The 113,479-nt window shown below is 58.3% G+C and carries 114 protein-coding genes and 1 pseudogene (1 of these 115 cut by a window edge); 65 read left to right on the top strand and 50 right to left on the bottom strand.

What is annotated here, in order from left to right:
• Nucleotides 1-135, top strand: the end of a protein-coding gene (locus AC1ROI_RS10545; protein WP_010463226.1) for a PAS domain-containing protein. Its footprint begins 345 nt before the window's first position; 135 of the gene's 480 nt are visible here — the last part of the coding sequence; the start codon falls outside the window, past its left edge; its stop codon occupies nt 133-135.
• A 54-nt stretch (nt 136-189) separates the two neighbouring features.
• Nucleotides 190-795 (top strand): hypothetical protein, encoded by a 606-nt coding sequence (locus AC1ROI_RS10540; RefSeq protein ID WP_010463228.1) that lies wholly within the window; start codon nt 190-192, stop codon nt 793-795.
• Nucleotides 796-797: 2 nt separating this feature from the next.
• Here AC1ROI_RS10540 and AC1ROI_RS10535 read toward each other — a convergent pair whose 3' ends face one another.
• On the bottom strand, nt 798-1,757 hold the full coding sequence (locus AC1ROI_RS10535; RefSeq protein ID WP_102594611.1) for a MerR family transcriptional regulator: 960 nt from the start codon (nt 1,755-1,757) through the stop codon (nt 798-800).
• 210 nt (nt 1,758-1,967) lie between these two features.
• On the opposite strand from AC1ROI_RS10535, the gene AC1ROI_RS10530 reads away from it, so the two are divergent.
• The 11 genes from AC1ROI_RS10530 to AC1ROI_RS10480 all read left to right on the top strand — a co-directional run bounded on the left by AC1ROI_RS10530 (nt 1,968) and on the right by AC1ROI_RS10480 (nt 10,764).
• Nucleotides 1,968-2,537, top strand: coding sequence for an antibiotic biosynthesis monooxygenase (locus AC1ROI_RS10530; RefSeq protein ID WP_010463233.1), 570 nt, complete (start codon nt 1,968-1,970; stop codon nt 2,535-2,537).
• A gap of 81 nt (nt 2,538-2,618) precedes the next feature.
• The gene (gene folM / locus AC1ROI_RS10525) at nt 2,619-3,329 is read left to right on the top strand and encodes a dihydromonapterin reductase (RefSeq protein ID WP_010463235.1); all 711 of its coding nucleotides are present in this window, start codon (nt 2,619-2,621) and stop codon (nt 3,327-3,329) included.
• 22 nt (nt 3,330-3,351) lie between these two features.
• Nucleotides 3,352-3,927 (top strand): GTP cyclohydrolase I FolE, encoded by a 576-nt coding sequence (gene folE / locus AC1ROI_RS10520; RefSeq protein WP_010463237.1) that lies wholly within the window; start codon nt 3,352-3,354, stop codon nt 3,925-3,927.
• A 2-nt stretch (nt 3,928-3,929) separates the two neighbouring features.
• Complete coding sequence (gene folX / locus AC1ROI_RS10515) at nt 3,930-4,301, top strand: dihydroneopterin triphosphate 2'-epimerase (RefSeq protein ID WP_007970304.1); 372 nt, start codon at nt 3,930-3,932, stop codon at nt 4,299-4,301.
• A gap of 97 nt (nt 4,302-4,398) precedes the next feature.
• On the top strand, nt 4,399-4,695 hold the full coding sequence (locus AC1ROI_RS10510) for a DUF1244 domain-containing protein (protein ID WP_008150700.1): 297 nt from the start codon (nt 4,399-4,401) through the stop codon (nt 4,693-4,695).
• The gene (locus AC1ROI_RS10505; RefSeq protein ID WP_077750181.1) at nt 4,688-5,026 is read left to right on the top strand and encodes a HopJ type III effector protein; all 339 of its coding nucleotides are present in this window, start codon (nt 4,688-4,690) and stop codon (nt 5,024-5,026) included. The genes AC1ROI_RS10510 and AC1ROI_RS10505 overlap by 8 nt, the downstream gene beginning before the upstream one ends.
• A 272-nt stretch (nt 5,027-5,298) precedes the next feature.
• The gene (locus tag AC1ROI_RS10500) at nt 5,299-6,549 is read left to right on the top strand and encodes a 2-aminoadipate transaminase (RefSeq protein WP_102594602.1); all 1,251 of its coding nucleotides are present in this window, start codon (nt 5,299-5,301) and stop codon (nt 6,547-6,549) included.
• A gap of 128 nt (nt 6,550-6,677) precedes the next feature.
• Nucleotides 6,678-7,652, top strand: a complete 975-nt coding sequence (locus AC1ROI_RS10495; protein ID WP_102594603.1) for an amino acid ABC transporter permease — start codon at nt 6,678-6,680, stop codon at nt 7,650-7,652.
• Between the two features lie 69 nt (nt 7,653-7,721).
• Entirely contained in the window at nt 7,722-8,450 is a 729-nt protein-coding gene (locus tag AC1ROI_RS10490) for an amino acid ABC transporter ATP-binding protein (RefSeq protein ID WP_010463253.1), read from the top strand.
• A gap of 46 nt (nt 8,451-8,496) precedes the next feature.
• Entirely contained in the window at nt 8,497-9,330 is an 834-nt protein-coding gene (locus AC1ROI_RS10485; protein ID WP_077747458.1) for a transporter substrate-binding domain-containing protein, read from the top strand.
• 150 nt (nt 9,331-9,480) lie between these two features.
• Nucleotides 9,481-10,764, top strand: a complete 1,284-nt coding sequence (locus AC1ROI_RS10480; protein ID WP_083375010.1) for an NAD(P)/FAD-dependent oxidoreductase — start codon at nt 9,481-9,483, stop codon at nt 10,762-10,764.
• A 94-nt stretch (nt 10,765-10,858) separates the two neighbouring features.
• Here AC1ROI_RS10480 and trxB read toward each other — a convergent pair whose 3' ends face one another.
• A complete protein-coding gene (trxB, locus tag AC1ROI_RS10475; RefSeq protein WP_010463259.1) occupies nt 10,859-11,821 on the bottom strand; it encodes a thioredoxin-disulfide reductase in 963 nt (320 codons plus the stop codon).
• A 314-nt stretch (nt 11,822-12,135) separates the two neighbouring features.
• Here trxB and cysZ point away from each other — a divergent pair, with 314 nt between their 5' ends.
• The 9 genes from cysZ to AC1ROI_RS10430 all read left to right on the top strand — a co-directional run bounded on the left by cysZ (nt 12,136) and on the right by AC1ROI_RS10430 (nt 19,257).
• On the top strand, nt 12,136-12,867 hold the full coding sequence (gene cysZ / locus AC1ROI_RS10470; RefSeq protein WP_102594612.1) for a sulfate transporter CysZ: 732 nt from the start codon (nt 12,136-12,138) through the stop codon (nt 12,865-12,867).
• Between the two features lie 346 nt (nt 12,868-13,213).
• A complete protein-coding gene (locus AC1ROI_RS10465) occupies nt 13,214-13,909 on the top strand; it encodes a WbqC family protein (RefSeq protein WP_102594604.1) in 696 nt (231 codons plus the stop codon).
• A complete protein-coding gene (locus AC1ROI_RS10460; protein WP_102594605.1) occupies nt 13,906-14,835 on the top strand; it encodes a glycosyltransferase family 2 protein in 930 nt (309 codons plus the stop codon). Before AC1ROI_RS10465 ends, AC1ROI_RS10460 begins: the two co-directional genes overlap by 4 nt.
• A complete protein-coding gene (locus AC1ROI_RS10455; protein WP_102594606.1) occupies nt 14,816-15,451 on the top strand; it encodes a class I SAM-dependent methyltransferase in 636 nt (211 codons plus the stop codon). The genes AC1ROI_RS10460 and AC1ROI_RS10455 overlap by 20 nt, the downstream gene beginning before the upstream one ends.
• Complete coding sequence (locus AC1ROI_RS10450) at nt 15,448-16,113, top strand: acetyltransferase (RefSeq protein ID WP_102594607.1); 666 nt, start codon at nt 15,448-15,450, stop codon at nt 16,111-16,113. Before AC1ROI_RS10455 ends, AC1ROI_RS10450 begins: the two co-directional genes overlap by 4 nt.
• Nucleotides 16,110-17,021 carry a glycoside hydrolase family protein gene (locus AC1ROI_RS10445; RefSeq protein WP_102594608.1) on the top strand — a complete coding sequence of 304 codons (912 nt, stop codon included), beginning with the start codon at nt 16,110-16,112 and terminating at the stop codon, nt 17,019-17,021. Before AC1ROI_RS10450 ends, AC1ROI_RS10445 begins: the two co-directional genes overlap by 4 nt.
• A complete protein-coding gene (locus AC1ROI_RS10440) occupies nt 17,018-17,428 on the top strand; it encodes a GtrA family protein (RefSeq protein ID WP_102594609.1) in 411 nt (136 codons plus the stop codon). Before AC1ROI_RS10445 ends, AC1ROI_RS10440 begins: the two co-directional genes overlap by 4 nt.
• Nucleotides 17,425-17,976, top strand: coding sequence for an acyltransferase (locus AC1ROI_RS10435; protein ID WP_102594610.1), 552 nt, complete (start codon nt 17,425-17,427; stop codon nt 17,974-17,976). The genes AC1ROI_RS10440 and AC1ROI_RS10435 overlap by 4 nt, the downstream gene beginning before the upstream one ends.
• An 81-nt stretch (nt 17,977-18,057) precedes the next feature.
• Nucleotides 18,058-19,257: a glycosyltransferase family 4 protein gene (locus AC1ROI_RS10430; RefSeq protein ID WP_102599716.1), complete on the top strand. Its 1,200-nt coding sequence runs from the start codon at nt 18,058-18,060 to the stop codon at nt 19,255-19,257.
• A 116-nt stretch (nt 19,258-19,373) separates the two neighbouring features.
• Here the strand turns inward: AC1ROI_RS10430 and AC1ROI_RS10425 are convergent, their stop codons facing one another.
• From AC1ROI_RS10425 to AC1ROI_RS10415, 3 genes are all read right to left on the bottom strand, one after another.
• Nucleotides 19,374-20,477 carry an NADH:flavin oxidoreductase gene (locus AC1ROI_RS10425; protein WP_077747433.1) on the bottom strand — a complete coding sequence of 368 codons (1,104 nt, stop codon included), beginning with the start codon at nt 20,475-20,477 and terminating at the stop codon, nt 19,374-19,376.
• A gap of 186 nt (nt 20,478-20,663) precedes the next feature.
• Complete coding sequence (locus AC1ROI_RS10420) at nt 20,664-21,146, bottom strand: glutathione peroxidase (RefSeq protein ID WP_010463268.1); 483 nt, start codon at nt 21,144-21,146, stop codon at nt 20,664-20,666.
• A 123-nt stretch (nt 21,147-21,269) separates the two neighbouring features.
• On the bottom strand, nt 21,270-21,755 hold the full coding sequence (locus AC1ROI_RS10415) for an FKBP-type peptidyl-prolyl cis-trans isomerase (RefSeq protein WP_010463269.1): 486 nt from the start codon (nt 21,753-21,755) through the stop codon (nt 21,270-21,272).
• On the opposite strand from AC1ROI_RS10415, the gene AC1ROI_RS10410 reads away from it, so the two are divergent.
• From AC1ROI_RS10410 to yihG, 3 genes are read left to right on the top strand one after another with little or no spacing between them, the layout of a single operon-like run.
• Complete coding sequence (locus tag AC1ROI_RS10410; RefSeq protein ID WP_042932938.1) at nt 21,724-22,062, top strand: DUF3565 domain-containing protein; 339 nt, start codon at nt 21,724-21,726, stop codon at nt 22,060-22,062. The genes AC1ROI_RS10415 and AC1ROI_RS10410 overlap by 32 nt on opposite strands.
• Nucleotides 22,063-22,122: 60 nt before the next feature.
• Nucleotides 22,123-24,222 carry a phosphate acetyltransferase gene (gene pta / locus AC1ROI_RS10405; RefSeq protein ID WP_010463273.1) on the top strand — a complete coding sequence of 700 codons (2,100 nt, stop codon included), beginning with the start codon at nt 22,123-22,125 and terminating at the stop codon, nt 24,220-24,222.
• Nucleotides 24,223-25,125: a 1-acylglycerol-3-phosphate O-acyltransferase, YihG family gene (yihG, locus tag AC1ROI_RS10400; RefSeq protein WP_102595288.1), complete on the top strand. Its 903-nt coding sequence runs from the start codon at nt 24,223-24,225 to the stop codon at nt 25,123-25,125.
• A gap of 179 nt (nt 25,126-25,304) precedes the next feature.
• Here yihG and cysN read toward each other — a convergent pair whose 3' ends face one another.
• The 4 genes from cysN to AC1ROI_RS10380 form a co-directional block, all read right to left on the bottom strand.
• Nucleotides 25,305-27,203, bottom strand: coding sequence for a sulfate adenylyltransferase subunit CysN (cysN, locus tag AC1ROI_RS10395; RefSeq protein ID WP_010463277.1), 1,899 nt, complete (start codon nt 27,201-27,203; stop codon nt 25,305-25,307).
• 53 nt (nt 27,204-27,256) lie between these two features.
• The gene (locus tag AC1ROI_RS10390; RefSeq protein WP_010463279.1) at nt 27,257-27,598 is read right to left on the bottom strand and encodes a four helix bundle protein; all 342 of its coding nucleotides are present in this window, start codon (nt 27,596-27,598) and stop codon (nt 27,257-27,259) included.
• A 104-nt stretch (nt 27,599-27,702) separates the two neighbouring features.
• On the bottom strand, nt 27,703-28,620 hold the full coding sequence (gene cysD, locus AC1ROI_RS10385; protein ID WP_010463281.1) for a sulfate adenylyltransferase subunit CysD: 918 nt from the start codon (nt 28,618-28,620) through the stop codon (nt 27,703-27,705).
• 247 nt (nt 28,621-28,867) lie between these two features.
• Nucleotides 28,868-29,626: a Nif3-like dinuclear metal center hexameric protein gene (locus AC1ROI_RS10380; protein WP_010463283.1), complete on the bottom strand. Its 759-nt coding sequence runs from the start codon at nt 29,624-29,626 to the stop codon at nt 28,868-28,870.
• A gap of 102 nt (nt 29,627-29,728) precedes the next feature.
• Between AC1ROI_RS10380 and algW the strand changes: the two genes are divergently transcribed.
• The 4 genes from algW (at nt 29,729) to AC1ROI_RS10360 (ending at nt 34,500) form a co-directional block, all read left to right on the top strand.
• Complete coding sequence (algW, locus tag AC1ROI_RS10375; RefSeq protein WP_010463285.1) at nt 29,729-30,889, top strand: Do family serine endopeptidase AlgW; 1,161 nt, start codon at nt 29,729-29,731, stop codon at nt 30,887-30,889.
• A gap of 86 nt (nt 30,890-30,975) precedes the next feature.
• Nucleotides 30,976-33,081, top strand: coding sequence for a TonB-dependent siderophore receptor (locus AC1ROI_RS10370; RefSeq protein ID WP_102595289.1), 2,106 nt, complete (start codon nt 30,976-30,978; stop codon nt 33,079-33,081).
• 12 nt (nt 33,082-33,093) lie between these two features.
• Nucleotides 33,094-33,822 (top strand): DUF4198 domain-containing protein, encoded by a 729-nt coding sequence (locus AC1ROI_RS10365; protein ID WP_083375012.1) that lies wholly within the window; start codon nt 33,094-33,096, stop codon nt 33,820-33,822.
• A gap of 279 nt (nt 33,823-34,101) precedes the next feature.
• Nucleotides 34,102-34,500: a hypothetical protein gene (locus tag AC1ROI_RS10360; protein WP_083375013.1), complete on the top strand. Its 399-nt coding sequence runs from the start codon at nt 34,102-34,104 to the stop codon at nt 34,498-34,500.
• A 73-nt stretch (nt 34,501-34,573) separates the two neighbouring features.
• On the opposite strand, the gene hisC is transcribed toward AC1ROI_RS10360, so the two are convergent.
• From hisC to AC1ROI_RS10310, 10 genes are all read right to left on the bottom strand, one after another.
• On the bottom strand, nt 34,574-35,626 hold the full coding sequence (gene hisC, locus AC1ROI_RS10355) for a histidinol-phosphate transaminase (RefSeq protein ID WP_102595290.1): 1,053 nt from the start codon (nt 35,624-35,626) through the stop codon (nt 34,574-34,576).
• Between the two features lie 2 nt (nt 35,627-35,628).
• Nucleotides 35,629-36,954, bottom strand: coding sequence for a histidinol dehydrogenase (hisD, locus tag AC1ROI_RS10350; protein ID WP_010463296.1), 1,326 nt, complete (start codon nt 36,952-36,954; stop codon nt 35,629-35,631).
• Between the two features lie 126 nt (nt 36,955-37,080).
• Nucleotides 37,081-37,716: an ATP phosphoribosyltransferase gene (hisG, locus tag AC1ROI_RS10345; RefSeq protein ID WP_007901570.1), complete on the bottom strand. Its 636-nt coding sequence runs from the start codon at nt 37,714-37,716 to the stop codon at nt 37,081-37,083.
• A 128-nt stretch (nt 37,717-37,844) separates the two neighbouring features.
• On the bottom strand, nt 37,845-39,110 hold the full coding sequence (gene murA, locus AC1ROI_RS10340) for a UDP-N-acetylglucosamine 1-carboxyvinyltransferase (RefSeq protein ID WP_010463300.1): 1,266 nt from the start codon (nt 39,108-39,110) through the stop codon (nt 37,845-37,847).
• 22 nt (nt 39,111-39,132) lie between these two features.
• Nucleotides 39,133-39,372: a BolA family protein gene (locus AC1ROI_RS10335; protein ID WP_007912386.1), complete on the bottom strand. Its 240-nt coding sequence runs from the start codon at nt 39,370-39,372 to the stop codon at nt 39,133-39,135.
• A 114-nt stretch (nt 39,373-39,486) separates the two neighbouring features.
• Nucleotides 39,487-39,792, bottom strand: a complete 306-nt coding sequence (locus tag AC1ROI_RS10330) for an STAS domain-containing protein (protein ID WP_010463303.1) — start codon at nt 39,790-39,792, stop codon at nt 39,487-39,489.
• On the bottom strand, nt 39,789-40,442 hold the full coding sequence (locus AC1ROI_RS10325; RefSeq protein WP_010463306.1) for an MlaC/ttg2D family ABC transporter substrate-binding protein: 654 nt from the start codon (nt 40,440-40,442) through the stop codon (nt 39,789-39,791). Before AC1ROI_RS10325 ends, AC1ROI_RS10330 begins: the two co-directional genes overlap by 4 nt.
• 11 nt (nt 40,443-40,453) lie before the next feature.
• Nucleotides 40,454-40,921 carry an outer membrane lipid asymmetry maintenance protein MlaD gene (mlaD, locus tag AC1ROI_RS10320; protein WP_010463308.1) on the bottom strand — a complete coding sequence of 156 codons (468 nt, stop codon included), beginning with the start codon at nt 40,919-40,921 and terminating at the stop codon, nt 40,454-40,456.
• Complete coding sequence (gene mlaE, locus AC1ROI_RS10315; protein ID WP_010463310.1) at nt 40,921-41,718, bottom strand: lipid asymmetry maintenance ABC transporter permease subunit MlaE; 798 nt, start codon at nt 41,716-41,718, stop codon at nt 40,921-40,923. Before mlaE ends, mlaD begins: the two co-directional genes overlap by 1 nt.
• Nucleotides 41,718-42,527, bottom strand: a complete 810-nt coding sequence (locus AC1ROI_RS10310) for an ATP-binding cassette domain-containing protein (protein ID WP_010463312.1) — start codon at nt 42,525-42,527, stop codon at nt 41,718-41,720. Before AC1ROI_RS10310 ends, mlaE begins: the two co-directional genes overlap by 1 nt.
• A 277-nt stretch (nt 42,528-42,804) precedes the next feature.
• Between AC1ROI_RS10310 and AC1ROI_RS10305 the strand changes: the two genes are divergently transcribed.
• The 10 genes from AC1ROI_RS10305 (at nt 42,805) to AC1ROI_RS10260 (ending at nt 49,832) form a co-directional block, all read left to right on the top strand.
• Nucleotides 42,805-43,779: a KpsF/GutQ family sugar-phosphate isomerase gene (locus AC1ROI_RS10305; RefSeq protein WP_010463314.1), complete on the top strand. Its 975-nt coding sequence runs from the start codon at nt 42,805-42,807 to the stop codon at nt 43,777-43,779.
• Nucleotides 43,779-44,303, top strand: a complete 525-nt coding sequence (locus tag AC1ROI_RS10300) for a KdsC family phosphatase (RefSeq protein WP_007941249.1) — start codon at nt 43,779-43,781, stop codon at nt 44,301-44,303. Before AC1ROI_RS10305 ends, AC1ROI_RS10300 begins: the two co-directional genes overlap by 1 nt.
• 7 nt (nt 44,304-44,310) lie before the next feature.
• Entirely contained in the window at nt 44,311-44,883 is a 573-nt protein-coding gene (lptC, locus tag AC1ROI_RS10295) for an LPS export ABC transporter periplasmic protein LptC (protein ID WP_010463318.1), read from the top strand.
• Complete coding sequence (gene lptA / locus AC1ROI_RS10290; protein WP_042932376.1) at nt 44,870-45,418, top strand: lipopolysaccharide transport periplasmic protein LptA; 549 nt, start codon at nt 44,870-44,872, stop codon at nt 45,416-45,418. The genes lptC and lptA overlap by 14 nt, the downstream gene beginning before the upstream one ends.
• Complete coding sequence (lptB, locus tag AC1ROI_RS10285) at nt 45,418-46,143, top strand: LPS export ABC transporter ATP-binding protein (protein WP_010463322.1); 726 nt, start codon at nt 45,418-45,420, stop codon at nt 46,141-46,143. Before lptA ends, lptB begins: the two co-directional genes overlap by 1 nt.
• Nucleotides 46,144-46,327: 184 nt before the next feature.
• Entirely contained in the window at nt 46,328-47,821 is a 1,494-nt protein-coding gene (locus AC1ROI_RS10280) for an RNA polymerase factor sigma-54 (RefSeq protein ID WP_010463324.1), read from the top strand.
• 74 nt (nt 47,822-47,895) lie between these two features.
• The gene (hpf, locus tag AC1ROI_RS10275; RefSeq protein ID WP_007941242.1) at nt 47,896-48,204 is read left to right on the top strand and encodes a ribosome hibernation-promoting factor, HPF/YfiA family; all 309 of its coding nucleotides are present in this window, start codon (nt 47,896-47,898) and stop codon (nt 48,202-48,204) included.
• Between the two features lie 12 nt (nt 48,205-48,216).
• The gene (gene ptsN / locus AC1ROI_RS10270; RefSeq protein ID WP_010463330.1) at nt 48,217-48,681 is read left to right on the top strand and encodes a PTS IIA-like nitrogen regulatory protein PtsN; all 465 of its coding nucleotides are present in this window, start codon (nt 48,217-48,219) and stop codon (nt 48,679-48,681) included.
• Nucleotides 48,682-48,683: 2 nt separating this feature from the next.
• Nucleotides 48,684-49,541: an RNase adapter RapZ gene (gene rapZ, locus AC1ROI_RS10265; RefSeq protein ID WP_010463332.1), complete on the top strand. Its 858-nt coding sequence runs from the start codon at nt 48,684-48,686 to the stop codon at nt 49,539-49,541.
• 15 nt (nt 49,542-49,556) lie between these two features.
• A complete protein-coding gene (locus AC1ROI_RS10260; protein WP_010463334.1) occupies nt 49,557-49,832 on the top strand; it encodes an HPr family phosphocarrier protein in 276 nt (91 codons plus the stop codon).
• A gap of 8 nt (nt 49,833-49,840) precedes the next feature.
• On the opposite strand, the gene AC1ROI_RS10255 is transcribed toward AC1ROI_RS10260, so the two are convergent.
• The 6 genes from AC1ROI_RS10255 to pmbA all read right to left on the bottom strand — a co-directional run bounded on the left by AC1ROI_RS10255 (nt 49,841) and on the right by pmbA (nt 55,199).
• Complete coding sequence (locus AC1ROI_RS10255; protein ID WP_102595291.1) at nt 49,841-50,734, bottom strand: ZIP family metal transporter; 894 nt, start codon at nt 50,732-50,734, stop codon at nt 49,841-49,843.
• Between the two features lie 30 nt (nt 50,735-50,764).
• Nucleotides 50,765-51,376, bottom strand: coding sequence for a superoxide dismutase (locus AC1ROI_RS10250; protein WP_083375016.1), 612 nt, complete (start codon nt 51,374-51,376; stop codon nt 50,765-50,767).
• A gap of 1 nt (nt 51,377) precedes the next feature.
• The gene (locus tag AC1ROI_RS10245; protein WP_102595292.1) at nt 51,378-51,806 is read right to left on the bottom strand and encodes a DUF2753 family protein; all 429 of its coding nucleotides are present in this window, start codon (nt 51,804-51,806) and stop codon (nt 51,378-51,380) included.
• A 27-nt stretch (nt 51,807-51,833) separates the two neighbouring features.
• The gene (locus AC1ROI_RS10240; RefSeq protein ID WP_102595293.1) at nt 51,834-53,216 is read right to left on the bottom strand and encodes a class II fumarate hydratase; all 1,383 of its coding nucleotides are present in this window, start codon (nt 53,214-53,216) and stop codon (nt 51,834-51,836) included.
• A complete protein-coding gene (locus AC1ROI_RS10235; protein WP_077747419.1) occupies nt 53,191-53,604 on the bottom strand; it encodes a FagA protein in 414 nt (137 codons plus the stop codon). The genes AC1ROI_RS10240 and AC1ROI_RS10235 overlap by 26 nt, the downstream gene beginning before the upstream one ends.
• 248 nt (nt 53,605-53,852) lie before the next feature.
• A complete protein-coding gene (gene pmbA / locus AC1ROI_RS10230; RefSeq protein ID WP_010463346.1) occupies nt 53,853-55,199 on the bottom strand; it encodes a metalloprotease PmbA in 1,347 nt (448 codons plus the stop codon).
• Between the two features lie 108 nt (nt 55,200-55,307).
• Here pmbA and yjgA point away from each other — a divergent pair, with 108 nt between their 5' ends.
• Nucleotides 55,308-55,832, top strand: a complete 525-nt coding sequence (gene yjgA / locus AC1ROI_RS10225) for a ribosome biogenesis factor YjgA (protein ID WP_010463348.1) — start codon at nt 55,308-55,310, stop codon at nt 55,830-55,832.
• A 49-nt stretch (nt 55,833-55,881) separates the two neighbouring features.
• Here yjgA and tldD read toward each other — a convergent pair whose 3' ends face one another.
• The 8 genes from tldD to mreB form a co-directional block, all read right to left on the bottom strand.
• Entirely contained in the window at nt 55,882-57,324 is a 1,443-nt protein-coding gene (gene tldD, locus AC1ROI_RS10220; RefSeq protein WP_010463350.1) for a metalloprotease TldD, read from the bottom strand.
• Between the two features lie 4 nt (nt 57,325-57,328).
• Nucleotides 57,329-58,189 carry a carbon-nitrogen hydrolase family protein gene (locus tag AC1ROI_RS10215; RefSeq protein WP_010463351.1) on the bottom strand — a complete coding sequence of 287 codons (861 nt, stop codon included), beginning with the start codon at nt 58,187-58,189 and terminating at the stop codon, nt 57,329-57,331.
• Nucleotides 58,190-58,367: 178 nt separating this feature from the next.
• A complete protein-coding gene (locus tag AC1ROI_RS10210) occupies nt 58,368-62,171 on the bottom strand; it encodes a YhdP family protein (RefSeq protein WP_102595728.1) in 3,804 nt (1,267 codons plus the stop codon).
• A 75-nt stretch (nt 62,172-62,246) separates the two neighbouring features.
• Nucleotides 62,247-63,704 carry a ribonuclease G gene (gene rng / locus AC1ROI_RS10205; RefSeq protein ID WP_102595727.1) on the bottom strand — a complete coding sequence of 486 codons (1,458 nt, stop codon included), beginning with the start codon at nt 63,702-63,704 and terminating at the stop codon, nt 62,247-62,249.
• 57 nt (nt 63,705-63,761) lie between these two features.
• Entirely contained in the window at nt 63,762-64,358 is a 597-nt protein-coding gene (locus tag AC1ROI_RS10200; RefSeq protein WP_102595726.1) for a Maf family protein, read from the bottom strand.
• Between the two features lie 43 nt (nt 64,359-64,401).
• Nucleotides 64,402-64,893 (bottom strand): rod shape-determining protein MreD, encoded by a 492-nt coding sequence (mreD, locus tag AC1ROI_RS10195; protein WP_010463359.1) that lies wholly within the window; start codon nt 64,891-64,893, stop codon nt 64,402-64,404.
• Complete coding sequence (gene mreC / locus AC1ROI_RS10190; RefSeq protein ID WP_077747417.1) at nt 64,893-66,026, bottom strand: rod shape-determining protein MreC; 1,134 nt, start codon at nt 66,024-66,026, stop codon at nt 64,893-64,895. The genes mreD and mreC overlap by 1 nt, the downstream gene beginning before the upstream one ends.
• Before the next feature lie 140 nt (nt 66,027-66,166).
• The gene (mreB, locus tag AC1ROI_RS10185) at nt 66,167-67,204 is read right to left on the bottom strand and encodes a rod shape-determining protein MreB (protein WP_002555108.1); all 1,038 of its coding nucleotides are present in this window, start codon (nt 67,202-67,204) and stop codon (nt 66,167-66,169) included.
• A 210-nt stretch (nt 67,205-67,414) separates the two neighbouring features.
• On the opposite strand from mreB, the gene gatC reads away from it, so the two are divergent.
• From gatC to AC1ROI_RS10155, 6 genes are all read left to right on the top strand, one after another.
• Nucleotides 67,415-67,702, top strand: a complete 288-nt coding sequence (gatC, locus tag AC1ROI_RS10180) for an Asp-tRNA(Asn)/Glu-tRNA(Gln) amidotransferase subunit GatC (protein ID WP_007901429.1) — start codon at nt 67,415-67,417, stop codon at nt 67,700-67,702.
• A 16-nt stretch (nt 67,703-67,718) separates the two neighbouring features.
• Nucleotides 67,719-69,170, top strand: coding sequence for an Asp-tRNA(Asn)/Glu-tRNA(Gln) amidotransferase subunit GatA (gene gatA / locus AC1ROI_RS10175; protein WP_102595725.1), 1,452 nt, complete (start codon nt 67,719-67,721; stop codon nt 69,168-69,170).
• Between the two features lie 10 nt (nt 69,171-69,180).
• On the top strand, nt 69,181-70,626 hold the full coding sequence (gene gatB / locus AC1ROI_RS10170) for an Asp-tRNA(Asn)/Glu-tRNA(Gln) amidotransferase subunit GatB (protein ID WP_010463367.1): 1,446 nt from the start codon (nt 69,181-69,183) through the stop codon (nt 70,624-70,626).
• A 148-nt stretch (nt 70,627-70,774) separates the two neighbouring features.
• Nucleotides 70,775-71,149, top strand: a complete 375-nt coding sequence (locus AC1ROI_RS10165; RefSeq protein WP_102594410.1) for a septal ring lytic transglycosylase RlpA family protein — start codon at nt 70,775-70,777, stop codon at nt 71,147-71,149.
• A 50-nt stretch (nt 71,150-71,199) separates the two neighbouring features.
• Nucleotides 71,200-72,258: a calcium/sodium antiporter gene (locus tag AC1ROI_RS10160; RefSeq protein WP_077747414.1), complete on the top strand. Its 1,059-nt coding sequence runs from the start codon at nt 71,200-71,202 to the stop codon at nt 72,256-72,258.
• Nucleotides 72,255-72,635: a carboxymuconolactone decarboxylase family protein gene (locus AC1ROI_RS10155; protein WP_010463373.1), complete on the top strand. Its 381-nt coding sequence runs from the start codon at nt 72,255-72,257 to the stop codon at nt 72,633-72,635. Before AC1ROI_RS10160 ends, AC1ROI_RS10155 begins: the two co-directional genes overlap by 4 nt.
• A gap of 101 nt (nt 72,636-72,736) precedes the next feature.
• Here AC1ROI_RS10155 and AC1ROI_RS10150 read toward each other — a convergent pair whose 3' ends face one another.
• Complete coding sequence (locus AC1ROI_RS10150) at nt 72,737-73,678, bottom strand: AEC family transporter (RefSeq protein WP_010463375.1); 942 nt, start codon at nt 73,676-73,678, stop codon at nt 72,737-72,739.
• Nucleotides 73,679-73,924: 246 nt separating this feature from the next.
• Here AC1ROI_RS10150 and AC1ROI_RS10145 point away from each other — a divergent pair, with 246 nt between their 5' ends.
• Nucleotides 73,925-74,431 carry a hypothetical protein gene (locus AC1ROI_RS10145; RefSeq protein ID WP_102594411.1) on the top strand — a complete coding sequence of 169 codons (507 nt, stop codon included), beginning with the start codon at nt 73,925-73,927 and terminating at the stop codon, nt 74,429-74,431.
• A gap of 207 nt (nt 74,432-74,638) precedes the next feature.
• Here the strand turns inward: AC1ROI_RS10145 and garD are convergent, their stop codons facing one another.
• The 4 genes from garD to kdgD all read right to left on the bottom strand — a co-directional run bounded on the left by garD (nt 74,639) and on the right by kdgD (nt 80,151).
• Entirely contained in the window at nt 74,639-76,192 is a 1,554-nt protein-coding gene (garD, locus tag AC1ROI_RS10140; protein WP_010463378.1) for a galactarate dehydratase, read from the bottom strand.
• Between the two features lie 11 nt (nt 76,193-76,203).
• The gene (locus tag AC1ROI_RS10135; RefSeq protein WP_010463380.1) at nt 76,204-77,571 is read right to left on the bottom strand and encodes an MFS transporter; all 1,368 of its coding nucleotides are present in this window, start codon (nt 77,569-77,571) and stop codon (nt 76,204-76,206) included.
• A gap of 164 nt (nt 77,572-77,735) precedes the next feature.
• Nucleotides 77,736-79,181, bottom strand: coding sequence for an aldehyde dehydrogenase family protein (locus tag AC1ROI_RS10130; RefSeq protein ID WP_102594412.1), 1,446 nt, complete (start codon nt 79,179-79,181; stop codon nt 77,736-77,738).
• 58 nt (nt 79,182-79,239) lie between these two features.
• The gene (gene kdgD, locus AC1ROI_RS10125; RefSeq protein WP_010463384.1) at nt 79,240-80,151 is read right to left on the bottom strand and encodes a 5-dehydro-4-deoxyglucarate dehydratase; all 912 of its coding nucleotides are present in this window, start codon (nt 80,149-80,151) and stop codon (nt 79,240-79,242) included.
• Between the two features lie 236 nt (nt 80,152-80,387).
• Between kdgD and AC1ROI_RS10120 the strand changes: the two genes are divergently transcribed.
• The 3 genes from AC1ROI_RS10120 to AC1ROI_RS10110 all read left to right on the top strand — a co-directional run bounded on the left by AC1ROI_RS10120 (nt 80,388) and on the right by AC1ROI_RS10110 (nt 82,520).
• Entirely contained in the window at nt 80,388-81,689 is a 1,302-nt protein-coding gene (locus AC1ROI_RS10120) for a phospholipase (protein WP_102594413.1), read from the top strand.
• Nucleotides 81,690-81,703: 14 nt separating this feature from the next.
• Nucleotides 81,704-81,895, top strand: a complete 192-nt coding sequence (locus tag AC1ROI_RS10115; RefSeq protein WP_010463387.1) for a hypothetical protein — start codon at nt 81,704-81,706, stop codon at nt 81,893-81,895.
• Between the two features lie 280 nt (nt 81,896-82,175).
• Entirely contained in the window at nt 82,176-82,520 is a 345-nt protein-coding gene (locus tag AC1ROI_RS10110) for a hypothetical protein (protein WP_102594414.1), read from the top strand.
• A gap of 140 nt (nt 82,521-82,660) precedes the next feature.
• Here AC1ROI_RS10110 and AC1ROI_RS10105 read toward each other — a convergent pair.
• Nucleotides 82,661-82,843 (bottom strand): annotated as a pseudogene (locus AC1ROI_RS10105) (FCD domain-containing protein); the annotation flags it as partial.
• Between the two features lie 124 nt (nt 82,844-82,967).
• Here AC1ROI_RS10105 and AC1ROI_RS10100 point away from each other — a divergent pair.
• Complete coding sequence (locus AC1ROI_RS10100) at nt 82,968-83,366, top strand: hypothetical protein (protein ID WP_010463394.1); 399 nt, start codon at nt 82,968-82,970, stop codon at nt 83,364-83,366.
• A gap of 43 nt (nt 83,367-83,409) precedes the next feature.
• On the opposite strand, the gene AC1ROI_RS10095 is transcribed toward AC1ROI_RS10100, so the two are convergent.
• From AC1ROI_RS10095 to AC1ROI_RS10080, 4 genes are all read right to left on the bottom strand, one after another.
• Entirely contained in the window at nt 83,410-84,156 is a 747-nt protein-coding gene (locus AC1ROI_RS10095) for a FadR/GntR family transcriptional regulator (RefSeq protein ID WP_010463396.1), read from the bottom strand.
• Between the two features lie 252 nt (nt 84,157-84,408).
• Complete coding sequence (locus tag AC1ROI_RS10090; protein ID WP_102594415.1) at nt 84,409-86,136, bottom strand: ABC transporter ATP-binding protein/permease; 1,728 nt, start codon at nt 86,134-86,136, stop codon at nt 84,409-84,411.
• Between the two features lie 96 nt (nt 86,137-86,232).
• On the bottom strand, nt 86,233-86,793 hold the full coding sequence (locus tag AC1ROI_RS10085) for a response regulator transcription factor (protein ID WP_007901386.1): 561 nt from the start codon (nt 86,791-86,793) through the stop codon (nt 86,233-86,235).
• Nucleotides 86,786-88,048 (bottom strand): ATP-binding protein, encoded by a 1,263-nt coding sequence (locus AC1ROI_RS10080; RefSeq protein ID WP_010463401.1) that lies wholly within the window; start codon nt 88,046-88,048, stop codon nt 86,786-86,788. Before AC1ROI_RS10080 ends, AC1ROI_RS10085 begins: the two co-directional genes overlap by 8 nt.
• A gap of 343 nt (nt 88,049-88,391) precedes the next feature.
• Between AC1ROI_RS10080 and AC1ROI_RS10075 the strand changes: the two genes are divergently transcribed.
• Nucleotides 88,392-89,108 (top strand): SIMPL domain-containing protein, encoded by a 717-nt coding sequence (locus tag AC1ROI_RS10075; RefSeq protein WP_010463403.1) that lies wholly within the window; start codon nt 88,392-88,394, stop codon nt 89,106-89,108.
• A gap of 219 nt (nt 89,109-89,327) precedes the next feature.
• On the opposite strand, the gene AC1ROI_RS10070 is transcribed toward AC1ROI_RS10075, so the two are convergent.
• Nucleotides 89,328-89,705, bottom strand: coding sequence for a DUF6124 family protein (locus AC1ROI_RS10070; RefSeq protein ID WP_102594416.1), 378 nt, complete (start codon nt 89,703-89,705; stop codon nt 89,328-89,330).
• A 1,005-nt stretch (nt 89,706-90,710) separates the two neighbouring features.
• Here AC1ROI_RS10070 and AC1ROI_RS10065 point away from each other — a divergent pair.
• The 8 genes from AC1ROI_RS10065 (at nt 90,711) to AC1ROI_RS10030 (ending at nt 101,491) form a co-directional block, all read left to right on the top strand.
• On the top strand, nt 90,711-92,336 hold the full coding sequence (locus AC1ROI_RS10065) for an ABC transporter substrate-binding protein (protein WP_010463407.1): 1,626 nt from the start codon (nt 90,711-90,713) through the stop codon (nt 92,334-92,336).
• 307 nt (nt 92,337-92,643) lie between these two features.
• Nucleotides 92,644-94,245, top strand: a complete 1,602-nt coding sequence (locus tag AC1ROI_RS10060; protein ID WP_010463409.1) for an ABC transporter substrate-binding protein — start codon at nt 92,644-92,646, stop codon at nt 94,243-94,245.
• 172 nt (nt 94,246-94,417) lie between these two features.
• A complete protein-coding gene (locus AC1ROI_RS10055; protein ID WP_102594417.1) occupies nt 94,418-95,836 on the top strand; it encodes an OprD family porin in 1,419 nt (472 codons plus the stop codon).
• 78 nt (nt 95,837-95,914) lie between these two features.
• Nucleotides 95,915-97,510, top strand: a complete 1,596-nt coding sequence (locus tag AC1ROI_RS10050; RefSeq protein WP_102594418.1) for an ABC transporter substrate-binding protein — start codon at nt 95,915-95,917, stop codon at nt 97,508-97,510.
• A 74-nt stretch (nt 97,511-97,584) separates the two neighbouring features.
• A complete protein-coding gene (locus AC1ROI_RS10045) occupies nt 97,585-98,595 on the top strand; it encodes an ABC transporter permease subunit (RefSeq protein ID WP_038978933.1) in 1,011 nt (336 codons plus the stop codon).
• Between the two features lie 7 nt (nt 98,596-98,602).
• Nucleotides 98,603-99,532, top strand: coding sequence for an ABC transporter permease subunit (locus tag AC1ROI_RS10040; RefSeq protein ID WP_371857861.1), 930 nt, complete (start codon nt 98,603-98,605; stop codon nt 99,530-99,532).
• A 10-nt stretch (nt 99,533-99,542) separates the two neighbouring features.
• Nucleotides 99,543-100,511 (top strand): ABC transporter ATP-binding protein, encoded by a 969-nt coding sequence (locus AC1ROI_RS10035; RefSeq protein ID WP_010463418.1) that lies wholly within the window; start codon nt 99,543-99,545, stop codon nt 100,509-100,511.
• Nucleotides 100,511-101,491 (top strand): peptide ABC transporter ATP-binding protein, encoded by a 981-nt coding sequence (locus AC1ROI_RS10030; protein ID WP_102594419.1) that lies wholly within the window; start codon nt 100,511-100,513, stop codon nt 101,489-101,491. Before AC1ROI_RS10035 ends, AC1ROI_RS10030 begins: the two co-directional genes overlap by 1 nt.
• 177 nt (nt 101,492-101,668) lie before the next feature.
• Here the strand turns inward: AC1ROI_RS10030 and AC1ROI_RS10025 are convergent, their stop codons facing one another.
• From AC1ROI_RS10025 to AC1ROI_RS10010, 4 genes are all read right to left on the bottom strand, one after another.
• On the bottom strand, nt 101,669-101,920 hold the full coding sequence (locus AC1ROI_RS10025) for a hypothetical protein (RefSeq protein ID WP_102594420.1): 252 nt from the start codon (nt 101,918-101,920) through the stop codon (nt 101,669-101,671).
• Between the two features lie 179 nt (nt 101,921-102,099).
• The gene (locus tag AC1ROI_RS10020; RefSeq protein ID WP_010463424.1) at nt 102,100-103,284 is read right to left on the bottom strand and encodes an MFS transporter; all 1,185 of its coding nucleotides are present in this window, start codon (nt 103,282-103,284) and stop codon (nt 102,100-102,102) included.
• Nucleotides 103,277-104,311, bottom strand: coding sequence for a hypothetical protein (locus AC1ROI_RS10015; protein ID WP_224795487.1), 1,035 nt, complete (start codon nt 104,309-104,311; stop codon nt 103,277-103,279). The genes AC1ROI_RS10020 and AC1ROI_RS10015 overlap by 8 nt, the downstream gene beginning before the upstream one ends.
• A gap of 14 nt (nt 104,312-104,325) precedes the next feature.
• On the bottom strand, nt 104,326-105,711 hold the full coding sequence (locus AC1ROI_RS10010; RefSeq protein WP_102594421.1) for a DUF6002 family protein: 1,386 nt from the start codon (nt 105,709-105,711) through the stop codon (nt 104,326-104,328).
• Between the two features lie 147 nt (nt 105,712-105,858).
• Here AC1ROI_RS10010 and AC1ROI_RS10005 point away from each other — a divergent pair, with 147 nt between their 5' ends.
• Entirely contained in the window at nt 105,859-106,092 is a 234-nt protein-coding gene (locus AC1ROI_RS10005; RefSeq protein ID WP_234452936.1) for a hypothetical protein, read from the top strand.
• Here AC1ROI_RS10005 and AC1ROI_RS10000 read toward each other — a convergent pair.
• Nucleotides 106,089-107,672: a peptide chain release factor 3 gene (locus tag AC1ROI_RS10000; protein ID WP_010463432.1), complete on the bottom strand. Its 1,584-nt coding sequence runs from the start codon at nt 107,670-107,672 to the stop codon at nt 106,089-106,091. The genes AC1ROI_RS10005 and AC1ROI_RS10000 overlap by 4 nt on opposite strands.
• 364 nt (nt 107,673-108,036) lie before the next feature.
• Between AC1ROI_RS10000 and AC1ROI_RS09995 the strand changes: the two genes are divergently transcribed.
• Genes AC1ROI_RS09995 through AC1ROI_RS09980 form a run of 4 tightly spaced genes read left to right on the top strand, consistent with a single transcriptional unit; the run spans nt 108,037 to nt 111,487 of the window.
• Entirely contained in the window at nt 108,037-108,753 is a 717-nt protein-coding gene (locus AC1ROI_RS09995) for an ABC transporter permease (protein WP_010463434.1), read from the top strand.
• 20 nt (nt 108,754-108,773) lie between these two features.
• On the top strand, nt 108,774-109,667 hold the full coding sequence (locus tag AC1ROI_RS09990; RefSeq protein WP_010463436.1) for a glycine betaine ABC transporter substrate-binding protein: 894 nt from the start codon (nt 108,774-108,776) through the stop codon (nt 109,665-109,667).
• Between the two features lie 12 nt (nt 109,668-109,679).
• Nucleotides 109,680-110,333 carry an ABC transporter permease gene (locus AC1ROI_RS09985; RefSeq protein WP_010463438.1) on the top strand — a complete coding sequence of 218 codons (654 nt, stop codon included), beginning with the start codon at nt 109,680-109,682 and terminating at the stop codon, nt 110,331-110,333.
• Nucleotides 110,330-111,487 (top strand): osmoprotectant ABC transporter ATP-binding protein OsmV, encoded by a 1,158-nt coding sequence (locus AC1ROI_RS09980; protein WP_010463440.1) that lies wholly within the window; start codon nt 110,330-110,332, stop codon nt 111,485-111,487. The genes AC1ROI_RS09985 and AC1ROI_RS09980 overlap by 4 nt, the downstream gene beginning before the upstream one ends.
• 61 nt (nt 111,488-111,548) lie before the next feature.
• Here the strand turns inward: AC1ROI_RS09980 and AC1ROI_RS09975 are convergent, their stop codons facing one another.
• Nucleotides 111,549-113,018, bottom strand: a complete 1,470-nt coding sequence (locus AC1ROI_RS09975) for a DUF2599 domain-containing protein (protein ID WP_256580122.1) — start codon at nt 113,016-113,018, stop codon at nt 111,549-111,551.
• Nucleotides 113,019-113,479 lie beyond the last annotated feature (461 nt).

Raw genomic sequence — 113,479 nt, 5'->3', positions numbered from 1 at the left:
GGCGTGCAGAAAGACGTTACGGTGCAGGTCAAGGCACAGCAGCGAGTTGCGCAACTGGAAGCACAATTGGCTGAGATGCAGGCCGAGCTTGCCGCGCTTAAAGCGACGAACGGTAAAAACAAAACAGCGAATTAATGGTCATTAACTACAATCACCGATGACTTTGTAACTATTCCTTTCGAGCAAGCCATGCAACGCGACGCACTCCTGACACAGGATGAGCTGGATTTCATCCAGACCATGCAACACAACCCCCAGCTCAATGTGCGGGATGCGACGTCGAGTCTGCTCGTCAACGGTGGATCGCAAATCCGTGATTTGCTCACACGCCTGGCGGCCCATGAGCAAGTCACCATCCAGGCCAATTTCGAAAACCAGCAAATGACCTTTCCGCTGCACCTGGTGGAAGACGAATTTCATGCGCTGCATTTGCGTCTGGGCGTGCCGAGTATTTATGAAGACGGGCCAATGGTACGACCATGGCGCCTGACGCTTGAAGAGCCGGTGGCGCTGGAAAATGCCAAAGGCCAGCCCGGCACGATGTGGGTGCATGAAATATCGTTCAAAGGGGTTTTGCTGGAAGTTCGCAACAAGACCAAACCGCCCAAACACTTCGCGTTGTGGTTCAGTCCGTCAGGCTATGAGCGGATTGCATTGCGCGGCACCTTCGAGCGTGAAACCGAGCAAGGTTTCTACGCTTACGAATTAAGCCAGAGCGACAAGGATGAGACCGAACGTCTGCGCCAGTACATCCTTCAGCAACATCGTCTGACACATCCCGCCCTGCACATCTGATCTCAGGTATCCAGGTTTCCTGCCAGGAACTGTTTCAAACGCTGACGCATCACCATCCCCTCATTTCCCAGACAACCGATCGACGATCCGGCCAGGCTGTCCTGTGCCAGGTCCGACGCATCGCCAGCCAGCAGCAACTGACAATCCAGGCTCAAGGCCAGTCGATTCAGACGTCGAGGCAACTCGGGGGCCGGCGCGTGGTTGGACACCAGCACCAGTGCCGTGGGCTTGATACGCTCGCAAACCAGGGTCAACTCGTCGAAGGGCTGACCGATCGACAGCAGTTGAATAGCCGAGTCGACACTGCTCAGGTACAGCGCCGTGACCAGCACTTCGAGTTCATGAGCCTGATCGGCCAAGGCGCAGACAATCACGCGACGAGGCTGCATGACGCGCACCAGCAACATGCGCTGCAACACACGAGAACGCAGGAAACCATCCAGAAACAGCCATTCGCTGGTCTGACCGAACGCGTGATGGCGCTGCAGCATCAGCTTCCAGATCGGCATCAGGATGTCCTGAAACACCACGGTCAGGGGGTAACTGGAAAAAATCTGTCCATAGACTTGCTCCAGCTTAACCTCGTCAAACGCCGTCACCGCCACCTGAACCTCCTGCTGCCACTGGGCGTAGTCAGCCTGAACGAGTTCGTCGGGAATGATTTTCGCCAGGGCTTTTAGCGGCTCGGTCTTGGCCAGTATCTTGCCGACCTTGCTGACCGCGACGCCGCGATCAATCCAGCCGAGAATGCTGCGGACCTTTTCGATATCCGCCATCGAGTACAGCCGATGCCCGCTTTCGGTGCGTGTGGGCTGAATCAGGCCATATCGTCGCTCCCATGCCCGCAACGTAACGGGGTTGATACCCGTCAGGCGCGCTACTTCACGGATGGGAAACAGCTCTTCCTGTTCCAGTGCAGCTCCTCGCTGCAAATCTGGGACACCTTCAGTCAGGACAGGCATGTGGCAATTGAAGTCCGCGCGCAAAATTGGATCCCATTCTAACTCTTCCACCCCATGCTTGTTCAAGACTGATAAACGACGAATGTCGCTGGCGTATCCGTCAGAATCAGGAATAATCCTTGCTTGTCTCAAGACGCAGCCCATCACCCCGGCGCTGCGCCTGGCGAAACTCTTACCCGGAGTGACGCATCTGTTATACGGAGATTCACCATGTCTACCTCACCCGTCACGCTGATGGTTGCGCGCCGCGTCGCCGATGGGCGTTATCAGGACCTGATGGCCTGGTTGCGCGAAGGCGAACAACTGGCCACCGACTTCCCCGGTTATCTCGGCTCAGGTGTGCTCGCTCCGCCGCCCGGCGATAACGAATTCCAGATTATTTTCCGCTTTGCCAACGAGCAAACCATGCACGCCTGGGAGCATTCCGCTTCGCGTACCGCATGGCTGGCGCGCGGCAGCGATCTGTTTGCGCACAAGACGGAACATCGCGTGAGTGGCATTGAAGGCTGGTTCGGCGCGGTCGGCCAGCGCCCACCCCGCTGGAAGCAGGCGGTGGCAATCTGGCTGGCATTCTTTCCGGTTTCCCTGCTGTTCAACTTTGTATTGGGGCCGTTGCTCGACGACATGAGCCTGCTGCCCCGCGTGCTCATCAGCACCTTGTGCCTGACGCCGTTGATGGTCTACTTCTTCATTCCGCTATCGACCCGCCTGCTGGCCAGCTGGTTGAACAGCACGCCAGCACGCCCGTTGCCCGCCAAGCCCACTCCCCAAAACCACTGATCCCCCTTGTGGGAGCCCCGCAATAGGTGAATGCCGCTGCGCGCTGGTATAGTTTTGCTCTTACCGCGACGCGAGCCGTTCATGACCTCTTCCGCAGCTCCGATCCTCATCACCGGTGCCGGCCAGCGTGTCGGCCTGCACTGTGCGCAACGTTTGCTCGAAGACGGCCATCCGGTGATCTTCAGTTACCGCAGCGAACGCCCAGGCGTGCAGACATTGCGCGACCTGGGCGCCACCGCGGTATTTGCCGACTTCTCCACTGAAGCGGGGATCCTCGCGTTCATCACCCAACTGAAAACCCACACCGACAGCCTGCGAGCCATTGTCCACAACGCTTCCGAATGGCTGGCCGAAACCCCGGACACCGACGCCGAGGCCTTTACCCGCATGTTCAGCGTGCACATGCTGGCGCCCTACCTGATCAACCTGCACTGTGCCGACTTGCTCGAACGCTCAAGCCCCGCCGACATCGTGCACATCAGCGATGACGTGACCCGCAAGGGCAGCAGCAAACACATTGGCTACTGCGCCAGCAAAGCCGGGCTCGACAGCCTCACCCTGTCCTTCGCCGCGAAATACGCGCCGACAATCAAGGTCAACGGTATCGCGCCAGCCCTGCTAATGTTCAACCCCGACGACAACGCGGCATACCGCGCCAAGGCCCTGGCCAAGTCCGCGCTGGGCATCGAACCCGGCAGCGAAGTGATCTACCAGAGCCTGCGTTATTTGCTCGACAACCCTTATGTCACTGGCACGACCCTGACCGTCAATGGCGGACGGCACCTCAAATAAGCAGCCCCCGCGAGGATGTTCCATGACGTTATCCCTGCACCAGAACGCCCTGTCCGAGAGCTATCGCGAAATTCTCATCGGTCTCGGCGAAAACCCCGACCGCGAAGGACTGCAAGACACCCCGGTTCGCGCAGCCAAAGCCATGCAGTACCTCTGCCACGGCTACGACCAGAGTGTCGAAGAGATCGTCAACGGCGCACTGTTTGCGTCAGACACCGACGAGATGATCATCGTCGCCGACATCGAACTGTATTCGTTGTGCGAACATCACCTGCTGCCCTTCATTGGCAAGGCCCATGTGGCTTATATTCCGACGGGCAAGGTGCTGGGCCTGTCGAAGATCGCGCGGCTGGTGGACATGTTCGCCCGCCGCCTGCAGATACAGGAAAACCTCACCCGACAGATCGCCGATGCGGTGCAACAGGTGACTGACGCGGCCGGTGTCGCGGTGGTCATCGAAGCCAGGCACATGTGCATGATGATGCGCGGCGTCGAGAAACAGAATTCGACCATGAACACCTCGGTGATGCTCGGCGCCTTCCGCGAGTCGAGCACCACCCGCCAGGAGTTCCTGCAATTGATTGGACGGAGCAAGTAGCAATGCCACAACTTCAACCAGGAATGGCACGCATCCGGGTCAAGGACCTGTGCCTGCGGACCTTCATCGGAATCAACGAGGATGAAATCCTCAACAAGCAGGATGTACTGATCAACCTGACCATCCTGTATGCCGCTCAGGAAGCGGTGCGTGACAACGACATCGATCACGCGCTGAATTACCGGACCATCACCAAGGCGATCATCGCCCACGTGGAAGGCAATCGCTTCGCCCTGCTCGAACGCCTGACCCAGGAGATCCTCGATCTGGTCATGGCCAACGCGTCGGTGTTGTACGCCGAAGTTGAAGTCGACAAACCCCACGCCCTGCGATTCGCCGAGTCGGTGTCGATTACGCTCGCTGCAAGCCGCTAAGCTTCAAGCTTCAAGCTTCAGGCGTTAAGCTACAAGCCATCGCAACCCATCTTGCAGCTTGAAGCTTACCGCTCGAAGCTGCCTCGCAGAGGCCCCCATGACCGATCAACAACGCCTGGAACTTGAAGCCGCCGCCTTTCGCCGGCTGGTCGCCCACCTGGACAGCCGCAAGGACGTGCAGAACATCGACCTGATGAACCTCTCGGGCTTCTGCCGCAACTGCCTGTCCAAGTGGTACAAGGCCGCCGCCGACGAACGCCAGATCGAGGTCAGCCTCGATGACGCTCGAGAAGTGGTTTACGGCATGCCTTACGCCGAGTGGAAAGCCCAATACCAGCAAGAAGCCAACGCCGAACAACAAGCGGCGTTCGCCAAAGGAAAACCCAATGAGTGATTTGAACACCCTGCGCGCCAGCCTCAAGAGCGGTGAGCATGTTTTCGCCGACACCCTGGCGTTCATCGCCACGGGTTACGACTACCAGCCTCAGGCTTTCAACAACGGCGGCGTGGAAAACGCCGCCGGGCAGAACGAAGGTTCGTGCAAGACCCTGGGCCTGGCGCTGCTGGAAGGCCTGACCGATGAAGAGGCGCTGTTGGCCTTTGGCGAGCATTACCGCTCGGTCGTGGCCACGCCTGAAGGCAACGACCACGGCAACATTCGTGCGTTGATTGCGCAGGGTCTGGCGGGCGTGAAATTCACCCAACAACCGCTGACTCGCCGTTAATCAAAGTCCGCGAAACGCTTCACGAGCGACACAGAACCTGTGGCGAGGGAGCTTGCTCCCGCTGGACTGCGTAGCGGTCCCTCTTTTTTGGGGCCGTTGCGCGACCCAGCGGGAGCAAGCTCCCTCGCCACAAGTTACGCTTTGCCTGCCCATCTCTTATTCGCACACATCCCGACTTTTAAGATTGACCCGTCCACTTTATTTCGTTTGCCCCCACCCACTGCTCACGGCTTAGATAAAAAGAAGCATCCCTTCTTCAGAGTCGGTCATCCATGAGCAGCGAAACCATCAGCCAGTCGATCAACGTCGTTCATCCCGTCACGCTCAGCCACGGCAAAAACGCCGAGGTCTGGGACACCGATGGCAAACGCTACATCGACTTCGTCGGCGGCATCGGCGTACTGAACCTCGGCCATTGCCATCCGCGCATCGTCGAGGCCATTCGCGAACAAGCCACGCGGCTGACGCACTACGCGTTCAACGCCGCACCGCATGTGCCCTACATCGAACTGATGGATCGCCTGACGGCGTTCATTCCGGTGGACTACGCTGTCAGTGGCATGCTCACCAACAGCGGCGCAGAAGCGGCGGAAAACGCCCTGAAGATCGTCCGCGGCTCGACCGGTCGCACAGCCGTCATTGCCTTCGACGGTGCCTTCCATGGCCGCACGCTCGCCACCCTCAACCTCAACGGCAAAGTCGCACCGTACAAACAGAAAGTCGGCGCGCTGCCGGGGCCTGTGTATCACCTGCCCTTTCCAAGCAAGGACAACGGCGTGACCTGCGCCGAAGCGCTGAAGGCGATGGATCGACTGTTCAGCGTCGAAATCGACGTCAATGACGTGGCCTGTTTTATCGTCGAACCGGTTCAAGGTGAAGCGGGATTTCTGGCGATGGATGTCGAGTTCGCACAGGCGCTGCGCACGTTCTGCGATGAAAAAAATATTCTGCTGATCGCCGATGAAATCCAGTCCGGCTTTGGCCGCACCGGCGAGCGTTTTGCCTTTTCGCGCCTGGGCATCGAGCCGGACCTGATCCTGCTGGGCAAAAGCATCGCCGGCGGCGTGCCACTGGGCGCGGTAGTCGGGCGCAAGACGCTGCTCGACACCTTGCCCAAAGGTGGACTGGGCGGCACCTATTCCGGCAACCCCATCGCCTGCGCCGCCGCATTGGCAACGCTGGATGAAATGACGGATGCCAACCTGCAAGCCTGGGGGTCGCAACAGGAAGAAGCGATTGTCAGCCGTTACGAGTCCTGGCGCGCAAGCAAACTTTCACCGTATCTGGGTCGTTTGACCGGCGTCGGTGCGATGCGCGGTATCGAGTTGACCCATGCCGACGGCTCCCCCGCCTCGGCGCAGCTCACACAATTGCTGGCGTTGGCGCGTGACGCGGGTCTGCTGTTGATGCCGAGCGGCAAATCACGGCACATCATTCGGCTACTGGCGCCGTTGACCACCGAGGCGGCGGTGCTGGAGGAAGGGCTGGATATCCTCGAAGCGTGCCTGGCAAGACTGTCCTGACAGCGAAGTGCGTTCCGGGACTGACGTAGCGAATTAAGTTCGCTTGTGGTCCCGGAATCGACGTCGCAATACTGACCAAAGACCCTTTTACCTAGCGAGAACATCACCACCGACAAGCTGAGGCAGACATGTATCACGACAATATAATTTATAAGAAAAAGTCTAACGATCCTCACTTCCTGCTCGGCGTAGCCGTGGTGCTGTTCCTCGGCGCCTACCTGATGAACCTGGGCAACAGCGCCCTCAGTCATTTTCTGCATCCGCTGCTGGGCAATGCCCCGGACAGCCTGACGGCACGCAACGTCGCCATCGGGCTGGGCATTGCCGTAGTGGGCACCTTGAACTTCCACGTCCTCGGGCGCCTGAAGTTCAAAGTGCAGACTACGGTGGTGTGGATCGAACTACTGATCCTGTTTCTGGCGTTCTTCGACACCTTCGACCTGTCTTACAGCTTCATCCTCGACAAGATCGGTTTCCTGATCATCCAGGGCGCTGCAACCACCTTGTACATCTCTGCAGTGGCCATCGTCCTGGCCTTTGTGCTGGCGCTGGTCGGCGCAGTGGCCAAGCTGTCGAACAACGGCCTGGCCAATGCCCTCGCCTCGTTCTACACCTCGTTCTTTCGCGGCGTGCCGTTGCTGATTCAGATCTACCTGATTTACCTGGGTCTGCCGCAACTGGGCTACGTGGTCGATGCGGTGCCTGCCGGTATCCTCGCGCTGTCCCTGTGTTACGGCGCCTACATGACCGAGATTTTCCGGGCCGGCATCCAGAGCATTCCGGTCGGTCAGTGGGAAGCCTCGCGGGCGCTGAACATCAGCCCGTTCAAGACCCTGAGCCGGGTCATCATGCCGCAGGCCTTGCGGGTGATCATTCCACCCACCGGCAACCAGTTCATCGCCATGCTCAAGGACAGTTCGCTGGTGTCGGTGATCGGTGTCTGGGAACTGATGTACCTGGCCAAGACCCAGGGGCGCGCAGACTTCCGCCACCTGGAAATGCTGATCACCGCCGCGATGATTTACTGGGCCCTGTCGTTCATTCTGGAACGGGTCCAGGCGCGAATCGAAAAACGGGTCAATCGATCCGTGGCAAGGGGTTGATGTGTGATGACTCGTACCGATACCGCCCAACAACGCGACCTGGCCCCTGCTGCGCAGACCAGTCCCTCGATGATTTCAATCACCGGTCTGAACAAGTGGTACGGCAACTTTCACGCCCTGCGCGACGTCGACCTGAACGTCGCCACCGGCGAAATCCTGGTGGTGTGCGGCCCGTCGGGTTCGGGCAAATCGACAATGATCCGCTGCATCAACCACCTGGAAAATTTCCAGAAGGGCCACATTCAGGTCAACGGCATCACGCTCACCAGTGAAGCGGAAAGTGTCAGCGCCGTGCGCAGCGAAATCGGCATGGTGTTCCAAAGCTTCAACCTGTTCCCGCACTTGAGCGTGATGGACAACCTCACTCTGGCCCCGCAGCTGGTGCAAGGCGTGTCGGCCACCGAGGCGAAAAAACGCGCGCAGGTCTATCTGGAGCGGGTGCGGATTGCCGAGCATGCCCACAAATATCCGTCGCAACTGTCCGGCGGCCAGCAGCAGCGCGTGGCCATTGCCCGGGCGCTGTGCATGAACCCCAAAGTGATGCTGTTCGATGAACCAACCTCGGCGCTGGACCCGGAAATGGTCCACGAGGTGCTGGACGTGATGGGCGAGCTGGCCACCGACGGCATGACGATGATTTGCGTGACCCACGAAATGGGCTTTGCCAGCAAGGTCGCCGACCGAGTGCTGTTCATGGATCAGGGCCAGGTGATCGAACAAGCCACCCCGGCCGAGTTTTTCAAAAACCCGCAGACCGAACGCGCACAGAAATTCCTGTCGCAGATCATCGGTCACTGAGAAGCGCTTTACCCCCGCATAACAATAACGAAAAGTGGAGATGGACATGCTCAGTAAAAAACCCGCAATCACCCTTGCTGCCGCCTTGTCACTGTTGTTCGTCGGCGCCGCGAACGCCGGTGCCGTTCTGGACAAGATCGAAAGCAGCAAGACGTTGACCGTCGCCACCTCGGCGACCTGGCCCCCGCAGGGGTTCATCAACGACAAGAATGAAATCGACGGTTTTGATATCGACGTGTCCAAGGAGATCGCCAAGCGTCTCGGCGTCGAGGCCAAATTCATCACGCCCGACTGGGATGTGATTACCGCCGGCAAGTGGAATGGCCGCTGGGACGTGTCCGTCGGCTCGATGACCGCCACCAAGAGCCGTGCGCGGATTCTCGACTTTCCCGGCACCTATTACTACGTGCCCTACGTGTTTGCGGTGCACAACAAATCCACGGTCACCGACCACAAGGCGTTGAATGGCAAAACCATCGGCGTCGAGGGCGGCACGACGTCCGAGGACTATTTCAGCCAGGCACTGGCCATCGAAACCACTGACGTGCCACCCGTCGTCTACGACGTTAAAACCGAAAAAATGAAGACCTACGCCGGCTCCGTCGGACCGCTGGACGATCTGCGCCTGGGCGACGGTGCTCGACTGGACGCCATCCTCACCCAACGCAGCACGCTGGATGCGGCCGTCAAGAAGGGTTACCCATTACGCGCTGTCGACAACGGCGTGGTGTTCTACGAACCGTTGGCCGTTGCCACCGACAAGGGTGACCCGGAGCTGAAGGCGAAACTGAGTGAAATCATCGGCGCAATGCACAAGGACGGCACGCTGACCAAACTGTCGGACAAGTGGTACGGCGTCGACTACTCGACCATCAAGTAACACCGCCCTCCCCTGAGGGAGCGAGCCTGCTCGCGATGAGGCCATCAAATTCAGCATTAATGTTGAGTGTTCGACCGCCATCGCGAGCAGGCTCGCTCCCACGAAGGCCAGCCCTCGCTTGAATGTCCGGCAACTTATCAAGGATCGACCATGTCCTTCCCCAACACCTGGTATTCCCAAACCTCGCTGCCCCGTGCGGCCAGGCCCGAATTGAACACCGACGAAACCTGCGACGTCTGCATCATCGGTGCCGGCATCGCCGGCCTCACCGCCGCCCTCGAACTGATCCGGCGCGGCAAGCGTGTGATCATCCTCGAAGCCCATCAGGTCGCGTGGGGAGCCTCCGGCCGCAATGGCGGCGTGGTCTCGCCGGGCTGGGCCGAAGGGTCTGGAGCGATCCGCAAAAAACTGGGACTGGAAAACGCCAGAACGCTGTTCCAGATGTCGGTTGAAGGGGTAGAGATTGTCCGCCGCAACATCGCCGAACTGGCCCTCACCGGCTGCAATCCGTCCGCCGGCACAATCCGGGTCAAGCGCTACGACGACAGCGCCAGCGTGAAAAACCACATCGACACAATGCGCCGCGACTTCGCTTACGAACTCAACTTCCTCGACACCGCCCAGGTCCGCGAACGGGCGCATACCCAACGTTATTTCCAGGGTGTGGAGGATCCGAACGCTCTGCATTTCCACCCGTTGAATTATTGCCTGGGCCTGGCCCTTGCCATTGAAGCGGCGGGCAGTCGCATTTTCGAACACTCCAAAATGCTCACCTGGCGTCGCGAAGGGGCCGACAAGATTGTCCAGACCGCTCACGGCAGCGTGCGCTGTCAGGACCTGGTGTTCTGCGCCGGCGGTTACGGCGGGCCGGAGCTGCAAAAGCTCAGCCGCGCCTACCTGCCGATTGCCACCTACGTGGTGCTGACCGAACACCTGGGCGATTCGATCAAAAGCGTTCTCGAGTCAGGCGCCGCGTTTTCCGATGACCGTCGCGCCTCGGACTATTACCGCATTGTCGAAGGCGATCGCCTGTTGTGGGGCGGACGTATCACGACCCGTCACGAACAGAATGAAAAAGCCCTGGCGGCCATGCTCAAGGCCGACATGGTGTCGGTGTATCCGCAACTGGCGCCGGTCAGGATCGAATTGGCCTGGTCCGGTCTGATGGGGTATTCCACCAACAAAATGCCCAACCTGGGATGGCTGGAACCAGGTGTCTGGGCGTGCACTTCATTTGGCGGTCATGGACTGAATACCGGTTCGATTGGCGGCAGGGTGATTGCTGAAGCGGTGTGCGGGGAAACTGCTCGGCATGAACTGTTCAAGCCGTACTTGCTGGACTGGAACGGTGGGCCGTTCGGGCGCGTTGCCGCCAATGCGATCTATCAATCGCTGAAGGTCATGGACTTCGTCCAGGAACGGTTTCGCGGTTGACCAACACAAGCCTCGCTCCTGCAGGGGTCTGGTGAACGCTTTTGCTGTGGGCACAAAAAAACCGGCCGAAGCCGGTTTTTTCATTTCAACGATTTCAGAACTTGGCGTTCTGCAGATCATCGAGGTAACGCTCGGCATCCAGTGCCGCCATGCAACCGGCGCCGGCCGAGGTGATGGCCTGACGGTAAACGTGGTCAGCCACGTCACCGGCAGCGAAGATGCCTTCGACGCTGGTGGCCGTTGCGTTGCCGTCGCGGCCGCCCTGCACAACCATGTAGCCGTCTTTCAACGTCAGCTGGCCTTCGAACAGCGAAGTGTTCGGGGTGTGGCCGATGGCGATGAACACGCCGTCGACTTTCAGCTCGTCGAAGCTGCCGTCGTTGTTCTTCAGGCGGGCACCGGTGACGCCCATGTTGTCGCCCAGGACTTCGTCCAGGTTCGCGTTCAGCTTCAGGATGATCTTGCCTTCGGCAACGCGGGCATTGAGCTTGTCGATCAGGATCTTCTCGGCGCGGAAAGTTTCGCGACGGTGGACCAGGGTCACGGTGCTGGCGATGTTGGCCAGGTACAGCGCTTCTTCAACAGCGGTGTTGCCGCCGCCGACCACAGCCACTGGCTTGTTGCGGTAGAAGAAACCGTCGCAAGTTGCGCAGGCCGATACGCCTTTGCCCATGAACGCTTCTTCCGAAGGCAGGCCGAGGTAACGGGCGCTGGCGCCGGTGGCGATGATCAGGGCGTCGCAAGTGTAAGTCGCGCTGTCGCCGATCAGGGTGTACGGCTTGGCAGCGAAGTCCACGGCATTGATGTGATCGAAAACGATCTCGGTTTCAAAACGCTCGGCGTGCTCTTTCATGCGGTCCATCAGCGCCGGGCCGGTCAGGCCGTGGACGTCGCCCGGCCAGTTGTCGACTTCGGTGGTGGTGGTCAATTGACCGCCGGCCTGCATGCCGGTGATCAGCAGTGGCTTGAGATTGGCACGGGCGGCATAGACCGCAGCACTGTAACCGGCAGGGCCGGAACCGAGAATAATCACTCGCGAATGACGGACTTCAGACATGACCTGCTCCTGTTGACCGGCCCGGAACACCTGGCGCGGAACGCCGGGTTGCCGGCGGGAATAAAAAAGGACCGTTGAAAGCCTTGGGGAAGGCTCGGGTTCGACAGTCCTGTAAAAAGAATGGGTGCAGCGTATCGAGGGGGCGAAGATTAAGGAAATACGGTTTAACAATCCAGCTCATAGGCGGTCTCTATCCGGTCACGATGGATTTATAGGCGCCTTTGTTACAGTTAATGTCGATGTCGCTGCCGCGCTTTCGCCTGTCAGGCAAAGCCGGTAAGGTCGGCGCGTTTACCCTTTGCTCGGAGCACGTTATGCCCGCCCCCGTTCTGTCCGGCCCGCAATACCTGCGCGAAGGTCTCAAATTGGTCTTGAGCCCCAGCCTGCGTTTGTTCGTATTGTTGCCCTTGGTGATCAACCTCGTGCTGTTCGTCGGATTGATCTACCTGGCCAGCCATCAATTCAGCCTGTGGGTCGATACGCTGATGCCGTCCCTGCCCGACTGGCTGAGTTTTCTCAGTTACGTCCTCTGGCCGATTTTTGTCGTGCTGGTGGTTCTGATGGTGTTTTTCACCTTCACCATGCTCGCCAACGTCATCGCCGCGCCGTTCAACGGCTTCCTGGCGGAGAAGGTCGAAGTGGTGGTGCGTGGCACCGATGACTTCCCGGCGTTCAGTTGGGGTGAACTGGTCGCCATGATCCCGCGCACTCTGTCCCGGGAAATGCGCAAACTCGGCTACTTCCTGCCGCGGGCAATCGGGTTGTTCATTCTCTCGTTCATCCCCGTGGTCAACATCATCGCCGCGCCGCTGTGGCTGCTGTTCGGGGTGTGGATGATGGCGATCCAGTACATCGACTACCCGGCGGACAACCACAAACTGGGCTGGAACGAAATGCTCGCCTGGCTGCGCGAGAAGCGCTGGCAGAGCATGAGTTTTGGCGGGATCGTGTACCTGGTGTTGCTGATTCCGGTGGTCAACATCCTGATGATGCCGGCGGCTGTGGCTGGGGCGACGCTGTTCTGGGTGCGTGAGCGCGGAAATTAAGGTCAGAGCATCCGGGGCACAGCTTTCACGCAACAAGGTCTCTGAATCTTACTGAAAAGCCTGTTTTTTCCAGCCACCCGAATGCAGGGTATCCATTCAACAATGGGTGAAAAAAGTGACACCCCCTCCCTCCAGCATTAAAGTAGCGGCATTTACGGAAAGCAGGCACAGCCAGTACGCGCAGTAGCGGTTCAGTGACCGTCGAAAAAGGAAGTAAAAACTCGCTTTTACCTGGTGAGCATTTTACGAACCGCGAGCGCGAAAAAACCGTTACTGGTGCTACTTGAACCCGTGGAAAACGGTCCGACTTCCATGTCGGCAAAACGAAGCAGACGGGACATGTGCATTGAAAAAAGTTGCTATTCTCCAATCTAACTACATCCCGTGGAAGGGATACTTCGACATGATCGCCGCAGTAGACGAGTTTATTCTCTACGACGACATGCAGTACACCCGTCGTGATTGGCGCAATCGCAATCAGATAAAAACTCCGCAAGGTGTGCAGTGGTTGACCGTTCCAGTGCAGGTAAAAGGGAAGTACCATCAAAAAATAAACGAAACCGAGATTGATGGCTCCGACTGGATGGAGGCACACTGGAAGTCTCTAGAGCAAAACTACCGTCGCGCGCCCCACTTTAGTGAAATAGCCTCTTGGTTAGAGCCTCTCTACAAGGCCGACAGCTACAGTCATATATCCCAGTTGAATCTACTTTTCATTCAAGCTATCTGCCAATACCTCGGCATAAAGACATTGATTAGTAGCTCATCTGATTACACGTTGCTGAACGGTAAAACAGAACGTCTGGCCGATCTGTGCGTCCAGGCAGGCGCTTCGGAATATATATCAGGACCCTCTGCAAAGGACTATGTTGACGAAACGGTATTCAATCAGCTGAACATTAAGCTAAACTGGTTCGATTATTCTGACTATGGTGAATACCCTCAACTCTGGGGAGCATTCACGCACGGCGTAACGATTCTCGACTTATTGTTCAATTGCGGGAAAGGCTCATACCAATTCATGAGACATGTCAGCCCATGAAACTTTCTATCGTTGCTACGCTATACCAGTCTTCACCCTACATCGCAGAGTTTTATCAACGTGCCTGCGCTTCTGCCCGACAAGTTGCGGGAGAGGACTTTGAAATTGTATTTGTCAACGATGGCTCGCCCGATAACAGCCTGGAACTGGCAGTTCAGCTTTCACAAGCAGACCATCACGTTGTCGTGGTTGATCTCTCAAGAAATTTCGGTCATCACAAGGCAATGATGACAGGCCTTGCCCATGCAAAAGGCGAACAGGTATTTTTAATAGACAGTGATCTGGAAGAAGAACCAGAGTGGTTGCTGCCATTTACCGATCAAATAAATCACAACGAGTGTGACGTAGTCTATGGCGTTCAGGAGAAACGTAAGGGCGGGCGGATCGAGTCATGGAGTGGGCAGTGGTTTTACCATTTGTTCAAAGCACTCACCGGGTTAGCGTTACCCAAGAATGTTGTCACTGCTCGGTTGATGACTCACCGTTATGTTGAAGCGCTACTGCGTCACGCGGAAAGAGAGATTTTCATGGCCGGCCTATGGTACATCACCGGTTTTGATCAACACCCGCTGTATGTAAAAAAACACAACACGAGTGAGACAACCTATACATTTCGTAAAAAGATGTCGTTACTGGTCAATTCCGTAACTTCATTCAGCAATGCACCGCTGATCGGCATATTTTACATTGGCATCTCAATCTCTCTACTTGCAACTATTTATATTACCTATCTGATCCTGCACTGGTTATTCTTGGCGCAACCGGTCAGCGGTTGGACTTCAGTCATGGCATCCATCTGGTTGCTGGGTGGAATGATCATCTCGTTTATCGGCGTCGTTGGAATCTATCTTTCAAAGATATTCTCTGAGACCAAGCAGCGCCCCTACACAATAGTGAGGCAGATTTATGCAAAAGAACAAGAATGAATTACTGAACGAAGTTGCCAACTATTATTCAGACAAACTATCTCAACATGGAGAGACACCTCAGGGTGTTGACTGGAATGGCACTGAAAGTCAAATATTGAGATTTGAGCAATTATTTAAAATCATCAAGCAAAGTGACAGCTTCTCCGTGAACGATCTGGGGTGCGGATACGGAGCGCTTTATGATTGCCTGAATGAAAGATACACATCCTTTGCCTACACCGGCATCGATATTTCCCAGGGTATGATTGACGCAGCCACAGAGCGTTACAAAGATATGCCACAGGCGCGATTTGTGTTGGCGGGAGAACCAGATGTCATTTCTGACTATTCCATTGCGAGCGGTATTTTCAATGTTCGCCAAGGTCGTTCAGATGTTGAATGGTTAGCCTACGTCGAAGAAACACTAGACGCCCTTGATCGAACGAGCCGGTCCGGCTTCGCCTTTAACTGTCTCACATCGTATTCAGATGCAGATAAAATGCGCGATTACCTTTATTACGCCGATCCCTGCGCTTTGTTCGATCTATGCAAGAAGCGTTACTCCCGAAATGTAGCGATCCTGCATGACTATGACCTCTATGAATTTACTATTCTTGTGAGGAAGGCAGCATGAAAAAAAATCTGGTGATTTTCGGCTTCGGCGATATTGCCCAGCTTGCCTATTATTATTTCCGCACTGATTCCGACTATAACGTTGTCGCTTTTACTATCGACAGATCCTACATAGCCGAACATGAATTTTGTGGCTTGCCCGTTATTCCTTTCGAAGACATCCACAAACAGTACCCCCCTGAATCCAATGATTTTTTTGTAGCATTGAGCTACTCCAAAATCAATACCGTGCGAAAAGAAAAGTATTTAGCAGCCAAAGCGTTAGGCTACCAATTGACCAGCTATATCAGTTCGCGTGCAACAATTTTGAACGAGCAGTCCATTGGCGAGAACTGCTTTATTCTGGAGGACAACACCCTCCAGCCTTTTGTGACAATAGGCAACAATGTTACATTATGGAGTGGAAATCATATTGGTCACCACTCTACGATACATGATCATTGCTTTGTCGCCTCGCACGTCGTTGTTTCTGGCGGAGTCGAGATAGCTGAGCAATGTTTTATTGGCGTCAATGCAACTCTGCGTGACCACATAAAAATCGGTGAGCGAAGTGTAATTGGCGCCGGCACTTTAATACTGACCGATGTCGAAGCAGAAGGCGTGTACATAGGCCCTGCAACTGAACGGTCAAGAGTTCCAAGCAGCAAGTTGAGAAAGATATGACCCATCAATGGCGAAAACTTGGACACATTTACACTCCTTCCGGAGATTCGCCATGGATGCACAGTCATGCAGCCGTGCCATTCTGCGAGCATCTGGTTGATGATGTATTTCGTATTTACTTTACTGCTCGCGATACCCAGAGCCGCTCTCATACTGCTTTTGTCGACGTGGATATCAGGTTCCCCTTCAAGGTATTGAATGTTTCCGAGGATCCTGTACTTGTTCCTGGGTCGCTGGGTGAGTTTGATGACAGCGGTGCAATGGGCTGCTGGCTTCTGAAAAAAGACGACATACGTTATTTGTATTATCAAGGCTGGAACCTAGGATTGACAGTTCCATTCCGAAATTCCATCGGTGTTGCAACAAGCACATCAGGCCATGCATTCAAGCGTTATTCGCCTGGCCCGATTGTAGACCGCTCGATGTTCGAACCCCACTTCACCGCCACACCTTGCGTTTTGGTTGAGGATGGTAAGTGGAGAATGTGGTATTTGTCCTGCACCGAATGGCAAATGGTAAACGGAGTGCCCAAGCACAAGTACCATATAAAATATGCTGAATCTGTTAACGGCATAAACTGGATACGCGAAGGTAAAATCGCGATCGATTATGCTCATGATAAAGAGCATGCGATCTCCAGACCATCAGTCATACATGACGAGGATGGTTGGAAAATGTGGTATTCCTATCGCGGCGAATCCTACCGAATCGGTTACGCCGAGTCAGCAGATGGTATTAGCTGGACAAGAATAGATGACCGGGTAGGCATTGATGTATCGGAAACTGGCTGGGACTCCGAGATGATTGAGTACCCCTTTGTCTTTGACCATGATGGCAAACGCTACATGCTATACAATGGCAACAATTATGGTATTACTGGATTTGGTCTGGCTGTACTCGAATCATGAAACATTATTTTCAATGCTTCACCTCACTCGATTTACTTCAACTCGCAAGATATTACCTGGTTGGCGCACTCGTCAACGCCGGCGGCTACGTTGCATTTCTCGTACTGCTGCATGCAGGAATGGAACCTAAACTCGCGGCATCCGTTCTTTATGTCATTGGCGCATTGGTCAGCTTTGGCCTAAATCGAAAACTGGTCTTTGACAGTGCCGTGCAGATTCGCACGAGTTTGATCCGTTTATTTATCATGCTGCTGGCAGGTTACGTTTTAAACATGCTAATGCTGTATGTATTTGTTGACCTGTACACTGCGCCAGCATGGTTGATTCAAATTATCTCGGTCGTTCTGATTTCCGTCCTGTTCTACCTCGCCAATAAGTTTTATGTTCATGAAAGCGATAACTTATGAAGAACCCTATAAAAAAGAGAAATCTGGTTGTTTTTGTCTACTCCATGTTCAGTTACCTTTCCGGCATGTTATGGATCGTCGTGGATCTACTTCCACACTTTATCAGAAACTTTATTTTTCGCCTTGTGTTCAAAACATACGGACACGAGACAATGCTGGACTATAAAAGTTTTGTCAGATACCCATGGCGTGTTTCTCTTGGAAACGGGGTGGCAATCAATCGGGGTTGTGAATTGTATCCATCCATGCAAACCGATGAAGGTGTCATAACCTTGGAGGATCATGTAGTACTTGGACCAGGTGTCATTATTTTTTCTTCAGGCCATGATTACACCGCCCTCCATCTTCCCGATATCTCCGCGCCCGTAATAGTGAGAAAACACGCGTGGATCGGCGGTAAGAGCATTATCCTCCCCGGCGTCACCATAGGTGAAGGCGCCATTATTGGTGCTGGCTCCGTAGTGACAAAAGACATTCCGCCTTATACCGTTGCCGTAGGGAACCCTGCGAAGGTCATAAAGGCCAGAATACTGACCCAAGGTAAATAAACGTTCAGCACGACACCGAAAGTTTGTTGACTCGGCGGCCACTCGGTCACAAATCCATCATCCCGCCGTCACATCGACGACATGTCCCCAGCCGACACTGGGGTCATGACGACAGCTCTGCATATCACCCTCATCACCGAAACCTTCCCACCGGAAATCAACGGCGTGGCCAATACCCTCGGCCGCTTGTGCGATGGCTTGCGCGCGCGCGGGCATCAGGTCGAACTGGTGCGGCCGCGTCAGGGCTGCGATCTTCTGGCGGCCAGCAGCGATGAGCTGTTGCTGTGTCGCGGCTGGCCATTGCCGGGCTATCCGGGTTTGCAATGGGGTCAGTCGTCGATGCACAAGCTGCTGCGGCGCTGGAAACGTCATCGTCCGGACGTGCTCTACATCGCCACGGAAGGGCCGCTGGGATTGTCGGCGTTGCGAGCGGCGCGGCGTTTGGGGATTTCAGTGGTCAGCGGCTTTCACACCAATTTCCAGCAGTACTCCAATCAATACGGGCTCGGCCTGCTGTCGCGCTTGCTGACTCATTACCTGCGATGGTTTCACAACCGTTCGACGTTGACTCTGGTGCCCAGCATCAGCCAGCGACTGGAACTGGAACGGCGTCATTTCGAACGTCTGGCGTTGTTGTCCCGAGGGGTCGACAGCCAATTGTTTCATCCGGTCAAACGCCTGCAATCTTTACGCGAACAGTGGGGGCTCGCCGAGAAAGACATCGCGGTCATCCACGTCGGACGCCTGGCGCAGGAGAAAAATCTCGGCTTGCTCAAGCGCTGTTTTGACGGCCTGAAGGCCACTTATCCACAGCGCAAACTGAAATTGATCGTGGTCGGCGACGGGCCGCAGCGAGGTTTTTTGGAGAAGGAGCTACCTGACGCGATTTTCTGCGGCTCACAACGAGGCGAAGCGTTGGCCAGTCACTATGCGTCAGCGGACGTATTTCTGTTTCCGAGCCTGACCGAAACCTTCGGCAATGTGGTGCTTGAAGCATTAGCGTCGGGATTGGGGGTGGTGGCCTACGATCAGGCGGCTGCGGCTCAACACATTCGCCATGGCTACAACGGCGTATTGGCGATGCCGGGGGACGAAGAGGCGTTCTGCGATGCTGCGACGTGGTTGCTGGAGGAGCGCGAAACCTTGCGTTGCGTGCGGCTCAATGCGCGCCAGCATGCGAGTCGTCAGGGCTGGGCGGCGATTATCGATCAGTTCGAGGGGCAATTGCGGGGGGCTTGTGTGGGGGAGTTGGCGGTGCCTGAGGCACAGACCTTATCCTGACTGGTGGGTGACATTGAATCCGTCTTCGCGAGCAGGCTCGCTCCCACAAAGGTTCTGCGTCATGCACAAAACCTGTGTGAGCGAGCCGCTCGCGAAGAGGCCCTTCCAGTCGCTGCTTAAACCAGGGTCATCAACGCCTCACGGCTGAACGGCAGGATGTCTTCCTCACGACCATCACGCACTTTCTGCGCCCAGTCCGGGTCGACCAGCAGCGCACGCCCTACCGCCACCAGATCGAACTCGTCGTTGTTCAAACGCTCCAGCAGTTTTTCCAGGCTGGCCGGCTGCGCGATCTTGTCAGTGTTGACCATGAACTGCAGGAACTCGCCATCCAGGCCAACGCTGCCCACTGTGATGGTCGGCTTGCCTGTGAGCTTGCGGGTCCAGCCGGCCAGGTTCAGCTCGGAACCGTCGAACTCCGGTTCCCAGAACCGACGCGTCGAGCAGTGGAAAATGTCCACACCGGCGTCGGACAGCGGCTTGAGGAATTCCCCCAGCGCCTCCGGTGTTTGCACCAGGCGCGCGGTGTAATCCTGCTGCTTCCACTGCGAGAAACGGAAGATGATCGGGAAGCCTTCGCCGACGGCTGCACGCACAGCCTGAATCAATTCGATGGCAAAACGCGAACGGTTGGCCAGACTGCCGCCGTATTCGTCGGTGCGCTGGTTGCTGCCTTCCCAGAAAAACTGGTCCACGAGGTAACCGTGGGCGCCGTGGATTTCCACGCCGTCCATGCCAATGCTTTGGGCGTCTTTAGCGGCTTGGGCGAACGCGGCGATCACGTCCTGGATATCTTGTTTAGTCATGCCGTGAACCACGACCTGACCGTCCTTCAATTTCTCCGACGGACCGTAACCCGGCACGCTGGCATCCGGCTCCGTGCCGATGCGGCGCACGCTGCCCACATGCCATAACTGCGGAACGATCTTGCCGCCCTCGGCGTGGACTGCGTCGACCACTTTCTTCCAGCCGGCCAGCGCGGCCTCACCGTAGAAATGCGGCACGTTCGGATAGCCGTTAGAGGCCTTGTGCCCGACGGTGGTGCCTTCGGTGACGATCAGGCCGACGCCGGCAGCGGCGCGACGACGGTAGTATTCGATCACTTTGGAATTGGGTACGCCGCCCGGGGAGAAGGAGCGGGTCATCGGCGCCATGACGACACGGGTCGGCAGTTCGAGGCTGCCGAGGTGGAACGGTTTGAACAGGGCTTTGACGGGCATGGGACGCTCCACGGGGAAAATGACTTTATGACGGCGATAATATGGAGAGTCGCAAACCTTGAACAGCACTATTGATTTGGGTGATTAAGATCCAAAAGTAAAAGATCGCAGCCTCCTACAGCTCCTACGGGGAAGGTGAACACCCGTAAGGCTGCCGAAGACTGCGATCTTTTGATGTTTCTGTATTTAGCTCAGCGCTTTTTCAATCGCATGGATGACCGTCGGATCATCCGGCGCTGTGCGCGGCGAGAACCGCGCCAGCACTCGGCCGTCCTTGCCCAGCAGGAATTTTTCGAAGTTCCAGGTGATGTCCCCCGGAAACTCCGCACCCTCGCCCGCGAGCAAACGGTACAGCTGATGACGATCGTGACCGTTGACTTCCAGCTTGCTGGACAAAGGAAAGGTCACGCCATAGTTGAGGCTGCAGAATTCCTGGATCTCTTGCTCGGTACCCGGTTCCTGCCCGGCAAACTGGTTGCACGGCAGGCCCAGCACGCTGAAGCCTTTGTCCTTGTATTGCTGGTAGAGGTTTTCCAGCGCCGCGTATTGTGGGGTCAAGCCACATTTGGAAGCGACGTTGACCACAAGCACGACGTGCCCCTTGAGGGGTGCCAGCGGTAGCTCCTGTCCATCCAGGGCTGTCAATTTAAGGTCGTGAAAAGCACTCATGACGAACTCCAGATTCCCGTGTTCTACTCGAAACAGCCACTTGGCGATGTCGCCAGGGACAGCCGCGGACTAAAAAGGCGCCCCTCGGGCGCCTCTCCAGTTCTCTGAGCTTAGCGCAGAAAATCAGTGGTGATGGCCACCTTCGCCATGGACGTGACCATGAGCGACTTCTTCCTGGCTGGCGTCACGGATGGCGATGATCTTGACCTGGAAATTCAGGCGCTGACCGGCCAACGGGTGGTTGCCGTCGACGGTGACATCGTCGCCGTCCAGATCGCGGATGGTAACGATCTGCATCTGGCCGTCCGGCGCGGAAGCGTGGAACTGCATGCCCACTTCCAGTTCGTCGACGCCTTCGAACATGCTGCGGCTCAGGGTGCTGACCAGTTCGGCAGCATATTCGCCATAGGCATCTTCAGGTTCAACGGCTACGGTCAGCTCGTCGCCGACTGCTTTGCCTTCCAGTGCCTTTTCCAGGCCCGGGATGATGTTACCTGCGCCTTGCAGGTAGACCAGCGGCGCGCCGCCGGCGGAGCTGTCGATGACCTCACCAGCGTCGTTGGTCAGGGTATAGTCGATGGAGACAGCCTTATTGGCGGCGATCAGCATGGGGCGAGACCTTTTGCATAAGAATGAAGAATGGCCAAGTTTAGCGAAGCAATCGCCCGAAAGCGAACACAACCCGGACAGACGGATGACGGCGAAAGGCTCGACGGTCACAGGCTTCCATCAAGATGAGGACGGGCACTGGGTGGCCGAGCTTTCCTGCGGTCACACCCAGCACCTGCGCCACCAGCCGCCGTGGCAATCTCGCGCCTGGGTCCTGGACCCCGCGCAACGTATTGAAAAAATAGGCCAGCCCTTTGATTGCGGTTGGTGCGCACAGGCCTCGGTTAGCGATAACCTTGGCGACTGAATTTCGGTAGATCGTCAGCTATAGATGATCGCCATTGCCATGCACCCTTAGAGAATCCGCATGCAAACTTTTTTTATCGCACCCACCGATTTTGGTGTGGGACTGACCTCCATCAGCCTCGGGCTGGTGCGCACCCTTGAGCGCGCCGGCCTCAAAGTCGGCTTTTTCAAACCGATCGCCCAGCCGCATCCGGGTGACACCGGCCCGGAACGCTCCACCGAACTGGTGGCGCGCACCCACGGCTTGAAACCGCCGCAGCCACTCGGTCTGGCTCACGTCGAGCGTATGCTTGGCGACGGTCAGCTGGATGAGCTGCTCGAAGAAATCATCACCCTTTATCAGCAAGCGGCCGTCGGCAAGGACGTGCTGATCGTCGAAGGCATGGTCCCGACCCGCAGCGCCAGTTACGCCGCGCGGGTGAATCTGCACTTGGCAAAAAGCCTCGACGCCGAAGTGATCCTGGTCTCGGCACCGGAAAACGAAGTACTGACCGAACTGTCTGGCCGCGTGGAATTGCAGGCGCAATTGTTCGGAGGCCCCAAAGATCCGAAAGTCCTCGGCGTGATCCTCAACAAGGTCAAGACCGACGAAAGCATGGAGGCGTTCGCTTCGCGCTTGAAGGAACATTCGCCGTTGCTGCGCAGCGGTGATTTTCGCCTGCTCGGCTGCATTCCTTTCCAGCCGGAATTGAACGCGCCGCGCACCCGCGACGTCGCCGACCTGATGGGCGCGCAGATTCTCAATGCCGGCGATTACGAAACCCGGCGCATGACCAAAATCATCATCTGCGCCCGCACCATGCGCAACACTGTGGAGCTGCTCAAGCCCGGCGTGCTGGTGGTGACCCCCGGCGATCGCGACGACATCATCCTCGCCGTCAGCCTCGCCGCCATGAATGGCGTGCCGCTGGCCGGCCTGTTGCTGACCAGCGACACCCTGCCCGATCCGCGCATCATGGACCTGTGCCGTGGCGCATTGCAGGCGGGCTTGCCGGTGTTGTCGGTGAGCACCGGCTCCTATGACACCGCCAACCAGTTGAACGGTCTGAACAAGGAAATCCCGATCGACGACCGCGAGCGCGCGGAGATCATCACCGACTTCGTTGCCAGTCACCTGGATGCCAACTGGCTGCACCAGCGTTGCGGCACTCCGCGCGAAATGCGCCTGTCGCCCGCGGTGTTCCGTTATCAACTGATCCAGCGTGCCCAGGCCGCCAACAAGCGCATCGTCCTGCCCGAAGGCAGCGAGCCGCTGACCGTGCAAGCGGCGGCGATCTGTCAGGCGCGCGGCATCGCTCGTTGCGTGTTGCTGGCGAAACCGGAAGACGTCGAAGCCGTGGCCCGCGCCCAGGGCATCGAGCTGCCGCCGGGGCTGGAGATTCTCGACCCGGACCTGATTCGCGAGCGCTACGTCGAACCGATGGTTGCGCTGCGCAAAAGCAAAAGCCTCAACGCACCGATGGCCGAGCAACAACTGGAAGACACCGTGGTGATCGGCACCATGATGCTGGCGCTGGATGAAGTCGACGGTCTTGTCTCCGGGGTCATCCACTCCACCGCCAACACCATCCGCCCGGCCCTGCAGCTGATCAAGACGGCGCCGGGCTGCACGCTGGTGTCGTCGGTGTTCTTCATGCTGTTTCCCGAAGAAGTGCTGGTCTACGGCGACTGCGTGATGAACCCGCACCCGAGCGCCAGCGAACTGGCCGAGATCGCCCTGCAAAGCGCCGACTCGGCAGCCGCATTCGGCATCACCCCGCGCGTGGCGATGATCAGCTACTCCAGCGGTGAATCGGCCAGCGGCGAAGAAGTCGAAAAGGTTCGCGAAGCGACGCTGCTCGCCCACGAACAACAGAATTCGCTGCTGATCGACGGCCCGTTGCAATACGACGCCGCCGCCAACGAAACCGTGGCCCGGCAACTGGCGCCGAACAGCCAGGTCGCCGGGCGCGCCACGGTGTTCGTGTTCCCCGACCTGAACACAGGCAACACCACGCACAAAGCTGTGCAGCGCAGTGCCGATTGCGTCAGCCTCGGGCCGATGCTGCAAGGCCTGCGCAAACCCGTGAACGACCTGCCGCGCGGCGCGCAAGTCGATGACATCGTGTACACCATCGCGCTGACCGCGATTCAAGCTGCCAACCGACCTTTGGATCTTTAAATGCTGGCTTTTCTACCTGCCGCCGTGCGCGGCGTGATTGCATCGTTGTTGCTGGCGTTAAATACCATTCTGCTGTGCTCGTTTCTGTTCTGCGTAGCGATCATCAAGGTGTTGCCCTTTGCCCTCACCCAGCGCTTCTCGCTCTGGTTGATGAGCCACACCCATGAAGCCTGGATCAGCAACAACAAGGCCTGGATGAACCTGGTCTGCCGCACCCGCTGGCAACTCAGTGGCCTGCAAGGGCTGGACTATAAGCACTCGTACCTGATCACCAGCAACCACCAGAGCTGGGTGGACATCATGGTGTTGCAGTACGTGCTCAACCGGCGCATCCAGCCGCTGAAATTCTTCCTCAAACAGGAACTGATCTGGGTGCCGGTGATTGGCCTGGCCTGGTGGGCGCTCGGTTTTCCGTTCATGAAGCGCTATTCCAAGGCCTACCTGGAAAAGCACCCGGAGAAGAAAGGCAAAGACCTGGAAACCACCCGCAAAACCTGTGACAAGTTTCGCCATAACCCGGTGGGGATTTTCAATTTCGTCGAAGGCACCCGGTTCACTGAAGGCAAGCATTCGCAGCAGAAATCACCGTTCAAGTACCTGCTCAAGCCCAAGGCTGGCGGCATTGCGTTTGTGCTGGATGCGATGGGTGAACAGCTTGAGTCGATCGTCAACGTGACCATTCACTACCCGGCCGGGCGTCCCGGTTACTGGGATCTGCTGTGCGGGAATGTGAAGGATGTGGTGGTGCACTTTCAGGAACTGAAGATTCCGCCGCAGTTCATTGGCAAGAACTACGACCAGGATGGGGAGTATCGGTTGCAGTTTCAGGGCTGGATCAATCAGTTGTGGGAAGACAAGGATGCGTTGCTTGGGCAGATGCATCGGGAGTATCCGGCGAAGTAATCAGGCGCCTGTGCCGGCCTCTTCGCGGGCAAGCCTCGCTCCTACGGATTTGGGGTGATCGCAACCTATGACGCGACACAAACCCGTAGGAGCGAGGCTTGCCGCGAAGGCGTCCGAACAGAAACAAAAAAACCCGCCGATGATCACTCATTGGCGGGTTTTTTATTAACGGCTAACGCTTAGATCGCGCCACGCTTACGCAGCAGATCCAGCACTTGCTTGACGCTTTCTTCCAGCGACAGCGACTGGGTGTCGACGATGAGGTCGGCGTCCAGCGGCACGTCATACGGGAAGGAATCGCCCGGGATGTTATCCCCCGCCGCCGCGTACAAGCCTTGCGGATCACGCTCGGCGCAGACCGTCGGCGAGGCCTGGACGTAGACCGTCAGCAGACGCTCCTTGCCGATCAGTTCCCGAGCCTGCTCACGACCTTCTGCACTCGGCGCCACGAAGGCCGCCAGGGTCAACAGACCGGCCTCGTTGAACTGACGCGCAACGTGCGCGGCACGACGCCAGTTTTCGGTACGCCCGGCGCGATCCTGTGGCAGACCTTTGTTCAGGTCGTGACGCAGGTTCTGACCATCAAGGACAAACACCGCACGACCCAAGTCGAACAGTTTGCGTTCAACCGCGTAAGCCAAGGTGCTTTTGCCCGCGCCCGACAAGCCGCTGAACAACACGGTGGCCGGTTGTTGACCGAAACGCTGGGCGCGTTCTTCGGTGGCCACGTGCGCCAGTTTGCCGTGGTGCGTGCTGCTGCCATGCGCCAACGGCTGGGCGATGATCATGCCGGCGGCCACGGTGCCGTTGGTCAACCGATCGATGACGATGAACGAACCGGTGGTGCGGTTGCTGGCGTAACCGTCCAGTGCGATGGCTGCGTCGAGGCTGACCTTGACCCGACCGATCTCGTTCAGGTTCAACGAGCTGGCAGGACCTTCTTCCAGGGTGTTCACGTCAACACGATTGACGATGCTGGTAATCGAACCCGGCACGTAACTCGTGGCGCGCTTGATGTCGTATTTCTTGCCCGGCAGCATCGGCTCTTCGGCCATCCACACCAGCATGGCGTCGAAGGCGTCGGTCACTTGCGGCTGGTTGTCGGCGTGCACCAGCAAGTCGCCGCGAGAGATGTCGATCTCGTCTTCCATGGTCAGCGTCACCGCTTGACCAGGACCTGCGTGTTCCAGCTCACCTTCGAAAGTGACGATGGATTTCACGCGGCTGCTCTTACCCGACGGCAGCACAACGACTTCGTCGCCCTTGTGCACGACGCCGCTGGCCAGAGTGCCGGCGAAGCCACGGAAGTTCAGGTTCGGACGGTTGACGTACTGCACCGGGAAACGCAGGTCGGTGTAGTTGCGGTCGTTGGCGATCTCGACGGTCTCGAGAATCTCCATCAGCGACTGGCCGGTGTACCACGGCGAGCGCTCGGACTTGTTCACCACGTTGTCGCCTTTCAATGCCGACATCGGCACGAAGGCCATGGTGGTCGGCTTGAACGCGATGCCTTCGGCGAACTTCAGGTAATCGGCCTTGATCGACTCGAACACGGTTTCGTCGAAGCCGTTGAGGTCCATCTTGTTGATGGCGACCACGATGTGCTTGATGCCCAGCAACGAGGCGATGAAGCTGTGGCGGCGGGTCTGGGTCTGCACGCCGTAGCGGGCGTCGACCAGGATGATCGCCAGGTCACAGGTGGACGCACCGGTGGCCATGTTGCGGGTGTACTGCTCATGGCCGGGGGTGTCGGCGATGATGAATTTACGCTTGGCGGTGGAGAAATAGCGGTAGGCGACATCGATGGTGATGCCCTGCTCACGCTCGGCCTGCAGGCCGTCGACCAGCAACGCCAGGTCGATGTCTTCGCCGGTGGTGCCGACTTTTTTCGAGTCGCGGGTGATGGCTTCCAGGTGATCTTCGTAGATCATCTTGGAGTCGTGCAGCAGGCGCCCGATCAGGGTGCTCTTGCCGTCGTCGACGTTGCCACAGGTCAGAAAGCGCAGCATTTCCTTGCGTTCGTGCTGGCCCAGGTAGGCGAGGATGTCCTCGCTGATCAAATCAGATGCGTGACTCATTGCATTCGAGCTCCAAGCTGTAAGCTTCAAGCGGCAAGCTTGTCGGCGTACAGCTACTCAGAAATTTTGTTGATCAAGCCGCATAGCATTCTTGAAAGCTCGCGGGTTTCTTTAATCCAATCGTCAGCCAGAGGATCAGTAATGTAGGCAATATCACGGCCGATGAGGATCTGAGTGCGCAACTCACCACACGAGGCTTTTGCCACCCAAAGAAAATGTACTTTTTCCTTGGCACCACAACGCTCCATCCCTTCAGCAATATTGGAAGGCACCGATAGTGCGGAGCGGGTAATTTGATCCTTGAAGCCAAAATCCCCACATCTCGCAAACTCCCTGTAGATCCTTACCGCCAAACACTTACTTCTCTGCCAGACAATCAGCTTCTCGAAATCCATTGCGAGTCATCCGATAACGACTCGCAGCAACCGGCCACAAGCACCAAACTACGAAATTACGCATACCGCCCTTAACTTGCAGCTTGCCGCTTGTAACTCGAAGCTTAAAAGTACCCCTGACGTTTCTTTTCTTCCATCGAGCCTGCGCCATCGTGATCGATGACCCGGCCCTGGCGTTCGGAAGTTCGCGTCAGGAGCATTTCCTGAATGATGTCGGTCAGGCTGGTGGCCTCGGACTCGACCGCACCGGTCAGCGGGTAGTCACCCAGCGTGCGGAAACGGACTTTTTTCTTGACGATGCGCGCCTTGTCTTCGTCGCTCAGGTGATTGAGCAGGCGTTCGTCGTCGATCATGATCCAGGTGCCATTCATCTCGATGACGTCGCGTTCAGCGGCGAAATACAGCGGCACGATCGGGATGCCTTCGAGGTAGATGTACTGCCAGATGTCCAGTTCGGTCCAGTTCGACAACGGGAACACACGAATGGATTCGCCCTTGTTAACGTTGCCGTTGTAGACGTTCCACAGTTCCGGGCGCTGGTTTTTCGGGTCCCAGCGATGCTTGGTGTCACGGAAGGAGTACACGCGCTCTTTGGCACGGGACTTCTCTTCGTCGCGGCGAGCGCCACCGAAAGCGGCGTCGAAGCCGTACTTGTCGAGAGCTTGTTTCAAGCCTTCGGTTTTCATGATGTCGGTGTGCTTGGCACTGCCGTGGGTCAGCGGGTTGATGCCCTGCGCGACGCCATCGGGATTCACGTGTACCAGCAGGTCAAGGCCGAGTTCTTCGACCATGCGGTCGCGGAACGCGTACATCTCCTTGAACTTCCACCGGGTGTCGACGTGCATCACCGGGAACGGCAGTTTGCCCGGGAAGAATGCCTTGCGCGCAAGGTGCAGCATCACGGCGGAGTCTTTACCGACGGAGTACAGCATCACCGGGTTATCGAACTCGGCGGCGACCTCGCGGATGATGTGGATGCTTTCGGCCTCCAGCTGTTTCAGATGCGTCAGTTTGTCGACCATGGCTACTCACGAAAACGATCTTATGGACGGCCAGCGGGCCGTGTTCGAGCGAGGAATCCTAGCACAGCGTCCTCTTCTAATCAGGACGCGAGCTAGATCGAAAGGGTATATGAATATACCCCCTCGTTTGGGCACCAAAGACCCAGTGGGAGCGAGCTTGCTCGCGATTGCGGTGTATCTGTCACATCAATGTCGCATGTGATGCAGCTATCGCCAGCAGACTCCCACATTTGATTTTTGGTGGTAATCAGATCGGATTCGGACAATCGATGAAGATGTGCTCAAGGGCAAACCGCCGGGCCAGGTAATCACCCAGCGCCTGCACGCCATAGCGCTCGGTGGCGTGATGGCCGGCGGCGATGAAGCTGATGTCGTTTTCCCGGGCGCTGTGGAAGGTCTGCTCGGACGCCTCACCGCTGATATACAAGTCGACGCCAGCCAGCACGGCCTGATCGATGTAACCCTGGCCGCCACCGGTGCACCAGCCGACCCGGCGGATCATCTCGCTGCCTTCGACCAGCAACGGCTCGCGGCCCATGACTTCCTGCACTCGGCGAGCGAAATCACGGGGCGTCATCGGTTCGCTCAACGAGCCAACGAGGCCGACAACCTTGAGATTGTCCGGATCCAGGGGCCCTTCGACCGTGATGTCGAGCTGACGCGCCAGTTGCACGTTGTTACCGACGTCCGGGTGCAGGTCCAGCGGCAAGTGATAGGACAGCAGGCTGATGTCGTGCTTGAGCAGGGTTTTCAACCTACGCTGCTTCATACCGGTGATGCACGGATTCTCGCCTTTCCAGAAATAGCCGTGATGCACCAGCACCAGATCGGCCTGAGCTTCGACCGCGGCATCCAGCAACGCCTGGCTTGCCGTGACGCCGCTTACGATGCGCATCACCTGCGGCCGACCTTCGACCTGCAAGCCGTTGGGGCAGTAATCGGCAATCCTGGCACTGTTTAGGTAACGATCGGCTTCTTCGACCAGGGTGCTCAAGGCGACGGCCATAAAAGACTCCTAAATATCCCGTTCAGAGGCGAGCTGCGCCTCGTATAATGCGCGACATTATGGGCGGTCTCATGCCGCCTGCAACCTCTCAGGACGTGCTTAATGCTCAAGGCGCTGCGTTTTTCCGGCTGGCCGCTGTTGGCCGGCGTGCTTATCGCTCTGTTGATCATCCAGCGTTACCCGCAGTGGGTCGGGCTTCCGAGCCTCGACGTCAACCTGCAGCAAGCCCCGCAAACCACCACGACGCAGCAAGGTCCGGTGTCCTATGCCGACGCGGTCACCATCGCCGCGCCGTCGGTGGTGAACCTGTACACCACCAAAGTCATCAACAAACCGAACCATCCCTTGTTTGAAGACCCGCAGTTCCGGCGCTTCTTCGGCGACAACTCGCCCAAGCAGAAGCGCATGGAGTCGAGCCTGGGTTCCGGGGTGATCATGAGTCCGGAAGGTTATTTGCTGACCAATAACCATGTCACCAGCGGCGCCGACCAGATCGTGGTCGCGCTCAAGGATGGTCGCGAAACCCTGGCCCGCGTCATCGGCAGCGACCCGGAAACCGACCTCGCGGTGCTGAAAATTGACCTGAAAAACCTGCCGTCGATCACCGTCGGTCGCTCCGACAACATCCGAATCGGTGACGTCGCCCTGGCCATCGGCAACCCGTTCGGCGTCGGTCAGACCGTGACCATGGGCATCATCAGCGCCACTGGCCGTAACCAATTGGGCCTGAACAACTACGAAGATTTCATCCAGACCGACGCTGCGATCAACCCCGGCAACTCCGGCGGTGCACTGGTGGATGCCAACGGCAACCTGACCGGCATCAACACGGCGATCTTCTCCAAGTCCGGCGGCTCGCAAGGCATCGGTTTTGCGATCCCGGTCAAACTGGCCATGGAAGTGATGAAGTCGATCATCGAACACGGGCAGGTGATTCGCGGCTGGCTCGGCATCGAAGTGCAACCGTTGAGTCAGGAACTGGCGGAGTCGTTTGGTCTGTCGGGGCGCCCGGGCATTGTGGTCGCAGGGATTTTCCGTGACGGTCCGGCGCAGAAGGCTGGCCTGCAATTGGGTGACGTGATCCTCAGCATCGACGGCGAACCGGCCGGTGATGGTCGGCGTTCGATGAATCAGGTCGCGCGAATCAAACCGACCGACAAGGTCACCATTCAGGTGATGCGCAACGGCAAAGAGCTCAAGCTCACGGCTGAGATCGGCCTGCGTCCGCCGCCGGCGCCGGTTAAAGAGAAAGAAGAAAACTGACCCTGTCCCGAGGATCGCTGGCTAACAGCAGACATTCTCATTAGGCATGTTATATTGTTTCAATATCACTATTGGAACAACATAACATGTCGTCTCGCACAATGGCTTCCGTGGCAGGTCTTGCCCTCGGCCTGCTGGTGGATCCGGTCTTCGCCGAAGAGCCCGGCACCCTCGAACTGGACGCCATCAGCGTCACCTCCGACTACGAATCGCCCACCGGCCCGGTCCAGGGCTACCGTGCCACGCGGTCTGCCAGCGCGACCAAAACCGATACCGCGATCCGCGACATCCCGCAATCCATCAGCGTGATTCCCGTCAGTGTGCTCAATGACCTGGGCAGCACCAGTGTCGAGCGCGCCCTGGATTTTGCTGGCGGTGTGTCGAAGCAGAACAACTTCGGAGGCCTGACGCTTTACGAATACAGCGTGCGCGGCTTTACCACCTCGGAATTCTACAAGGACGGCTTCAGCGCCAACCGGGGTTATCCGAGCACCCCGGACGTCGCTAACATCGAGCGCATCGAAGTACTCAAAGGACCCGCCGCCAGTCTCTACGGGCGCGGCGATCCGGGCGGCACGGTGAACATCGTCACCAAGAAACCCCAGCCCGAAGCATTCACCACCCTGCAAACCAGCGCCGGCAGTTGGGACCGCTATCGCACCGCCCTCGACGTCAACACGCCGCTGGATGACGAAGCCAACGTGCTGTCGCGAATCAACCTGGCCGTCGAGGACAACCACAGCTTCCGCGATCACGTCGACAGCCAGCGAGTGTTTGTCGCGCCCTCCTTCAGTTGGCAACTGAACCCGGACACCAGCCTCTTGGTGGAGAGCGAATTCGTCCGTCACAGCTCCACGTTCGATCGCGGCATCGTCGCGCCGAACAACAAATGGAGTGGCGTGTCCCGTTCGACGTTCCTTGGCGAACCCAATGACGGCAACATCGACAACCACAACAACCTGCTGCAAGCAGCCCTCGAACACCATCTCAATGACAACTGGAAGCTGCGCCTGGCCAGCCATTACAAGGAAGGCAAACTCTGGGGCTACGCTTCCGAAAGTCGCCCGCTGAGTGCCGACGGCCACACTGTGAATCGGCGCTATCGCGAGCGCGACACAAACTGGCACGACAGCATCACCCAACTCGAATTGCGCGGTCTGTTCGACCTCGGCAGTTGGCAGCACGAACTGCTGATTGGCAGCGAGTATGAAAACTTCCGCAAGAACGAACGGGTCACGACCATTGCCGGCGGCCCCTACGCTATCGACATTTATCAACCCGTCTACGGTCAGCCGAAACCCAACGGTAAGCGCTCCGGCACCGACCTTTTTGAACACGTCGAAAGCCGGGCGCTGAACCTGCAGGACCAGATTGTCTTCACCGACAAACTGCGCGGCATGCTCGGTGCACGCTTCGAACATTTCGAGCAAAGCATCGACGATCACAGCCGCGGTGCCACCAGCCGCCAAAGCCACGACGCACTGACCCAACGGGCCGGCCTGCTTTATCAGCTGACACCCGAAGTCGGGCTGTTCGCCAACGCCTCCACCTCGTTCAAGCCGAACAACGGCCTGGACGCTGGCGGCCAATCCTTCGACCCGGAAGAAGGCGTCGGTTACGAAGTCGGGATCAAGAGCGAGCTGTTCGACGACCGCTTGAGCACCACCCTCGCCGCCTTCCATATTGAAAAGGAAAACGTCCTTGCACTAGACCCGGGCACGGACACCAGCCGCGCCATGGGCAAGGCCCGCAGCCAGGGATTCGACCTGCAAGTCACCGGGCAAGTGACCGACGCCGTGCGGGTGATCGGTGCCTTCGCCTACATCGACGCCGAGGTCACCGAGGGCGACAAGGTAATTCCCACCGGCAGCCGAATCCTCGGCGTCGCCAAGCGCAGCGGCAGCCTGCTGGGCGTTTATGAATTTCAGGATGGCCATTTACGAGGCTCCGACGTCGGCGCGGCGTTCACTTACGTCGGCGATCGTTCAGGCGAATCCGGCAGCGATTTCGAGCTGCCGTCCTACCACACCGTCGACCTTCTGGCCCATTACAAGGCCAGCAAAAACGTCACTGTCGGCCTGAACCTGAACAACCTTTTCGACGAGAAATACTACGAGCGCTCCTACAGCAATTACTGGGTCAACCCCGGTGAGCCGCGCAATTTCACCGTCAGCCTCACACTCAATCTGTAAAAGGAAGTTCCCATGCAAAACCTCAAACCCGCACTGCTCAGCCTGCTGCTCGGCCTGTTGTTTACCGGCCAGGTCTCGGCCCATGGTCTCTGGACCGAACAGCGTCGCGGCAACATCGAAGTGATTTACGGCCACGGCGCCGAAGACAACGCCTTCAAGGCACAAAAAATCAGCGGCGCCTGGGCTTATGACGTCAACGGCAAAATGATCCCGGTGACCGTCCAGCGCCTGGCCGATCACGCACGTCTGCAACCGCTGAAGCCGCCTGCCGTGATGGCGGTGGCGCTGGACAACGGCATGTGGTCGCAAACGGCGGATAAAAAATGGATCAACGAAGGACGCAGCAAAGTGCCGGGGGCCATCGAGTCGACACAGACGTTCAAATACAGCCTGGCGATTTATCAGCCTGGGGCGAAGTTACCCAAGCTTGATCAGATGAAACTGCTGATTCTGCCGGAGGTTGATCCTCTGACGGTCGGACCGGGCAAGTTGCTGCCCGTGCAGGTGTTATTGGATGGGAAGCCGGCGGCGGGGGTGAAGTTGATTGGCGACTATCGAAGTGCGCCGAATACATTGAGTACCGAGACAGATGAGGACGGGCGTGCGCAGGTGGTGGTGCGTAATGAAGGGTTGAACGTGATTTCGGCGCAGATGGAGATCGTGCTGAAGGACAATCCGGATGTGGCGACGCGGGGGGTGTTCAGTTCGCTGACGTTTCTGGGCGAACCGCATCACGAGTAACCCTCTGTAGGCGCGCACGGTGCGGCGGTCCGACTTGCCCGTGGAGAACGATGGCGTGGCGTAACAGCTGCATCGCGTCAGGGTTCTTCGCGGCCAGAACTATCTTCCTGCCACACCTGAAGTATTTGATATTCAAGAACAGAAACTTATTCCAAATAAAGCTAATGAACTGTCATTTATGACAGTACCTTTCGAAAGCTCCCGTCGTTAACGTTAATACCGCAGGAGGAATGACGCTTTTGTCTTCCACTCTTAATTTGACCGAAGGGAGCTTTATTCATGGCCACACAAAAATCTCAAAAGGACTCAGGTACTTTTAATGCAACAATCAGTGTTGACCCTCACTTTAGTGCGGCCGAAGTTAAACTTCACAAGTTTGCGGGGGAAAAACCTGCTGGATATATCCGCGGGACAAAAAACACGCTTTCAATTTTTATCGGATTTCCGACTGGAATCGTCGACAATCAAAAAGTAACAAAAAAATACCCAGATGATTTCAACGAGAACGATCCTAAGTGGGTTCTCTTTGACGGTACGAACAGCCACCATGTTAAAACCGGTTCGATAACAGTGACGTTCACTGAAGGCATGACAAAGGCCAAAGGTGAATTTGAGTTCATCACAGATGATTCATCGCCGCGGACAGTTACCGGCGAGTTTGACGTACAACAAAGCTGATCCGTTACAGCGACGGCACTGATCAGGCTCCTACTTCCAAGCCCGATCAGTGCACCCATTACCGACCGACGCCTTACAAATCCCCCAAACCATCAATCAGTGCCTGGTTCTGTTCCGGCGTGCCGATGGAAATCCGCAGGAACTGGGCAATCCTCTCTTGCTTGAAGTGCCGGACGATCACGCCTTGCTCGCGCAATTTCGCCGCCAGCCCGGCCGCGTCGTGCTTTGGATGACGGGCAAAAATGAAGTTCGCCGCCGACGGCAGCACTTCAAAGCCCTTCGCTTCAAGTTGCGCAACCACCCACTCACGATGCTCGATGACCAACCGGCACGTCTTGTCGAAGTACTCGCGATCCTCGAACGCCGCCGCCGCCCCGACATTTGCCAGGCGATCCAGCGGATAGGAGTTGAAGCTGTTCTTGATCCGCTCCAGCGCCTCAATCAAATCCGGATGCCCCACCGCCAGGCCCACCCGCAGGCCGGCCAGCGAGCGGGATTTGGACAAGGTCTGAGTCACCAGCAGGTTCGGATAACGGTCCACCAGGCTGATCGCCGTCTCGCCACCGAAGTCGATGTAGGCCTCATCCACCACAACCACCGAATCCGGGCTGGCCTTGAGGATTTGCTCAACCGCGTCCAGTGCCAGCAGGCAACCGGTCGGTGCGTTCGGGTTCGGGAAGATGATCCCGCCGTTTGGCCGGGCGTAGTCCGCCGGGTTGATTTGGAACTGCTCGTCCAGCGGCACCGCGTCGAACTGGATGCCATACAACCCGCAGTAGACCGGATAGAAGCTGTAGCTGATGTCCGGGAACAGCACTGCTTTGTCGTGTTGCAGCAAGCCGTGGAAGATGTGCGCCAGGACTTCATCGGAACCGTTGCCGAGGAACACCTGGTTGGTCTGCACGCCGTAATACGTAGCCACGGCGTTTTTCAGCAGATCGCTGTTCGGGTCCGGGTACAGACGCAGGTTGTCGTTGAGTTCGGTCTGCATCGCCGCCAGCGCTTTTGGCGATGGGCCGTAAGGATTTTCGTTGGTGTTGAGCTTCACCAGTTTCGCCAGTTTCGGCTGCTCGCCCGGCACGTAAGGCACCAGATCCTTGACGAACGGGCTCCAGAATTTACTCATGTTCAGTTCCCCTTTTGCTCATCAACAATGCGGTATTCGGCGCTACGGGCGTGGGCAGTCAGCGACTCGCCACGGGCCAGCACGGAAGCGGTCTTGCCCAGTTCGGACGCACCCTGCTCGGAGCAGAAGATGATCGACGAGCGTTTCTGGAAGTCGTACACACCCAGCGGCGAAGAGAACCGCGCGGTGCCGGACGTCGGCAACACGTGGTTCGGGCCTGCGCAGTAATCGCCCAGGGCTTCGGAGGTGTGACGGCCCATGAAGATCGCGCCGGCGTGACGGATCAGCGGCAGCCAGGCTTGCGGATCGGCGACCGACAACTCCAGGTGTTCCGGCGCAATGCGGTTGGCCACTTCGATGGCCTGCTCCATGTCGCGAACCTTGATCAACGCACCACGGCCATTGATCGAGGTTTCGATGATCTGGGCGCGCTCCATGGTCGGCAGCAGTTTGGCGATGCTGGCCGCGACCTTGTCGAGGAACTCGGCGTCCGGGCTGACCAGAATCGCCTGGGCGTCTTCGTCGTGCTCGGCCTGGGAGAACAGGTCCATGGCGATCCAGTCCGGATCGGTATGGCCATCGCACACCACGAGGATTTCCGACGGACCGGCGATCATGTCGATGCCGACCTGGCCGAACACATGGCGCTTGGCGGTGGCGACATAGATATTGCCCGGGCCAACCACCTTGTCGACCTTCGGCACGCTTTCGGTACCGTAAGCCAATGCGGCAACCGCTTGCGCGCCGCCAATGGTGAAAACGCGGTCAACACCGGCGATGCACGCCGCCGCCAGCACCAGTTCGTTGAGTTCACCGCGCGGTGTCGGCACCACCATGACCACTTCGGTCACGCCGGCGACCTTGGCCGGAATTGCATTCATCAACACGGAGGATGGGTACGACGCCTTGCCGCCCGGGACGTACAGACCGGCGCGATCCAGTGGCGTGACCTTCTGGCCCAGCACCGTGCCATCAGCTTCGGTGTAGGTCCAGGAATCCTGTTTCTGTTTTTCGTGGTAGCTGCGCACGCGGGCCGCGGCTTTTTCCAGCGCTTCACGCTGAGGCACGGTGATGCGGGTCAGGGCCAGTTCCAGGCGTTCACGCGGCAGGATCAGATCCGCCATGGACGCAACGTCCAGGCCGTCGAACTGCCGGGTGAAGTCCACCAGCGCTGCGTCTCCACGCTCGCGCACGGCTTTGATGATGTCCAGCACTCGCTGATTGACCGAGTCGTCAGACACACTTTCCCAGCTCAGCAGATGATCCAGATGATGCGCGAAATCCGGGTCAGCAGCATTGAGTCGGCGAATTGCAGTCGGTGCGGTCATAGCGAGAGCCTCATAGGAATGGCAAAAACTCAGGCGCCCTAACTTAGCAGTCGTTTCCGCTTGGGCACCTGAGAATTCTGGCTATGAGGCGGATAGACGGGCGCGACTTAACGTCGCGCAGGTGAATCAGCCGCGGTGTCGAGACTCCACTGCCTTGCGCAGGGTGTCGATCAACGCCTGGATACGGGCGTGCTGCATTTTCATCGACGCTTTGTTGACGATCAGCCGGGAGCTGATGTCAGCGATGAAATCCTGGGGTTCCAGGCCATTGGCACGCAAGGTGTTACCGGTGTCGACCACGTCGATAATCTTGTCCGCCAGACCGATCAGCGGCGCCAGTTCCATCGAGCCGTAGAGCTTGATGATGTCGACCTGACGGCCCTGCTCGGCGTAGTAACGCTTGGCAACGTTGACGAACTTGGTCGCTACCCGCAGGCGGCCCTTGGGTTCGACATCACCGACACGGCCGGCGGTCATCAGCTTGCAGAGGGCAATTCGCAAGTCCAGCGGTTCGTAAAGACCCTGGCCACCATATTCCATCAGCACATCTTTACCGGCGACGCCCAGGTCCGCGGCACCATGCTCGACGTAGGTCGGCACATCGGTGGCGCGCACGATCAGCAGGCGCACGTCGGCCTGGGTCGTGGGGATGATCAACTTGCGGCTCTTGTCCGGATTCTCGGTCGGCACGATGCCCGCTTCAGCCAGAAGCGGCAGGGTGTCGTCAAGGATGCGGCCCTTGGACAGTGCGATGGTCAACATGGGAAACGTCAGTCCTTATCAGGCTACTGATGCCCGGTCGCAAACGGCGCCGGACACACATCGAGCCAGAAACTGGCTCGACTTGAAACAAATTCAACGGGCGCGTCCCTGCGCCCATGCAGCAGAAACTAGCCCGGTACGCGGCGAATCTTGGCGCCGAGCATCTGCAGTTTCTCTTCGATGCACTCGTAACCACGGTCGATGTGGTAGATGCGGTCGATCAGGGTGTCGCCTTCGGCGATCAGTGCCGAGATTACCAGGCTGGCCGAAGCACGCAGGTCGGTGGCCATCACTGGCGCGCCTTTCAGCTTTTCGGTACCGGTGACGATGGCCGTGTTGCCTTCGACCTGGATCTTGGCGCCCATGCGGTGCAGTTCGTAAACGTGCATGAAGCGGTTTTCGAAGATCGTCTCGATCACGGCGCCCGTGCCTTCGGCAATGGCGTTGAGGGAGATGAACTGCGCCTGCATGTCGGTCGGGAACGCCGGGTACGGAGCGGTCCGCACGTTGACGGCTTTTGGCCGCTTGCCGTGCATGTTCAGCTCGATCCAGTCTTCGCCGCAGGTGATTTCCGCGCCCGATTCCTTGAGTTTCTCAAGAACCGCTTCGAGGATGGTCGGATCAGTGTCCTTGACCTTCACGCGACCGCCGGTGACGGCTGCCGCCACCAGATAGGTGCCGGTTTCAATACGGTCAGGCATCACTTTGTAGGTGGTCGGGTGCAGACGCTCAACGCCATCGATGGTGATGGTGTCGGTGCCGGCGCCAGTGATCTTGGCACCCATGGCAATCAGGAAGTTCGCCAGGTCGATGACTTCAGGTTCGCGAGCGGCGTTCTGCAACACGCTGCGGCCCTTGGCCAGGGCGGCGGCCATCATGATGTTTTCGGTACCGGTCACGCTGACGGTGTCGAAGAAGAAGTGCGCACCGCGCAAGCCGCCTTCTGGCGCCTTGGCCTTGATGTAGCCGCCTTCGACGTCGATGACCGCGCCCATGGCTTCGAGACCACGGATGTGCAGGTCAACCGGACGCGAACCAATGGCGCAACCGCCAGGCAGGGCGACTTCGGCTTCACCGAAACGGGCAACCATCGGGCCCAGCACCAGGATCGATGCGCGCATGGTTTTCACCAGCTCATACGGTGCGATCAGGGTCTTGATGGTGCGCGGGTCGATTTCGACGCTGAGCTTCTCGTCGATCACCGGCTCAATGCCCATGCGGCCGAACAGCTCGATCATGGTGGTGATGTCGTGCAGGTGCGGCAGGTTGGCAACCGTTACCGGGCCATCGCACAGCAGGGTTGCAGCCAGGATCGGCAGGGCAGAGTTCTTCGCCCCGGAGATGCGGATTTCGCCATCAAGACGAACGCCGCCAGTAATAATCAATTTATCCATAAGAATCTCGACGCCCTTGGGCTCAGGTGCGCTCGGCCCAGGCCGCGCTGCTGAAAAATTTCATAGTGACCGCATGGATGCTGCCATCGGTGATCCATGGGTTCAAATGGGCATAGATCTGCTGCTGACGCTTCACCGGGCTTAACGCCGCCAGTTCATCGCTAATCACGTTCAGCTGGAAATTGCAGCCTTCGCCCTCAACTTCTACCAACGTTCCGGGCAGCTTTCCTTCAAGGAAGCTCTTCACTTCTACGGCCTGCATGCTCAACCTCAATCGGCGCCCTGTGCGCGCGGGTCGGACATCATACAAAAAAGCCCCGCGCCTGCGAACCCCGCGAAGCAGGACTCTGACGGGGGGCTTCTTTATAGATGCTGGTTAGGGATGCGCCAACAGCTCGGTCAATTCGCTGACCTGAGCGATTTCACGCATGTCTTCTGGCATTCCGCGGATGCTCAGCGCCTTGCCGGCCGCCTCTGCATCGCGCATGAAGCACAGCAGCAGGGACAAGCCTACGCTGCTGGACTTCAACACTGCCGAACAATCAACCACCAGTTCGGCGGCCTTGCTGGACTTGATCAACGCCTGCCCCTGCTTGCGCAGACCAGGGCCGGTGCGGTAATCCAGCATGCCGCTCAGTCGCAGCTCGCCGGTTTCGCTCATGCGAATGGCCGACACACTCATTGGGCAGACTTCTCGGAGGCGTCTGCGGTTTTATCCTTGGCCTTGGCGACTTCCCCGGCCCAACCGTTGATGGTCTTGTCCAGGTCATTGCCATTGCGCTGCATCGCATCGGCGAACTGATCGCGGAACAGCTTGCCGATATTGATGCCGTTGATGATCACGTTGCGCAGTTTCCACTCGCCGTTGATTTTCTCGAGAGTGTAAGACACAGGATAGATCGAGCCGTTGGAGCCTTTGACCGTCATGGCAACGCTGGTACGGTCTCCGGACTCATCCTTGGCAGGGTCGACGGTGATGCCCTGATTGTTGTACTCGAGCAAGGCGTTGCCATAGAACTGGAACAGACCTCTCTTGAAGTTTTCTTCGAAGGTCTTCATCTGCGCCGGCGTTGCTTTGCGCGAGTATTTGACCGTCATGATGCTTTTGGAAATGCCCTCGGCATCCACGACCGGCCCGACGATGGTGTTCAGCGCCGTGTAAAAGTCTTGTGGGTCCTGCTTGTACTTCTCTTTGTTGGCCGACAGGTCTGCAAGCAACCGAGTCGTGGTGTCCTGCACGATTTCGTGCGCTGAGGGCGCTGCCACGGCGTTAGCCATCAACGGCAGGGCCGCGAGTAATACCAACAGGCCACGTCGCAAGGTAGAGATCATTCAAAAGCTCCTCATTTGGCGTCTTTGCTAACGGTATTGAGCAGGAATTTACCGATCAGGTCCTCGAGCACCAGCGACGACTGGGTGTCGTGGATGGTTCCACCATCCTTGAGCAAGCCTTCTTCGCCGCCCACGCTGATGCCGATGTACTTCTCGCCCAACAGGCCAGCGGTCAGGATAGATGCAGTGGAGTCGGTCGGCAGGTTATCTACGCGCTTTTCCAGCTGCATCGTCACTCGACCGGTGAAACTGTCGCGGTCCAGATCGATCGCCGTGACCTTGCCGATGGTCACACCGGCCATGGTCACTTTAGCTCTGACCGTCAAACCGGCGATATTGTCGAAATATGCATAAAGTTTATAAGTATCGGTGGTGGCACTTGGGGACAGGCCACTGACCCGCAACGCTAGCAACAGCAAAGCCAGGATGCCAGCCAGCAAGAAAAGGCCGACACCGATTTCCAGGGTGCGGTTTTGCATCAGAAATCTCCAAACATCAAGGCGGTCAAAATAAAGTCCAGGCCGAGCACAGCCAAAGAGGCGTACACCACGGTCTTGGTAGTGGCACGACTGATCCCCTCGGAAGTGGGCTCGCAGTCATAGCCTTGGAATACGGCGATCCAGGTCACGACGAAGGCAAAGACGATGCTCTTGATGATGCCGTTGAGCACATCATCGGTGAACGTCACGCTGTTCTGCATGTTGGACCAGTAGGAACCTTCATAGACACCCAGCCAGTCGACAGCCACCCACGAACCGCCCCAGATACCCACCACGCTGAAAATCATCGCCAGCACTGGCAGGGAAATGAAGCCGGCCCACAGGCGCGGGGCAATGATGTACTTGAGCGGGTCGACGCCAATCATTTCCAGACTGGACAACTGTTCGGTGGACTTCATGTTGCCGATTTCGGCGGTCAGCGCCGAACCTGCACGCCCGGCGAACAGCAGTGCCGTGACCACGGGGCCAAGTTCGCGCAACAGCGTCAGCGCAACCATCTGCCCCACCGCCTGCTCCGAACCGTAGCTGGACAGGATGTTGAAGCCTTGCAGCGCCAGCACCATGCCGATGAACACCCCGGAGACCACAATGATCACCAGGGACATCACGCCCACCGAATGCAGTTGCTTGATCAGCAGGCCAAAGCCGCCGCCGATACCACCGCGACCGAGCAAGGCATGAAACAGGAAAATCGCCGAACGGCCGAACACCGCCAGCACATCGATGCCGGCATGGCCGAACCGACGCACGCGTTCCAATAGTGAAATCTTGCGCATCAACGCTTCCCCAGAAGATCTGCGCGGTAATCCGTCGCTGGAAAGTGGTATGCGACCGGACCGTCGGGATCGCCGGTCATGAATTGACGAATCCGCGGTTCCTGCGAGTTCATCAGCTCCTCGGGAGTGCCCTGCCCCAACACCTGGCCGTCGCCCACCACATAGATGTAGTCGGCGATGCTGGCGGTCTCGGCCAGATCATGGGAGACCACGATACTGGTGATGCCCAACGCATCGTTGAGCAAGCGGATCAGGCGCACCAACACGCCCATGGCGATAGGGTCCTGGCCGACAAAGGGTTCGTCATACATGAGGATCTGCGGATCGAGGGCAATCGCCCGCGCCAGCGCGACACGGCGCTTCATGCCACCGGACAGTTCGTCGGGCATCAGCTCGATGGCGCCACGCAACCCCACGGCCTGCAATTTGAGCAGGACGATGTCACGGATCATTTCTTCCGGCAGCTCGGTATGAACGCGCAGCGGAAAGGCGACGTTCTCGAACACGTCGAGGTCGGTAAACAGCGCGCCGCTCTGGAACAGCACACCCATATGCTTGCGCGCATCGAACAGATCGCTGCGCGACAGCTTTGGCAGGTTCTGGCCATTGACCCAGACTTCGCCCTTGGTGGGCCGCAACTGCGCGCCCATCAACCGCAACAGCGTGGTCTTGCCACACCCGGAAGGCCCCATGATGCCGGTGACCTTGCCGCGCGGGATACGGATATCGACGTTATTGAAAATGCTGCGCGCACCGCGCTTGAAGGACAGTCCCTTCAGCTCGACCGCGTAGGCGTTATCGGCACTCATCTAAACTCCTTGCGATGCAGCCTCACACTCGGACGCCTGTCTTTCTGACGAAAGCACATACCTCCACGGGCAGGCCGAACTGGCGGCGAACTATATCACTGCAAAGGCCAAGCGCCCAAGGCCCACGCCGGCCCATGTTCAGCAACTTGACAGGCAAAAAGCCTTGTTCAGAAGGGATTCAGTAACAGGGAATGACAAAGCGTGACGAACTTGCGTGAGGGTTTTGATCATTACCGCTATAATCGCCGCCTTTTCATCAGGCTATACGATTTCTGACATGAGCCAATCCAGCGACCTGATTCAATCTGCACAACGCACCATCCGCCTCGAACTGGAAGCCGTACAAGGCTTGCTGCCCCATATCGACGCAGATTTTGTACGCGCTTGCGAGATGATTCTGGACAGCAAAGGCCGCGTGGTCGTGGTCGGCATGGGCAAATCGGGGCACATCGGCAACAAGATCGCCGCCACCCTGGCCAGCACCGGCACCACGGCCTTTTTCGTGCACCCGGCCGAAGCCAGCCACGGCGACATGGGCATGATCACCCGCGACGACATCATCCTCGCGCTGTCGAACTCCGGCTCCACCAATGAAATCGTCACCCTGCTGCCCCTGATCAAGCGTCTGGGCATCAAATTGATCAGCGTGACCGGCAACCCGGACTCGCCGCTGGCCAAGGCCGCCGAGGTCAACCTCAACGTTCACGTAGAGCACGAAGCCTGCCCGCTGAACCTGGCACCGACCTCGTCGACCACCGCCGCGCTGGTCATGGGCGATGCCTTGGCCGTTGCGCTACTGGAGGCCCGGGGCTTTACCGCTGAAGACTTCGCCTTTTCCCATCCAGGCGGCGCGCTGGGTCGACGCCTGCTGCTGAAAGTCGAAAACGTCATGCACGCCGGCCAGGAGCTGCCGCAGGTTCAGCGCGGTACGCTGCTCAAGGATGCGCTGATGGAAATGACCCGCAAGGGCCTGGGCATGACCGTGATCCTGGAAGCCGATGGCAAACTGGCCGGGATCTTCACCGACGGTGACTTGCGCCGCACACTGGACCGCAGCATCGACATCCACAGCGCCACCATCGATCAGGTCATGACCGCGCACGGCAAGACTGCTCGCGCCGAAATGCTCGCCGCCGAAGCCCTGAAAATCATGGAAGACCACAAGATCAACGCACTGGTCGTGGTCGACAGCGAAGACCGCCCGGTCGGCGCCTTGAACATGCACGACTTGCTGCGTGCGGGAGTAATGTAATGAGCACGGACCTGCTGCAACGCGGCAAACAGATCAAACTCGCGGTATTCGACGTCGACGGCGTGCTGACCGACGGGCGCCTGTACTTTCTCGAAGACGGCAGCGAATTCAAGACGTTCAACACCCTAGACGGTCAAGGCATCAAGATGTTGATGGCAGCCGGCGTGCAGACCGCTATCATCAGCGGCCGCAAGACCCCGGTGGTCGAACGGCGGGCGAAGAACCTCGGCATTCCACACCTCTACCAGGGTCGTGAAGACAAACTGGTGGTGCTCGACGAACTTCTTGCCCAACTCAACCTAAGCTATGAACAGGTCGCCTACCTGGGCGACGACTTGCCGGACCTGCCGGTGATTCGCCGCGTGGGTCTGGGCATGGCCGTAGCAAACGCTGCCAGCTTCGTGCGTGAACACGCCCATGGCATCACCCTGGCCCGTGGTGGCGAGGGTGCCGCTCGCGAATTCTGTGAATTGATCCTGCGCGCCCAGGGCCGCCTCGATGCGGCCAACGCCGCGTACCTGTGAGCCCATTATGCTGAGCAAAAAGATTCGTAACATCCTGGTGTTCGGCTGCATCGCGGCGCTGTTCGCCGCGGTCGGCTACTGGAACATCAGCCCGGAACGCTTCCTCGACAAGCCGGTGGTCACGGTCGATGAAAGCGCAATCGACTATTACGCCCTCAACGCCCACAGCGTTCAGTACCTGCCGGACGGCAAACTGCAATACGAAATGACGTCCGACAAGGTCGAACACCTGAAAGCGAGCGAGGTGACGTTGCTGACCAACCCTGACCTGAACATGTTTCGCGGTACGCAGTTTCCGTGGCACGTCCAGAGTGAGCGCGGCGAAGTCAACCCGGACGGCACTCAGGTCGAGCTGATCGACTCGGTGCGCATCACCCGTTTCGACGAGAAAAACCGCCGAACCCTGATTACCACCACCCGAATGACGGTGTTCCCGCAGCAGCAATATGCGCAGACCGATCAACCCGTTAGAATCGACGGCGCTGGCGGTGTATCGACAGGCAACGGAATGAAAGCGTATTTGAAAGAAAGCAGGATACACCTGCTATCGAACGTAAGAGGACAGTATGAGGCTCGTTAAAACTCTCCCTATTTTGCTCAGTCTGGGCGCAGCACTGGGAAGCGTGAGCGCCTGGGCTCTGCCGAACGATCAAGAGCAGCCTATCCGCATTCAGGCCGACGACGCCCAACTGGACGACAAGAATGGCGTTGCCACCTATAAAGGTGACGTGATCATCACTCAGGGCTCGATGAAGGTCACCGGTAATACCGTGACCATCACCCGTACCCCGGCTGGCGACATCGACGTGGTGACCTCGGTGGGCAACCTCGCCTACTTCGAGCAGATGCAGACGGCCGGCGACACCAAGCCTGTTCAGGGCTGGGGCGTGACCATCCAGTACCACGCCTCGCAAAACCGCGTCGTGCTGATCGACAAGGCAAAAGTCGTCGACAAGGACAACAACGTCACCCAGGGCGAGAAAATCGTCTACGACACCCAGAAAAAGCTTGCGAGCGCCGGGCGTGCTACGGGTAGCAAGGTTACCGAGTCGCGTCCGCGCATCGACATGGTGATCCAGCCCAAGCCGAAAAACGACGCGAAAAAGGCTCCTTAATGGCAACTCTGAAAGCTCAGCATCTGGCCAAGAGCTACAAGAGCCGCCAGGTCGTGCGTGACGTCAGCCTGTCCATCGACAGCGGTCAAATCGTCGGCCTGCTAGGCCCTAACGGCGCCGGCAAGACCACCTGTTTCTACATGATCGTCGGCCTGGTGCAGGCCGATCAGGGTCGCGTGCTGATCGACGACCTGGACGTCAGCCACCAGCCAATGCATGGTCGTGCGAAGGCCGGTATCGGCTATCTTCCGCAAGAAGCGTCGATCTTCCGTAAACTCTCGGTCGCCGATAACATCATGGCCATCCTCGAGACCCGCAAGGAACTCGACAAGGCCGAGCGTCGCAAGGAACTGGAAAGCCTGCTGCAGGAATTCCACATCAGCCACATCCGCGACAACCTAGGCATGAGCCTGTCCGGTGGTGAACGTCGTCGGGTGGAAATCGCCCGGGCACTGGCCACCAACCCGAAATTCATCCTCCTCGACGAACCATTCGCCGGTGTGGACCCTATTTCGGTGGGCGACATCAAGCAGATCATCTACCACCTCAAGGCCAAAGGCATTGGCGTGCTGATCACTGACCACAACGTCCGTGAAACCCTGGATATCTGCGAAACCGCCTACATCGTCAACGATGGTCAACTGATCGCCGAAGGTGACTCCGCCACCATCCTGGCCAACGAACTGGTCAAGGAAGTGTATCTGGGCCATGAATTCCGCCTTTAAGCAGTAAGGTGTCTGGCTGATTGTCCGAGCGCTCGTCGCGATAAAAAATCAATACTTTTTTATTGTTACAGCGCTCTAGGCAAACGCTGCAGTTTCGGGCATATAATTTGCTTATGTTTGGCGCTCCGGCGCCCTGTAGTGGATGGCGCATGTGCGCCGGCGAATAAGGTGTTAAGCCCCTGCCATGAAACCATCGCTAGTCTTGAGAATGGGCCAGCAGCTGACGATGACACCGCAGCTGCAACAGGCCATCCGCCTGCTCCAATTGTCGACCCTGGACCTGCAACAGGAAATCCAGGAGGCCCTGGAGTCCAATCCGATGCTCGAACGCCAGGAAGAAGGCGACGACTTCGATAACGCCGACCCCTTGGCCGACAAAGCCGAACAGCTCCCCAACGCCGACATTTCGGAACCCTCCTACCAGGAAACCGCCCCGACGGTGGATAACCTCGAGGAAGGCGACTGGAACGAGCGCATTCCCAACGAGCTGCCCGTTGATACCGCGTGGGAAGACGTCTACCAGACCAGTGCCAGCAGCTTGCCGAGCAACGATGACGACGAGTGGGATTTCACCACCCGCACATCGGCCGGCGAAAGCCTGCAAAGCCATTTGTTGTGGCAACTGAACCTGGCACCGATGTCCGACACCGATCGTCTGATCGCCGTGACCCTGATCGACTGCATCAACAATCAGGGCTACCTGGACGAAACCCTCGAGGAAATTCTCGAGGCCTTCGATCCGGAACTGGACATCGAACTGGACGAAATCGAAGCCGTCCTGCACCGCATCCAGCAATTCGAACCGGCCGGCATTGGCGCCCGCAACCTGGGCGAATGCCTGCTGCTGCAATTGCGCCAACTGCCAGCCAAGACGCCTTGGCTGGCCGAAGCGAAACGCCTGGTCACCGACTACATCGACCTGCTCGGCAGCCGCGATTACAGCCAGCTCATGCGTCGCATGAAGCTCAAGGAAGATGAACTGCGCCAGGTCATCGAGCTGGTGCAGAGCCTCAACCCGCGCCCGGGCTCGCAGATCGAGTCCAGTGAAGCCGAATATGTTGTCCCTGACGTGATCGTGCGCAAGGACAATGAGCGCTGGCTGGTCGAGCTGAACCAGGAATCGGTGCCACGGCTGCGGGTCAACGCCCAATACGCCGGTTTTGTGCGCCGCGCCGACACCAGCGCCGACAACACCTTCATGCGCAATCAGTTGCAAGAGGCCCGCTGGTTCATCAAGAGCCTGCAAAGCCGCAACGAAACCCTGATGAAAGTAGCCACTCAGATCGTCGAGCATCAGCGCGGCTTTCTTGAATACGGCGACGAAGCGATGAAGCCGCTGGTCCTGCATGACATCGCCGAAGCGGTGGGGATGCACGAGTCGACGATTTCACGGGTCACCACGCAAAAATTCATGCATACCCCTCGGGGCATATATGAACTGAAATACTTTTTCTCCAGCCACGTCAGCACCTCCGAAGGCGGTGAATGCTCGTCCACAGCGATCCGCGCGATCATCAAAAAACTGGTTGCCGCGGAAAATCAGAAAAAGCCGTTGAGTGACAGCAAGATCGCTGGTTTACTGGAGGCACAAGGCATTCAGGTGGCTCGCCGCACCGTCGCCAAGTACCGCGAATCCCTCGGGATCGCGCCTTCGAGCGAACGCAAGCGGTTGATGTAGAGCCACGCCACAGCGTTCCAGTGGCAGGCATTTCTGCCTGCCGCTTTATGCACTGGCAACGAAGGAGAAGCTGTATGCAAGTCAACATCAGTGGACACCAACTGGAAGTGACCGAACCTCTTCGCACCTACATCGGCGAAAAACTCGAACGATTAGAGAGGCATTTCGACAAGATCACCAACGTGCAGGTCACGATGACGGTCGAAAAGCTCAAGCAGAAAATCGAAGCCACGCTGCATATTCCCGGCAATGAAGTGGTCGCAAACGCGGAGCATACCGATATGTACGCGGCGATCGACGCACTGACCGACAAGCTGGATAAACAACTCAAAAAGCATAAGGAAAAGACCCAAAGCCTCCTCCAGGGCGCGACCGGTCGTTAACACTCCCAACCCATGATCCGACTTGAAAGCATCCTGACCCCCGGCCGTTCCCTCGTGAACGTGCCGGGCGGCAGTAAAAAGAAAGCCCTCGAGCAAATTGCCAACCTTATCCACAAAGAAGTGCCGGATCTGGAGATGCAAGATGTCTTCGAGGCTCTGATTGCCCGTGAAAAACTCGGCTCAACCGGTTTTGGCAACGGCATCGCCATTCCCCACTGCCGCCTGAAGGGCTGCACCTTGCCCATCAGCGCCCTGATGCACCTTGATGCACCCATTGATTTCGACGCCATCGACGGCGCCCCGGTTGACCTGCTGTTCGTTCTGCTGGTCCCGGAAGCCGCTACCGATGCGCACCTGGAGTTACTGCGCCAGATCGCCAGCATGCTCGACCGCAAGGAAGTGCGCGAAAAACTGCGCAGCGCCCCGAGCAATGAAGCCTTGTATCAGGTTGTCCTGGACGAGCAAAACGGTCATTAACCATGCGCTTGATCATCGTCAGTGGCCGATCCGGCTCAGGTAAAAGTACCGCACTCGATGTTCTCGAGGACAACGGCTACTACTGCATCGACAACCTGCCCGCCGGATTGCTGCCGGAACTGGCCGAGCGCGCGCTGATTCATACCGAGCTGGCACAACCGCTGGTCGCGGTATCCATCGATGCTCGCAACCTGCCGAGTCACCTGTCGCGGTTTCCGGAATTGCTTGAAGAAGTCCGCAGCCGGCATATCAAGTGTGATGTGCTGTACCTGGACGCCGACGAAGAAACGTTGCTCAAACGCTTCTCGGAAACCCGCCGCCGCCACCCGCTGAGCAACGCCAATCGCTCGCTGGCCGAGGCAATTCAGGACGAAAGTGCCCTGCTGGGTCCGATCGCCGATCTGGCGGACCTCAAGGTGAATACCACCAACCTGAACCTGTATCAGCTGCGCGATACCATCAAGCTGCGTCTGCTGAACCAGCCGGAAGCGGGCACGGCGTTCCTGGTGGAGTCTTTCGGGTTCAAGCGGGGCATGCCGGTTGATGCAGACCTGGTGTTCGACGTGCGCTGCCTGCCCAACCCTTACTGGAAGCCGGAATTGCGCGACCAATCCGGGCTTGATCAACCGGTGGCCGAATACCTGGCGGCACAACCGGACGTCGAAGAGATGTTCCAGGACATCTCCACGTACCTGCTCAAGTGGTTGCCGCGCTTTGCCGCCAGCAACCGCGCTTATGTCACCATCGCCATTGGCTGCACCGGCGGGCACCACCGCTCCGTCTACCTGACCGAACGTCTGGGCCAGGTCCTGCAACAATCCCTGAAGAACGTCCAGGTTCGCCACCGCGACCTCAGCTAAAGGATTCACATCGCGATGCCTGCTCGGGAAATTGAAATCATCAACAAGCTGGGCCTTCATGCCCGCGCTTCGGCAAAATTCGTTGGCGTTGCGGGTCAGTTCCCGGGTTGCACCATCAGAGTAGGTCGTACGCCAGAATCCGCGGTCGATGGCAAAAGCATCATGGCCATGATGATGCTCGCCGCCGGCAAGGGCACCAAAATCCACCTGAGCACTGAAGGCGAGCAGGAACAGGAAGCGATGGATGCGCTGGTCGCACTGATCAATAACTTCTTCGACGAAGGCGGTTGAACATTCGCCTAAGCGAGCGCCGTATCCATCACCATCATCAAACAAAACCCGATCAACAACCCAAGACTCGCCAGCTTGTCGTGACCATTGCGCCGCGACTCGGGAATCACTTCATGGGTGACCACCAGCAACATCGCCCCCGCCGCCAACGCCAACCCTAACGGCAACAGCAATTCGGCCAGGCTCACCAGCCAGGCGCACAACAGCGCAAAGACCGGCTCCACCAGACCTGATGCCGCACCGATCAGGAAAGCTTTGACCCGCGACATCCCCGCCCCTGCCAGTACCAGCGCAATCACCAACCCTTCCGGCACATCCTGCAACGCAATGCCCATAGCCAGGCTGTCAGCATCCGGCATCCCACCACCGGCCGAAACCCCGACTGCCATGCCTTCGGGGATGTTATGGGCAATGATGGCAAATACAAACAACCAGATCCGTGGCGGGATGACCGGGCGCTCCAGGGCTCCAACGAGCATTTCCGGCGAGGCGCCCGACACTTTACGGTCCACCAGAAACAGCCCGAACGCGCCAAGCATGATGCCGAAGCTGATAAGGCCACTGGCCGCCCAGGGTGTCAGCCCCAGGCTTTCAGCAGCCGAGATCCCCGGAACGATCAGCGAAAACGCCGTCGCCGCGAGCATCACTCCGGCACCAAAACCGAGCAACGTATCGCTGACCGCCTGCGGCATGCGGCGAATCACCAGCACCGGAACCGCACCCAACGCAGTGCCCAGGGCACAAATCGCCCCGCCCTGCAGTGCACGCAGTAGCTTGGGTTCGAGATCGAGCCACGCCAGTCCGTGCGCGACCAACAACGACATGCCCGCCAGCAGCAACAGCGATCCCAACGCGTAACGAAACATTCGTCCGCTGCCAAACGTCAGTGTTTCAGTGCCCATAGTCAGCCTTGGATTGTTTTTATAGAGGACTTAAACCAGCGCAGCCTGATAACGCGTAGCGACTTCAGGCCAATTGATCACGTTGTAGAACGCATTGATGTATTCCGGACGACGGTTCTGATATTGCAGGTAGTAAGCGTGCTCCCACACATCCAGGCCAAGGATCGGCGTATTGCCATTCATCAGCGGGCTGTCCTGGTTGCCGCTACTTTCCACTATCAGGGTCTTTTGCGGCGTGACGCTGAGCCAGGCCCAGCCACTGCCAAAGCGGGTCAGCGCAGCTTTGGTGAAGGCATCCTTGAAACTGTCCAGGCCACCCAGTTGCTCATCAATCGCCTTGGCCAGCGCACCTTCGGGTTTGCCGCCACCGTGAGGCGCCATCACTTCCCAGAACAGCGAATGGTTGGCGTGGCCGCCGCCCTGATTGATCACCGCCGCGCGGAGTTTTTCCGGCAGCTGCCGGACGCTGGCGACCAGTTTTTCCACCGACCACTCGGCAAATTCGGTGCCTTCGACCGCGGCGTTGAGATTATTGATGTAGGTCTGGTGGTGCTTGGTGTAATGGATCTCCATGGTCTGCGCATCGATATGCGGTTCCAGGGCATCGTAAGCGTAAGGCAGGGCAGGCAAGGTAAAAGCCATTTCAATGGACTCCATGGTGTAGAGGCGCAGACGATGCGGTATCGGTGTGCAGCAAACGGTGGGTGCGCGGATATTCGCCGTGGTCGCTGATGAAATTCAGCAGCTCGACATAGGTTTTGCTGCTTTGGTGCTTTGCGGCTTCACGCAGTGCCGGGGGCAGGCGCGGGTCCTGCAGGGTTTGCAACAACCGCTGATGGATCGCGCACAAATATTCGGCGCTCTCCTCCGGCTGGTTCAGACGCAAATGCAGATCCGCCAGGTTGTGATGGGAAATCACGCAGGCCGCCACCGCTTCGTCGGCATCCGCCCAGCGCTCGAACAACACCTGGGCCAGGGCAAGTGCCTGCAAGTAAGCCTCGCGGGCATCGACCAATTCGCCCAGCATGAAATGGCGATTGGCCCTTTCGATCGTGCGTTTCCAGTGCTCCATGGTGAGCCTCCAAAGCGGTAGCGGTGATTACACGCCGCCTGCGGTGAGCTTCTCTGGGTTGAGTAATTCTTCCAGTTGGCTGCGCGTCAGGTCGGTGTGCTCCAGGGCGACATCGATCACCGGACGCCCCTGTTGATAGGCCTTCTTGGCGATTTCAGCGGCTTTTTGGTAACCAATGATCGGGTTGAGTGCGGTCACCAGAATCGGGTTGCGCGACAGCGCCTCTTTGATTCGAGATTCGTTGACCTTGAAGCTGGCGATGGCCTTCTCACCCAGCAGATGACTTGAGTTGGCCAGCAATTCGATGCTGCTCAGCAGGTTCTGGGCGATGATCGGCAGCATCACGTTCAGCTCGAAATTGCCTGACTGACCGGCGATGGTGATGACTGTGTCATTGCCGATCACTTGGGCGGCGACCATGGCAGTGGCTTCCGGGATCACCGGGTTGACCTTGCCGGGCATGATCGAAGAGCCCGGCTGCAAGGCTTCAAGTTCGATTTCGCCGAGGCCGGCCAGCGGGCCGGAGTTCATCCAGCGCAGGTCGTTGGCGATTTTCATCAACGAAACCGCTGTCGCTTTAAGCTGGCCGGAGACCGCCACCGCGGTGTCCTGGGAGCCGATCAGCGCAAACAGATCCTTGCCCGGTGTGAACTGAACGTGGGTCAGCTCGCTCAGCTGTTGGCTGAAACGCGCTGCGAATTGCGGATGTGCATTGATCCCGGTGCCGACCGCCGTACCGCCCTGAGCCAGGGATTGCAGGCTCGGCAGCAAGTCCTGCAAGTGACCGATGTTGGCCTTGAGCTGCTGCGCCCAGCCATTCAGGACCTGACTCATGCGCACCGGCATGGCGTCCATCAAGTGCGTGCGACCGGTTTTGACGTGGTGATGAACCTCTTCAGCCTTTCGCTCGATGACCTGCACCAGACCCACCAGCGCCGGCAGCAGCTGCTCATGCAAGGCAAGTGCAGCGCTGACATGGATGGTGGTCGGGACAATGTCGTTGCTGCTTTGACCGCAGTTCACATGATCATTAGGGTTCACCGGCTCGCCAAGCAAGCGGCTGGCCAGGGTGGCAATCACTTCGTTGGCGTTCATGTTGGAACTGGTGCCGGAACCGGTCTGGAAGATGTCCACCGGGAAGTGCTGCATGAAGTCGCCCTGAAGCAGCCCCAGTGACGCATCGACGATGGCTTTGCCCTGGGATTCGCTGATTTGCTTGAGCTCGACATTGGCACGGGCAGCGGCGGCTTTGGCCAGAATCAGCGACCGGATGAACTGCACTGGCATCGGCTTGCCGCTGATCGGGAAGTTATCCACCGCACGTTGGGTCTGTGCGCCATAGAGGGCGTCCACCGGGACTTGAAGCTCGCCCATGCTGTCGCGCTCAATACGAGTCTGAGGGTCTGTCATCAGAAAATCCTTGCACCAGTTCGTTTAGGGGAATCGAGGGCTGTAACTCGCAGATCGCCAGTTGCCAGGTGTAGCTTTGCCAGCGTTTGAGGCGGCATTTGCACAGAGAGAGGCGTTCGAGTTCGCGCAGCGGGCGCCAGGCTTGGTCGAGGCAGTAAGTCCGCCAGTGCCACGGCAGCGCGACATCGGCGGCGGTGTCGAGCAACAAACGGAAGGACGTCTCGGCGATGGTCCAGGGAGAAGTGGCCGTGCAACACGCCAGATACCGGCCTTCAGCCAGGTAATGTTCGATCAGGCGCGGCTCGTCGGGGTCCATCGCGCAACGGATCTGGCGACTCATCCAGCGCCAGCTTTCGAGGTAAGGCTGCTCGTGCAAGGCAGAACTCATGATCCGGGCTCATTCGGTAATGAGATTTATTATTAGATGATAATGAGAACCAAAACAACCCCGAGAGCACGCACCGAAATCCATTGTGGGAGCGAGCCTGCTCGCGAAGGCGACCGAATATTCAATATCTGTGTCGTCTGACACTCCGCTATCGCGAGCAGGCTCGCTCCCACAGGGAACGGTGCATGGCACATAAAAAAAGCGCGCCACCTGATGGGTGGCGCGCTTTTTTGCTTAGCGGTAAGGGTTTAGCTGCCCGCGACGGTCATCCGCTCGATCAACACCGAACCGGTGCGAATATTACTGCGCAATTCCAGGTCATTACCGACGGCAACGATCTGCTTGAACATGTCGCGCATGTTGCCGGCGATGGTCACTTCCTGGACCGCGAACTGGATTTCGCCGTTCTCGACCCAGTAACCCGCCGCGCCCCGGGAGTAATCGCCGGTGACCATGTTCAGGCCCTGGCCCATCAGCTCGGTGACCAGCAAGCCACGCCCCATGCGGCGCAGCAAGGCGGCTTGGTCTTCATCACCATGGGTGACGAACAGGTTGTGCACGCCACCCGCGTTGGCGGTGCTCGGCATGCCCAACTTGCGCCCGGAGTAAGTGCCGAGGATGTAGGACACCAACTCGCCTTTCTCGACGAACGGTTTGGCGTAAGTCGCCAGACCATCACCGTCGAACGCCGAACTGCCCATGGCGCGCATCAAGTGTGGACGCTCATCGATGGTCAGCCATTCCGGGAACAGTTTCTGACCCAGCGTGCCTTCAAGGAACGACGATTTGCGATACAGGCTGCCGCCGGAAATCGCCGAGAGGAAGCTGCCGAACAAGCCACCGGCCAGTTCCGCGGAAAACAGCACCGGCACTTCGCAGGTCGGCACCGGACGCGCGCCCAATCGGCTCGCGGCCCGTTGCGCGGCACGCTGGCCGATGCTCACCGGGTCGGCCAACAAGTTACCCTGACGGTTCACGTCGTACCAGTAATCGCGCTGCATCTGGCCGTCAGCCTCGGCGATCATCACGCAGCTCAGGCTGTGCCGGGTCGACGCATAACCGCCAATAAAACCGTGGCTGTTGCCGTAAACGCGACAGCCTTGATGGGTGCTGAGGGTCGTGCCGTCGGCGTTCTTGATCCTACTGTCGGCGGCAAATGCCGCGGCTTCGCAGGTCAGCGCCTGCTCGATGGCCTGCTCCGGGGTGATGTCCCATTCATGGAACAGGTCGAAATCCTGCAGATCCCTGGCCATCAGCGCGGCATCTGCCAGGCCGGAAGCTTCGTCTTCGGAGGTGTGCTTGGCGATGGCCAACGCCGCCGCGACGGTTTCACGAATCGCCTCAGGACCACTGGCCGAGGTGCTGGCCGAGCCTTTGCGCTGACCGACGTACAAGGTGATGCCAAAGCCCTGGTCGCGGTTGAATTCGACGGTTTCGACTTCACGCTGGCGCACCGAGGTGGACAGGCCCTGCTCCAGGGACACGGCCACTTCACAGGCACTGGCCCCCTGACGCTTGGCTTCAGCGATGATCTGCTCGACTTGTTCTTGCAGTGCCGGCAACGCTTGTGGGCCGACGCTTTCAACTGCACTCATGCTGTTCTCCACTCAAATTCTGCTTTCGGCTGGGGCCTTCGAGCGACCGGGCCGGACAAGCGGCCCCCGACTGGTTATCATGGCGGCGTTTCTTTGCGGACGGCCACCATGGTTGATTCTTACGACGACTCCCTCGATACGGGAGAAAAAAGCAAATCCCAGGTTAAACGCGAGCTTCATGCTCTGGTTGACCTCGGCGAGCGCCTTACAACGCTCAAGCCTGACTTGCTGGCAAAACTGCCGTTGACCGACGCTATGCGCCGGGCACTGGCTGATGCGCCCAAGCACACCGCGAATATCGCGCGTAAACGGCACCTTATGTTCATCGGCAAACTGATGCGCGATCAGGACACTGACGCCATTCTGGCGCTGCTCGATCAACTCGATGCCTCCACCCGGCAGTACAACGAACGTTTCCATGGCCTGGAACGCTGGCGCGATCGCTTGATCGCGGGCGACGATGCGGTCCTGGAGAAGTTCGTGCTCGACTACCCGGAGGCTGATCGTCAGCAGTTGCGCTCCCTGATCCGTCAGGCCCAGCACGAACTGGCGACCAACAAGCCACCGGCATCGAGCCGTAAAATCTTCAAGTACATCCGTGAGCTGGACGAGACTCAACGCGGCCTGCGTTAAATCTCGAATCGGGTGAGTCGCCAAGCGGCTCACCCGAAGCTCCATCCTTTTACGATCCTGTGCCACCCACAGTGATCGCATCGATTTTCAGTGTTGGCTGGCCGACACCCACCGGCACCGACTGCCCATCCTTGCCACACGTCCCCACGCCACTGTCCAGCGCCAGATCGTTACCGACCATCGACACCTTGCTCATGGCTTCCGGGCCGTTGCCGATCAACGTCGCGCCTTTGACCGGGGCAGTGATTTTGCCGTCTTCGATCAGGTACGCTTCGCTGGTGGAGAACACGAACTTGCCGCTGGTGATGTCCACCTGCCCGCCGCCGAGGTTGGCGCAATAGATGCCGCGCTTGACCGACTTGATGATTTCTTCCGGGTCGCTTTCGCCGGCCAGCATGTAGGTGTTGGTCATCCGTGGCATCGGCAGATGCGCATAGGACTCACGACGACCGTTGCCGGTGCGGGCCACGCCCATCAGGCGTGCGTTGAGCTTGTCTTGCATGTAACCCTTGAGCACGCCGTTTTCGATCAATGTGGTGCACTCGGTCGGGGTGCCTTCGTCGTCGACGCTCAGGGAGCCACGACGACCGGCCAGCGTGCCGTCATCGACGATGGTGCACAGCTTGGACGCAACCATCTCGCCCATGCGCCCGCTGTAGGCCGAACTGCCCTTGCGGTTGAAATCACCTTCCAGACCGTGGCCGACCGCTTCGTGCAGCAGCACGCCGGACCAGCCCGAACCCAACACCACCGGCAACGTACCGGCCGGCGCAGGAATGGCTTCAAGGTTGACCAGCGCCTGACGCAGCGCTTCACGGGCGTAGCCCATGGCACGGTCATCGCTGAGGAAATAGCGGTAATCGGTACGACCGCCACCGCCATGACCACCGCGCTCGCGGCGACCGTTTTGCTCGACAATCACGCTGACGTTGAAGCGCACCAGCGGCCGCACATCGGCGGCCAGGCTACCGTCGGTCGAAGCGACAAGAATGCGCTCCCAGACGCCGGCCATGCTCACGGTGACTTGCTGGATACGCGGGTCGAGGGCGCGAGTCGCGACGTCGATGCGCTTGAGCAGTTCGACTTTTTCCGCGCGGCTCATCACTTCCAGCGGGTTGTCCGGCCCGTACAACTGGGTGACGTCCGCCGAGGTGAACGCCTGCACCGTGCCATTCTGCCCGGCGCGGGAGATCGAACGTGCCGCCCGGGCCGCAGCGCCGAGGGCTTCCAGGGTGATGGCATTGCTGTAGGCGAAACCGGTTTTTTCACCCGATTGCGCACGCACGCCCACGCCTTGGTCGAGGTTGAAGCTGCCCTCCTTGACGATCCCGTCTTCCAGCGCCCAGGACTCGGAAATCTGCCCCTGGAAATACAGATCCGCCGCATCGATGCCCGGACCGGCCAGATCGCCGAGCACACCTTGCAGGCTCTCGATCGTTACGCCACCGGGCGCCAGGAGGTGTTCACTGACGGAGGACAACAACTCGCTCATATGTTTACGCCTTAAATTCGTCGTTCCGGGCAGGTCGCTGTGCGCCCTGCGAGAAAAAGCGCCGGTGACTGGACACCGGCATCCGCGTCCTGATGGACGCCTGTTCGCTGCTATCGCGTTCGGCCAGCAGCACGGCCTCGCCTTGATCCTGTTGTGCCAGCACGCGTCCCCAAGGGTCGACGATTGCAGCGTGCCCCCAGGTTTCTCGCGGTCCCGGATGCGTCCCACCCTGGGCGGCCGCGAGCACATAACATTGAGTCTCGATGGCCCGCGCGCGAATCAGCACCTCCCAATGTGCTGCGCCGGTCACCGCGGTAAATGCCGACGGTGCGGTAATCAATTGCGCGCCCGCAGCCCGCAATTCGCTGTACAACTCCGGGAAACGCAGGTCGTAACACACTGTCAGGCCGACCCGGCCGACGGGCGTGTCCGCCACCACAATCCCACTGCCATAAGCATAGTCATCGGATTCGCGATAACGCCCGCGATTGTCTGCCACATCAACGTCGAACAGGTGCAGCTTGTCGTAGCGCGCCACCGTTTCGCCCTGATCATTGACCAGCAACGAACAGGCATGCGCCTTGGACGTCGGATGGCCCAACGGCGGCAACGGCAACGTGCCGGCCACTATCCATAACTTGAGGTCACGGGCGGTCTGTTTCAACCACGGCAGGATCGGACCTTCACCCAACGCCTCGGCGCGGCCGATGTCAGCAATGTCGCGACGGCCCATGGCGGCGAAGTTTTCCGGCAGTACCGCCAGCTGCGCGCCACCCGCCGCCGCCTCTTCGAGCAGATGCCGGGCCCGGGCCAGGTTGGCCAGCACGTCGCTCTGGCTGACCATTTGAATCACCGCAAAAGACATGGCCTTTTCCTTATCGGGAATCAACACAACCCTGTAGGAGCGAGGCTTGCCCGCGAAGGCATCTTGCCTGACACACTGCGGTGCGTCGATTCGCGGGCAAGCCTCGCGCCTACAAAGATCAGGGGCGTAGCATCAGAACCGAGGACCATGCTACTCCATAGATCTGGGGAGTGGCTTTTCAAAAAGGCTTGTCGAAGGTGATTTTCGGCTCTTTCCATGGGCCTTTGACGGTGTATTTGACGCTGGCGAAACGTGCCACGCGGTCACCGATCAGCTTGTCGATCAGGAACAGCGCACCGCCGATGGCCGGTGCGCCGACAATCAACGCGGCAATCGGCAGGTTGTTGGTCACCGGCAAAGTCACCAGCAGTTTCGCGTCAACCTGGTCGGCCACCAAGTTCAGGGTACCGTTCAGTTCGATGTTGCTCGACGGGCCAGTCAGCAGGATCGGTTCCTGCGTCACATAAACCCCGTTGGTCGCGGCCAGCAGACCTTTGACCCGGTCATAACTCAAGCCTTTGCCGAACAGGTCGGAGAAGTCCAGGCGCAGACGACGACCGATCGAGTTGAAGTTGAGCAGGCCAAACACCCGCAGGGCCTGGGCGCTGCCTTCGACCTCAACGAACTGGCCTTTATTCAACGAAGCATCGAGGGTGCCGGAGAAACGTTTGGTGGCCAGCCACGCCGGTGAACCCGGCCAGCGACCGTCGACATCCATGTGAAACTCTTCACTGGTGACGCTCGGCGCGAAACCCCAGCCTTTGAGCACGTCAGCGAGATTCTTGCCGCTGATCCGTCCTTTGTACCAACTGCTGGAGCTGCCGGGTATGCCCTCCCAGCCGCCACTGCCCTGCAACAAAATACCTTTGAGGCCCAGGTCCAGAGTATTGAGCGCAATACCTTTGGCAGTCGGACGGACTTTCAGATACCAGGCGCCGACGAGGTCCTGCCCCTGGAACAGCTGATTGATGGTGATGTCCAGCGCCGGGATCTTGGTCGGGTCCACCGAGGCCAGTGGATCCGGTGAGTTTTCGTCGGCGAGGACCGTCGGGTCGGGTGCCGGCAACCGCACGGTTTGCAGATTGATCGCAATCGGCGCGCCTTTCGCATCAGGGATGCTCGCGCTGCCCTTGACCTGCTGACTGTCGAGTTGCAAGGCCCACGCAGCCGGTTTGCGGTTCAACTGCACCGAGGCCTGATCGAGCGTCGTGCCGACACCGCTGAGCTTGCCAACCTTGAAGTCTGCACTGCTGAGCAACTGCTTGGCACTGCCGCCCGGATCCTGGCCAGCGTACTTGTCCGCCAGATCCTTCCATGGCCCAACATCCAGTTCCGACAGCACGCCGCGCACTCGCAGCCCTTTGGCGCCGGGCAGCACAGCACTGCCGCCGCCCAGGAACAACTCGCCACGACCGTCGGCAAAATTGCCGGGCGGCGCCGCAAACGTGAAGTCTGCCAGCGCACCATAATTGACCCAGTAGCGGCGTTCCGGCCCTTGCAGGGTCATGCGGAACGTGGTGTCGCGGCCAGCATCGGCAGTCATGCCAAACGGCGCCGGCAAGTCGATCGCCACGCCTTTGAGGCTGGAATTGACCGAGAGCTGGCTGTCAGGGCCATCCAGGCTCAGTTGCAGTTGATACGGGATCAGGCCGGACACCGGCAATGGCTGGGTGACGCTCAACCAGTCAGTGAGCTTCTTGACCTCGACCTGACCGGAGGCCGTCACACGAGTCTTGAGATTGCCCTCGCTGCCATCGGCAAAAATCTGCGCGGTGACCGGTTTATCGAAGGCACGCGCGGTGATGTTCTGTCCGCTCAAGCCCTTGGCGCTGTCGAAGCGGAAATCACCTTTGAGCTGCGTCAGCTCCAGGGAAGGCTCGGCCAGCTTCAACCGCGCCTTGGCGGTCTTGAAGTCGACAAGAATCTTCGGCTGCTCGCCTTTGACCAGTGGAATATCCAGCTTCAGCTTGCCTTGCAGATCGCCCTCGCCTTCCCATCCGGCAAAGGTTTCAGCCGTGCCGATTGGCGCTTCCTGGAGAATCTTCAGGCCATCACCCAACCCGCCGGAAAACCCGCCGTCGAGGAACAGGTGAACGCTTTGCCCTTCCGGCGCATGGGGAATATTGACGTAAATGTCGCGAACCTGCGTGTCGAGCAATTGGCCCTTACTGGCCAGAACTCGCACGCCACTGTCTTCCACGAACACATCACCGGTGACCTTGCTGACATGCGGCCAACCCGGCTGAAAGGCCAGTTCGGCATCGTGCACCTTGAAGAACAGGCTGATGCTGCGCGCGGTGTCGGCGGCGCCGTGGTTCAGCGAGCCCTGATACTGGAAGAAGCCCTGGTCCACCGCGCCTTTGAGAATCGCCGTGCGCAACCATTCGTCCAGCGCCGGGCTGAGCATGGTCGGCAGGTACTTGGCGGTGTAGCGACCGTCGCCGTCCACCAGGCCGACCCGCAGGTCCATGTAGTCTTCCTGGGTGTGGTCGAAATGCAGGCGGATCAGGAAGTCGCCGGCAATCTTGCCCTCCTCCCCCAGCACCTTCAGGTACGGCGCGATCAGGGTGAAGCTTTCCTTGTCGAGCTTCCAGGTCAGCCGGGCGTTGGCCTGAATGTATTGCCACGGCTTGGCGAAAATCGGATCCAGGTGCAGGACAAAATCCTTGCTGTCCATCCGCAGTTCGCCCTGACCGAGGTCACCGCTGATGCTGCCGCTGACATTTCGTGCTGCCGGAGCGCCGTGATACGCGTCGAAGCCGACCTGATCGAGGTTGGCAGCAAAGCTGAACTTGCTGTCATCGGTGGCATTGGGACGCAGATCGATCAGCACGTTGCGCAGCCCACCGGTCACCTTGAGTCGCTCGACCGCAGTGGCAACACCTTCGGGCAGCGGCCCCAAGGCGTTAATCAGCGGCGTGAGCGGAGTGAGATCGAGACGGTCGGCCTGCAAGTGCCAAAGTTCTTCAGCCTTGTCGGTGGCGGCGGTTTGTCGAAGTTGCAAGCGCGACTCCCAGCGGGTCTCGCCGAAGTTCATGGCCAGAGAATCAAGGGTCACCAGCATGCCTTCGGTGCTGCGCTGAAAATAACCGTTGAGCGCCAGATTGTTGATCTGGATCGGCTTGCGTTCGCCGAAGGCGCCCTTGAGTTGCGGCGCGTTCAAACGAATGGCGCCGCTTTGCAGCGCCCCCTTGCCCCAGTTCACCCAGAGCTCGCCACCGGCCTTGAGCTCGGAGAAGTTCCATTGTCGAGTCAGGCGCTCGGGCAGCCATTTCGACCAGTCGCTTTGCGGCAGGCTCAGGTAGGCCTCGGCCTCGCCGTCCTTCCACTGGCTGGCGCGAATCCGCGTGTGCACACTCATGGCCACCGGTTGACCATCTGGCAGATTAAGACGGACATCAAGGCGCTGGCGAGAGACGCCGGTTTTCAGATTCAGGCCAACGTAAGTCAGGGTCAGCGGCGAGTGGTCCACAGGTTGCAACGTCACCTGACTGTCGATTACCGATAGCTGCTGGACCATTTGCAGGCGGTTGAGCAGTTGCTCCGGATCAAGCGGCTGGTCCTGTTGCACGGGCAACCCTTCCAGCGCCCACTGACCGTCCGCGCCTTCCTTGAGGCTGATCTTCAGGCCGTTGAGTTCCAGGTGGGCAATGCGCACTTCGCGAGCCAACAGGCTTTCCCAAAGGTCTGGCACCGCTCGCACCTGATCCAGGTGCAGGGCGTTGGCGCCCTCGCCGACCGTCACATCGTGCGCCAGCAAAATCGGCGCGAAGCCGCTCCAGTTACCTTCCAGCTTGCCGATCTGAAGCGGCATGCCCAAAGCGGCGCTGGCTTTGGTTTCGACGTCGGCGCGGTATTCGGCCACCAGAGGCGTCAGCTCCCGGCCGAGGCTGACGTACAACGCCATCAACACCAGGACCAACGCGCACAGGCCAAGACCCCAGCGGGTCAGTGCGGCCAAAATGCGTGTCAGACGTTCCATGTCAGTTGGCTCCCATGGCAAAAATACTGCAAAAAGCTGAGGCCAGCCGTTCTAGTAAGGGTGAAACACAGCGATTCAGAGCAGCACCACGTCGTATTGTTCCTGGGAATACATGGTTTCCACCTGGAAACGAATGGTGCGTCCGATAAATCCTTCAAGCTCAGCGACATTACCCGACTCTTCATCAAGCAAACGGTCGACGACTTTCTGGTTCGCCAATACACGATAGCCTTCCGCTTGATAGGCACGCGCCTCGCGGAGGATTTCGCGGAAAATTTCATAGCAGACCGTTTCCGGCGTCTTGAGCTTGCCGCGGCCCTGACAGCTGCTGCACGGTTCGCACAACACTTGTTCGAGGCTTTCACGGGTGCGCTTGCGCGTCATCTGCACCAGGCCCAACTCGGTGATGCCAATGATGTTGGTCTTGGCGTGATCGCGTTCCAGCTGCTTCTCGAGGGTCCGCAGCACCTGGCGCTGGTGCTCTTCGTCTTCCATGTCGATGAAGTCGATGATGATGATCCCGCCCAGATTGCGCAGGCGCAGCTGGCGGGCAATGGCGGTCGCGGCTTCGAGGTTGGTCTTGAAGATGGTTTCTTCGAGGTTGCGATGGCCGACGAACGCCCCGGTGTTGACGTCGATGGTGCTCATGGCTTCGGCCGGGTCGACCACCAGATAACCGCCAGACTTGAGCGGCACTTTGCGCTCGAGGGCTTTCTGGATTTCGTCTTCGACGCCGTACAGGTCGAAAATCGGCCGCTCGCCCGGATAATGTTCAAGACGATCGGCGATTTCCGGCATCAGTTCGGCGACGAACTGCGTGGTTTTCTGAAAGGTTTCCCGAGAGTCGATGCGGATCTTCTCGATCTTCGGGCTGACCAGGTCGCGCAGCGTACGCAACGCCAGGCCGAGGTCCTCGTAGATCACACTCGGCGCACCGATGGTTTTGATCTGCTCGTTGATCTGATCCCAGAGACGGCGCAGGTAGCGGATGTCCATGAGGATTTCATCGGCACCGGCCCCTTCGGCGGCGGTACGCAGGATAAAACCGCCCGCCTCCTTGATGCCTTCTTTGGCCACGCAATCGGTGACGACTTGCTTGAGGCGTTCGCGCTCGGCTTCGTCCTCGATCTTCAGCGAAATGCCGACGTGGGCCGTGCGCGGCATGTACACCAGATAACGCGACGGAATCGACAGCTGAGTGGTCAGGCGTGCGCCTTTGGAGCCGATCGGGTCCTTGGTGACCTGGACAACCAGACTCTGGCCTTCGTGAACCAGCGAGCTGATGCTCTCCACCGCTGGGCCTTCGCGCAAGGATATTTCCGAGGCGTGAATGAACGCCGCGCGGTCCAGGCCGATATCGACGAAGGCGGCTTGCATGCCCGGCAATACCCGCACGACCTTGCCTTTATAGATGTTGCCGACGATCCCGCGCTTTTGCGTGCGCTCGACGTGGACCTCTTGCAGGACACCGTTTTCGACCACTGCCACGCGCGATTCCATCGGCGTGATGTTGATCAGAATCTCTTCACTCATGGCAGGGTCTCGTCCAGGCATGTTCACGATAATGGCCGCATCTTGTCAGTACGACGCTCAGCGCGCGTTAAGGGTTTGCCAACAGGGTATGCCGAAATGGCCGAGCAGCTCAGCGGTTTCGCACAGCGGCAGTCCAACCACTGCCGAGTAACTGCCATTGAGGCCGGCGACAAACACCGCGCCCAGTCCTTGAATGCCATAGCCACCGGCCTTGTCCCGGGGTTCGCCACTGGCCCAGTAGGCCGCCGCTTCATCGTGAGCAATGTTGCGAAAGCGCACCAGACTGCGTACTACCCGGGACTCACAACGCTCACCGTCGAGCACCGCAATGGCGGTCAACACTTCGTGTTCCTGACCGGCCAACATCATAAGCATGGCGCACGCATCGGCTTCGTCCACCGGTTTGCCGAGAATTTTCCCGTTGAGCACCACGGCGGTGTCGGCGCCCAGCACGCAAAAATCGGCGTCGGACACGACCACGCCGCGCCCGGCCTCGGCTTTGCCGCGCGCCAGGCGCTCGACATAGGCCGACGGGAATTCTTGAGTTAAAGGGGTTTCATCGATGTCCGCGCTGATGGCGGAGAACGGCACGCCGATCTGCGTGAGCAGTTCACGCCGACGCGGCGAGCCTGAGGCGAGGTAAAGCACTTTCATCTAGACATCTCCCTGTCGAGGTACTGGCAGATGCCTGACCGAATTAATTGATCTTGTAGCGCCGACGCAAACCGCGCAAACCGTAGCTGATCCACGGCCAGAGTAATGCACTGACCAGTGCTGGCAAGACCAGCGCCAGTGTGGGCTGTCGATTACCGGTCAAAGCGCTGAGCCATAGTTGAACAAGCTGCGCGAGGCCGAAGATGACCAGGATCACCAGGCTTTGTTGCCACATCGGGAACATGCGCAGGCGCTGTTGCAGCGACAGCACCAGGAAGGTGATCAGGGTCAGGATCAATGCGTTCTGGCCCAGCAACGTGCCGTACAGCACGTCTTCGGCCAGGCCCAGGCACCACGCGGTGACCATGCCGACCTTCTGCGGCAAGTACAACGCCCAGAAGGCCAGCAGCAAGGCCAGCCAGAGCGGGCGGAGGATTTCCATGAATTGCGGCAGCGGTGAAACGCTGAGCAGCATACCAATGGCAAACGTCAGCCAGATCATCCAGTCATTTCGGGATGCGGTTGCACCGACCATTATTCTCGTCCCCCTGTGGAAGCCGGCGCGGAGACAGGCGGTTTGGTGGCAGGCTTCACCGCGGCCGGTTGAGTGGCCGGCGGTTTGGTTGCGGCAGGTTGCGATGCAGGGGGCTTGGCGGCCGCAGGTTTGGCCGGGGGTGCCGCCGGTGCTGGTGCTGCCGGTGTTGCGGCGGGCGTAGCAGCAGGCGCGGGCACCACCACGGTCGCCGGCACAGGTTTAGGCACGGTCGCCGGAATGATCGGCCCACCGCCGTGCTGGTCCAGTGCTTCTTGCGCCTGGGCAGCATCGTTTGCGCGCTCTTCGGCTGTGCGACCGTCGGTGAACACCAGCAGCAGATAACGGCTGCGGTTCAACGCGGCGGTCGGCACGGCACGCACGATGGCAAACGGCTGGCCGGAATCGTGGATCACTTCCTTGACGGTCGCAACCGGGTAACCCGCAGGGAATCGCTGACCGAGACCGGAACTGACCAGCAGATCGCCTTCCTTGATATCAGCCGTGTCCGCGACGTGACGCAGTTCCAGGCGCTCCGGGTTGCCGGTGCCGCTGGCAATCGCCCGCAGACCGTTGCGGTTCACCTGCACCGGAATGCTGTGGGTAGTGTCGGTCAGCAACAGCACACGGGAGGTGTAAGGCATCAATTCGACCACCTGGCCCATCAGGCCGCGGGCATCGAGCACCGGCTGACCGAGGACCACACCGTCACGCTCACCTTTATTGATGATGATGCGATGGGTGAAGGGGTTAGGGTCCATGCCGATCAACTCGGCCACTTCGACCTTCTCGTTGACCAGCGCAGAGGAATTGAGCAACTCGCGCAGCCGAACGTTCTGCTCGGTGAGGGCGGCAAGCTTTTGCATGCGACCCTGCAACAGCAGGTTTTCGGTCTTGAGTTTTTCGTTTTCGGCGACGAGCTCGGTACGGCTGCCGAACTGGCTGGCCACCCCCTGCCATAGCCGCTGCGGCAGGTCCGTGATCCAGTAAGACTGCATCAGTACCAGCGACATTTGGCTACGCACTGGCTTGAGCAGTGTGAAGCGGGCATCGACCACCATCAGCGCGACCGATAGCACGACCAGCACCAACAAGCGCACGCCCAGTGAAGGCCCTTTGGTGAAAAGCGGTTTAATAAGCCGCTCCTCCCAGGCAAATGTTTTGTTTATTCATACGGCAGACCGGCCTGGATACAGACTGACAGAAGGTAAACGCAAACAGGCAGCACTGCAAAGTGCCGCCTGCGCGCTCAACAGCATAGATGCATCGGGCGAGATCACTCGCTCGACAGCAGGTCCATGGTGTGTTTATCCATCATTTCCAATGCACGGCCACCGCCGCGAGCAACGCAGGTCAGCGGGTCTTCGGCAACGATCACCGGCAGACCTGTTTCCTGGGCCAGCAACTTGTCGAGGTCACGCAACAAGGCGCCACCACCGGTCAGTACCAGGCCACGCTCGGCGATGTCGGAAGCCAGTTCCGGAGGCGATTGCTCCAGCGCACTTTTCACAGCCTGAACGATGGTGGCCAGGGACTCTTGCAGAGCTTCCAGCACTTCGTTGGAGTTCAGGGTGAAGGCACGTGGAACGCCTTCGGCCAGGTTACGGCCACGAACGTCGACTTCACGCACTTCGCCGCCCGGGTAGGCCGTACCGATTTCCTGCTTGATGCGCTCGGCGGTGGATTCGCCGATCAGGCTGCCGTAGTTGCGACGTACGTAGGTGATAATCGCTTCGTCGAAGCGGTCGCCGCCAACACGAACGGATTCGGCGTACACCACACCGTTCAGGGAGATCAGCGCGATTTCAGTGGTACCGCCACCGATATCGACGACCATCGAACCGCGTGCTTCTTCAACCGGCAGGCCGGCACCGATCGCGGCAGCCATCGGCTCTTCGATCAGGAACACTTCACGTGCACCGGCACCAAGGGCCGATTCACGGATGGCACGACGCTCAACCTGGGTGGATTTGCACGGAACGCAGATCAGCACACGCGGGCTTGGCTGCAGGAAGCTGTTTTCGTGAACCTTGTTGATAAAGTATTGCAGCATCTTTTCGCAGACGCTGAAGTCGGCAATCACGCCGTCCTTCATCGGACGAATGGCAGCAATGTTGCCCGGCGTACGGCCAAGCATACGCTTCGCCTCGGTGCCGACAGCAACGACACTTTTCTGGTTACCGTGTGTCCGAATAGCCACAACCGATGGCTCATTCAGGACGATACCGCGCTCGCGCACGTAAATAAGGGTGTTGGCAGTGCCCAGGTCAATGGAAAGATCGCTGGAAAACATGCCACGCAGTTTCTTGAACATGGGAAAGGGACCCTAGGCAACGCGTGGGTAAAAAAGTGCGGCAAACTCTAACAACGACAGGGATTTTGGGCAAGGCGCCAATATGTTAAATTGGCCGCTTTTCTGTGCACCAACCCCCACAATCGCGGCCTTATGACCGTAGAAATGCGGTAGTGTTCCGACAATCTAACACACGGACGCCGTCCGTTCTGTTTTCCACTGGAGATTCCCATGGCGCTTGAACGCTCCGACGTGGAAAAAATCGCTCATCTGGCCTGCCTTGGCCTCAATGATGCCGATCTTCCACACATTACTTCAGCCCTGAACAGCATTCTCGGGCTGGTCGACGAAATGCAGGCGGTCAATACCGACGGTATCGAGCCGCTCGCCCACCCACTGGAAGCCAGCCAGCGCCTGCGTGCAGACGTCGTGACCGAGACCAATCATCGCGAGGCCTACCAGTCCATCGCACCAGCGGTCGAAAACGGCCTGTACCTGGTTCCGAAAGTCATCGACTAAAGGGAAAGAGCCTGCAATGCATCAATTGACTCTGGCCGAGATCGCCCGCGGACTCGCCGATAAAAAGTTTTCTTCCGAAGAGCTGACCAAAACCCTGCTGGCGCGTATCGCCCAGCTCGATCCGCAGCTCAACAGCTTCATCAGCCTCACCGAAGACCTGGCGCTCCAGCAGGCGAAAGCCGCTGACGCACGCCGCGCCAAAGGTGAGAGCGGCGCCCTGCTCGGCGCGCCGATCGCCCACAAAGACCTGTTCTGCACCCTGGGCATCCGCACCAGCTGTGGCTCGAAGATGCTCGACAACTTCAAAGCCCCGTACGACGCCACGGTCGTCGCCAAACTGGCGGCTGCCGGCGCAGTGACCCTGGGCAAGACCAACATGGACGAGTTCGCCATGGGGTCGGCCAACGAGTCGAGCTACTACGGCCCGGTGAAAAACCCGTGGAACCTGGAATACGTTCCGGGCGGTTCGTCCGGTGGTTCGGCGGCCGCGGTTGCCGCGCGCCTGTTGCCGGCGGCCACTGGCACCGACACAGGCGGCTCGATCCGTCAGCCCGCCGCACTGACCAACCTCACCGGCCTGAAACCGACGTACGGTCGTGTTTCGCGCTGGGGCATGATTGCCTACGCGTCCAGCCTCGATCAGGGCGGCCCTCTGGCTCGCACCGCCGAAGACTGCGCGATCCTGCTGCAAGACATGGCCGGTTTCGACCCGCAAGATTCCACCAGCATCGACGAGCCCGTGCCTGATTACAGCGCCAGCCTCAACGGCTCGCTGCAAGGCCTGCGCATCGGCGTGCCTAAGGAATACTTCGGCGCCGGCCTCGACCCGCGCATTGCCGATCTGATCCACAACAGCATCAAGGAGCTGGAAAAGCTCGGTGCCGTGATCAAGGAAATCAGCCTGCCGAACATGCAGCACGCGATTCCTGCGTACTACGTGATCGCCCCGGCGGAAGCGTCTTCCAACCTGTCGCGTTTCGACGGCGTGCGCTTTGGCCATCGCTGCGAGAACCCGAAAGACCTGATCGATCTGTACAAGCGTTCCCGTGGCGAAGGTTTCGGCCCGGAAGTGCAGCGCCGGATCATGGTCGGTGCCTACGCGCTGTCGGCCGGTTACTACGACGCCTACTACTTGAAGGCGCAGAAGATCCGTCGCTTGATCAAGAACGACTTCATGGCAGCCTTTAATGAGGTCGACATCATTCTCGGCCCAACCACGCCGAACCCGGCCTGGAAGCTCGGCGCCAAAAACAGCGACCCGGTGGCTGCGTACCTGGAAGACGTCTACACCATCACCGCCAACCTCGCGGGTCTGCCGGGCTTGTCCATGCCTGCAGGTTTTGTCGATGGCCTGCCGGTCGGCGTGCAGTTGCTCGCCCCGTATTTCCAGGAAGGTCGCCTGTTGAACGTTGCCCATCAGTATCAGCAAAACACTGACTGGCACACCCGCACCCCAACCGGCTTCTGAGGAGAAACACATGCAATGGGAAGTCGTGATCGGGCTGGAGATTCATACCCAGCTCACCACCCGGTCGAAAATCTTTTCCGGTAGCTCCACCACGTTCGGTTCCGAGCCGAACACCCAGGCCAGCCTCGTTGACCTCGGCATGCCTGGCGTACTGCCGGTGCTGAACCAGGAAGCCGTGCGCATGGCCGTGATGTTCGGCCTGGCGATCGATGCCGAGATCGGCCAGCACAACGTGTTCGCCCGTAAAAACTATTTCTACCCGGATCTGCCGAAGGGCTACCAGATCAGCCAGATGGAATTGCCGATCGTCGGCAAGGGCCACCTGGACATCGCCATGGAAGACGGCACGATCAAACGTGTCGGCGTCACCCGTGCGCACCTGGAAGAAGACGCCGGTAAAAGCCTGCACGAAGAGTTCAACGGCGCCACCGGCATCGACCTGAACCGTGCCGGCACGCCGCTGCTGGAAATCGTCTCCGAGCCGGACATGCGCAGCGCCAAGGAAGCTGTGGCCTACGTCAAGACCATCCACGCGCTGGTACGTTACCTGGGCATCTGCGACGGAAACATGGCCGAAGGCTCGCTGCGTTGTGACTGCAACGTGTCGATCCGCCCGAAAGGCCAGGTTGAATTCGGCACGCGCTGCGAGATCAAGAACGTCAACTCGTTCCGCTTCATCGAGAAGGCGATCAACAGCGAAGTGCGTCGTCAGATCGAGCTGATCGAAGACGGCGGCAAAGTGATCCAGCAGACCCGCCTGTACGATCCGAACAAGGACGAAACCCGTCCGATGCGCAGCAAAGAGGAAGCCAACGACTACCGTTACTTCCCCGACCCGGACCTGCTGCCGGTGGTCATCGAAGACTCGTTCCTCGACGAAGTACGCGCCACGCTGCCGGAATTGCCACCACAGAAACGCGAGCGCTTCCAGGCGCAGTTCGGCCTGTCGGTGTATGACGCCAGCGTCCTGGCCACCAGCCGCGAGCAAGCCGATTACTTCGAGAAAGTCGTGAGCATCAGCGGCGACGCCAAGCTGGCGGCCAACTGGGTGATGGTTGAACTGGGCAGCCTGCTGAACAAGCAAGGCGTTGAAATCGACCAGTCGCCGGTCTCGGCCGAGCAACTGGGCGGCATGCTGCTGCGCATCAAGGACAACACCATCTCCGGCAAGATCGCCAAGGTGGTGTTTGAAGCGATGGCCAACGGCGAAGGCAGCGCGGACGAGATCATCGACAAGCGCGGCCTCAAGCAAGTGACCGACAGCGGCGCGATCTCGGCGGTGCTGGACGAAATGCTCGCGGCCAACGCCGAGCAGGTCGAGCAATACCGCGCGGCAGACGAAGCCAAACGCGGCAAGATGTTCGGCTTCTTCGTCGGCCAGGCCATGAAAGCCTCTAAAGGCAAGGCCAACCCGCAACAGGTCAACGAACTGCTGAAAAGCAAGCTCGAAGGCTGATGAGCATGGAGCCAGATTTAAAGCCTGGCTCCGATCCCTGTGGGAGCGAGCCTGCTCGCGATGACGGCAGCACATCCAACATTGATGTGTCAGACAGCCCGCCATCGCGAGCAGGCTCGCTCCCACATTTGTATGTGGATACCTTTAAATGAAGCGTCTACTGGGTGCCTGCGCCCTGCTCGCTCTGCTGGCCGGTTGCGCCAGTAACGACGTCATCGACCCACACGGCTACGACAAGACCGGTACGGCGTCCTATTACGGCGCCAAACACCAAGGCAAACGCACTGCCAGCGGCGAGCGTTTCAACAAGAATTCCCTGACCGCCGCCCATCGCCAATTGCCGTTCGGCACGCGGGTGAAGGTCACCAATCTGAATAACGACAAGTCCTGCGTGGTCCGAATCAACGACCGCGGGCCGCACACCCGCGGGCGCCTGATTGATCTTTCACACGAGGCCGCCGAACAACTGGGTATGCTCCGTAGCGGCACCGCACGGGTTCGCGTGCAAGCCCTCGACGATTAACAGACGGAGCCCCGACCATTTTCGGACTTGCCGATTTACCCCTGATCAGCCTGATTGAGTTGCTCGGCGGCCTGCTGTTGCTGATCGCCGGTGCCGAACTGATGGTCCGTGGCGCCGTGCGCCTGGCGGCGCGCTTGCAGGTGCGGCCGCTGATCATCGGGCTGACCATCGTCGCCTTGGGCAGCAGCGCACCGCAGATGGCGGTCAGCCTGCAAGCCACCCTGGCGCAAAACGCCGACATCGCCGTCGGCAGCGTGATCGGCAGCAGCATCTTCAACATCCTCGTCACCTTGGGGCTTTCGGCGCTGATCATTCCGCTGCGGGTTTCACGGCAACTGGTGCGCCTGGATATTCCGCTGATGATCGGCGCCAGCCTGCTGGTGTTTGTATTGGCGTGGAATGAAGAGCTGACCCGCATGGACGGCATCGTTCTGCTGGCGGCCCTGGCGCTGTACCTGGGCTTGTTGCTGCGCCAGTCGCGGCACTCGACCCGTCCGCCCTCCCACGACGGAACCCCCCAGGCACCGTGGTTCAGCAGCGTGCTGATGATCGTCGCCGGACTGGCGATGCTGGTCTACGCCGGCCATTTGTTGCTGGGCGCCGCGGTGGCGGTTGCGACCGATCTGGGTCTGTCGGAGCGGGTCATCGGCCTGACCATCGTCGCCATCAGCACCTCCCTGCCGGAACTGGCCACCTCATTGATCGCGGCCTTGCGCGGTCAGCGGGACATTGCCGTGGGTAACGTGATAGGCAGCAACCTGTTCAACCTCCTGGGCGTACTCGGCCTGACCGCGCTTGTCGCCCCCTCGCCGCTGTCGGTCTCGCCCAATGCCCTGGATTTCGACCTGCCGGTGATGCTCGGTGTGGCGGTGCTGTGCCTGCCGCTGTTCTACACCGGTTACCGGGTGACCCGCGCCGAAGGTCTGCTGTTTTTGGGGTTGTATCTCGCTTACGGTCTTCACGTGGTGTCGTTCACCACCGGCATGCCCCTGGCCGGCAAGCTTGAACACTTGATGCTGTTTTTCGTCCTGCCGGCGCTGGTGGCGTTTCTGCTGTTCACATCGCTGCGCGCCTGGCGTCGCCAACACCACAAGAGGGAAATGCCATGACTGACAACAAAAAGCCTGGTGTAGAAGTCCGCCGCCAGGTGATGGGCGATGCGTTCGTCGACCGCGCACTGGGCAATGCCACTGAGTTCACCCAGCCGCTGCAGGACTTCGTCAATGAACACGCCTGGGGCGCCGTGTGGAACCGCGAAGGCCTGCCGCTGAAAACCCGCAGCCTGATCACCCTCGCCGCGCTGACGGCGTTGAAGTGCCCGCAGGAGTTAAAAGGCCACGTCCGCGGCGCGCTGAACAACGGCTGCACCGTGGAAGAGATTCGCGAGGCGTTGCTGCATTGCGCGGTGTACGCCGGTGTGCCGGCGGCGATTGATGCGTTTCGGGCGGCGCAGGAAGTGATCGACAGCTATCAGAAGCCTGAGTGAGTCTTCAAAAGTTGTGGTGACAGGACTGGCGCCTTCGCGGGCAAGCCTCGCTCCTACAGGGCGAGGCTTGCCAGCCCTGGACACCAGCGAAAATCCCGACGCTAGATCCACTCACCCCACTGCAACAAAAAGATCCCGACATTGGTGGTGACCGCCGCCATCAACGTGGTGATCACGATGATCGCCGCCGCCAGTTCATGATTGCCGTTTGCCTGGCGGGCCATGACAAAACTGGCCGCGGCGGTCGGGCTGCCGAAGTACAGAAACAGAATCCCCAACTCAGCCCCGCGAAATCCCCAAAGCCATGCCCCCAACGTCGCCAACACTGGCAAGCCGATCATCTTCACCAGACTTGAGCTGAGCGCCATCTTGCCGCTTTTGCGCAATGCCGCCAGTGATAGCGTGCCGCCGATGCAGATCAACGCCAACGGCAACGTGGTTTGCGCCAGGTACTGGCCAGACGTTTCCAGCCATCCCGGCAAGCCGATCTTGAAATAGGCAAAGGGCGCCGCCGCCAACACGCTGATGATCAGCGGGTTGACCATCACGCTTTTGCAGATGCTCCACGGATCGGACTTGATCACCGGGCTGTACACCGCCAGCACAATGGTCGAGAGCGTGTTGTAAAACAGGATCACCAGCGCCGCGAGAATCGCCCCGAGAGAAATCCCGTAATCGCCGTACATGCTGGCCGCCAACGCAAGGCCGATGACTCCGTTGTTGCCGCGAAAAGCGCCTTGGGTATAAATCCCTCGATCTTCACGCGGGCACTTCCAGATCGCCCAGCCCCAGGCGATGGCAAAACACGCCAGGGTGGCCAGCGAGAAGTAGATCAGCAGCGCCGGTTGCAACGCGGCGTGCAGGTCGGCATGCAGGATGCCCAGAAACAGCAGCGCCGGCATGGTGACGTTGAACACCAGGGCCGACGCGGTGTGGATGAAGTTGTCGTTGATCCAGTCGATGCGCTTGAGCAACACCCCCAGAAACAGCATGGCAAACACCGGCGCGGTGATGTTCAGGGTTTCGAGGAAGATAGCCAGCATGCCGGGGGGAACCTTGGGTGGGCGTCGTTAGGGGGCAAATGATAAGCGACTGGGGACCTTTGCGTGTGAGAGAACGACTTCGCTGACATGGTCACGTCCTGCACTGATTTTCTATAAATCCCACTGATTTCGAGCTGATATTTATGTGGACCGTTCGTCGCTACTGTCAGATCTGACAGTAGCCAATGCTTAGTCATCGGGCACTTAATAATCCCGCAAATAAAACAAATTACAGGAGTAAAAAATATGTCAGTTAAATCAACAGGCGATAAATTTTCAGGCGCTTCAAAAACCGGTACTGTTTCAGAGAACAAGGAGGACTGGGAAAGAGAACCCCTCCAGTCTTTTTTGTTGCAACTACCCGTGCAATTCAGTAACAATTTAATCGTTACTGTCGAAGATCAACCGGACGATAAAACGTCAGGAATAGTAAAAGCTCCCGATGGGGCGGGCTTCGGCGATAAAAGTCTATATTTGCCAAGTGGTTCCAGATTGAAACTTTCATTTGGAAACTATGTGAATAGCCTGAGATTCCAGATCAAGGCAGCTGGCGGCAATGAAAGTGGTACTGCCTATATTATTGCAATGAAGAAAGAAGAAGTCGTATACGGCGCCCCTATCAGTTCCGAAGACAAAGCGTTCGAAATTGCAGAAATACCCTTTGATAAACTATTGTTCGTCGGCTTTTCTGGCAACTTCTCCGTGACCGCTGGCGACGTTTATCTGGATAATCTGGCGTGGTCATTGGTTTAGTCTGAGGCATCCATAAAAAGCTAAAAGCACCGCATTAACACTTGATCGACAAGGTATTTAGGGTGCTGATCGAAAGCCATCCTCCATTGCTACTGACGATCAGTAATCGCTGTAGCGATGGAGAGGCGGCGCGCCTTATCTGCCGGTGAATTCTACTTGGGTGATCGCATTCCGAGTCGAATCCAGCATAGTTCACCCAGCGCTATCTCATGTTATCGGCGCCGGGTTGAACAGGGTGATGTCGTTATGCAGTTTGTGCTGCTCGGCCCACGTCTGCTTCTTGCCGCTCGCCACGTCCAGGTAGTAGTGGAACAACTCCCACCCAAGGTCTTCAATCGAAGCGCGTCCGGTCGCAATACGCCCGGCATCGATGTCGATCAGGTCCGGCCAGCGCTGTGCCAGTTCGGTCCGGGTCGATACCTTGACCACCGGCGCCATCGCCAAACCATAAGGCGTGCCGCGCCCGGTGGTGAACACATGCAGGTTCATCCCCGCCGCCAACTGCAACGTCCCGCAGACAAAATCACTGGCCGGGGTCGCGCAGAAGATCAGCCCTTTGCGCTTGAAGCGCTCGCCAGGGCCGAGCACGCCATTGATCGCACTGCTACCGGATTTGACGATCGAGCCCAAGGACTTTTCGACAATGTTCGACAACCCGCCCTTCTTGTTGCCCGGCGTGGTGTTGGCGCTGCGGTCCGCCTCACCCTTGGCCAGGTAACGGTCGTACCAGTCCATTTCCCGCACCAGCTCCTGAGCAACCTCCTCAGTTTCCGCGCGGGAGGTCAGCAGATAAATCGCGTCGCGCACCTCGGTGACTTCGGAAAACATCACCGTCGCGCCAGCGCGCAACAACAAATCAGAGGCATAACCCAGCGCAGGGTTGGCGGTGATGCCGGAAAACGCATCGCTGCCGCCGCACTGCATGCCCAGGATCAGCTCGGACGCCGGCACAGTTTCCCGGCGACGCTGATCGAGCTTCTTCAAACGGGTCTCGGCCAGCGCCATGATCTGCTCGATCATCTCAGTGAAACCGTGACTCGAATCCTGCAAGCGGTACAACCACGGCTCGCTCAAATCCACCGAGCTGTCGCCCTCGTGCATCACCTGCCCGGCCTGCAATTTCTCGCAGCCCAGGCTGATAACCAAGGCTTCGCCACCCAGGTTCGGGTTGCGCGCCAGATTGCGCACGGTGCGGATCGGGATGTACGCGTCAGTGGCAGTGATCGCCACCCCGCAGCCGTAGCTGTGGGTGAGCGCCACCACGTCATCGACGTTCGGGTACTTGGGCAGCAACTCATCCTTGATGCGCTTGACCGCATGGTCGAGCACGCCGGTCACGCACTGGACGGTCGTCGTAATCCCGAGAATATTGCGCGTGCCAACGGTACCGTCGGCGTTGCGATACCCCTCAAAGGTGTAACCGTCCAGCGGTGCCTGGGCCGCCGGTACTTCGGTGGACAGCGGCAGGCTGTCCAGCGGTGGCGCGGTGGGCATGCGCAGTTGATCTTCCTTGACCCAGCTGCCGCGCGGGATCGGCTGCAACGCATAGCCAATGGTCTGGCCGTAGCGAATCACCTGGCCGCCTTCGGGAATGTCCTCGAGGGTGACTTTATGGCTCTGCGGCACGAAGTCCACCGTCACCAGGCCATCTGGAAACTCGGTACCGGCCGGTACGCCTTGGTCGTTGACCACGATCACGACGTTGTCCCGCTCGTGCAGGCGGATGTAGCGCGGCGAGTCGGAATGTTCAATCAACTGCATGACGCCGCTCCTCAGGAATGCGCTTGAGACAATTTGTTATTGGTTTCAGGACCGCTGACTGGCGGCTCTTTCAGCACCACACGTTTGATCGGACCGACGATCACCAGGTAGCTGAACACTGCAACCAGTGCGTTGCAACCGACAAACACCAGCGCCCATTTGAACGAACCGGTGGAGCTGATGATGTAGCCGATCACGATCGGGGTGGTGATCGAAGCGATGTTGCCGAAGGTGTTGAACAGGCCACCGCTCAGGCCGGCAATCTGTTTCGGCGAGGTGTCGGACACCACCGCCCAACCCAGCGCACCCACGCCTTTGCCGAAGAAGGCCAGGGCCATGAAGCCGACGACCATCCACTCGACATCAACATAGTTGCACGCCACGATGCTGCTGGAGACCAGCAAACCCGCGATGATCGGTGCCTTGCGAGCGAAGGTCAGGGAATGGCCCTTGCGCAGCAGGTAATCGGAAATCACCCCGCCAAGCACCCCCCCGATAAAGCCGCAGATCGCCGGCAACGAAGCAATGAAACCGGCCTTGAGGATGGTCATGCCGCGTTCTTGCACCAGGTACACCGGGAACCAGGTCAGGAAGAAGTACGTGATGCCGTTGATGCAGTACTGGCCCAGATACACGCCGAGCATCATGCGGTTGGTCAGCAACTGGCGGATGTAGTCCCACTTCGGACCGTCGCCTTTTTTGCCTTTGCCTTTGTCCTGGTCCATGTCGACCATGCCGCCGTTGTCGGCGATGTGCTTGAACTCGGCGTCGTTGATCATCGGGTGCTGGCGCGGGCTGTAGATCACCTTCAGCCAGATCCCCGAGAAGATGATGCCGATCACGCCCATGACGATAAACACGTGCTGCCAGCCGAAGCTGTAGACGATCCAGCCCATCAGCGGTGCGAACAACACGGTGGCAAAGTACTGCGCCGAGTTGAAGATCGCCGAGGCCGTGCCGCGTTCAGCCGTCGGGAACCAGGCCGCGACGATACGGGCGTTACCCGGGAAGGATGGCGCTTCGGCCAGGCCCACCAGGAAGCGCAGCATGAACAGCGCAACCACTGCGGTGGACATGCCGAATTCGCCGACATAGCCCTGCAGAACGGTGAACAGCGACCAGGTGAAAATGCTTAGCGCGTAGATCTTTTTCGAGCCGAAACGGTCCAGCAGCCAGCCACCGGGAATTTGCCCGGCCACGTAAGCCCAACCGAATGCAGAGAAGATGTAACCGAGGGTGACCGCGTCGATGCCGAGGTCTTTTTGCAGGCTGGAGCCCGCGATGGCGATAGTGGCCCGGTCGGCGTAGTTGATCGTGGTCACCAGGAAAAGCATGAGCAAAATCAAATAGCGGACGTGAGTCGGCTTGGTCGCTTGCATGTAGATGTACTCCCACTGATTATTTTTATGCGCGGGTGAATCTTTGGTTTTCTGTGGGAGCAAGCCTGCTCGCGATGGTGGTCAACGATGACGCGGGGCATCAGGTTTACCGCCGCGTCCTCAAGACCTTCGCGAGCAGGCTCGCGCCCACAGAGGGTGTTGCGTTACGAACCGATGTAGCTGGTCTTCACCACGGTGTAGAACTCTTGCGCGTAGCGACCTTGCTCGCGGGAACCATAGGATGAACCTTTACGCCCGCCGAATGGAACGTGGTAATCCACGCCCGCCGTCGGCAGGTTGACCATCACCATCCCGGCCTGGGAGTGGCGCTTGAAGTGGTTGGCGTACTTCAGCGACGTGGTGGCGATGCCCGCCGACAGACCGAATTCGGTGTCGTTGGCCATGGCCAGCGCGGCGTCGTAATCGGCGACGCGAACGATGTTCGCCACCGGGCCAAAGATCTCTTCACGGCTGATGCGCATCGCTGCTGTGCTGTCGGCAAACAGCGTTGGCGCGAGGTAGTAGCCTTCGGTGTCGCAAGTCACCAAGCCACCGCCGCTGACCAGACGAGCACCTTCGGACTGGCCAATGTCGATGTACTTCATGTCCTGTTCAAGCTGCGCTTGCGAGACGACCGGACCGATGTCGGTGCCGGTTTTCAACGCGTGACCGACCTTGATCAACTTCATGCGCTCGGCCATGGCTTCGACGAACTTGTCGTGAATCCCGGCGGTGACGATGAAGCGGCTCGACGCCGTGCAACGCTGACCGGTGGAATAGAACGCGCTCTGCACCGACAGCTCGACCGCTTGCTTCAGGTCGGCATCGTCGAGAATGATCTGCGGGTTCTTGCCACCCATTTCCAGCTGAACCTTGGCCTGACGCGAGACGCAGCTGACGGCGATCTGACGACCGACACCGACAGAACCGGTGAAGCTGATGCCGTCGACTTTCGGGCTCTGCACCAGCGCATCGCCAACCACGCGACCGCTGCCCATCACCAGGTTGAAGACGCCGGCCGGGAAGCCTGCGCGGGAGATGATTTCCGCCAGCGCCCAGGCGCAACCCGGCACCAGATCGGCCGGTTTCAGCACGACGCAGTTGCCGTAGGCCAGGGCCGGGGCGATTTTCCACGAAGGGATCGCGATCGGGAAGTTCCACGGGGTGATCAGGCCAACGACGCCCAAGGCTTCGCGAGTGACTTCGACGTTCACACCCGGGCGCACCGACGGAAGATAGTCACCGGACAGGCGCAGGCACTCACCGGCGAAGAACTTGAAGATGTTACCGGCGCGGGTCACTTCGCCGATGGCTTCAGGCAGGGTCTTGCCCTCTTCCCGGGCCAGCAAGGTGCCAAGCTCTTCGCGGCGGGCGAGGATTTCGGTGCCGACTTTATCCAGAGAATCATGGCGAGCCTGAATGCCCGAAGTCGACCAGGCCGGAAACGCAGCGCGAGCGGCGTCGATGGCGGCGTGGACCTGGGCCAGATCAGCCTTGGCGTAGTCGCCGATGGTGTCGGTCAGTTCGGACGGGTTGATGTTGGCGCAGTAATCACTGCCCGCCACCCATTCACCGTTGATGTAGTTATCGAAACGCTTTGTATCAGCCACAACAATCTCCTCACGCAAAAGGCCGCTGATTGCTCAGCGGCCTTATTAATCGGGTGTGTTACTGCGCACCTTGCTTGTCGATCAGCGCGGCCAGAGCTTCGTACTCTTCTGGCAGCAGATCGGTCAGCGGTGCACGCACAGGACCTGCGTCATAACCGGCAATTTTTGCCCCGGCCTTGACGATGCTCACCGCATAACCGGCTTTGCGGTTACGGATGTCCAGGTACGGCAGGAAGAAGTCGTCGATGATCTTGCCAACAGTGGCGTGATCTTCGCGGGCAATGGCGTGGTAAAAATCCATCGCCGTTTTCGGGATGAAGTTGAACACCGCCGAGGAGTAGACCGGTACGCCCAATGCCTTGTAAGCAGCGGCATAGACTTCAGCGGTCGGCAAACCGCCCAGATAGCTGAAGCGATCACCGAGGCGGCGACGGATCGATACCATCAACTCGATATCGCCCAGGCCATCCTTGTAGCCGATCAGGTTCGGGCAGCGCTCGGCCAGGCGTTCCAGCAATGGCGCGGTCAGGCGGCAGACGTTGCGGTTGTAAACCACCACGCCGATGTTCACCGATTTGCACACGGCTTCAACGTGGGCGGCAACGCCGTCCTGGCTGGCTTCGGTCAGGTAGTGCGGCAGCAGCAACAAGCCTTTGGCGCCCAGGCGCTCGGCTTCCTGTGCGTACTCGATGGCCTGGCGAGTCGAACCGCCCACACCAGCCAGAATCGGCACGCTGTTTTCGCAGGTGTCGACGGCGGTCTTGATGATTTCCGAATATTCGCTGGCCGCCAGAGAGAAGAACTCACCGGTGCCGCCTGCGGCGAACAACGCCGTGGCGCCGTATGGGGCCAGCCATTCGAGACGCTTGATATAGCCCGCGCGATGGAAGTCGCCCTGAGCATTGAAATCGGTGACCGGGAAAGACAGCAGGCCAGAAGAGAGGATGGACTTCAGTTCTTGTGGATTCATTATTCGAACACCCTGGGTAGCGACGTTTGTGTGAGAAAAGCGTTCAGCCTGTGGCCGAGTTGTAGGTCATCGTACAACTTAAATAATAACCGTCAACTGCATTTCATCGTCGCGCCTGGAAATTTGTGTCGGAAGGGGATTTTCTTGACGTAGGAAATTTCTCACCTAAGCTCTGATTAGCTGTATATACATACAGCTATCTTGAATCATACCGACGACATATCAAGGAGCCAGAAATGTCAGGTCTACACGCTCAACCGCAGGAAAAACCAGAACAGATCCTCGCGAACCTGGACGATCTTTTTACTGAAGACGGTATCGCCGTCACCGCCAACAGTTCGCTTATGCTGAAGCTCGGCGAACATCACGACGCACCTCAAACAACTAACGCTACGCCTGGCAAAGCCTTGAAAGGCAAGCCACAGCTAAGGTTTGAGGGCGGCGAGCACACCGCCATCGGTGACGGTACGTTGCTGCGTTTTATCAAGGACGCGCCCGCTGTGCCCGCCTCGCAGGTAGCGCTGCATTTACCCAATGGACTGGCGCTGACTTACGGTCAGGTCATCGCTCTGGGCGGTGACTTTTATGGCATTCCCGATCAACCAGTCAGCGAAGGCGCCACGCCTGCCGACCGCGTCCAGCGCTTTACCAATGCCTTCAACTCGCTGGCGGTGCTGCCGGCGTCCAATGCCGAAGCCAAGCTGATCCTCGGCGTCATGCAGAAGGAAATCGCCGCAGTTAAACAGGCAATCAAAGACGGCAAACAGCCTCACGAGGCGTATGACGCACTCGGAGATACGTTGTCAGAAGAGTGGAACAGAATCACGGGCGGCGGCAGTTTCGTCTCGGCGCTGTTTCCCTTGGGGCGCTATCTGAAACTGGCCGCCAATAATGCTGACCACTTTGCCGAATGGGCGCTGCTGGCCTATATCTCCGGGCACACGGCAGCTCTGCAACAAGCGGTGAAGGCTCACAGCAGCAACGATGAAAAGCAGCTGGAACTGGCCTACGCGATGAATGCCTTTGCCGATCACTACCTGACCGACCTGTTTTCTGCCGGCCATTTGCGAGTACCGCGCAAACAGTTGGCTGCGGTGGTCACGCCCAGTGATCTGGGCTCACTGATTACCCGCTTCATGCACGACGAAGACAGCAAGTTCGGCCTCAATGTGCGCAACGGCACCGGCGATCACTGGCGTGGGTACGGCGACAAACGCTACTTCGACGCCATCGACAGCGCCAATCGTGTCCAGGTGAATCAGGCGGTGCAGGTGTCGGCGGATGAAGTGTTTGCGGCGTATCTCAGCGGCACCGTCACGGTTCCCGATAATTTTGGCGCCTTGAAAAAGACCCCGGATCTGCAAGCCGTATTGAATCCTGCGAACAACTTTTCACCGTTGTTCCGGGTTGAAGGCAGCAAAGTGCTGCGGCGCAAGGACGTCAACAACCTGAACGACACCGCCACCGTCGATGACTGGTGGGGCTGGAGTACTTACTTGCTGCTCAAGGATTACAACCCCACTGGCAACGTGGCTTGATAAGGAGATTGATGATGACGATTAAATTGAAACTGGAACTGGCTTCAGGGCAATCGCTGGAGGGTGCGCCGTTGGAGTTGTTGTCCAAGGGTGTGCCCATTGCCCGCGGAGTTGTGGATAAGCAGGGGGGTGTGACCTTCGAGGTTAAATCGGCGAAGACTGAATTGGCGGTACGGGTGGATCGTTCAGTTCTGAAAACCGGCTGAGGCGATTGCCCCATCACGAGCAGGCTCGCACCCATTAGTCTTTGGTATTCCACTGATTAGATCCCAAATGGAAGCGAGCCTGCCTTTGAACGCAAATCTCGGGACAGGTAAACACACGACACAAAACACTGACCGTTCGTCTGAACTGTAAATTCTGACAGTAGCACGACATCAACTGCGGTGACTTAATCACCTCAGGAGTTAACGAACCGGCCCCTTAGAACGCTTATAAAAGAGCGTTTATCAAAATGGTTCGACTTATTGTTGAAGGACTTTATTCATGACAGTACAAAAGAACGACTTGGCGCCCCCAAAAGTTAAAAATGTTGAAGAAGGTGTTTTGAGCGTTAGCCAAATTATTGGATCAGTCTCAATAACAGTGGAACCCATCGCAGATGCGAACAAGGGGGATGAATTAGCATTTATTGTAAAAACCTCTACAGGCAAATCCATCGTGTATTCAGTGACTATAGAAATTCCATCAGATGCATACGGATACGGAGCCGAAAAAAACTTCTTCGAAACAGGTTTGGCAGAAGGCGCCAGTGTTAAAGTGCAATACACTGTGACAAGAGATGGGGAAGTGAGACACTCCCCTAAGGTGGAATTTAGGCTCGTACAATAAGAGACGCGGACAGTTCTGTTAATCAGATTACTGTCCGCTATGGCCACCGAGATCTTCTATAGCGCGTGCATCACCTGATTAACCCGGCGCTTTGGAATATTGCGACTTATACAAAACTCAGCTATCGGCGATAAAAAGCATTAACGCTGCGCCTCAGCCTCTTCATGCGCATGGCGCAGCCGCTCGCGGCTATTGGTCAAATGCAAACGCATCGCCGCCCGCGCCGCATCCGAATCCTGGCGCACAATCGCGTCGTAAATCTCTTCGTGCTCACGGCTCAGGCGACTCATGCGCTGTTGATCGTCATGGGCTACGCGCGCGGTCCAGCGCGTAACGACCTCTGGTCGCAACTGTCAATTCTGACAGTAGCCAACATTAAAAGCATCTGATGAACTGATGTCGCGGATAAGTTATCGCAAAATTACTTTTTATATATGGAGATTCGCCATGAGCACTGTCGAACTAACAAAAGTGGAAAAACCTGTAAAATCGCCAGTATCACCAGAACTAGCCGCGCCCACTGCCCCTGAAACAGACGGAACTACCCTCTACCTAAAGAACTTCGGAGAAATCCAGCAATTTAGATTTAAGCTTGCCGTTAAATATAAAGGTCAAGCTAGCGGACAACGATGCAAATACTTTATAAAATTTCACAATGAGAGCGGTTACGAAGAATTATGGCGCGGCGGAATTGATATTAAAGACACCGAGCAGCACATTTCAAAAATCACCACGTATACACTCGAGCCCATCGTTAACAAAAGTACGGCTGAGTTTTGGTATGAGGTAGAAATTGACGGGATCAAAAAAGAATCACACCCCCTTCGTCTCATCGTGGTGCGTTAGCAAAAGCGCTACAAAAAAAACTGGGTCCCACCAACCGCAACTCTCAGCGCTGCGCCTCAGCCTCTTCATGCGCGTGGCGCAGCCGCTCCCGACTGTTCGTCAAATGCAAACGCATTGCCGCCCGCGCCGCATCCGAATCCTGGCGCGCAATCGCGTCGTAAATCTCTTCGTGTTCGCGGCTCAGGCGACTCATGTAGTGCTGCTGATCATCATGGGCCAGGCGCGCGGAGTTCAGGCGGGTGCGCGGAATGATGCTGGTGCCCAGGTGGGTCATGATGTCGGTGAAGTAGCGGTTACCAGTCGACAGGGCGATTTGCAGGTGGAACTGGAAGTCGGACGCCACGGCATCACTGGCGTGGGCGGCGCTTTCATTCAAGGCGTCCAGCGCGGCGCGCATCAAGGCCAACTGTTCCGGGCTGCGGCGCTGTGCAGCGAGGCCGGCGGACTCCACTTCGAGGCTGATGCGCAGTTCCAGAATCGCCAATACGTCACGCAGGGTGACCACGGTCGCCGGGTCGATGCGAAAACCGCTCGGGCTCGGGGTGTCGAGCACGAAGGTGCCGATGCCGTGACGGGTTTCCACCTGGCCAGCGGCCTGCAAACGTGAAATTGCTTCGCGAACCACGGTTCGGCTGACGCCATGGGCATCCATGATCGCCGACTCGGTGGGCAATTTGTCGCCACGTTTGAGGTGGCCGTCGCGGATCTGCTCGGACAGCACCGTCACCAATTCCTGTGCGAGGCTGCGGCGCTTGCGAGGGAGGCGTGGTGCGTCGATCGGGTTTTCCATGGTGAACGTCTGTCTCGAAAATTGCGGCTGAAACCGCATCATAGCTCAACGCGGTTGTACGATCACCACCACCCACTTTTGTAAGAGCAACTGTGGCGCGGGGATTTATCCCCGCTGGATGGCGCAGCCATCCCAAAACCCACAGCCTCGGTGCATCAGGTATGCCGAGTGCAGTGGTTTTGCGACGGCTGCGTCGCCGAGCGGGGATAAATCCCCTCGCCACAAAAGCTCGTTCCCACACGGATTGTGGTGTTATGCGATCACGGTCTGGTCCACCAGATGACCATTTTCAATGCGCACATGCCGTGGGTGGAAACGCTTCAGACTGCTGCGATGCCCGACGCTGACGATGCTCAACCCCGGTATTTCATCGATCAAGGCCTGATACAGCGAAGCCTCATCCTCTTCGTCCATCGCCGACGTCGCCTCGTCCATGTACAACCACTGTGGTGCATAGAGCAGCGCACGAGCGAAGGCCAGCCGTTGCTGTTCACCCGGCGACAGCATGCGCTGCCAGTGATTGGCCTCGTCCAGGCGCGCAACGAGGTGCGGCAAGCGGCAAGTTTCCAGCACATGCACATACCGCTCATGCGGATAAGTCCCGCCGGCCTGTGGATAACTCAGTGCCTCGCGCAACGTGCCAATCGGCAGATACGGCTTTTGAGGCAGGAACAGGTAACGCGCCGTCGGCAGACGAATGCTGCCATGACCCGCCGGCCACAGGTGCCCCATCGCCCGCAGCAAGGTCGACTTGCCGCTGCCGGAACGACCGCTGAGCATGACGCGCTCGCCCTCCTCCACGGTCATGTCGGCGTTGGTCAGCAAGTGACGACCGTCGGCCAGATCGAGGCCCAGGTTGTGCACCTTCAAGGCTGTACCCGAATTCTGCACATCAATCGCCGGCGCTCGCTCTTCGTTGTCGGTCATCGCCTGGCGGAAACTCAGCAGACGATCACAGGTGGCTCGCCAAGCGGCCAAGTCCTGGTAGGCGCTGATGAACCAGCTGAAGTTCTCCTGCACGTTGCCGAACGCTGAGTTGATTTGCATCAGCTCGCCAAGCTCGATCTTGCCGGCGAAGTAACGCGGCGCGGCGACCATAAACGGGAAAATGATTGCGATCTGGCCATAACCGGAGGTGAAGAAGGTCAGGCGCTTGGACACTTTCATGATGTCCCAGAAGTTATGCCAGACCAGCCCGAAGCGCCCGCTCAGACGGCGGTTTTCATTGGGTTCGCCGTTGTACAGCGCGATGCTTTCCGAGTTCTCGCGAACCCGCACCATGGAAAAACGCAGGTCAGCTTCGAAGCGTTGTTGATTGTTGTTGAGGCCAATCAAACGACGGCCAATCAAGTGCGTCAGCCAGCTGCCGACGGCGGCATAAACCAGAGCGCACCAGAACATGTAGCCGGGGATGGTGAAACCGAACACTTCGATGCTGCCCGACACGCCCCACAGAATGATCGAAAACGACACCAGACTGACGACGTTGCGGATCAGGCCCAGCCCCAGGCCCAGCGTATTGGAGGTGAAGCTATTGAGGTCTTCGGAAATCCGCTGGTCAGGGTTATCGGTGTAACCGCCCTGCTCCAGTTGGTAGTAGTTTTTATGACCGAGCCAACGGGCGAAGTGCTGCTCGGTTAGCCAGGCCCGCCAGCGAATCGTCAGCATCTGCGTCAGGTAGAGCCGATACACCGCACCGAGAATCGCCACCGCCGCGATCCCGCAGAAGTACAGAATCAGTTGCCAGAAAGCCGCTTCGTCCTTCTTTTGCAGGGCGTTGTAAAAATCCTTGTACCAACTGTTAACCCACACCGAAATCGCCACGCTGAACAGTGACAGCGCAATCACGGCGATCAGCAATGTCCAGGCCTTGCCCTTCTCTTCGCTGCGCCAATACGGCGTGGTCATCGCCCAGACTTTGCGAAAAAACTGCCCGCGCACAGCATCGTTGACCGCGGAATACTCAGCGTTCTGATTCATGGAAAAGGCTCGATAAAGAAAAGAACACACCCGAACCGATCATAGATGATCGGTTCGGGTTATCGCGAGGGCTGGCGTTAATCGTTCAGCGTCCGTTCAGCGGCGGACCGGACGCTTTTGCAGTTTGCGCTGCAGCGTGCGGCGGTGCATGCCCAAGGCGCGGGCAGTGGCGGAGATGTTGCCTTCGTGTTCGGTCAGTACGCGCTGGATGTGCTCCCATTGCAGGCGGTCCACCGACATCGGGTTTTCTGGCACCAGGGTGTCGAGGTCAGCATGCTCGGAAAGCAGCGCGGCCAGTACGTCGTCAGCGTCAGCCGGCTTGCACAGATAGTTGCAAGCGCCGCGCTTGATGGCCTCGACGGCGGTGGCAATGCTCGAGTAGCCGGTGAGGATCACCACGCGCATTTCCGGGTCAAGTTCGAGCAGTTTGGGCAGCAACACCAGGCCTGAGTCGCCGTCCATTTTCAGGTCCAGCGCGGCGTAATCCGGGATGTCGGCCTGGGCGATGGTCAGCCCTTCTTCGGCGGAACCGGCGGTGCTGACGCGAAAACCACGGCGGGCCATGGCGCGGGCCATCACACGGGTAAAGGTTGCGTCGTCGTCTACCAGCAGCAAATGCGGCAGTTCTTCGCCTTCAACTTGGATCTCGTCACTCATGTTCGTCTCCTCGGGCGACACGGGGCAGGCGCAGCTCGGTGAGCGTGCCGCCTTCCTCATGACTGTAGAGTTTCACTGAGCCGCCGGCGCGTGTCACGCTGGCCTTGCTCAAAAACAGGCCGAGGCCGAAACCTTTGCCCTTGGTGGTAAAAAACGGCTTGCCAATCTGTTCGGCAATGGCCAGCGGCACGCCGGCGCCATGGTCGCGAATGCTGATGGTCAGGTCCTCGGCATTCCAGTCCAGCGTCACTTGCAGCCCTTCGGGGCACGCATCGGCGGCGTTGTTGAGCAAATTCAGCAAGGCTTGCGTCAGGTCTGGCGGCGGTGCCATGCGTGGCACCGTGCCCTGGCCCAGCCGTTGGAAACGGTAACTGGCTTCCGGGCGCATCAAGTGCCAGCGGTTCAGCGCTTCGTCGAGCCAGTCGGTGACGTCCTGCATTTCCACCGCCAGGCGTCGATTGGCCTCGGCGGCGCGCACCAGTTGCTGCAAGGTCTCTTTGCAGAGTTTGACCTGATCTTGCAACACGCTTAAATCATCCTGCAACAGCGGGTCGGGATGGTCCTGGCGCATTTCCTTGAGCAACACGCTCATGGTGGCCAACGGCGTGCCCAACTCATGGGCGGCGCCGGCCGCCTGGGTCGCGACGGCCAGCAATTGCTGGTCGCGCAGGCCTTCTTCACGACGGATGGCGCGCAGTTCTTCCTGGCGGCGCAGCTCTTCGGCCATGCGCGCGGCAAAGAAGGTAATGACGGCGGCGGCAAGGGCGAAACTCAGCCACATGCCGTAGATCTGCAGGTTTTCCCGGGCGATGGGGAAGGTTTCCAGCGGATAGAACCGTGCCAGCAACAACGTATAAAGCGCCAGCGCGATACCGGACAGAATCACCGAATAGCGCCACGGCAACGTCACGGCGGCGATGGTCAGCGGCACCAGGTAATAGGAAACGAACGGGTTGGTCGAACCGCCGGAGAAATACAGCAAGGCACTGTGGATAAACAGATCACAGGCCAGTTGCAGGGCATATTCCAGCTCGGTGACCGGCCACGAGGTGCGCAGGCGAACCGCCGTGAACGCGCACAGCAGCGTCGAGCAGCCGAGGGTCATCGCCAGTTGCACCCACGGCAACGGCAGCAGATCGAACCAGTAGGCCAGGCCCACGGAACCAGCCTGAGCGGCGAGTACCAAGGTGCGGATGAAGGTCAGCCGCCAAAGGTTTTGGCGAGTGGCGGAAGTGATTTGAACGGGGGCGAGCATGAGCTCTCCTGATGAGCGCTCCAGGCGGATCGCACGGAGTATAACCAAGCACGGGGGCTGGCAGGCAAAAGTGCGGCAAACAGCCACATGGCAGGAAGTTCTGCTGCGTCTATAAGGACGCCTTCGCGGGCAAGCCTCGCGCCTACAGGAATGTGTCGTTCAAAGGATTGGCGTACGACACATTCCTGTAGGAGCGAGGCTTGCCCGCGAATGGCCTCGACACGGTCTCCCCCATTCCATCTGTATGGAAGTTGTAACTGTGCGAACCGGATCAATAAAGTTAGAGTCTGATGGTTTCACGCAGGCTCGGACCTTAACCCCTGCGCACCTCCAAGGAGTTTTCATGCACAGTTTCCGCCGCAGCGCCGCCCTTCTTGCCCTTAGCGTTGGCACCGTCGCCAGCCTCCCGGCCCTGGCCGCCGACGAACTTCATTACAACCAGATCGCCCTGCGTGCCGAAGTCAGCCAGGAAGTGGCCCGCGATCAGATGATCGTGACCCTCTACACCGAAGAACAAAACACCGACCCGGCCAAACTCGCCGCCGACGTCAGCACCACCATGAACAAAGCGCTGGCCCAGGCCAAACAAGTCAAGGAAGTCACCCTGCGCCAGGGCAGCCGCAACAGCTACCCGATCTACGACACCAAGGGCCAGAAAATCACCGGCTGGCGTGAACGCGCCGAACTGCGCATGGAAAGCTCCGACTTCGCCGCACTGTCGAAGCTGACCGGCGAACTGCTGACCGACCTGAAAATGGGTGGCATGGACTTCGCCATCGCCACGCCAACGCGCAAGGCCAGCGAAGATGCGCTGCTTAAAGAAGCTGTCACCGCCTTCAAGGCCCGCGCGCAGCTGGCAACCGATGCGTTGGGTGGCAAGGGTTACAAAATCGTCAGCCTGAACCTGAACAGCAACGGTTATCCACAGCCGTACATGCGTGGGCCGATGATGATGAAAGCGGCCGGCATGGATGGCGCTCCGGTGACGCCAGAGGTTGAGGCCGGCACCAGCCAGGTGAGCATGACGGCAGATGGTGCGATTGAAGTGTTGATGCCTTGATTCGATAACCCGTACACAGAAACGGCGGTCACTGAAGTGATCGCCGTTTTTTGTTGCCTGGCGGAAAGCCGGCAGGTTTGTCTGATGATTTTGTGGTGATTGATCCACCGTCATCGCGAGCAGGCTCACTCCTACATGGGATCAGAGTCGTACACAAAACCCATGTACACACTCGCCCCCAGTGGGAGCGAGCCTGCCCGCGAAAAACGATAACGCGGTCTACGCCGGATCGACGTTATCCAGCGCCCGATTCACCGCCAACTCCGCCAGCATGATGATCTGCTGAATCGCCAACACCGTATTGCGCTGCGGGCCGATCAGGTTTGCTGCGAAATCACTGGCCATGACACTGGCGGACGCCAATGACTCGCAAGCTTGTGCCAGGAGACTTTCGCTGTCCATGTCCGGGGCGACCATGAACATGGTGCTGGGACGGCGGGGTTTGGGGGCGTATTGATCGGGGGGATCGAGGTAGTAATCGAGGGCGCGATTTATGGCTTCGCGGTCTTTGAGGAGCGTTACGGCTTCGGTGGCTTCGGTGGCTTCGGCGTTGGAGGTTGTGGTGTTGAAGGGTGGATCGGGGACAATTTTGCTCATTTGCTTTCCCTGTTCATTTTTGGAGCCATCACTTTTCGTTTCTCACACGGAAAGTGGTGGCAGCTATGTGCAGGGTGAGAAAACCGGGAACAGAGAACCGGCCGGACCGAAGTCCGCCCGCACACAGCCGCCATAGAGCATTACAGGCAGCGTATAGCTGGCGGCAATTATGGTGATGCTGGCGCTAGATTCATACATATCTGTTCCCGGGTTCTCACACCCGTTCGCTGAGTTCTTCAGCGACAGTCAGAGGTTAGAGACACTGCTTCCTACCCGGCAACCTGAAAAATGCGTGGGAAATCGCTGTGTTTTTTACACATCTTTCAACACACAAAAATGGAACGCGGAGCCTCCCGGGCGGCATTCCCACGCGGAGCATGGGAACGATCAATCGGGAGCAACAGAAAGAGACAGGTCGGCTGTCAGGCCGCCTTCGCGGGCAAGCCTCGCTCCTACAGAGGACAGGGGTCATCTGGAAGTAAGGATCAAAACAGCCAATAGTGCTACCGCAAGCAGCAGACAGGTTGCACCCTTGGTTCTACCCGCCACTCCCACGTAGCCTCCATCACCTCACGGATCCAAATCATCCCCACAGATGTCCACTGCCAGACAGTAACGCAACAATCTGCCCCCACAGACACAACAACCCTTTAAACAACAAACACCTATCCAGCCAACTACAACTCAATCTCATTCACGCCCACACCTCTCATCCACGCCCCTCAAAGATGGGTATAAATAAGTAACACCTCGCTCCAACCGGGTGCGAAAGTCGTGCCGATTGCCCCGTCGCGGTGCGCCAGATGCACCGAAAAAACCCTGCGCAAACGGTCAAATGCGCATGAATTTATACATATGCGACATTAAGGTACGTTCGTGCCACCGTTTAACGCCTGTGGTCGCTCCGGATCTTGCAATGGGTATGGCCCCTGCATAAGTATCCGCAGGCACGACTCACGAGGTCGTCCTCTAATTCCAAAAATGACAACAAATCATGAGGCCAACATGCTTAAACACGCGGTCATTCCGTTTTTAGTCGGCGCAGGCTTGTTAGCCTCCGCACCTTTCGCCCAAGCGGCGACTAACCTGGTGTTTTGCTCCGAAGGGAGCCCGGCCGGTTTTGATCCTGGTCAGTACACCACCGGAACCGACTTCGACGCCTCTGCAGAAACCATGTTCAACCGCCTGACCCAGTTCGAGCGCGGCGGCACCGCCGTGATTCCTGGTCTGGCAACCAAGTGGGACATCTCCGATGATGGCCTGACTTACACCTTCCACCTGCGTGAAGGCGTGAAGTTCCACACCACCCCGTATTTCAAGCCGACTCGTGAGTTCAACGCCGACGACGTGCTGTTCACCTTCAATCGCATGATTGACAAGAACGACCCGTTCCGCAAAGCGTACCCGACCGAATTCCCGTACTTCACCGACATGGGGATGGATACCAACATCACCAAGATCGATAAAGTCGACGACCACACCGTCAAGTTCACCCTTAAAGAAGTTGATGCCGCGTTCATCCAGAACATGGCCATGAGCTTCGCCTCCGTCCAGTCCGCCGAGTACGCTGCCCAGCTGCTCAAGGAAGGCAAGGCCGCCGACATCAACCAGAAGCCGGTCGGCACCGGTCCGTTCGTGTTCAAGAGCTACCAGAAAGACTCCAACATCCGCTACACCGGGAACAAGGACTACTGGAAGCCTGACGACGTCAAGATCGACAACCTGATCTTCGCCATCACCACCGACCCGTCGGTGCGTATTCAGAAGCTGAAGAAGAACGAGTGCCAGATCACTCTGTTCCCACGTCCGGCCGACCTGAAGGCGCTGCAAGAAGACAAGACCTTGAAGGTGCCTAACCAGGCTGGTTTCAACCTGGGTTACATCGCCTACAACGTGATGGACAAGATCAAGGGCAGCGATCAGCCGAACCCGATGGCTCAATTGAAAGTGCGTCAGGCACTGGACATGGCCGTCAACAAGCAGCAGATCATCGACTCCGTCTACCAGGGTGCTGGTCAACTGGCCGTCAACGCCATGCCGCCAACCCAGTGGTCTTACGACACCACCATCAAGGATGCGCCGTACAACCCTGAGAAAGCCAAAGAGCTGCTCAAGGAAGCCGGCGTCAAGGAAGGCACCGAGATCAACCTGTGGGCGATGCCGGTACAGCGTCCGTACAACCCGAACGCCAAACTGATGGCTGAAATGCTGCAGTCCGACTGGGCCAAGATCGGTATCAAGGCCAAGATCGTGACCTACGAGTGGGGCGAGTACATCAAGCGTTCCAAAGGCGGCGAAAACGGCGCGATGCTGATTGGCTGGAGCGGCGACAACGGTGACCCGGACAACTGGCTGAACGTGCTGTTCGGCTGCGACTCGCTGCAGGGCAACAACTTCTCCAAGTGGTGCGACAAGAAGTTCGACGGCATCGTCAAAGAGGCCAAGCGCACGACCGATCAGGGCAAGCGCACCGAACTGTACAAACAGGCGCAACACGTCCTCAAAGACGCTGTTCCAATGACACCTATCGCTCACTCGACGGTGTTCCAACCCATGCGCGACAACGTGCAGGACTTCAAGATCAGCCCGTTTGGCTTGAACTCCTTCTACGGCGTCAGCGTCAGCAAATAAGGTTTTGCAACGGCGACGTATTTAACGTCGCCGTTGTTTTATCTGCCGAGAAAGTAGGAAAACGCCTACATCCAATTCCGTCACGGATGACCATCGTGATGTCGGATGCGTTGCCTTTTCCCACAAGTCTTTCGGACTCTACGCATTTACTGCCGGACCCACGGCTCATACCGTCGGGATCTGACCAGTTCATGCGTGGGCTCTCGGTTTTGCTGCATGGCATGGTTTGAACTCAGTGATGCCTCCACGTCCGCGGACTGGACGGCGGTTCATTGAAGACACTTAGAGAACAAGAAAAGGGAGCGTCATGCGCCATACCTTGGTTTTATCCGCATTGCTGGGCACCGGCCTGTTGGCCGCCACTTCCATCAGCCAGGCCGCCAATAACAGCCTGGTGTTCTGCTCCGAAGGCAGCCCGGCTGGCTTCGACACTGCGCAGTACACGACATCGACCGACAACGATGCCGCCGAGCCGTTGTACAACCGATTGGCAGAGTTTGAAAAAGGCGCCACCAACGTCGTACCCGGCCTGGCCACTCGCTGGGATATTTCCGAGGACGGCCTCAAGTACACCTTTCACCTACGCGAAGGTGTGAAATTTCACACGACCAAGTACTTCACGCCGACCCGTGATTTCAACGCCGATGACGTGCTGTTCACGTTCAATCGCATGCTCGATCCGCAGCAACCTTTCCGTAAGGCTTATCCGACCGAGTTCCCGTATTTCAACGGGATGAGCCTGAACAAGAACATCGCCAAGGTCGAGAAGACCGGGCCGCTGACCGTGGTCATGACGCTCAACAGCGTCGACGCCGCGTTCATCCAGAACATCGCCATGAGCTTCGCCGCTATTCTGTCCGCCGAATACGCCGACAAACTGCTGGCCGAAGGCAAGCCGAGCGACATCAACCAGAAGCCGATCGGCACTGGCCCGTTCGCCTTCAAGAGCTACCAGAAAGATTCCAACATCCGCTACACCGGCAACAAGCAGTACTGGGACCCGAGCCGGGTCAAGCTCGACAACCTGATCTTCTCGATCAACACCGACGCGTCGGTGCGGGTGCAGAAGCTCAAGGCAAATGAGTGCCAGATCACATTGAGCCCGCGCCCCGCCGACGTTCCCGCGTTGAAGAACGACCCGGCACTCAAGCTCATCGAGAAGCCCGGCTTCAACCTGGGCTACATCGCCTACAACGTGCGCCACAAGCCTTTCGACCAGCTCGAAGTGCGTCAGGCGCTGGACATGGCGGTGAACAAACAGGGCATTCTCAACGCCGTTTACCAAGGCGCCGGTCAATTGGCCGTCAACGCCATGCCACCGACCCAATGGTCCTACGACGACACGATCAAGGACGTTGCCTACAACCCGGAAAAAGCCAAGGAACTGCTCAAGGCTGCCGGCGTGAAAGAAGGCACCGAAATCACCTTGTGGGCGATGCCCGTTCAGCGCCCTTACAACCCGAACGCCAAGTTGATGGCCGAAATGCTCCAGGCTGACTGGGCGAAAATCGGACTCAAAGTGAAGATCGTCAGCTATGAATGGGGCGAGTACATCAAGCGCACCAAGAATGGCGAACACGACGTCAGCCTGATTGGCTGGACCGGTGACAATGGGGACCCGGACAACTGGCTCGGCACGCTTTACAGCTGCGACGCCATTGGTGGCAACAACTACTCCATGTGGTGCGATCCGGCTTACGACAAGTTCATCAAGCAGGCCAAGGTCGTCACCGACCGCGACCAGCGCACCGTGCTCTACAAACAGGCGCAGCACTACCTCAAGCAACAAGTGCCGATCACGCCTATCGCCCATTCGACGGTTAACCAGCCGTTGAGCGCCAAAATCGAAGGATTCAAGGTGAGTCCATTCGGTCGTAACGTGTTCTCGGGCGTCAGTATCGACCAATAACCGATTAGCCAGAACGCTGGGGGCGCATTGCGCCCTCACGCAAACGTATTGCCGTAATTCGCCAATCCGGCATAAAGCAAACGTTTGCGAAGCCTTGTATGTGTTCTAAACCAAATAGCCGGATCACCAAAAAAGACCGGCATTAAAAAAAAGAAAGTAAGGAGCTTCACCCATGAAACTGAGCAGCACCGCGTTATTGGCCCTGGCCATCAGCAGCGTAACCGCCTCGGCTTACGCAGAAACCCAAAGCCAGGCTTTCACCCCGGTTACCGTGAAAGAGAAAAGCGCCCAAAGCGAAGCCACCGGCTTTGTTGAAGGCCAATCGATCACCGGTTCCACGCGTAACTGGTATGCGAATGAGTCGTTCAAGCGGGGCGCGACGCTCAACTATCGTAAAAATGGTGAGACTCGTACGACTGACCGTCGAATCAACTGGGTTCAAGGCACGATCATCAAGTACAACTCGGGCTTCACCGAGGGTACTGTCGGTTTCAGCACCGAAGTGGCGGCGTACAACGCCATTGCTCTGGACCGCGATCGCAAAGACCTCGCATCCGGCAACGGTGGTGCTCCCGAGCCAGGTCGTGGCGGCCGTGGCAACAACCGTACTTTGACTGAAAATGGCGGTGACGCTGTTGATCAGTGGAGCAAACTGGGCCTGGCCAACGTCAAGGCGCGTTTCTCCAATACCACACTGACTGCCGGTCGCCAGAACTTCAGCAGCCCGCAAGTAGATGTCATCGGTAACCGTCCACTGCCTTCGAGCTTCGAGGGTGTCAGTCTGCACAGCGAAGAGTTGGAAAACCTGACTTTCGACATCGCCACCTTTGACCGTAACTCGCCGCGTACCGAACAGAGCCAGCGCAAATTCCGTTCCGAATACGGCGACGGTACCGCTGAAGCCGATCACGTCAACACCGCCGGTATCACCTACACGCCGTTCGCCAGCCTGACCATCAGCCTGTGGGGCACCCAGGCCGAAGACCTGTGGAACCAGTACTACTTCGGCGCCACCCACGTTCTGGGTGACAGCTCGGTACTGAGCCTGACCACCGGCCTGAATTACTACAAAACCGTCGACGAAGGCAAAAAGCTGCTGGGCGAAATCGACAACGACACCTACTCCCTGTCGTTGGGCCTGACTCACCAGGCCCACAGCCTGACCTTCTCGTACCAGGAAGTGAACGGTAACGAGTACTTCGACTACCTGCACGAAACCAACGGCATCTACCTGGCCAACTCCCTGCTGTCGGACTTCAACGGCCCGAACGAAAAATCCTTCCAGATTGCATATGGTCTGAACATGGCTGAATACGGCATTCCAGGCCTGAAGTTCAACATCTACCAGGCTCGTGGCTGGGGCATCGACGGTACTCACTATGCCGGCGGCGGTTACGACGGCGTGCAGTCGATGGACGGCGAAACCCACTATGAATACGGCATTGGTACTTCGTACGCCGTACAGAGCGGCCCGCTCAAGGCCACGGCTATCCGCGCGACCTACACCGCTCACCGCGCCAGTGATAACCAGGCGGATGGCAGCCTCAACGAGTTCCGTCTCGTGACCACCATCCCGTTCAACATTCTGTAATACACCTGCCGAACGGCTGATTCAGTGACGAATCGGCCGTTCGGCTTTTGTCCTTTAACCGATTGCAGAGGGTTCTTGATGAAAATGCTTCCCCTACGTGCGGCCATTGCAGCCGCGTTGCTGAGTGTCGCTGTTGGCGTCTCGGCCAAACCCCTGGTGGTCTGCACCGAAGCCAGTCCGGAAGGCTTCGACATGGTCCAGTACACGACTGCAGTCACAGCCGATGCGGTGGCCGAAACCATCTTCAATCGTCTGGCGGACTTCAAGCCCGGCACCACTGAAGTGATTCCGGCACTGGCCGACTCCTGGGAGATCAGCGAGGACGGTCTGACCTACACGTTCCACCTGCGTAAAGGCGTCAAGTTTCACACCACCGAATACTTCAAGCCGACCCGCGACATGAACGCCGACGACGTAGTCTGGAGTTTCCAGCGTCAGCTGGACCCGAACCACCCATGGCACAAACTGTCGAGCGTGGGCTTCCCGTACTTTGAAAGCATGGGCTTCAAGGAACTGCTGAAAAGCGTCGAGAAAGTTGACGACAACACCGTCAAATTCACCCTGACCCGTCGCGAAGCGCCATTCCTGGCCGACATCGCCATGGCCTTCTCCTCTATCTATTCCGCCGAGTACGCCGACCAGCTGCTCAAGGCGAACAAGACCGGCGACCTGAACAACAAACCGGTCGGCACCGGCCCGTTCATTTTCCAGCGTTACGCGAAGGACGCGCAGGTTCGCTTCAAGGCCAACCCGGACTACTTCCGTGGCAAGCCACCGGCTGATGCGCTGATCCTGGCCATCGCCACCGATAACAACGTGCGCCTGCAAAAACTCAAGGCCAACGAGTGCCAGGTCGCGCTGTATCCGAAACCGGATGACATCCCGAGCATCAAGAAAGACACCAACCTGAAGGTTGATGAGATGAACGCGATGACCGTTTCCTACATCGCCATGAACACCTCGCACAAATACATGAGCGATGTGCGTGTGCGTAAGGCCATCGACATCGCGTTCGACAAGGCGGCTTATGTCAACGCGCTGTTCGGCAAAGGCAACGCAACAGTGGCGGTCAACCCGTTCCCGGATACGCTGCTGGGCTACAACCACAGCCTGAAAAATCCGGCCCGTGACCTGGACAAGGCCCGCGCCCTGCTCAAGGAAGCCGGCGTACCGGAAGGCACCACCTTCACCCTGTTCACCCGCAACGGCGGCGGTCCAACCAACCCGAACCCGATGCTCGGCGCGCAGATGATGCAGGCCGACCTGGCCAAGGTCGGTATCAAGATCGACATCCGCGTGATGGAATGGGGCGAAATGCTCAAACGCGCGAAAAACGGCGAGCACGATATGGTTTCCGCCGGATGGGCGGGCGACAACGGCGACCCGGATAACTTCCTGACGCCTATGCTCAGTTGCGAAGCCGCGAAGAACGGCGAAAACTATGCGCGCTGGTGCAATGACAAGTTCCAGGCACTGATCGACCAGGCCCGGGAAAAAACCGATCCGGCCGAGCGGGCAGCGCTGTACGAACAGGCTCAGGTTATTTTTAACCAGGACCAGCCATGGATCAGCATGGCGCACACTAGAATGTTCACCGCAATGCGCAACAACGTAGAGGGCTATCACATTAGCCCCCTCACCACTAATAACTTCGCCACCACCCAGGTGAAGTAGATAAGAAAACTCCCGGTGTCCCTGACTCCAGGGACACCAGGCACGCCTAACCGGCTGATGAGGTACACCACAAGATGTTTAGTTTTATTGCCCGCCGATTGGGGTTATTGATCCCCACATTCTTCGGCATCACCTTGCTGACTTTCGCGTTGATTCGCATGATTCCTGGCGACCCCGTGGAAGTGATGATGGGCGAACGTCGGGTCGACCCCGAAATGCACGCTCAGGCAATGGAACGCCTTGGCCTGAACAAACCGCTGTATGCCCAGTACCTGGACTACATCGGCAAGTTGGCCCACGGCGACCTTGGCGAATCCCTGCGTACCCGTGAAAGTGTCTGGACCGAGTTCAGCTCTCTATTCCCCGCGACCCTGGAACTGTCCATGGCCGCGCTGTTGTTCGCCGGCATCCTGGGCCTCCTGGCCGGGGTGATCGCGGCACTCAAGCGAGGATCCCTGTTCGACCATGGGGTGATGGGCATCTCCCTGGCGGGATACTCGATGCCGATCTTCTGGTGGGGCCTGATCCTGATCATGTTCTTCTCGGTATCCCTGGGCTGGACCCCGGTGTCCGGGCGGATCGACCTGCTCTATGACATCGAGCCGCGGACCGGCTTCATGCTGATCGACACGCTGCTGGCCGATGACGTCGGTGCGTTCTTTGATGCCCTGCATCACCTGATCCTGCCGGCCATCGTGCTCGGCACCATCCCGCTGGCGGTGATTGCGCGGATGACCCGTTCGTCGATGCTCGAAGTGCTGCGTGAAGACTACATCCGTACCGCCCGCGCCAAAGGCCTGTCGCCGTCGCGCGTGGTCTTTGTTCACGGCTTGCGCAACGCGCTGATTCCGGTACTGACCGTGGTCGGCCTGCAAGTCGGCACATTGCTGGCCGGTGCGGTTCTGACCGAAACCATCTTCTCCTGGCCCGGCATCGGCAAATGGCTGATCGAAGCCATTGGCGCACGGGACTATCCCGTGGTGCAGAACGGCATCCTGTTAATCGCCTGCCTGGTGATTCTGGTGAACTTCGTCGTGGACGTCCTCTACGGCTTTGCCAACCCACGCATTCGTCACCAGCGCTGAGATCATCATGACCATGACCACTCCAGCTTCAACTCAAAATCAAACGGTAACAGTCGATCAAAGCCTGCTGTACCCGTCCCCTTACAAAGAATTCTGGCAAGCGTTTTCCAAGAACAAAGGCGCCGTTGCCGGCCTGATGTTCATGCTGCTGGTGATTTTCTGCGCGATTTTCGCGCCGTGGGTTGCTCCGCATAACCCGAGCGAGCAATACCGTGACTTCCTGTTGACCCCGCCGTCCTGGCTGGAGGGCGGGCAGATCCAGTTCCTGCTCGGCACCGATGAACTGGGTCGCGACCTGCTGTCGCGCCTGATCAACGGTTCGCGCCTGTCCCTGCTGATCGGCTTGTCGTCGGTGGTGATGTCGCTGATTCCGGGCATCCTTCTGGGCCTGTTCGCCGGCTTCTTCCCGAAACTGCTCGGCCCGACCATCATGCGTCTGATGGACATCATGCTGGCCCTGCCGTCCCTGCTGCTGGCGGTGGCGATTGTCGCCATCCTCGGCCCTGGCTTGATCAACACCATTATTGCCATCGCCGTGGTTTCGTTGCCGTCCTATGTTCGTCTGACCCGCGCTGCGGTGATGGGCGAATTGAACCGCGACTATGTGACCGCCGCGCGCCTGGCCGGTGCCGGTCTGCCACGCCTGATGTTCGTCACCGTGCTGCCCAACTGCATGGCGCCGCTGATCGTTCAGGCCACCCTGAGTTTCTCTTCGGCGATTCTCGATGCCGCGGCACTGGGCTTCCTCGGCCTTGGCGTACAACCGCCAACCCCTGAGTGGGGCACCATGCTGGCTTCGGCTCGCGACTACATCGAACGCGCCTGGTGGGTGGTAAGTCTGCCTGGTTTGACCATTTTGCTCAGCGTGCTGGCAATCAACTTGATGGGCGACGGTCTGCGCGATGCGCTGGACCCGAAACTCAAGAACGCCGCCTGAGGAGATTCAAATGTCACTGTTAGAAATCAAGAATCTCAACGTTCGCTTCGGCGACAAGAACGCGGTTCCGGTGGTCGACGGGCTCGACATTACCGTGGACAAGGGCGAAGTCCTGGCCATCGTTGGCGAGTCGGGTTCCGGTAAATCCGTGACCATGATGGCGCTGATGGGCTTGATCGAGCACCCGGGGATCGTCACCGCCGACGCGCTGAATTTCGACGGCAAGAACATGCTCAAGCTCAGCAACCGTCAGCGTCGGCAAATCGTCGGCAAAGACCTGGCCATGGTCTTCCAGGACCCGATGACCGCGCTGAACCCGAGCTACACCGTCGGCTTCCAGATTGAAGAAGTGCTGCGCCTGCACCTGAAAATGTCCGGCAAGCAGGCCCGCGCACGCGCCATCGAACTGCTGGAAAAAGTGGAAATCCCGGGCGCCGCCAGTCGTATGGACGCCTACCCGCATCAGCTTTCCGGCGGTATGAGCCAGCGTGTTGCGATCGCCATGGCGATTGCCGGCGAACCGAAACTGCTGATCGCCGACGAACCGACCACGGCATTGGACGTAACGATCCAGGCGCAGATCATGGACCTGCTGCTGGCGTTGCAGAAAGAGCAGAACATGGGCCTGGTGCTGATCACGCACGACCTCGCGGTCGTGGCCGAAACCGCTCAGCGTGTGTGCGTGATGTACGCCGGCCAGGCGGTTGAAGTGGGTCAGGTTCCTCAGTTGTTCGACATTCCGGCACACCCTTACAGCGAAGCGCTGCTCAAGGCGATTCCGGAACACAGCCTGGGTGCCACGCGCCTGGCCACGTTGCCGGGCATTGTTCCCGGTCGCTATGACCGTCCGCAGGGTTGCCTGCTGTCGCCACGCTGCCCGTATGTGCAAGACAGCTGCCGCGCCCAGCGTCCAGCCCTGGACCCGAAAAGCAACAGCCTCGCCCGCTGCTTCTACCCGCTGAATCAGGAGGTGGCGTAATGGCCGTCGTACTTACCGCCCGCGACCTGACCCGTCACTACGAAGTGTCCCGTGGCCTGTTCAAGGGCCATGCGACCGTGCGCGCCCTGAACGGCGTGTCGTTCGAACTGGAAGCCGGCAAGACCCTCGCCGTTGTAGGTGAGTCGGGCTGCGGCAAATCCACCCTGGCCCGCGCCCTGACGCTGATCGAAGAGCCCTCCTCCGGCTCCTTGAAAATCGCCGGGCAGGAAGTCGCCGGCGCCGACAAGTCCCAGCGCAAGCAGTTACGCAAAGACGTGCAGATGGTGTTCCAGAGCCCTTACGCCTCGTTGAACCCTCGGCAGAAAGTCGGTGATCAACTCGCCGAGCCGCTGCTGATCAACACCAGCCTGAGCGCCTCGGAACGTCGCGAGAAAGTACAGGCGATGATGAAGCAGGTAGGCTTGCGTCCTGAGCACTATCAGCGTTATCCGCACATGTTCTCCGGCGGTCAGCGCCAGCGGATCGCCCTCGCTCGCGCGATGATGCTGCAACCGAAAGTGCTGGTCGCGGACGAACCGACCTCGGCGCTGGACGTATCGATTCAGGCGCAGGTGCTCAACCTGTTCATGGATTTGCAGCAAGAGTTCAACACCGCCTACGTGTTCATCTCCCACAACCTGGCGGTGGTTCAACACGTCGCCGATGACGTGATGGTGATGTACCTCGGCCGCCCGGTGGAAATGGGTCCGAAGAACGACATCTACGAGCGTCCTCTGCACCCGTACACCCAGGCGCTGCTGTCGGCCACCCCGACCATTCACCCGGACCCGAACAAGCCGAAGATCAAGATCGTCGGCGAACTGCCCAACCCGCTGAACCCGCCGTCCGGCTGCGCATTCCACAAGCGCTGCCCTTACGCGACCGAGCGCTGCAGCACCGAAGAGCCGGCCCTGCGCCTGCTCGACAGCCGTCAGGTGGCTTGCCACTACGCCGAGCAGTTCCTCGACGGCGCGGCATAAAAAAATGTGGGAGCGAGCCTGCTCGCGAAGGCGTTAACCCAGTCAACATCAATGTCGACTGACACGCCGCTTTCGCGAGCAGGCTCGCTCCCACAGCAATAGGTGAGCTGTTCAATAACCCTTTCTGCCCCGGCTGCGCATCAGCCGGGACAGAAGGGGTTTTCATTTGCCTGCGGTTTATGTCTGGCTGTCGCCTTCATCATCGCTGTCCGGTTCATCAGTGGTCGAATCATCGTCGTCCGCACTGCCGCCCTGCCCTTGGTCGCCTGGCTCCGACTCGGACGCGGCGATCATCAGCCCAGTGTTCGTCACCTGCCCACTCGAAGCCTGCTCACGATGGTCCGGGCATTCCGCCCAGGCCGCTGACATGCCAACCAACAGCAGTACCCAAACTTTCAGCAACAACACAATGCGTTGAAAAATGCTCATGGCTGATTCCATCCTTATCGCAGGTGAAACGTGGTGGCCCGACGGCACTGGTAGACATCCGGTCCCGATGGGGCGGGTTGGGTTCTCCAGATAGGACTCTAACGATGCGCGGGAAATGCAGTGGGTGGGGAGAACGGATTTGAATAATGCCTATAACCAGATCAGCTAAATTACGCGAGCTATTTGCGAGTTGCCTGGCAAACCAGTGGCATGGACATGATCGCCAAGGCCGCACACCCAAGCCAGACACTATGCCCACCAAAGTAGCCATAAAGGTGGCCTCCAAGCGTCGGAGAAAGCAGCACACTCGCGCTCCAACACATTGAGAAAAGACCAAAGTAGTGCCCGCTTTTACCCGCTTGTGCGCGCTTCATGACCATCACGTTCAAAGTAGGCATGAAGAGAATTTCGCCAAGCGTCCAGATAGCGGTCGAGAGGCAGAGATAAAACACACCGGCGCCCAAGGGCAACATGCCAAGCCCGCAGGCCAGCAAAATGCTGCCTGCCAGCAGCCGCCAGCGTGCGCTCCATTGCTCGCTCCAATGAGATATCGGGATTTGCAGTACCACCACCAGCACTGCGTTGAGCGCAAATTGCCAACCAATGACTTCAGCACCCAACCGATAGTAATCAAGTAAATAGTTGCCCAACATGCTGTAGACCGGCTCAAAGGCAAGACCGAGCAAGACTGAGGCCCCCAACAGCCAGAGGAAAGGCTTGTCGCGATACGGTACGCAAGAACCTGAAGCCCCCTCGGAGTCCTCATCCTGCCTCAGAATATCTCGCTGATGTGTCGCCCGAACAAACCAGACCAAGGCCAGCAGAGACATGGCGGCACTGAGAAAAAATACCCAACGAAAATCCGTCTGCGCCAGGACGCCACCCACCACTCCGGCAACTGCCATGCCCAAATTGCTGGCAACACGGTTCAATGACTGCGAGCGAGTCCGCTGTGCAACCTCGCAATACTCCATGATCAACCGCTGATGAAGGGTGCGAATCGCACCATCAAGTACCCCGCTAAACAGAAGCAGACCTGCCAACAAAAGCACATCTGTAACCAGTCCCAACAAGACCAAAATCCACGCTGAAACAAAAAACAGCGCGGCAGTGAGTCGAGCCGTCGGGAAATGCTCACTCAGCAGTCCTCCCCCCATCGACCCTATCAACAAGCCGGCTCCGTACCCGGACAACAACCATCCAACGGTTTCAATCGGCAACGCCAACGCCTGACGCAGGTACAACGCCATGAACAGCTTCACCATGGCGCTCAAACGGCTGATAAAAATCAACGCAGCAAGCACCCAGGCCATTGGGCAGAAATAGCCACTGAGCCGAATCGGGTAAATGTACCGATCAGTCATCCCATTGATCCAGGTTGCGCCTTACTTCGCTTTGGATGCCCTTTGAAGCGAAAGGAATATCCGAGCGAACCTCATGCTCTGCATCAAAAAAATATTGCGCTTGTAACCGCCCCTCGGCATCCAGACCCAGTAAAGGGTTATTGATCAGAAAGTGTCTGGTGGACACACAAAGCGCCCTTGTTCGAATCAACAACCGCCATTGACCGAATGCGTTTTCAGGAACAACTGCCGTCGTCCCAAAGCGTTTCTTGTACTGGAATGTTCCTTTGCTCAGAAATGGCTCGCAGCCCTGGAAGTCGACACAGTCAATCGCTGGATGGTCGGATGCCCACTCAAGGATCGCGTGGTAGACATAATTCTGCGCTCCATTGGCCCGGTAGACGGCGGCTCCCTCCTTCACTCCGATCAACCGCGCATTCAAGGTGCGTGTCGATTCATTAATCTGGGAAATACTGCCCGCCACCCACTCACCCTTTAAATGAACTCGAAACAAAACGCCTTGTTTAAATAAGTCGAGATAAGCCACTTGCTCCGGCACGCTTCGCGCAAAACACCCGTAACGGGCGCTCATTGTCGGGACGTGCATCGACCGATAGAACGCAAAGAAGTCTTTATCTTCAAACGACACATCGAAATCAAAACCTTGTCCGGCCAATTGAGTGCGACGCTTGTTTTCTCGATGGGAGAATTGGCTCAGTACCTGCTGCCATCCAGCTGAAACATCAACTTGCTGGTGAATCCTGCTCACGCCAACAATATCGCCAGGCTGCCGGTATTGCTGAATGACCTCCAAGGGAGCCATCAACAAGTACAAGTCGGTTTGATCCTGCTTTATGAAACCCTCAAGCTGGTGCCACTCCAGAGTTCCTTCCTGCTCTATATACGACTTCTCAAAAAAACACTGCGCCACAAACGGTGCGATATAAACCAAACCTTCCGCCACTCCTGCATAAACCAGGCATGCCGATTCTCCAGCTCTGGAGTCGCCCCGATAGACGCGAAAATGGCAGAGCGCTTTGCTGATCACGTGAGGATCAAAGCTCATGGATTACAAGGGCTGCGAAGGATCTCCATCATCTCTTCAGCACTATCAATAAAAGACAAACCCTCTGTGGGAATGCCTTCAAAATCCCGCCCGCAATAGGTGCCCGACGCGTGGATGGTGCAACCGTCCATACCCTCAAGTAGTTGTCGATCAATTGCATTCAGGCAACCTGTCATGGCCATCACCAATGACCACTCTTTCAGATCACGAGGATCGGCTGGCAAGCTGACGGGCGTATTCGCGAGAAATTGAGCGCATTCACTGTAGCGCTGCATGCACTCATGAAGCGAAACGACTATCCCCGAGCCGCCATTGGCCCTGACCCGCGCAGTCATTTCCACTGCGGTAGGTGGCAGGTGTGTATAAAAAGTGTGTTCGAGTACTTCGTCTGGACTCCATGTTGTGGCAGGAAAGTGCGCAGACTCCGACTGCACCCATAAACCGTCGGCCCCCTGCTTATAGCGTGGAGCAGAAGCACCCTCAAAATTTCCGTCGAGCAAGTGCAGAACCATGTCGCTGGTTGCGAGATGTTGAACCAACAAAAATGACGGAGTGGAAACCTGTGTCCCGTGACGCTTCATCACGTCCACACCTGAGCAATATCCCAGAAGACCATAAGCACTCGACACAGCATGCACATGCACGGTCTTGCGGTCAGTGTCCCAGGCGTCACCATACTCAAAATCAAAAAAAGCCCGGGCTTGATCAGAAAACCGGTAGTTCTCGAGCCGGAGGGAATGCCACAACTTCGAATCACCCAATGGACGACGATTGAAGAGATCCTTGAACTGTTGACCAACAACCTTTACTGCTTCCGGCGACTCAGTACCCAGCACGAACACAGGATTCAAAGCACGCAATCGAGGATCGTCGTAAAGTTCGGATCTACGCAACTTTTCAGTCGTCAGGGCAGGCGTCAGCGTGACAATGCGTAACTGCTCTGGGTGGACCAGCTTGTTTTTAAGTGCCCGTAGAACCGCATCACGTAGAGCGATGGCTTTGTTTCCGGATGAGGGGGAAAACAACACAATACTGTCGCCGGTATCCTGAATATGGCGAATGGCGCGCGCAACGATCAGCGTCGAGGCAAAGGTCTTTGTGGTTTGAGTATTTGCGTTTTGCCTCAGGTCGAACAAACGCAACGGCATACCTCGGTAACGGCCCATCTCAAAAAATTGCGCAGTGGCGACAGAAAGGAAGGCCTGCATTCGCGGCTCCATTTCGGGCAGCTTCATGGAAGGCTCAAAAGCGTCGTCACGGATGCTGACTTCGAAACAGGGAGCACTGCTGACGATCAGATCGTAGTAACGTTCGATGACAGAAATGGGAGTCAGAGGTCGTTGGGTTGTCAGTGCAGCCGCATCGGTTTTCATTACGTCCATTTGTCTTGTGCTCCTGCTCGTGGAAAGTCGCTACTTGCGAAATGTCCACCGAAAGCTAGACGTCAACGACTTCCATGTCTCGCGTAAAAGACTAGAGAAGTAAAAAGCAGAGCCCAGCTACAGAACTCCGTAAAAACGCCTACAGAAATGCCTGACGTACGCGTACTGACTCATCGCTTGATGATGTTCGCCCGCCTTGCGGAATTTCACGTCCGGCCAGCACTCGCGAAAGACGTCAACGAGAATGCGGGCCGCCTGATAACCCGTGGCGTCCTGACCACCATCGCGAGCCGGCTCGCCCCCACAGGGAATTGTGTCGGGCATGAAAAAGCCCCGGCGCTTTCGCGACCGGGGCTTTTGATTTTGCAACTCAGCGTTTAATGATGCTCACGCGTCGCACGGAATTTCACGTCCGGCCAGCGCTCTTCCATCAACGCCAGGTTGACCCGGGTCGGCGCCAGGTACGTCAGGTGACCACCGCCATCGACCGCCAGGTTTTCCACGGCCTTGACCCGGAACTCCTCGAATTTCTTCTTATCGTCGCAATCGATCCAGCGAGCGGAATAGACGGTGATCGGCTCGTAAGAGCACTCGACCTTGTATTCCTCTTTCAAGCGGCTGGCCACCACATCGAACTGCAGCACACCGACGGCGCCGAGGATGATGTCGTTGCTGCGCTCGGGGAAGAACACCTGGGTGGCGCCCTCTTCCGCCAATTGCTGCAAGCCTTGACGCAGTTGCTTGGATTTCAGCGGATCACGCAGGCGCACGCGACGGAACAGTTCCGGGGCGAAGTGCGGGATACCGGTGAAGCTCAGGGCTTCGCCTTCGGTGAAGGTGTCGCCGATCTGGATGGTGCCGTGGTTGTGCAGGCCGATGATATCGCCGGCAAACGCTTCTTCCAGTTGCTCGCGCTCGGAGGAGAAGAAGGTCAGCGCGTCGCCGATCCGCACGTCCTTGCCGGTGCGCACGTGGCGCATCTTCATGCCTTTTTCGTACTTGCCGGAGCAGATACGCATGAACGCGATACGGTCGCGGTGTTTAGGGTCCATGTTCGCCTGGATCTTGAACACGAAGCCGGTGAATTTCTCTTCGACTGGCTCGACGGTACGCTCGTTGGCAACACGGGCCAACGGTTTCGGCGCCCAGTTGACCACGGCATCGAGCACGTGATCGACACCGAAGTTGCCCAGGGCAGTACCGAAGAACACCGGCGTCAGCTGACCGTCGAGGAATTCCTGTTGATTGAATTCGTGACAGGCGCCCTGCACCAGTTCCAGCTGATCGACAAAGCGATCGTATTCATCGCCCAAGTGCGCGCGAGCTTCGTCGGAGTCGAGCTTCTCGATAATTTTGACATCGGTGCGCTCGTGGCCGTGGCCCGCGGTGTACACGATGATGTAATCGTCGGCGAGGTGATAAACGCCCTTGAAGTCACGGTAGCAACCGATCGGCCAGGTGATCGGCGCCGCCTTGATCTTCAGGACCGCTTCGATTTCGTCTAGCAGTTCGATCGGGTCGCGGATGTCACGGTCGAGTTTGTTGATGAAGCTGACGATCGGCGTGTCACGCAGACGGCAGACGTCCATCAGCGCGATGGTCCGAGGCTCTACACCCTTACCGCCGTCGAGGACCATCAAGGCCGAGTCCACCGCTGTCAGGGTGCGGTACGTATCTTCGGAGAAGTCTTCGTGGCCCGGGGTGTCGAGCAGGTTGATCATGTGATCGCGATACGGGAACTGCATGACCGACGTGGTAATCGAGATACCACGCTGCTTTTCCATTTCCATCCAGTCGGAGGTGGCATGGCGGTCGGATTTACGGGATTTCACCGTGCCCGCAATCGCAATCGCCTTGCCCATCAGCAAGAGCTTCTCGGTGATGGTGGTTTTACCGGCATCGGGGTGGGAAATAATGGCGAAAGTGCGGCGTTTCGCGACTTCGGCGGCCTGTTTGGTCATGGGAAATCGCCTGGCAGGTGATTCAAAAAAGGGCGGCGAGTATAGCGCAAACCGACCGTCACGGACCACCGTTCGCCCTCTCGCCCATGGCGATCGACAGGTCCAAAGGGAGATCAAGGGTGGCTAATTGCTGCTAATTATGGAACCTTTTAAAAGGTGTAGACGTCCACTGCCCTGTTACAGCTCTCGTAGCAGGGTTTGAAAAACCTGCAAGTTAGCCTGACGAGGCTGCGCTTATGGCTCGATCTCATGCGGTTGCATCAGCATGAAGAGCTGCTTCTCGCGAACGTTGTTTTTCCCGGCAGCCAGGAATGGCATGCCACACGGGACTGCGTTCGCCGACAAAGAAAAAAGGAGTCCGCCTGTGGCTATTCGCTATGGCAAGGGGCTGATAGGAGGTGCGGTTGTCGTCGCTCTCCTGGCCCTGCTGGTCCACTGGATTGGCATCAACACGATCGAACATTACCGCGACGATTTGTTGTTTTACCTGCAAGCTCACTTGATCCTCGTCCTTGTCTCCATGCTGGCCGCCCTCGTTGTGGGCATCCCCGCCGGTATCTTCCTCAGCCGCCCGAGCATGGTGGGCCGCGCTGAACGCTTCATGCAGATCTTCAACATCGGCAACACCGTGCCGCCTCTTGCCGTACTGGCCATCGCCCTGGGGATCCTCGGCATCGGCAGCGGCCCCGCGATCTTCGCGCTGTTCCTCGCCTCGCTGTTGCCGATTGTGCGCAACACCTATGAAGGCCTGAAAAACGTTCAGGGTTCCCTCAAGGAAGCGGCCGTCGGCATCGGCATGACACCGACGCAAGTGCTGTGGCGGGTCGAACTGCCGAACGCTGTACCGATCATCATCGGCGGCGTGCGCGTGGCCTTGGCGATCAACGTCGGGACGGCACCGCTGGCGTTCCTGATCGGCGCCAACAGCCTGGGCAGCCTGATTTTCCCTGGCATCGCCTTGAACAATCAGCCGCAACTGCTGCTCGGCGCGGCCTGCACCGCCCTGCTGGCCTTGCTGCTCGACGGCCTGGTGACACTCGCCAGCCGCCTCTGGCTCGAACGCGGCTTGCGCCCGTCTTAAGCCTCGGCAAAGGAAATCTCATGAAAAAAATATGCTTGTTTCTAGGCTGCGCCCTGCTGTTCGCAGGAATCGCCCAAGCCGCAGAAAAACCGGTCATCCGCATCGGCGCCCGGGTGTTCACCGAACAAACCCTGCTGGCGGAAATCACCTCCCAATACCTGCGCACCAAGGGTTACGACACTCAGGTGACCGGCGGTCTGGGCAGCAACCTGGCCCGTAGCGCCCACGAAAGTGGTCAGCTGGATTTGATGTGGGAATACACCGGCGTCTCGCTGGTGGCTTACAACCACATCACCGAGAAGCTCGACAGTGCGCAGTCCTACGCCAAGGTGAAGGAACTCGACGCGAAAAAAGGCCTGATCTGGCTGACTCCGTCGAAATTCAGCAACACCTACGCCCTGGCCCTGCCGGAAACCACCGCGAAGGCTTACCCGCAGATCAACACCATCAGCGAGCTGAACACGGTGCTGCAGGCTGAGGCCAAGACCAATCATCTGGTGGCGCTGGATACCGAGTTCGCCAACCGTTCCGACGGTCTGGACGGCATGGTCGATCTCTACGGCATGAACCTGTCCCGCAAGAACATTCGGCAGATGGATGCCGGTTTGGTTTACACCGCCCTGCGCAATGGCCAAGTGTTTGCCGGTCTGGTCTACACCACCGACGGTCGCTTGAACGCCTTCAAGCTCAAACTGCTCGAAGACGACAAGCACTACTTCCCGGACTACACCGCCGCGCCCGTGGTGCGTCAGGACTACCTCGACGCCCATCCAAAACTGGCGGAAGAAATAAAGCCGCTGGCTGAACTGTTCGACGACGCCACCATGCGCCAGCTCAACGCGCGGGTCGATGTCGATCACGAAAGCCCTTCATCCGTTGCCGCAGACTTTCTGCGCCAGCATCCCTTGAACTGAGGAGGAAAAGACATGGAATTTCTGAACGCCTTTTCCCATCTCGACTGGCCGCTGGTGCTGCACCTGACCTGGCAGCACATCACCCTGGTCGGCATCGCCGTGACATTGGCGATCCTCGTGGGCGTGCCGTTGGGCGTGCTGATGACGCGCTTCCCGACCCTCGCCGGCCCGCTGCAAGCCAGCGCCACGGTGCTGCTGACCGTGCCGTCGATTGCGCTGTTTGGCCTGTTGCTGCCGTTCTACTCGAAATTCGGCCAGGGCCTCGGTCCGATGCCGGCAATCACGGCGGTGTTTTTGTACTCGCTGCTGCCGATCATGCGTAACACCTACCTGGCGCTGACCGGCGTCGAACCGGGCATTCGCGAAGCCGCCCGTGGCATCGGCATGACCTTCGGCCAGCGCCTGCGCATGGTCGAACTGCCCATCGCCGTGCCGGTGATCCTCGCCGGTGTGCGCACCGCCGTGGTCATGAACATTGGTGTCATGACCATCGCCGCGACCATCGGTGCCGGTGGCCTCGGTGTACTTATTCTCGCTTCAATCAGCCGCAGCGATATGTCGATGCTGATCGTCGGCGCCGTGCTGGTCAGTCTCCTGGCCATCTTCGCCGACCTGCTTCTGCAATGGCTGCAACGCACGCTGACTCCAAAAGGACTGCTCAAATGATCGAACTTCAAAACCTCAGCAAGACCTTCCAAAGCAACGGCAAAGATGTGAAAGCCGTGGACTCGGTAAGCCTGACCGTCAATGAAGGCGAAATCTGCGTATTCCTCGGGCCATCGGGCTGCGGCAAAAGCACCACGCTGAAAATGATCAACCGCTTGATCAAGCCGACCTCGGGCAAGATCCTGATCAACGGCGAAGACACCACCGACCTCGACGCCGTGACCTTGCGCCGTAACATCGGTTATGTGATCCAGCAGATCGGCCTGTTCCCGAACATGACCATCGAGGAAAACATCACCATCGTTCCGCGCCTGTTGGGCTGGGACAAACAGAAATGCCACGACCGCGCCCGCGAGTTGATGAGCATGATCAAGCTGGAACCCAAGCAGTACCTGAATCGCTACCCGCGTGAGTTGTCCGGCGGTCAGCAGCAGCGGATCGGTGTGATTCGGGCACTGGCGGCCGACGCGCCGTTGTTGCTTATGGACGAACCCTTCGGCGCGGTCGACCCGATCAATCGCGAGATGATCCAGAACGAGTTCTTCGAGATGCAACGGGCGCTGAACAAGACCGTGATCATGGTCAGCCACGACATCGACGAAGCGATCAAGCTGGGCGACAAGATTGCAATCTTCCGCGCTGGCAAGCTGCTGCAGATCGATCACCCGGACACGCTGCTGGCGCACCCGGCGGATGACTTTGTCAGCAACTTCGTTGGCCAGGACAGCACCCTCAAGCGTCTGTTGTTGGTGAAAGCCGAGGACGCGGCGGATAACGCACCGTCGGTGAGTCCGGAAACCCCAGTGGCCGAGGCCCTGGAGTTGATGGACGAACTGGACCGTCGCTATGTGGTGGTCACCGATGGTGAGAACAAGGCGCTGGGTTATGTACGACGTCGCGACCTGCACCGTCAGACAGGGACTTGCGCGCAGTACTTGCGTGAGTTCAACGCCACGGCGGCGTTTGACGAGCATTTGCGCATCCTGCTGTCGCGCATGTACGAGTTCAACCGCTCGTGGTTGCCGGTGATGGATGCGGAGCGGGTGTTCCTGGGGGAAGTGACTCAGGAATCGATTGCCGAGTACCTGAGTTCCGGCAAGTCCCGTGGGGGCAAGACCAGCATCGTTTCGCCGGCCGAGACTGCGCTGGCCTGACCCTAATCTGTCGCCGCCTGTTTGATAACCAGGCGGCGATATGGACGCCGCTTTCAACGTCTTAGTGAGGGTTGCATTTATTGTCACCCTGCAGCTCCATTATTACCTCATGAGCGACGTACGGGCGACGCGGTTCAAGGCTCCAGGTCGCCTTGTTCGCGGCGATGTCAGGGGAATCAAGATGACAGGCGAGTTGACGGCGCATGGTGCTGCCGATGTGATCGAAATTCCATTCCTTACTGGAATTGTTAGCCGCCAGATTGGCTAATTCCGCAAATACCACATTTGTTTTCCCCACTCCGGCTTTCCTTCCGCACTCGGTTGGTGTCACCGTCAATGATGAGATGGTTCCCAGCACTGGCTCTTTGTAGTCGTCAATCCACACAGCCTTCTCGATGTATTTGTCACAGGACCGATTGTCGACCGGCGGTGCAACGACCTGATCGCCCGGGTAATAGGCAAATTTGGCATCCTCGACGATCGTGCGCGGCATTTGTACTTTTATGACTGGTTTCCAGCCGCCTTTACCAGATGGAATCTCCTCGTTCCATCTACGCTGGTCATCCTGAGCGAGCGCGCGACCCGCGAAGCTTTTGCCATTCGTCTCAACGAAGTCGATGCCACCGGTATAGATAAATGCTGCGATAGGCAGTGCCTTAAATACCTGATTTGCAACTGTCGCCGGGTTTGTATCATCTGGGTCGGGAGAATCAAAATGGGTCCTGTTGAGGTTCCAGTCTCTTTTCCAAAAATTATCGTCAGGCCAAACGCGCAGTCGCAACTCCGTTTGAGTGGTTTGAGCTCTGATTTTTTCTTCAGGATCATGGGCTATCAATTTCCGCCCTTCAATAAAGGCATTAAAAGCATCCGCCTTATTGAACGTTCCAAAATAATCTGCGGTCGTATCGAACCCACATTGAAATCGATGAGCCTTGATAGGATCTGGATCCTTGGTCTGACGATCAAAATACGCCATCCAGCCCGAGGCGCTACTGATCTTAAGCTTTTGACAATAATCCTCTTTAACACCAACGGTATTATTGATGTCGCCATCCTGAAAATAATCACCACACCCTTTATTGTTTCGATTATAAGTCCAGGCATCAATAGGAAACGCACAAAGCACTGTGACTTTGAATTGGTCATTTTCATTTATAAAATCATTAGGTATCAAAGCAAAACCATTATACTTAAGCAAACCCAGACCATCGTATTCCGCATCCTTGCGCAGATAGGAAGCAGACACGCCACCATTGGAAACAACACCGTTGCCACCCGCCTCAGCGTTATGCGAGTTCGGACCAGCATTCCATGGACGGAATACTTTTTTGCTGTCCGTCCCCCGAAGAATCAATCCGGAACAGTCAGATGCAAGCCTTCCGCTGCCACAATCCCTGGCGGTAAGACGATACCAATACTCCATCAGCGTTGCCGCATCTGTGCCGGGACTTGCTTGCAAGAGAGGAGAGCCAGCGGCAACTCCTACCATCAAAGTGACGCGCGCCCCTTTTAACAATACATTATTAAACACATTAGTCTCCCATTGCGTTATTTAGGAAAACGCAAGACACGTGCGAAATCCGACACACTAAAACGCGCAGGGAAGTACTCACCCTAATAATGGCAATGCATCTATGACCGTACGAGCGAATTCCATTCGACCGAAATTTTCAACTCACTTTCGATCTCGAGTATCGGATAGATGAGGAGAGCGATCTACTGACACAAATAACAGGTTACAGTAGTTTTTAATATCATTTTCGAAACACCCGGAAAGTTTAGATTACCTTTTCGACTATAGAGAGATATTCAAACGATCATTACTTATGCGGTGCTCAATTTGTTTCCGTGGAGGGGATCCGCATGAAGATAACTCAACAATTAGAGAGTTACCGGTGTTTGGGCAAGTACCTAAGGAAGGTCTGAAGTAAGCAGCCGTTTTTAACGGCCTCGCTGTCTGAGGTTCAAAAAACACCGACTTAATCGAAAATC

Source organism: Pseudomonas sp. GW823-FHT02C02 (assembly GCF_058797635.1).
The sequence above is the reverse complement of the archived record's forward strand: the minus strand, read 5'-3'. Positions and strand labels throughout refer to the sequence as shown.

Coding starts and splice junctions, on each gene's coding strand:
- AC1ROI_RS10200 (WP_102595726.1), bottom strand. CDS start 64,358: ATGAAAGTGCTTTACCTCGCCTCAGGCTCGCCGCGTCGGCGTGAACTG.
- AC1ROI_RS10530 (WP_010463233.1), top strand. CDS start 1,968: ATGTCTACCTCACCCGTCACGCTGATGGTTGCGCGCCGCGTCGCCGAT.
- AC1ROI_RS10260 (WP_010463334.1), top strand. CDS start 49,557: ATGCCTGCTCGGGAAATTGAAATCATCAACAAGCTGGGCCTTCATGCC.
- trxB (WP_010463259.1), bottom strand. CDS start 11,821: ATGTCTGAAGTCCGTCATTCGCGAGTGATTATTCTCGGTTCCGGCCCT.
- AC1ROI_RS10110 (WP_102594414.1), top strand. CDS start 82,176: ATGACAGTACAAAAGAACGACTTGGCGCCCCCAAAAGTTAAAAATGTT.
- cysN (WP_010463277.1), bottom strand. CDS start 27,203: ATGAGTCACGCATCTGATTTGATCAGCGAGGACATCCTCGCCTACCTG.
- AC1ROI_RS10390 (WP_010463279.1), bottom strand. CDS start 27,598: ATGGATTTCGAGAAGCTGATTGTCTGGCAGAGAAGTAAGTGTTTGGCG.
- AC1ROI_RS10040 (WP_371857861.1), top strand. CDS start 98,603: ATGACCATGACCACTCCAGCTTCAACTCAAAATCAAACGGTAACAGTC.
- AC1ROI_RS10255 (WP_102595291.1), bottom strand. CDS start 50,734: ATGGGCACTGAAACACTGACGTTTGGCAGCGGACGAATGTTTCGTTAC.
- AC1ROI_RS09985 (WP_010463438.1), top strand. CDS start 109,680: ATGGAATTTCTGAACGCCTTTTCCCATCTCGACTGGCCGCTGGTGCTG.
- AC1ROI_RS10445 (WP_102594608.1), top strand. CDS start 16,110: ATGACCCATCAATGGCGAAAACTTGGACACATTTACACTCCTTCCGGA.
- kdgD (WP_010463384.1), bottom strand. CDS start 80,151: ATGAATCCACAAGAACTGAAGTCCATCCTCTCTTCTGGCCTGCTGTCT.
- AC1ROI_RS10500 (WP_102594602.1), top strand. CDS start 5,299: ATGAGCAGCGAAACCATCAGCCAGTCGATCAACGTCGTTCATCCCGTC.
- gatC (WP_007901429.1), top strand. CDS start 67,415: ATGGCGCTTGAACGCTCCGACGTGGAAAAAATCGCTCATCTGGCCTGC.
- rng (WP_102595727.1), bottom strand. CDS start 63,704: ATGAGTGAAGAGATTCTGATCAACATCACGCCGATGGAATCGCGCGTG.
- AC1ROI_RS10055 (WP_102594417.1), top strand. CDS start 94,418: ATGAAACTGAGCAGCACCGCGTTATTGGCCCTGGCCATCAGCAGCGTA.
- AC1ROI_RS10450 (WP_102594607.1), top strand. CDS start 15,448: ATGAAAAAAAATCTGGTGATTTTCGGCTTCGGCGATATTGCCCAGCTT.
- AC1ROI_RS10425 (WP_077747433.1), bottom strand. CDS start 20,477: ATGCCCGTCAAAGCCCTGTTCAAACCGTTCCACCTCGGCAGCCTCGAA.
- AC1ROI_RS10435 (WP_102594610.1), top strand. CDS start 17,425: ATGAAGAACCCTATAAAAAAGAGAAATCTGGTTGTTTTTGTCTACTCC.
- AC1ROI_RS10455 (WP_102594606.1), top strand. CDS start 14,816: ATGCAAAAGAACAAGAATGAATTACTGAACGAAGTTGCCAACTATTAT.
- mlaD (WP_010463308.1), bottom strand. CDS start 40,921: ATGCAAAACCGCACCCTGGAAATCGGTGTCGGCCTTTTCTTGCTGGCT.
- tldD (WP_010463350.1), bottom strand. CDS start 57,324: ATGAGCGAGTTGTTGTCCTCCGTCAGTGAACACCTCCTGGCGCCCGGT.
- cysZ (WP_102594612.1), top strand. CDS start 12,136: ATGCCCGCCCCCGTTCTGTCCGGCCCGCAATACCTGCGCGAAGGTCTC.
- AC1ROI_RS10305 (WP_010463314.1), top strand. CDS start 42,805: ATGAGCCAATCCAGCGACCTGATTCAATCTGCACAACGCACCATCCGC.
- AC1ROI_RS10360 (WP_083375013.1), top strand. CDS start 34,102: ATGGCCACACAAAAATCTCAAAAGGACTCAGGTACTTTTAATGCAACA.
- hisD (WP_010463296.1), bottom strand. CDS start 36,954: ATGACCGCACCGACTGCAATTCGCCGACTCAATGCTGCTGACCCGGAT.
- AC1ROI_RS10245 (WP_102595292.1), bottom strand. CDS start 51,806: ATGGAGCACTGGAAACGCACGATCGAAAGGGCCAATCGCCATTTCATG.
- ptsN (WP_010463330.1), top strand. CDS start 48,217: ATGATCCGACTTGAAAGCATCCTGACCCCCGGCCGTTCCCTCGTGAAC.
- AC1ROI_RS10535 (WP_102594611.1), bottom strand. CDS start 1,757: ATGCCTGTCCTGACTGAAGGTGTCCCAGATTTGCAGCGAGGAGCTGCA.
- AC1ROI_RS10095 (WP_010463396.1), bottom strand. CDS start 84,156: ATGGAAAACCCGATCGACGCACCACGCCTCCCTCGCAAGCGCCGCAGC.
- AC1ROI_RS10335 (WP_007912386.1), bottom strand. CDS start 39,372: ATGCAGGCCGTAGAAGTGAAGAGCTTCCTTGAAGGAAAGCTGCCCGGA.
- AC1ROI_RS10135 (WP_010463380.1), bottom strand. CDS start 77,571: ATGCAAGCGACCAAGCCGACTCACGTCCGCTATTTGATTTTGCTCATG.
- pta (WP_010463273.1), top strand. CDS start 22,123: ATGCAAACTTTTTTTATCGCACCCACCGATTTTGGTGTGGGACTGACC.
- AC1ROI_RS10000 (WP_010463432.1), bottom strand. CDS start 107,672: ATGACCAAACAGGCCGCCGAAGTCGCGAAACGCCGCACTTTCGCCATT.
- AC1ROI_RS10310 (WP_010463312.1), bottom strand. CDS start 42,527: ATGAGTGCCGATAACGCCTACGCGGTCGAGCTGAAGGGACTGTCCTTC.
- AC1ROI_RS10440 (WP_102594609.1), top strand. CDS start 17,018: ATGAAACATTATTTTCAATGCTTCACCTCACTCGATTTACTTCAACTC.
- AC1ROI_RS10485 (WP_077747458.1), top strand. CDS start 8,497: ATGCTCAGTAAAAAACCCGCAATCACCCTTGCTGCCGCCTTGTCACTG.
- AC1ROI_RS10365 (WP_083375012.1), top strand. CDS start 33,094: ATGCAAAACCTCAAACCCGCACTGCTCAGCCTGCTGCTCGGCCTGTTG.
- lptB (WP_010463322.1), top strand. CDS start 45,418: ATGGCAACTCTGAAAGCTCAGCATCTGGCCAAGAGCTACAAGAGCCGC.
- AC1ROI_RS10490 (WP_010463253.1), top strand. CDS start 7,722: ATGATTTCAATCACCGGTCTGAACAAGTGGTACGGCAACTTTCACGCC.
- AC1ROI_RS10155 (WP_010463373.1), top strand. CDS start 72,255: ATGACTGACAACAAAAAGCCTGGTGTAGAAGTCCGCCGCCAGGTGATG.
- AC1ROI_RS10150 (WP_010463375.1), bottom strand. CDS start 73,678: ATGCTGGCTATCTTCCTCGAAACCCTGAACATCACCGCGCCGGTGTTT.
- hpf (WP_007941242.1), top strand. CDS start 47,896: ATGCAAGTCAACATCAGTGGACACCAACTGGAAGTGACCGAACCTCTT.
- AC1ROI_RS10145 (WP_102594411.1), top strand. CDS start 73,925: ATGTCAGTTAAATCAACAGGCGATAAATTTTCAGGCGCTTCAAAAACC.
- cysD (WP_010463281.1), bottom strand. CDS start 28,620: ATGGTCGACAAACTGACGCATCTGAAACAGCTGGAGGCCGAAAGCATC.
- AC1ROI_RS10235 (WP_077747419.1), bottom strand. CDS start 53,604: ATGAGTTCTGCCTTGCACGAGCAGCCTTACCTCGAAAGCTGGCGCTGG.
- AC1ROI_RS10025 (WP_102594420.1), bottom strand. CDS start 101,920: ATGAGCATTTTTCAACGCATTGTGTTGTTGCTGAAAGTTTGGGTACTG.
- AC1ROI_RS10410 (WP_042932938.1), top strand. CDS start 21,724: ATGGAGACAGCCTTATTGGCGGCGATCAGCATGGGGCGAGACCTTTTG.
- AC1ROI_RS10250 (WP_083375016.1), bottom strand. CDS start 51,376: ATGGCTTTTACCTTGCCTGCCCTGCCTTACGCTTACGATGCCCTGGAA.
- murA (WP_010463300.1), bottom strand. CDS start 39,110: ATGGATAAATTGATTATTACTGGCGGCGTTCGTCTTGATGGCGAAATC.
- AC1ROI_RS10100 (WP_010463394.1), top strand. CDS start 82,968: ATGAGCACTGTCGAACTAACAAAAGTGGAAAAACCTGTAAAATCGCCA.
- AC1ROI_RS10120 (WP_102594413.1), top strand. CDS start 80,388: ATGTCAGGTCTACACGCTCAACCGCAGGAAAAACCAGAACAGATCCTC.
- AC1ROI_RS10085 (WP_007901386.1), bottom strand. CDS start 86,793: ATGAGTGACGAGATCCAAGTTGAAGGCGAAGAACTGCCGCATTTGCTG.
- AC1ROI_RS10540 (WP_010463228.1), top strand. CDS start 190: ATGCAACGCGACGCACTCCTGACACAGGATGAGCTGGATTTCATCCAG.
- hisG (WP_007901570.1), bottom strand. CDS start 37,716: ATGTTGACCATCGCACTGTCCAAGGGCCGCATCCTTGACGACACCCTG.
- lptC (WP_010463318.1), top strand. CDS start 44,311: ATGCTGAGCAAAAAGATTCGTAACATCCTGGTGTTCGGCTGCATCGCG.
- AC1ROI_RS10070 (WP_102594416.1), bottom strand. CDS start 89,705: ATGAGCAAAATTGTCCCCGATCCACCCTTCAACACCACAACCTCCAAC.
- AC1ROI_RS10030 (WP_102594419.1), top strand. CDS start 100,511: ATGGCCGTCGTACTTACCGCCCGCGACCTGACCCGTCACTACGAAGTG.
- AC1ROI_RS10045 (WP_038978933.1), top strand. CDS start 97,585: ATGTTTAGTTTTATTGCCCGCCGATTGGGGTTATTGATCCCCACATTC.
- AC1ROI_RS10330 (WP_010463303.1), bottom strand. CDS start 39,792: ATGAGTGTGTCGGCCATTCGCATGAGCGAAACCGGCGAGCTGCGACTG.
- pmbA (WP_010463346.1), bottom strand. CDS start 55,199: ATGAGTGCAGTTGAAAGCGTCGGCCCACAAGCGTTGCCGGCACTGCAA.
- AC1ROI_RS10165 (WP_102594410.1), top strand. CDS start 70,775: ATGAAGCGTCTACTGGGTGCCTGCGCCCTGCTCGCTCTGCTGGCCGGT.
- mlaE (WP_010463310.1), bottom strand. CDS start 41,718: ATGCGCAAGATTTCACTATTGGAACGCGTGCGTCGGTTCGGCCATGCC.
- AC1ROI_RS10505 (WP_077750181.1), top strand. CDS start 4,688: ATGAGTGATTTGAACACCCTGCGCGCCAGCCTCAAGAGCGGTGAGCAT.
- folM (WP_010463235.1), top strand. CDS start 2,619: ATGACCTCTTCCGCAGCTCCGATCCTCATCACCGGTGCCGGCCAGCGT.
- AC1ROI_RS10480 (WP_083375010.1), top strand. CDS start 9,481: ATGTCCTTCCCCAACACCTGGTATTCCCAAACCTCGCTGCCCCGTGCG.
- yihG (WP_102595288.1), top strand. CDS start 24,223: ATGCTGGCTTTTCTACCTGCCGCCGTGCGCGGCGTGATTGCATCGTTG.
- AC1ROI_RS10240 (WP_102595293.1), bottom strand. CDS start 53,216: ATGACAGACCCTCAGACTCGTATTGAGCGCGACAGCATGGGCGAGCTT.
- AC1ROI_RS10065 (WP_010463407.1), top strand. CDS start 90,711: ATGCTTAAACACGCGGTCATTCCGTTTTTAGTCGGCGCAGGCTTGTTA.
- AC1ROI_RS10495 (WP_102594603.1), top strand. CDS start 6,678: ATGTATCACGACAATATAATTTATAAGAAAAAGTCTAACGATCCTCAC.
- AC1ROI_RS10010 (WP_102594421.1), bottom strand. CDS start 105,711: ATGGACGTAATGAAAACCGATGCGGCTGCACTGACAACCCAACGACCT.
- AC1ROI_RS10210 (WP_102595728.1), bottom strand. CDS start 62,171: ATGGAACGTCTGACACGCATTTTGGCCGCACTGACCCGCTGGGGTCTT.
- gatB (WP_010463367.1), top strand. CDS start 69,181: ATGCAATGGGAAGTCGTGATCGGGCTGGAGATTCATACCCAGCTCACC.
- lptA (WP_042932376.1), top strand. CDS start 44,870: ATGAGGCTCGTTAAAACTCTCCCTATTTTGCTCAGTCTGGGCGCAGCA.
- gatA (WP_102595725.1), top strand. CDS start 67,719: ATGCATCAATTGACTCTGGCCGAGATCGCCCGCGGACTCGCCGATAAA.
- AC1ROI_RS09990 (WP_010463436.1), top strand. CDS start 108,774: ATGAAAAAAATATGCTTGTTTCTAGGCTGCGCCCTGCTGTTCGCAGGA.
- mreD (WP_010463359.1), bottom strand. CDS start 64,893: ATGGTCGGTGCAACCGCATCCCGAAATGACTGGATGATCTGGCTGACG.
- AC1ROI_RS10050 (WP_102594418.1), top strand. CDS start 95,915: ATGAAAATGCTTCCCCTACGTGCGGCCATTGCAGCCGCGTTGCTGAGT.
- AC1ROI_RS10115 (WP_010463387.1), top strand. CDS start 81,704: ATGACGATTAAATTGAAACTGGAACTGGCTTCAGGGCAATCGCTGGAG.
- AC1ROI_RS10080 (WP_010463401.1), bottom strand. CDS start 88,048: ATGCTCGCCCCCGTTCAAATCACTTCCGCCACTCGCCAAAACCTTTGG.
- AC1ROI_RS10060 (WP_010463409.1), top strand. CDS start 92,644: ATGCGCCATACCTTGGTTTTATCCGCATTGCTGGGCACCGGCCTGTTG.
- AC1ROI_RS10370 (WP_102595289.1), top strand. CDS start 30,976: ATGTCGTCTCGCACAATGGCTTCCGTGGCAGGTCTTGCCCTCGGCCTG.
- AC1ROI_RS10415 (WP_010463269.1), bottom strand. CDS start 21,755: ATGCTGATCGCCGCCAATAAGGCTGTCTCCATCGACTATACCCTGACC.
- AC1ROI_RS10430 (WP_102599716.1), top strand. CDS start 18,058: ATGTCCCCAGCCGACACTGGGGTCATGACGACAGCTCTGCATATCACC.
- yjgA (WP_010463348.1), top strand. CDS start 55,308: ATGGTTGATTCTTACGACGACTCCCTCGATACGGGAGAAAAAAGCAAA.
- AC1ROI_RS10075 (WP_010463403.1), top strand. CDS start 88,392: ATGCACAGTTTCCGCCGCAGCGCCGCCCTTCTTGCCCTTAGCGTTGGC.
- AC1ROI_RS10460 (WP_102594605.1), top strand. CDS start 13,906: ATGAAACTTTCTATCGTTGCTACGCTATACCAGTCTTCACCCTACATC.
- AC1ROI_RS09980 (WP_010463440.1), top strand. CDS start 110,330: ATGATCGAACTTCAAAACCTCAGCAAGACCTTCCAAAGCAACGGCAAA.
- folX (WP_007970304.1), top strand. CDS start 3,930: ATGCCACAACTTCAACCAGGAATGGCACGCATCCGGGTCAAGGACCTG.
- AC1ROI_RS10420 (WP_010463268.1), bottom strand. CDS start 21,146: ATGAGTGCTTTTCACGACCTTAAATTGACAGCCCTGGATGGACAGGAG.
- AC1ROI_RS10380 (WP_010463283.1), bottom strand. CDS start 29,626: ATGGCCGTCGCCTTGAGCACCCTGGTCGAAGAAGCCGATCGTTACCTA.
- AC1ROI_RS10005 (WP_234452936.1), top strand. CDS start 105,859: ATGCCTGACGTACGCGTACTGACTCATCGCTTGATGATGTTCGCCCGC.
- folE (WP_010463237.1), top strand. CDS start 3,352: ATGACGTTATCCCTGCACCAGAACGCCCTGTCCGAGAGCTATCGCGAA.
- mreB (WP_002555108.1), bottom strand. CDS start 67,204: ATGTTCAAGAAACTGCGTGGCATGTTTTCCAGCGATCTTTCCATTGAC.
- AC1ROI_RS10510 (WP_008150700.1), top strand. CDS start 4,399: ATGACCGATCAACAACGCCTGGAACTTGAAGCCGCCGCCTTTCGCCGG.
- AC1ROI_RS10020 (WP_010463424.1), bottom strand. CDS start 103,284: ATGACTGATCGGTACATTTACCCGATTCGGCTCAGTGGCTATTTCTGC.
- AC1ROI_RS10090 (WP_102594415.1), bottom strand. CDS start 86,136: ATGAATCAGAACGCTGAGTATTCCGCGGTCAACGATGCTGTGCGCGGG.
- garD (WP_010463378.1), bottom strand. CDS start 76,192: ATGCAGTTGATTGAACATTCCGACTCGCCGCGCTACATCCGCCTGCAC.
- AC1ROI_RS10215 (WP_010463351.1), bottom strand. CDS start 58,189: ATGTCTTTTGCGGTGATTCAAATGGTCAGCCAGAGCGACGTGCTGGCC.
- AC1ROI_RS10300 (WP_007941249.1), top strand. CDS start 43,779: ATGAGCACGGACCTGCTGCAACGCGGCAAACAGATCAAACTCGCGGTA.
- AC1ROI_RS10325 (WP_010463306.1), bottom strand. CDS start 40,442: ATGATCTCTACCTTGCGACGTGGCCTGTTGGTATTACTCGCGGCCCTG.
- rapZ (WP_010463332.1), top strand. CDS start 48,684: ATGCGCTTGATCATCGTCAGTGGCCGATCCGGCTCAGGTAAAAGTACC.
- AC1ROI_RS10280 (WP_010463324.1), top strand. CDS start 46,328: ATGAAACCATCGCTAGTCTTGAGAATGGGCCAGCAGCTGACGATGACA.
- AC1ROI_RS10035 (WP_010463418.1), top strand. CDS start 99,543: ATGTCACTGTTAGAAATCAAGAATCTCAACGTTCGCTTCGGCGACAAG.
- hisC (WP_102595290.1), bottom strand. CDS start 35,626: ATGAGTAAATTCTGGAGCCCGTTCGTCAAGGATCTGGTGCCTTACGTG.
- algW (WP_010463285.1), top strand. CDS start 29,729: ATGCTCAAGGCGCTGCGTTTTTCCGGCTGGCCGCTGTTGGCCGGCGTG.